At 61.7% G+C, this 114,549-nt stretch carries 83 protein-coding genes and 33 pseudogenes (1 of these 116 cut by a window edge); 56 read left to right on the forward strand and 60 right to left on the reverse strand.

Going from position 1 to position 114,549, the window contains the following annotated elements:
• Window positions 1–628 carry the 3' end of an alkaline phosphatase D family protein gene (locus ACOCMH_RS14805; protein ID WP_427309088.1) on the forward strand. 986 nt of this gene lie to the left of the window's left edge, so the window shows 628 of its 1,614 coding nt (coding positions 987–1,614); the start codon falls outside the window, past its left edge; the stop codon is at window positions 626–628.
• A gap of 293 nt (window positions 629–921) precedes the next feature.
• Here the strand turns inward: ACOCMH_RS14805 and ACOCMH_RS14810 are convergent, their stop codons facing one another.
• Window positions 922–1,917, reverse strand: coding sequence for a tripartite tricarboxylate transporter substrate-binding protein (locus ACOCMH_RS14810; protein ID WP_112777401.1), 996 nt, complete (start codon window positions 1,915–1,917; stop codon window positions 922–924).
• Window positions 1,918–2,176: 259 nt separating this feature from the next.
• On the opposite strand from ACOCMH_RS14810, the gene ACOCMH_RS14815 reads away from it, so the two are divergent.
• Window positions 2,177–3,466 carry an NAD(P)/FAD-dependent oxidoreductase gene (locus tag ACOCMH_RS14815; protein ID WP_427309090.1) on the forward strand — a complete coding sequence of 430 codons (1,290 nt, stop codon included), beginning with the start codon at window positions 2,177–2,179 and terminating at the stop codon, window positions 3,464–3,466.
• Here the strand turns inward: ACOCMH_RS14815 and ACOCMH_RS14820 are convergent.
• The 5 genes and pseudogenes from ACOCMH_RS14820 to ACOCMH_RS14840 all read right to left on the reverse strand — a co-directional run bounded on the left by ACOCMH_RS14820 (window position 3,463) and on the right by ACOCMH_RS14840 (window position 7,465).
• Window positions 3,463–4,374 (reverse strand): LysR substrate-binding domain-containing protein, encoded by a 912-nt coding sequence (locus ACOCMH_RS14820; protein ID WP_427309092.1) that lies wholly within the window; start codon window positions 4,372–4,374, stop codon window positions 3,463–3,465. The two genes, ACOCMH_RS14815 and ACOCMH_RS14820, sit on opposite strands and share 4 nt — an antisense overlap.
• Before the next feature lie 69 nt (window positions 4,375–4,443).
• Window positions 4,444–4,707: an H-NS histone family protein gene (locus ACOCMH_RS14825; protein WP_427309094.1), complete on the reverse strand. Its 264-nt coding sequence runs from the start codon at window positions 4,705–4,707 to the stop codon at window positions 4,444–4,446.
• A 190-nt stretch (window positions 4,708–4,897) separates the two neighbouring features.
• A pseudogene (locus ACOCMH_RS14830) lies at window positions 4,898–5,164 on the reverse strand (aminotransferase class I/II-fold pyridoxal phosphate-dependent enzyme); the annotation flags it as partial.
• Between the two features lie 46 nt (window positions 5,165–5,210).
• A complete protein-coding gene (locus ACOCMH_RS14835) occupies window positions 5,211–6,245 on the reverse strand; it encodes a GlxA family transcriptional regulator (RefSeq protein ID WP_211983509.1) in 1,035 nt (344 codons plus the stop codon).
• Window positions 6,246–6,784: 539 nt separating this feature from the next.
• A complete protein-coding gene (locus ACOCMH_RS14840; protein ID WP_211983510.1) occupies window positions 6,785–7,465 on the reverse strand; it encodes a M24 family metallopeptidase in 681 nt (226 codons plus the stop codon).
• Between the two features lie 279 nt (window positions 7,466–7,744).
• On the opposite strand from ACOCMH_RS14840, the gene ACOCMH_RS14845 reads away from it, so the two are divergent.
• The gene (locus ACOCMH_RS14845; RefSeq protein WP_211983511.1) at window positions 7,745–8,746 is read left to right on the forward strand and encodes a GlxA family transcriptional regulator; all 1,002 of its coding nucleotides are present in this window, start codon (window positions 7,745–7,747) and stop codon (window positions 8,744–8,746) included.
• A 144-nt stretch (window positions 8,747–8,890) separates the two neighbouring features.
• The gene (locus tag ACOCMH_RS14850; RefSeq protein ID WP_427309097.1) at window positions 8,891–9,865 is read left to right on the forward strand and encodes an MBL fold metallo-hydrolase; all 975 of its coding nucleotides are present in this window, start codon (window positions 8,891–8,893) and stop codon (window positions 9,863–9,865) included.
• Between the two features lie 117 nt (window positions 9,866–9,982).
• Here the strand turns inward: ACOCMH_RS14850 and ACOCMH_RS14855 are convergent, their stop codons facing one another.
• From ACOCMH_RS14855 to ACOCMH_RS14865, 3 genes are all read right to left on the reverse strand, one after another.
• On the reverse strand, window positions 9,983–10,252 hold the full coding sequence (locus ACOCMH_RS14855; protein ID WP_211983514.1) for an H-NS histone family protein: 270 nt from the start codon (window positions 10,250–10,252) through the stop codon (window positions 9,983–9,985).
• Window positions 10,253–10,436: 184 nt separating this feature from the next.
• Window positions 10,437–11,627 (reverse strand): H-NS family nucleoid-associated regulatory protein, encoded by a 1,191-nt coding sequence (locus ACOCMH_RS14860; RefSeq protein ID WP_427309099.1) that lies wholly within the window; start codon window positions 11,625–11,627, stop codon window positions 10,437–10,439.
• 94 nt (window positions 11,628–11,721) lie between these two features.
• Window positions 11,722–12,933 (reverse strand): DNA-binding protein, encoded by a 1,212-nt coding sequence (locus ACOCMH_RS14865; RefSeq protein WP_427309232.1) that lies wholly within the window; start codon window positions 12,931–12,933, stop codon window positions 11,722–11,724.
• A 141-nt stretch (window positions 12,934–13,074) separates the two neighbouring features.
• Between ACOCMH_RS14865 and ACOCMH_RS14870 the strand changes: the two genes are divergently transcribed.
• The 3 genes and pseudogenes from ACOCMH_RS14870 to ACOCMH_RS14880 form a co-directional block, all read left to right on the forward strand.
• Window positions 13,075–14,310, forward strand: coding sequence for a tyrosine-type recombinase/integrase (locus ACOCMH_RS14870; protein WP_427309101.1), 1,236 nt, complete (start codon window positions 13,075–13,077; stop codon window positions 14,308–14,310).
• A gap of 123 nt (window positions 14,311–14,433) precedes the next feature.
• Window positions 14,434–14,895, forward strand: a pseudogene (bluB, locus tag ACOCMH_RS14875) (5,6-dimethylbenzimidazole synthase); the annotation flags it as partial.
• Window positions 14,895–15,297: pseudogene (locus tag ACOCMH_RS14880) on the forward strand (IS6 family transposase); the annotation flags it as partial. The pseudogenes bluB and ACOCMH_RS14880, both read left to right, overlap by 1 nt.
• 240 nt (window positions 15,298–15,537) lie before the next feature.
• Here the strand turns inward: ACOCMH_RS14880 and ACOCMH_RS14885 are convergent.
• Window positions 15,538–17,550, reverse strand: coding sequence for a sigma-54-dependent Fis family transcriptional regulator (locus ACOCMH_RS14885; RefSeq protein WP_427309103.1), 2,013 nt, complete (start codon window positions 17,548–17,550; stop codon window positions 15,538–15,540).
• 284 nt (window positions 17,551–17,834) lie between these two features.
• Window positions 17,835–18,374, reverse strand: coding sequence for a lecithin retinol acyltransferase family protein (locus ACOCMH_RS14890; RefSeq protein ID WP_427309105.1), 540 nt, complete (start codon window positions 18,372–18,374; stop codon window positions 17,835–17,837).
• Window positions 18,375–18,827: 453 nt separating this feature from the next.
• Here ACOCMH_RS14890 and ACOCMH_RS14895 point away from each other — a divergent pair, with 453 nt between their 5' ends.
• The 4 genes from ACOCMH_RS14895 to ACOCMH_RS14910 all read left to right on the forward strand — a co-directional run bounded on the left by ACOCMH_RS14895 (window position 18,828) and on the right by ACOCMH_RS14910 (window position 24,235).
• Entirely contained in the window at window positions 18,828–20,972 is a 2,145-nt protein-coding gene (locus tag ACOCMH_RS14895) for a hydantoinase/oxoprolinase family protein (RefSeq protein WP_427309107.1), read from the forward strand.
• A gap of 10 nt (window positions 20,973–20,982) precedes the next feature.
• The gene (locus tag ACOCMH_RS14900; protein ID WP_427309109.1) at window positions 20,983–23,307 is read left to right on the forward strand and encodes a hydantoinase B/oxoprolinase family protein; all 2,325 of its coding nucleotides are present in this window, start codon (window positions 20,983–20,985) and stop codon (window positions 23,305–23,307) included.
• Between the two features lie 23 nt (window positions 23,308–23,330).
• The gene (locus tag ACOCMH_RS14905) at window positions 23,331–23,840 is read left to right on the forward strand and encodes an acetone carboxylase subunit gamma (protein WP_427309111.1); all 510 of its coding nucleotides are present in this window, start codon (window positions 23,331–23,333) and stop codon (window positions 23,838–23,840) included.
• A gap of 170 nt (window positions 23,841–24,010) precedes the next feature.
• Entirely contained in the window at window positions 24,011–24,235 is a 225-nt protein-coding gene (locus tag ACOCMH_RS14910; protein ID WP_427309243.1) for a hypothetical protein, read from the forward strand.
• Here ACOCMH_RS14910 and ACOCMH_RS14915 read toward each other — a convergent pair.
• A pseudogene (locus ACOCMH_RS14915) lies at window positions 24,225–25,623 on the reverse strand (ISKra4 family transposase); the annotation flags it as partial. The gene ACOCMH_RS14910 and the pseudogene ACOCMH_RS14915 sit on opposite strands and share 11 nt — an antisense overlap.
• Before the next feature lie 271 nt (window positions 25,624–25,894).
• Here ACOCMH_RS14915 and ACOCMH_RS14920 point away from each other — a divergent pair.
• Both ACOCMH_RS14920 and ACOCMH_RS14925 read left to right on the forward strand, forming a co-directional pair.
• Window positions 25,895–26,278: pseudogene (locus tag ACOCMH_RS14920) on the forward strand (ISL3 family transposase); the annotation flags it as partial.
• 473 nt (window positions 26,279–26,751) lie between these two features.
• A pseudogene (locus tag ACOCMH_RS14925) lies at window positions 26,752–27,082 on the forward strand (transposase); the annotation flags it as partial.
• Between the two features lie 496 nt (window positions 27,083–27,578).
• Here the strand turns inward: ACOCMH_RS14925 and ACOCMH_RS14930 are convergent.
• From ACOCMH_RS14930 to ACOCMH_RS14940, 3 genes are all read right to left on the reverse strand, one after another.
• A complete protein-coding gene (locus tag ACOCMH_RS14930; RefSeq protein WP_427309113.1) occupies window positions 27,579–28,238 on the reverse strand; it encodes a 3-oxoacid CoA-transferase subunit B in 660 nt (219 codons plus the stop codon).
• A gap of 23 nt (window positions 28,239–28,261) precedes the next feature.
• Window positions 28,262–28,909 (reverse strand): 3-oxoacid CoA-transferase subunit A, encoded by a 648-nt coding sequence (locus ACOCMH_RS14935; protein WP_427309115.1) that lies wholly within the window; start codon window positions 28,907–28,909, stop codon window positions 28,262–28,264.
• Between the two features lie 160 nt (window positions 28,910–29,069).
• Window positions 29,070–29,657 carry a hypothetical protein gene (locus ACOCMH_RS14940; protein WP_427309117.1) on the reverse strand — a complete coding sequence of 196 codons (588 nt, stop codon included), beginning with the start codon at window positions 29,655–29,657 and terminating at the stop codon, window positions 29,070–29,072.
• Between the two features lie 761 nt (window positions 29,658–30,418).
• Between ACOCMH_RS14940 and ACOCMH_RS14945 the strand changes: the two genes are divergently transcribed.
• From ACOCMH_RS14945 to ACOCMH_RS14955, 3 genes are all read left to right on the forward strand, one after another.
• Complete coding sequence (locus ACOCMH_RS14945) at window positions 30,419–30,688, forward strand: hypothetical protein (protein WP_427309234.1); 270 nt, start codon at window positions 30,419–30,421, stop codon at window positions 30,686–30,688.
• Window positions 30,689–30,823: 135 nt separating this feature from the next.
• On the forward strand, window positions 30,824–31,204 hold the full coding sequence (locus ACOCMH_RS14950; protein ID WP_427309119.1) for a hypothetical protein: 381 nt from the start codon (window positions 30,824–30,826) through the stop codon (window positions 31,202–31,204).
• A 9-nt stretch (window positions 31,205–31,213) separates the two neighbouring features.
• Window positions 31,214–31,444 (forward strand): YMGG-like glycine zipper-containing protein, encoded by a 231-nt coding sequence (locus tag ACOCMH_RS14955; RefSeq protein WP_427309121.1) that lies wholly within the window; start codon window positions 31,214–31,216, stop codon window positions 31,442–31,444.
• 691 nt (window positions 31,445–32,135) lie between these two features.
• On the opposite strand, the pseudogene ACOCMH_RS14960 reads toward ACOCMH_RS14955, so the two are convergent.
• Window positions 32,136–32,315, reverse strand: a pseudogene (locus ACOCMH_RS14960) (NYN domain-containing protein); the annotation flags it as partial.
• Window positions 32,316–32,577: 262 nt separating this feature from the next.
• Here ACOCMH_RS14960 and ACOCMH_RS14965 point away from each other — a divergent pair.
• The 3 genes and pseudogenes from ACOCMH_RS14965 to ACOCMH_RS14975 all read left to right on the forward strand — a co-directional run bounded on the left by ACOCMH_RS14965 (window position 32,578) and on the right by ACOCMH_RS14975 (window position 36,338).
• Entirely contained in the window at window positions 32,578–33,741 is a 1,164-nt protein-coding gene (locus ACOCMH_RS14965) for a porin (RefSeq protein WP_427309123.1), read from the forward strand.
• 344 nt (window positions 33,742–34,085) lie between these two features.
• A complete protein-coding gene (locus tag ACOCMH_RS14970; protein WP_427309125.1) occupies window positions 34,086–35,000 on the forward strand; it encodes a hypothetical protein in 915 nt (304 codons plus the stop codon).
• A gap of 398 nt (window positions 35,001–35,398) precedes the next feature.
• Window positions 35,399–36,338, forward strand: a pseudogene (locus tag ACOCMH_RS14975) (IS630 family transposase).
• A 117-nt stretch (window positions 36,339–36,455) separates the two neighbouring features.
• Here the strand turns inward: ACOCMH_RS14975 and ACOCMH_RS14980 are convergent.
• From ACOCMH_RS14980 to ACOCMH_RS15010, 7 genes and pseudogenes are all read right to left on the reverse strand, one after another.
• A complete protein-coding gene (locus ACOCMH_RS14980; RefSeq protein WP_427309126.1) occupies window positions 36,456–36,680 on the reverse strand; it encodes a hypothetical protein in 225 nt (74 codons plus the stop codon).
• Between the two features lie 215 nt (window positions 36,681–36,895).
• A pseudogene (locus tag ACOCMH_RS14985) lies at window positions 36,896–38,107 on the reverse strand (DUF3141 domain-containing protein); the annotation flags it as partial.
• Between the two features lie 875 nt (window positions 38,108–38,982).
• On the reverse strand, window positions 38,983–39,903 hold the full coding sequence (locus tag ACOCMH_RS14990) for an ATP-dependent Clp protease proteolytic subunit (protein WP_427309128.1): 921 nt from the start codon (window positions 39,901–39,903) through the stop codon (window positions 38,983–38,985).
• A 96-nt stretch (window positions 39,904–39,999) separates the two neighbouring features.
• Window positions 40,000–40,302, reverse strand: a complete 303-nt coding sequence (locus tag ACOCMH_RS14995) for a hypothetical protein (protein WP_427309130.1) — start codon at window positions 40,300–40,302, stop codon at window positions 40,000–40,002.
• Window positions 40,303–40,616: 314 nt separating this feature from the next.
• The gene (locus ACOCMH_RS15000) at window positions 40,617–41,534 is read right to left on the reverse strand and encodes a DUF2950 domain-containing protein (protein WP_427309132.1); all 918 of its coding nucleotides are present in this window, start codon (window positions 41,532–41,534) and stop codon (window positions 40,617–40,619) included.
• Window positions 41,535–41,550: 16 nt separating this feature from the next.
• A complete protein-coding gene (locus ACOCMH_RS15005) occupies window positions 41,551–42,897 on the reverse strand; it encodes a DUF3300 domain-containing protein (protein WP_427309134.1) in 1,347 nt (448 codons plus the stop codon).
• 1,047 nt (window positions 42,898–43,944) lie between these two features.
• Window positions 43,945–44,205: a hypothetical protein gene (locus ACOCMH_RS15010; protein WP_427309136.1), complete on the reverse strand. Its 261-nt coding sequence runs from the start codon at window positions 44,203–44,205 to the stop codon at window positions 43,945–43,947.
• A 312-nt stretch (window positions 44,206–44,517) separates the two neighbouring features.
• Here ACOCMH_RS15010 and ACOCMH_RS15015 point away from each other — a divergent pair.
• The 3 genes and pseudogenes from ACOCMH_RS15015 to ACOCMH_RS15025 all read left to right on the forward strand — a co-directional run.
• Window positions 44,518–44,795 (forward strand): annotated as a pseudogene (locus ACOCMH_RS15015) (pyridoxal-phosphate dependent enzyme); the annotation flags it as partial.
• A gap of 158 nt (window positions 44,796–44,953) precedes the next feature.
• Window positions 44,954–45,046: pseudogene (locus ACOCMH_RS15020) on the forward strand (hypothetical protein); the annotation flags it as partial.
• Window positions 45,047–45,206: 160 nt separating this feature from the next.
• Window positions 45,207–45,434: a hypothetical protein gene (locus ACOCMH_RS15025; protein ID WP_427309245.1), complete on the forward strand. Its 228-nt coding sequence runs from the start codon at window positions 45,207–45,209 to the stop codon at window positions 45,432–45,434.
• Window positions 45,435–45,643: 209 nt separating this feature from the next.
• Here the strand turns inward: ACOCMH_RS15025 and ACOCMH_RS15030 are convergent.
• Window positions 45,644–46,804: pseudogene (locus ACOCMH_RS15030) on the reverse strand (IS30 family transposase).
• 257 nt (window positions 46,805–47,061) lie between these two features.
• Between ACOCMH_RS15030 and ACOCMH_RS15035 the strand changes: the two are divergent.
• A pseudogene (locus tag ACOCMH_RS15035) lies at window positions 47,062–48,152 on the forward strand (BamA/TamA family outer membrane protein).
• 513 nt (window positions 48,153–48,665) lie between these two features.
• Here the strand turns inward: ACOCMH_RS15035 and ACOCMH_RS15040 are convergent.
• From ACOCMH_RS15040 to ACOCMH_RS15050, 3 genes are read right to left on the reverse strand one after another with little or no spacing between them, the layout of a single operon-like run.
• Window positions 48,666–49,514 carry an SDR family oxidoreductase gene (locus tag ACOCMH_RS15040; protein ID WP_427309138.1) on the reverse strand — a complete coding sequence of 283 codons (849 nt, stop codon included), beginning with the start codon at window positions 49,512–49,514 and terminating at the stop codon, window positions 48,666–48,668.
• 51 nt (window positions 49,515–49,565) lie between these two features.
• Window positions 49,566–50,327, reverse strand: a complete 762-nt coding sequence (locus ACOCMH_RS15045) for an SDR family NAD(P)-dependent oxidoreductase (protein ID WP_427309140.1) — start codon at window positions 50,325–50,327, stop codon at window positions 49,566–49,568.
• 55 nt (window positions 50,328–50,382) lie between these two features.
• Window positions 50,383–51,123, reverse strand: coding sequence for an SDR family oxidoreductase (locus ACOCMH_RS15050; protein ID WP_427309142.1), 741 nt, complete (start codon window positions 51,121–51,123; stop codon window positions 50,383–50,385).
• Window positions 51,124–51,373: 250 nt separating this feature from the next.
• Here ACOCMH_RS15050 and ACOCMH_RS15055 point away from each other — a divergent pair, with 250 nt between their 5' ends.
• Window positions 51,374–52,300 carry an AraC family transcriptional regulator gene (locus ACOCMH_RS15055; RefSeq protein ID WP_427309144.1) on the forward strand — a complete coding sequence of 309 codons (927 nt, stop codon included), beginning with the start codon at window positions 51,374–51,376 and terminating at the stop codon, window positions 52,298–52,300.
• An 8-nt stretch (window positions 52,301–52,308) separates the two neighbouring features.
• On the opposite strand, the gene ACOCMH_RS15060 is transcribed toward ACOCMH_RS15055, so the two are convergent.
• From ACOCMH_RS15060 to ACOCMH_RS15070, 3 genes are read right to left on the reverse strand one after another with little or no spacing between them, the layout of a single operon-like run.
• Window positions 52,309–53,235 (reverse strand): NADP-dependent oxidoreductase, encoded by a 927-nt coding sequence (locus ACOCMH_RS15060; protein WP_427309146.1) that lies wholly within the window; start codon window positions 53,233–53,235, stop codon window positions 52,309–52,311.
• Complete coding sequence (locus ACOCMH_RS15065) at window positions 53,235–53,663, reverse strand: nuclear transport factor 2 family protein (protein WP_427309148.1); 429 nt, start codon at window positions 53,661–53,663, stop codon at window positions 53,235–53,237. The genes ACOCMH_RS15060 and ACOCMH_RS15065 overlap by 1 nt, the downstream gene beginning before the upstream one ends.
• A 25-nt stretch (window positions 53,664–53,688) precedes the next feature.
• Complete coding sequence (locus tag ACOCMH_RS15070) at window positions 53,689–54,120, reverse strand: DoxX family protein (RefSeq protein ID WP_427309149.1); 432 nt, start codon at window positions 54,118–54,120, stop codon at window positions 53,689–53,691.
• A gap of 105 nt (window positions 54,121–54,225) precedes the next feature.
• Between ACOCMH_RS15070 and ACOCMH_RS15075 the strand changes: the two genes are divergently transcribed.
• Window positions 54,226–55,137 (forward strand): LysR family transcriptional regulator, encoded by a 912-nt coding sequence (locus ACOCMH_RS15075; protein ID WP_427309151.1) that lies wholly within the window; start codon window positions 54,226–54,228, stop codon window positions 55,135–55,137.
• Window positions 55,138–55,758: 621 nt separating this feature from the next.
• Here the strand turns inward: ACOCMH_RS15075 and ACOCMH_RS15080 are convergent.
• The 6 genes and pseudogenes from ACOCMH_RS15080 to ACOCMH_RS15105 form a co-directional block, all read right to left on the reverse strand.
• Window positions 55,759–56,022 (reverse strand): annotated as a pseudogene (locus ACOCMH_RS15080) (IS110 family transposase); the annotation flags it as partial.
• Between the two features lie 670 nt (window positions 56,023–56,692).
• Window positions 56,693–56,887: pseudogene (locus ACOCMH_RS15085) on the reverse strand (hypothetical protein); the annotation flags it as partial.
• Window positions 56,888–56,974: 87 nt separating this feature from the next.
• Complete coding sequence (gene fumC, locus ACOCMH_RS15090; protein ID WP_427309152.1) at window positions 56,975–58,375, reverse strand: class II fumarate hydratase; 1,401 nt, start codon at window positions 58,373–58,375, stop codon at window positions 56,975–56,977.
• 67 nt (window positions 58,376–58,442) lie between these two features.
• The gene (locus ACOCMH_RS15095; RefSeq protein WP_427309154.1) at window positions 58,443–59,687 is read right to left on the reverse strand and encodes a complex I 51 kDa subunit family protein; all 1,245 of its coding nucleotides are present in this window, start codon (window positions 59,685–59,687) and stop codon (window positions 58,443–58,445) included.
• A 20-nt stretch (window positions 59,688–59,707) separates the two neighbouring features.
• Complete coding sequence (locus ACOCMH_RS15100; protein ID WP_427309156.1) at window positions 59,708–61,357, reverse strand: FAD-binding protein; 1,650 nt, start codon at window positions 61,355–61,357, stop codon at window positions 59,708–59,710.
• Between the two features lie 14 nt (window positions 61,358–61,371).
• Window positions 61,372–62,010: a 2Fe-2S iron-sulfur cluster-binding protein gene (locus ACOCMH_RS15105; RefSeq protein ID WP_427309235.1), complete on the reverse strand. Its 639-nt coding sequence runs from the start codon at window positions 62,008–62,010 to the stop codon at window positions 61,372–61,374.
• Between the two features lie 111 nt (window positions 62,011–62,121).
• Between ACOCMH_RS15105 and ACOCMH_RS15110 the strand changes: the two genes are divergently transcribed.
• The 5 genes and pseudogenes from ACOCMH_RS15110 to ACOCMH_RS15130 all read left to right on the forward strand — a co-directional run bounded on the left by ACOCMH_RS15110 (window position 62,122) and on the right by ACOCMH_RS15130 (window position 67,673).
• Window positions 62,122–63,564, forward strand: coding sequence for an anion permease (locus ACOCMH_RS15110; protein ID WP_427309158.1), 1,443 nt, complete (start codon window positions 62,122–62,124; stop codon window positions 63,562–63,564).
• Between the two features lie 175 nt (window positions 63,565–63,739).
• Complete coding sequence (locus tag ACOCMH_RS15115; protein ID WP_427309160.1) at window positions 63,740–64,633, forward strand: DUF2950 domain-containing protein; 894 nt, start codon at window positions 63,740–63,742, stop codon at window positions 64,631–64,633.
• The gene (locus ACOCMH_RS15120; protein ID WP_427309161.1) at window positions 64,630–65,778 is read left to right on the forward strand and encodes a DUF3300 domain-containing protein; all 1,149 of its coding nucleotides are present in this window, start codon (window positions 64,630–64,632) and stop codon (window positions 65,776–65,778) included. Before ACOCMH_RS15115 ends, ACOCMH_RS15120 begins: the two co-directional genes overlap by 4 nt.
• A gap of 175 nt (window positions 65,779–65,953) precedes the next feature.
• A pseudogene (locus tag ACOCMH_RS15125) lies at window positions 65,954–66,208 on the forward strand (hypothetical protein); the annotation flags it as partial.
• Complete coding sequence (locus ACOCMH_RS15130; protein ID WP_427309163.1) at window positions 66,168–67,673, forward strand: DASS family sodium-coupled anion symporter; 1,506 nt, start codon at window positions 66,168–66,170, stop codon at window positions 67,671–67,673. The pseudogene ACOCMH_RS15125 and the gene ACOCMH_RS15130, both read left to right, overlap by 41 nt.
• A gap of 93 nt (window positions 67,674–67,766) precedes the next feature.
• Here ACOCMH_RS15130 and ACOCMH_RS15135 read toward each other — a convergent pair.
• Together ACOCMH_RS15135 and ACOCMH_RS15140 are read right to left on the reverse strand one after the other, a co-directional pair.
• Window positions 67,767–68,092, reverse strand: a pseudogene (locus tag ACOCMH_RS15135) (acetate/propionate family kinase); the annotation flags it as partial.
• 23 nt (window positions 68,093–68,115) lie between these two features.
• A pseudogene (locus ACOCMH_RS15140) lies at window positions 68,116–68,262 on the reverse strand (DUF2950 family protein); the annotation flags it as partial.
• Here ACOCMH_RS15140 and ACOCMH_RS15145 point away from each other — a divergent pair.
• Window positions 68,259–68,615: pseudogene (locus tag ACOCMH_RS15145) on the forward strand (SOS response-associated peptidase family protein); the annotation flags it as partial. The pseudogenes ACOCMH_RS15140 and ACOCMH_RS15145 sit on opposite strands and share 4 nt — an antisense overlap.
• Window positions 68,616–68,765: 150 nt before the next feature.
• On the opposite strand, the pseudogene ACOCMH_RS15150 reads toward ACOCMH_RS15145, so the two are convergent.
• Window positions 68,766–69,053 (reverse strand): annotated as a pseudogene (locus ACOCMH_RS15150) (DNA-binding protein); the annotation flags it as partial.
• A gap of 2 nt (window positions 69,054–69,055) precedes the next feature.
• On the opposite strand from ACOCMH_RS15150, the pseudogene ACOCMH_RS15155 reads away from it, so the two are divergent.
• Together ACOCMH_RS15155 and ACOCMH_RS15160 are read left to right on the forward strand one after the other, a co-directional pair.
• A pseudogene (locus ACOCMH_RS15155) lies at window positions 69,056–69,739 on the forward strand (tyrosine-type recombinase/integrase); the annotation flags it as partial.
• Between the two features lie 665 nt (window positions 69,740–70,404).
• Window positions 70,405–70,716, forward strand: a complete 312-nt coding sequence (locus tag ACOCMH_RS15160) for a hypothetical protein (RefSeq protein ID WP_427309164.1) — start codon at window positions 70,405–70,407, stop codon at window positions 70,714–70,716.
• A 437-nt stretch (window positions 70,717–71,153) separates the two neighbouring features.
• Here ACOCMH_RS15160 and ACOCMH_RS15165 read toward each other — a convergent pair whose 3' ends face one another.
• Entirely contained in the window at window positions 71,154–72,056 is a 903-nt protein-coding gene (locus ACOCMH_RS15165) for a LysR family transcriptional regulator (RefSeq protein ID WP_427309166.1), read from the reverse strand.
• Window positions 72,057–72,301: 245 nt separating this feature from the next.
• Here ACOCMH_RS15165 and ACOCMH_RS15170 point away from each other — a divergent pair, with 245 nt between their 5' ends.
• The 6 genes and pseudogenes from ACOCMH_RS15170 to ACOCMH_RS15195 form a co-directional block, all read left to right on the forward strand.
• The gene (locus tag ACOCMH_RS15170) at window positions 72,302–73,444 is read left to right on the forward strand and encodes an alpha-hydroxy acid oxidase (RefSeq protein ID WP_427309237.1); all 1,143 of its coding nucleotides are present in this window, start codon (window positions 72,302–72,304) and stop codon (window positions 73,442–73,444) included.
• 58 nt (window positions 73,445–73,502) lie between these two features.
• On the forward strand, window positions 73,503–74,180 hold the full coding sequence (locus ACOCMH_RS15175; protein ID WP_427309167.1) for an RraA family protein: 678 nt from the start codon (window positions 73,503–73,505) through the stop codon (window positions 74,178–74,180).
• A complete protein-coding gene (locus ACOCMH_RS15180; RefSeq protein WP_427309169.1) occupies window positions 74,177–75,235 on the forward strand; it encodes a hydroxyacid dehydrogenase in 1,059 nt (352 codons plus the stop codon). Before ACOCMH_RS15175 ends, ACOCMH_RS15180 begins: the two co-directional genes overlap by 4 nt.
• Window positions 75,236–75,302: 67 nt before the next feature.
• Entirely contained in the window at window positions 75,303–76,310 is a 1,008-nt protein-coding gene (locus tag ACOCMH_RS15185; protein WP_427309171.1) for a tripartite tricarboxylate transporter substrate binding protein, read from the forward strand.
• Window positions 76,295–77,197: a Bug family tripartite tricarboxylate transporter substrate binding protein gene (locus ACOCMH_RS15190; protein ID WP_427309173.1), complete on the forward strand. Its 903-nt coding sequence runs from the start codon at window positions 76,295–76,297 to the stop codon at window positions 77,195–77,197. Before ACOCMH_RS15185 ends, ACOCMH_RS15190 begins: the two co-directional genes overlap by 16 nt.
• A 221-nt stretch (window positions 77,198–77,418) precedes the next feature.
• Window positions 77,419–78,395: pseudogene (locus ACOCMH_RS15195) on the forward strand (ISL3 family transposase); the annotation flags it as partial.
• Here ACOCMH_RS15195 and ACOCMH_RS15200 read toward each other — a convergent pair.
• Window positions 78,349–78,915: a DUF1003 domain-containing protein gene (locus tag ACOCMH_RS15200; protein WP_427309175.1), complete on the reverse strand. Its 567-nt coding sequence runs from the start codon at window positions 78,913–78,915 to the stop codon at window positions 78,349–78,351. The pseudogene ACOCMH_RS15195 and the gene ACOCMH_RS15200 overlap by 47 nt on opposite strands.
• 304 nt (window positions 78,916–79,219) lie before the next feature.
• Here ACOCMH_RS15200 and ACOCMH_RS15205 point away from each other — a divergent pair.
• A pseudogene (locus ACOCMH_RS15205) lies at window positions 79,220–79,482 on the forward strand (ISKra4-like element ISBte2 family transposase); the annotation flags it as partial.
• Window positions 79,483–80,127: 645 nt separating this feature from the next.
• Window positions 80,128–80,430, forward strand: a complete 303-nt coding sequence (locus ACOCMH_RS15210; protein ID WP_427309177.1) for a hypothetical protein — start codon at window positions 80,128–80,130, stop codon at window positions 80,428–80,430.
• Window positions 80,431–80,462: 32 nt separating this feature from the next.
• Here ACOCMH_RS15210 and ACOCMH_RS15215 read toward each other — a convergent pair whose 3' ends face one another.
• The 4 genes from ACOCMH_RS15215 to ACOCMH_RS15230 form a co-directional block, all read right to left on the reverse strand.
• A complete protein-coding gene (locus ACOCMH_RS15215) occupies window positions 80,463–80,798 on the reverse strand; it encodes a helix-turn-helix domain-containing protein (protein ID WP_427309178.1) in 336 nt (111 codons plus the stop codon).
• Between the two features lie 246 nt (window positions 80,799–81,044).
• Window positions 81,045–81,596: a TniQ family protein gene (locus ACOCMH_RS15220; RefSeq protein ID WP_427309180.1), complete on the reverse strand. Its 552-nt coding sequence runs from the start codon at window positions 81,594–81,596 to the stop codon at window positions 81,045–81,047.
• Entirely contained in the window at window positions 81,556–82,422 is an 867-nt protein-coding gene (locus ACOCMH_RS15225; RefSeq protein ID WP_427309181.1) for a TniB family NTP-binding protein, read from the reverse strand. The genes ACOCMH_RS15220 and ACOCMH_RS15225 overlap by 41 nt, the downstream gene beginning before the upstream one ends.
• Window positions 82,423–82,429: 7 nt before the next feature.
• Complete coding sequence (locus ACOCMH_RS15230; protein ID WP_427309183.1) at window positions 82,430–83,635, reverse strand: Mu transposase C-terminal domain-containing protein; 1,206 nt, start codon at window positions 83,633–83,635, stop codon at window positions 82,430–82,432.
• 1,326 nt (window positions 83,636–84,961) lie between these two features.
• Between ACOCMH_RS15230 and fdnG the strand changes: the two are divergent.
• Window positions 84,962–88,041, forward strand: a pseudogene (fdnG, locus tag ACOCMH_RS15235) (formate dehydrogenase-N subunit alpha).
• A pseudogene (locus ACOCMH_RS15240) lies at window positions 88,038–88,415 on the forward strand (4Fe-4S dicluster domain-containing protein); the annotation flags it as partial. The pseudogenes fdnG and ACOCMH_RS15240, both read left to right, overlap by 4 nt.
• 64 nt (window positions 88,416–88,479) lie before the next feature.
• Here the strand turns inward: ACOCMH_RS15240 and ACOCMH_RS15245 are convergent.
• A pseudogene (locus tag ACOCMH_RS15245) lies at window positions 88,480–89,199 on the reverse strand (Bug family tripartite tricarboxylate transporter substrate binding protein); the annotation flags it as partial.
• Window positions 89,200–89,316: 117 nt separating this feature from the next.
• On the opposite strand from ACOCMH_RS15245, the gene ACOCMH_RS15250 reads away from it, so the two are divergent.
• Entirely contained in the window at window positions 89,317–90,234 is a 918-nt protein-coding gene (locus ACOCMH_RS15250) for a LysR substrate-binding domain-containing protein (RefSeq protein WP_427309185.1), read from the forward strand.
• Between the two features lie 117 nt (window positions 90,235–90,351).
• On the opposite strand, the gene ACOCMH_RS15255 is transcribed toward ACOCMH_RS15250, so the two are convergent.
• On the reverse strand, window positions 90,352–91,278 hold the full coding sequence (locus ACOCMH_RS15255; RefSeq protein WP_427309186.1) for a LysR substrate-binding domain-containing protein: 927 nt from the start codon (window positions 91,276–91,278) through the stop codon (window positions 90,352–90,354).
• A 99-nt stretch (window positions 91,279–91,377) separates the two neighbouring features.
• On the opposite strand from ACOCMH_RS15255, the gene ACOCMH_RS15260 reads away from it, so the two are divergent.
• Window positions 91,378–92,364 (forward strand): Bug family tripartite tricarboxylate transporter substrate binding protein, encoded by a 987-nt coding sequence (locus ACOCMH_RS15260; RefSeq protein ID WP_427309188.1) that lies wholly within the window; start codon window positions 91,378–91,380, stop codon window positions 92,362–92,364.
• 2 nt (window positions 92,365–92,366) lie between these two features.
• Window positions 92,367–93,557 (forward strand): M20 aminoacylase family protein, encoded by a 1,191-nt coding sequence (locus tag ACOCMH_RS15265; RefSeq protein ID WP_427309190.1) that lies wholly within the window; start codon window positions 92,367–92,369, stop codon window positions 93,555–93,557.
• Window positions 93,558–93,891: 334 nt separating this feature from the next.
• On the opposite strand, the gene ACOCMH_RS15270 is transcribed toward ACOCMH_RS15265, so the two are convergent.
• Window positions 93,892–94,806 (reverse strand): LysR family transcriptional regulator, encoded by a 915-nt coding sequence (locus ACOCMH_RS15270; protein WP_427309192.1) that lies wholly within the window; start codon window positions 94,804–94,806, stop codon window positions 93,892–93,894.
• A 163-nt stretch (window positions 94,807–94,969) separates the two neighbouring features.
• Here ACOCMH_RS15270 and ACOCMH_RS15275 point away from each other — a divergent pair, with 163 nt between their 5' ends.
• Both ACOCMH_RS15275 and ACOCMH_RS15280 read left to right on the forward strand, forming a co-directional pair.
• Complete coding sequence (locus ACOCMH_RS15275; protein ID WP_427309194.1) at window positions 94,970–96,052, forward strand: alkene reductase; 1,083 nt, start codon at window positions 94,970–94,972, stop codon at window positions 96,050–96,052.
• Between the two features lie 100 nt (window positions 96,053–96,152).
• A pseudogene (locus tag ACOCMH_RS15280) lies at window positions 96,153–96,359 on the forward strand (IS5/IS1182 family transposase); the annotation flags it as partial.
• Between the two features lie 139 nt (window positions 96,360–96,498).
• On the opposite strand, the gene ACOCMH_RS15285 reads toward ACOCMH_RS15280, so the two are convergent.
• Window positions 96,499–97,044 carry a hypothetical protein gene (locus ACOCMH_RS15285; RefSeq protein WP_427309247.1) on the reverse strand — a complete coding sequence of 182 codons (546 nt, stop codon included), beginning with the start codon at window positions 97,042–97,044 and terminating at the stop codon, window positions 96,499–96,501.
• Between the two features lie 772 nt (window positions 97,045–97,816).
• Here ACOCMH_RS15285 and dapA point away from each other — a divergent pair.
• Window positions 97,817–98,712: pseudogene (gene dapA / locus ACOCMH_RS15290) on the forward strand (4-hydroxy-tetrahydrodipicolinate synthase).
• 27 nt (window positions 98,713–98,739) lie between these two features.
• On the opposite strand, the gene ACOCMH_RS15295 reads toward dapA, so the two are convergent.
• The gene (locus tag ACOCMH_RS15295; RefSeq protein ID WP_427309196.1) at window positions 98,740–99,840 is read right to left on the reverse strand and encodes a CAP domain-containing protein; all 1,101 of its coding nucleotides are present in this window, start codon (window positions 99,838–99,840) and stop codon (window positions 98,740–98,742) included.
• 556 nt (window positions 99,841–100,396) lie between these two features.
• Window positions 100,397–100,567, reverse strand: coding sequence for a hypothetical protein (locus ACOCMH_RS15300; RefSeq protein WP_427309198.1), 171 nt, complete (start codon window positions 100,565–100,567; stop codon window positions 100,397–100,399).
• A 530-nt stretch (window positions 100,568–101,097) separates the two neighbouring features.
• Between ACOCMH_RS15300 and ACOCMH_RS15305 the strand changes: the two are divergent.
• The 4 genes and pseudogenes from ACOCMH_RS15305 to ACOCMH_RS15320 all read left to right on the forward strand — a co-directional run.
• A pseudogene (locus tag ACOCMH_RS15305) lies at window positions 101,098–101,259 on the forward strand (IS5-like element ISCARN85 family transposase); the annotation flags it as partial.
• A 15-nt stretch (window positions 101,260–101,274) separates the two neighbouring features.
• A pseudogene (locus tag ACOCMH_RS15310) lies at window positions 101,275–101,382 on the forward strand (IS6 family transposase); the annotation flags it as partial.
• 154 nt (window positions 101,383–101,536) lie between these two features.
• Window positions 101,537–101,773, forward strand: a complete 237-nt coding sequence (locus ACOCMH_RS15315; protein ID WP_427309200.1) for a hypothetical protein — start codon at window positions 101,537–101,539, stop codon at window positions 101,771–101,773.
• Between the two features lie 277 nt (window positions 101,774–102,050).
• Window positions 102,051–103,070, forward strand: a complete 1,020-nt coding sequence (locus tag ACOCMH_RS15320) for an IS30 family transposase (protein ID WP_427309201.1) — start codon at window positions 102,051–102,053, stop codon at window positions 103,068–103,070.
• A gap of 42 nt (window positions 103,071–103,112) precedes the next feature.
• Here the strand turns inward: ACOCMH_RS15320 and ACOCMH_RS15325 are convergent.
• Window positions 103,113–103,301 (reverse strand): annotated as a pseudogene (locus tag ACOCMH_RS15325) (IS6 family transposase); the annotation flags it as partial.
• A 199-nt stretch (window positions 103,302–103,500) separates the two neighbouring features.
• On the opposite strand from ACOCMH_RS15325, the gene ACOCMH_RS15330 reads away from it, so the two are divergent.
• Entirely contained in the window at window positions 103,501–103,737 is a 237-nt protein-coding gene (locus ACOCMH_RS15330; protein WP_427306055.1) for a hypothetical protein, read from the forward strand.
• A gap of 30 nt (window positions 103,738–103,767) precedes the next feature.
• Here the strand turns inward: ACOCMH_RS15330 and ACOCMH_RS15335 are convergent.
• Window positions 103,768–104,058: pseudogene (locus ACOCMH_RS15335) on the reverse strand (MgtC/SapB family protein); the annotation flags it as partial.
• A gap of 856 nt (window positions 104,059–104,914) precedes the next feature.
• On the opposite strand from ACOCMH_RS15335, the gene ACOCMH_RS15340 reads away from it, so the two are divergent.
• Window positions 104,915–105,637: a UPF0149 family protein gene (locus tag ACOCMH_RS15340; RefSeq protein ID WP_427306054.1), complete on the forward strand. Its 723-nt coding sequence runs from the start codon at window positions 104,915–104,917 to the stop codon at window positions 105,635–105,637.
• A 115-nt stretch (window positions 105,638–105,752) separates the two neighbouring features.
• Here ACOCMH_RS15340 and ACOCMH_RS15345 read toward each other — a convergent pair.
• Window positions 105,753–106,073 (reverse strand): annotated as a pseudogene (locus tag ACOCMH_RS15345) (DDE-type integrase/transposase/recombinase); the annotation flags it as partial.
• Window positions 106,074–106,139: 66 nt separating this feature from the next.
• Here ACOCMH_RS15345 and ACOCMH_RS15350 point away from each other — a divergent pair.
• Window positions 106,140–107,399 carry an IS256 family transposase gene (locus tag ACOCMH_RS15350; protein WP_427306053.1) on the forward strand — a complete coding sequence of 420 codons (1,260 nt, stop codon included), beginning with the start codon at window positions 106,140–106,142 and terminating at the stop codon, window positions 107,397–107,399.
• Window positions 107,400–107,480: 81 nt separating this feature from the next.
• On the opposite strand, the gene ACOCMH_RS15355 is transcribed toward ACOCMH_RS15350, so the two are convergent.
• The 6 genes from ACOCMH_RS15355 to ACOCMH_RS15380 all read right to left on the reverse strand — a co-directional run bounded on the left by ACOCMH_RS15355 (window position 107,481) and on the right by ACOCMH_RS15380 (window position 113,621).
• Window positions 107,481–107,753, reverse strand: coding sequence for a hypothetical protein (locus tag ACOCMH_RS15355; RefSeq protein ID WP_427306052.1), 273 nt, complete (start codon window positions 107,751–107,753; stop codon window positions 107,481–107,483).
• Between the two features lie 125 nt (window positions 107,754–107,878).
• Window positions 107,879–108,847 (reverse strand): Csu type fimbrial protein, encoded by a 969-nt coding sequence (locus ACOCMH_RS15360; protein ID WP_427306051.1) that lies wholly within the window; start codon window positions 108,845–108,847, stop codon window positions 107,879–107,881.
• Window positions 108,848–109,104: 257 nt separating this feature from the next.
• On the reverse strand, window positions 109,105–111,516 hold the full coding sequence (locus ACOCMH_RS15365) for a fimbria/pilus outer membrane usher protein (RefSeq protein WP_427306049.1): 2,412 nt from the start codon (window positions 111,514–111,516) through the stop codon (window positions 109,105–109,107).
• 61 nt (window positions 111,517–111,577) lie between these two features.
• Window positions 111,578–112,387 carry a fimbrial biogenesis chaperone gene (locus tag ACOCMH_RS15370; protein ID WP_427306047.1) on the reverse strand — a complete coding sequence of 270 codons (810 nt, stop codon included), beginning with the start codon at window positions 112,385–112,387 and terminating at the stop codon, window positions 111,578–111,580.
• Window positions 112,388–112,428: 41 nt separating this feature from the next.
• On the reverse strand, window positions 112,429–112,965 hold the full coding sequence (locus tag ACOCMH_RS15375) for a Csu type fimbrial protein (RefSeq protein WP_427306046.1): 537 nt from the start codon (window positions 112,963–112,965) through the stop codon (window positions 112,429–112,431).
• 95 nt (window positions 112,966–113,060) lie between these two features.
• The gene (locus ACOCMH_RS15380) at window positions 113,061–113,621 is read right to left on the reverse strand and encodes a Csu type fimbrial protein (RefSeq protein WP_427306045.1); all 561 of its coding nucleotides are present in this window, start codon (window positions 113,619–113,621) and stop codon (window positions 113,061–113,063) included.
• Window positions 113,622–114,549: the final 928 nt, after the last annotated feature.

Raw genomic sequence — 114,549 nt, forward strand, 5'->3', positions numbered from 1 at the left:
ATTACGCAAGGGCTCCGTGTCCCCAGGCGATTGCAGCGCGCTCGGCGACTCGCGCCGCACCATGCTGGGCAGCGCGCAGGAACAATGGCTGGCACAGGGACTGGTGCAAGACCAGCGCGACCAGACGCGCTGGAGCGCGATCGCGCAGCAGACCATCTTCTCGCGGCGCAACTACAAGGCGCCGCCGCAGGAAGCCTTCCACAGCGACACCTGGGACGGCTATCCGGCCGCGCGCCAGCGCCTGCTCGGCAGCATCGCGGCGGCGGCGCCGCGCAATACCGTGTTCATCGGCGGCGATATCCACCAGCACTACGCCTGCAATGTGCTGGCGGACTTCAGCGATCCGTCATCCCAAGTGATCGCCAGCGAGTTCTGCACCACCTCCATCGCCTCGGCCTCGGGCAGCAGCATGGAGAGCGCCGCAAAAATCATGGCCCACAATCCGCATATCGTGCATGCGCGGCCGGACCAGCGCGGCTACACCGTGGTCGAGTCCACGCCGGCACGATGGGCCGCCACGCTGCGCGCCGTGGAAGACGTCACGCGCGCGGACAGCGCGGTCGGCACGCAGGGGGCGTTTGTGGTGGAGGACCGGCGGCCCGGCGTGCAGCTTGTGTCAGCCAGCTAGCCTGACCGCGGATTGTGCTGCCACCAGCCCTGCGCGCCAATCGGGACTTGCGCCGCGGCCCCGGCAACCTTATGTATTGCTCCCGGCAAGTTCCCCTTCCGCGCCCTGCCCGCCTTCATCGATGCGGATGAAGAAAGTCATCAGGAAGGCGATCACCAGCAGCCCCGCCAGGAACAGTAGTCCAGTGGTCGGCTGGCGCTTCCGGGTCTTGATATAGCCGTTCGCATACGGCTGGTAGAGACTCTTCGGCTACGGCCTTGAGGGCACCGCTCGCCGTGTCGAGGTCCTGGCGCTTAATCGCCCTTGAAACCCACGGTCTGGACGATCGGAGTCCAAAATTCCACCAGCCGCTTCCTCAGCAGGGTAACTTCTTGCGGCGTCGAACCCGCGAGCGGCTCATACCCGATGTTCTGGATGCGACTTCGGACATCCGGCATGGCCAGCACCTTGCGCATTGCTGCGTTCCAGCGTGACACCTGCGCTGGCGGGGTGCCGGCTGGCGCGTAGAGCGCATAGCCCGAGCCAACCACCAACGAGGCGTAGCCCTGTTCACTGAAGGTGGGAACATCGGGAAGCTGGCTGCTTCGCTGTTTACCCGACACCGCCAGCACACGGACCTTGTTCGCCCGATGCTGTTCCACAAACACGCCGAGACCATCCACTGCCGAGCCGATCTGATTGCCGACCAGATTGGTCACCATCGCCGGGCCACCTTGGAACGGCACGATGGAAAAATCGCCTCCGGAACGCCTTGTGAACTCGAATGCAACAAAGTGCAGTGCAGAGCCGAGTCCGGACACGCCGACTGTCGCCACGTTGCGGTCGGCTTTTGCGGCCTTGACGTAGTCAGCCAGGGTTTTATACGGCGAGCTCGCGCTCACCGCCAGTCCATAGTTAAGGGCAGCCACCTCGGTAATGGGCGCGAAGTCCTTGTCGGGGTCATAACGAAGATTGCTGTAGACCAGGGGCGCAATCACCATCGTATCGTGTAACGTCATCAGCACCGTATTGCCGTCTTGCGGCGCCTGCTTCAAGACTTCCGCCGCCACGCGCGTGCTGGCACCGGGACGGTTCTCCACGATCACGGTCTGCTTAAGCTCGCCTCTAAGCTTTTCCACCAAGACGCGTGCCATGGCATCGGCGGCCCCACCGGCCGGGAACGGCACGATAAAGCGTGCCGGCGCTTCCGCATAGGCAGACTGCGTCACGCATAGGCCCACAGCCAGTCCCGCCGCTGCCAGACCGCGGATGATACGGCGCCGTCCAATTCGTTTTACTTTGCTCGACATGCTTGCTCTCCCCCATCGGTTTGTCTGGATGCTTTTGCGAGCTACTGGACCGAGGGGCATCTGCCCGCCACTCGCCGATCCAGGCCGCGTCAGCCAATCATCGGAGGTTATTGAGGGCCCTGTCGAATCACGATTGCAAATACGCTATCACGAATGCGAAATCGCCAGATTTCGCATTCGCCCGCAACATGGGTGCCAGAGTCGATGCATCGCCGATCCTGTGCGGGGCACGGCTGCCCAACCCTATTGGCACTCACGCATGCACTCAAATCCGCATCTTCCGGCATCCTCTGTGCCGTCCAATACCAGCGCTGGCCGGATCGTCGTCGTCGGCGCTGGCATCGTCGGTCTGTGTACCGCCTTGTGGCTGCAGCGCGCCGGAGGCAAAGTCACCATTTACGACACACTCGCCCCGGGAGGCGGTGCATCGTACGGCAATGCCGGGCTGATCAGCGTCGACAGCTGTGTCCCGATCGCGCTACCGGGAATGGCATGGCAATTGCCGCGCTGGCTGCTGGATCCCAGCGGGCCACTCGCCATTCATCCACCGCATCTGGTACGGGCCGCCCCATGGCTGCTTGCATGGTTGCGCGCCAGCAATCGCGGGCGCGTAATACAGGCTTCACGCGCTTTGGCTGCCCTGCACGCGCCAGCCTTGCAAGCCTATCGTGAACTCCTTGGCCCGGATGAATGCGACCAACTGATCAGGGCTGGCGGCCAGCTGCATCTGTGGTCAGCCAGCAACGGCCGGTCCCGGACCGACCGGTTCGTGGATGAACTGCGCCGGCAGCAGGGCGTGATGTACGAAAGCCTGAGCGCGGCACAGATTCGGACGATGATGCCGGGCCTGGCCGGCCACGTGCGCGGTGGCATACGCTTCCCCAGGCACGCACACACAGTGGACCCGCTGCGCCTGACTGGAGCACTGGCCGCCCGGTTCGAACGCGAAGGCGGCCGCATCCTGCAGCGGCGAATCCTGAAGCTGCAACCGGATGGCACTGGATTCCGGCTGTGGAGCAATCTTGGTGACGACCGCGCGGAGCGCGTAGTAGTGGCCGCCGGTGCATTCTCCGGCGAACTGTTGAGACCGCTCGGGATTCGACTACCTCTTGAGGCGGAACGCGGCTACCACGTGCAACTGCCCGATCCTGGGGTCACGGTGCCTTATCCCTTTATTTACAAGGATAAGGCCGTTGCTGTGACGCCAATGGACGGCGGCCTGCGATTCGCAGGCACCGTCGAGATCGCGGGCCTGCGGCATCCGCCCGACGAAAGACGGGCAGAAGCCATCCTCGCTACGGCTCGGAGCCTGTTTCCAGGCATTGCTACGAGCGGCGCCAGCACATGGTTCGGGCTTCGTCCCTCTACGCCAGACAGCGTGCCAATCATCGACGAAGCTCCTACTCATCCGGGACTTTATATTGCGAGTGGCCACGGCCACACAGGACTGACCGGAGCACCCATCACCGGCCGGCTGATCACGCATCTTATTACTGGCGGTCCCGCCCCAGTTGACCCGCTACCTTACCGGCTGGCGCGCTTTCGCTAGACATCTTGGCCGGCCATCTCTGCCATGATGTTGCGCGCTAGCGTGACCAGCGGGTCGGGGTCGAAATCTGCTGCCCTGGACTTTGGCCAGTAAGCCCGGTATGTCAGCCGGCGCGACCCCGCAAACCGCCTCACGCTCAGGCGAGCGGGGTCGAAGATTTGTGCCGGCAGGCAATCAAATAGCGTAAATCCAATACCCCCCGCCACCATCCCGCAAGCAGCGATCGCGGCCGGGCATTCTGCCACCGGAGCCGGCGTGGCGCCGCAGTCTTCAAACGAGGCTGCCACCAGTTCCTCGATACCCTCAATACTCGAAAGGGAAATCATCGGCTCGCCCAGCAATTGCGCTGGGGTAACCTCATCCTGTCGGGCGAGCGGGTGGTCGGGCGGCAGATAGCACAGCATCGGGAGCTCGGCAATCACCGCGCTCTCCACGCCAGGCACAGGCGGTACCTCAAGCGCGAAACCAATGTCAGCCTTTCTGGAGCTGATTAAGGCGGCAACATGGTGTGCGTCGCGGGAATGGACTGACAGAAATACATCCGCGAAGCGGTGCATATACCCTGCTGCCAGCCTCGGGAATACGGCAGCAGCAAAGGCAGGGGTACAGGCAACCGACAGGTGCCTGAGCTGATTGCGTTGAATACGTTCACAACAGGCGTTAATGGAATCCAGACCGATGAAGGAACGCTCGATCTCCTCGAACAGTCGATCTGCACTGGGGGTCGGTAACAGACGTCCGCCGCGCCTCTCAAATAGCGGGAAACCAAGGCGCTCTTCAGCATCACGCAGGATGTTGCTGATCGCCGGTTGCGTGAGATGCAGGCGCGTCGCTGCTCCCGTCACCGATCCGGTCAGAACGATAGCGTGGACTGTCTCAATGTGGCGAAATCCCAGTTTCCTTTTCATGGAAAGCCCATCGAAGAAAGGGAGGACATCCTGCCCTTAGACTTGTGGAACTGTACTGGATAACCGGGCCTACTCAAACCGGTACAACTCCACCGACTGCCCCGCATTGACCGCCCGCTTGAGCCACGACGGCATCTCGCCCTGCCCGTCCCAGGTCAGCCCTTCCGCGTTGCGGTAGCAGACCACCGGCGCCGGCGGTGCGGCCGGGGGCGGTGGGGGCGGCGGTGGCGCGAAGCACCCCGCCGCGTCGAGCTCTTCGAGGGTGAGCCCGTAGTCGTCCATCTGCGCCTGGATCCACCGGATCGCGTCCGCCCGCTTAGTTTTTGCTGTCATCGCTACCGTCACTGCTGTCGTTGCCTTCGTCCTGATTGTTAGGCAGCGCCGCCGCCCCCGGGTCGTTGCCCGGCTCTTCCCCTTGGGCTTCCTACGGGAGTGGCCGCCGAACTTCCGGCCTGCCTAGTTTGCTAGAAGTCAGAGTGGCGGCGGACCGGCCGCGTCCGCCAACCTGTCGTTCAGGACAAGCGAGCGCCGTACGCGTGAGCGGAAAGCCAGGGTCTTCCATCCAGGCTTGTCTGCCTTCCACGCGCAGGGCGCGAATCGCGAGATTGAGCGCGCCAGAGAAACCTGCCGTGACGAAGACCTGAGAGGGACTGCATCGAAGCCCGCGCGAGACGCCAAGATACGCCGCGATCTCCTGCCGCAAATCCGGTTCGCCGCGTGGATCGGGGTATCCGACAGGAGCCGCTGCCGCCCGGCGCGCCGCGCGTGCCTGAATGCGTGACCAGAGCTCCCTGGAGACCCATTCATCCAGGAATTGCGCTGCGGCCAATCTTGAGTCACGCGTTTGTGGTCGTCTCGTGAAGGCGATCATCGGAACGCACCTGGCGCTGACTGTGCGTCCGGGGCGCCGAAGATGGATCGAGAAAATGTGCCCGATAGTCTTGGGGTGAAATGCCCAGGCGCCGCCGAAATACCGAACGCATTCGGTGCGCGCTGCAAAAGCCGCACTGGTACGCGATGGTCTTGATGGGTTTCGATGATGTTTCGAGCAGGCCTCTCGCCGCATCTATCCGGACGGCCTCGACGAAATCCATGACGCTGACGTTGGACTCGCGCATGAAGGTTCGCGTGAAGTGGCGAACGCTCATTCTTACGACGTTCGCCAGAACGTTGAGTGACAGATCAGCGGTCAGATTGGCAAATACGTACTGCTGTACCTGCGATACCAATGAATTCGGCTCAGCCGAGATATTGAGGTATGAACTGAACTGGGACTGCCCCCCTGCGCGATGGGTAAAGAGCAACAACTGCTTGGCCACGTTGACGGCGACTTCCCGACCATGGTCTCGCGCAAGCAGATACAGGCTCATGTCAATGCCGGCGGTGACTCCGGCAGACGTAACCAGGTTACCGTCCTGGATGTATAGTCTGTCAGCACTTACCAAGGCGGACGGACACTCCCTTGCAAGACCGGCCGCGTCGTTCCAGTGAGTCGTGACATGCTTGCCATCGAGAACGCCAGCTCTGGCCAAAAGAAATGTGCCATTGCAGATGGTGCAAACGCATCCTGAATTTGCGAAGGCCGTCCGCAACCACGCATACAAGGACGGCGCAAAGCTCTGTTGAGGCAACGTAGGACCTCCTGCAATGAGCAACAGGTCGTACGCGCCACCCGAGTCCGAAAACAAGCGATTGGCATGGATTTCCAGGCCGTTCGAGCAACGTACGCGGCCGCTCTCTGTGCCCAGAATTTCAAAGCTGTACTGATCGTCTGGAGAAAGAAAGCGATTCGCTTCCGCAAAGACATCGAGCGGCCCGGAGACATCGAGCCCCTGAACCTCCGGGAATATCAATATGGCTGCGGTTTTCATGTACGGGCCTGCACTTCCGGTGATCTCCAACCACGGCAGCTACGAAACGGCACTGGCCGTTTTCCTGTCAGCCCCGGTCGGGTCGGCTTGCCCTGCAGGTCCGTCATACAGATCGGCAAATCTTCCACTCTTGCTTGCCTTCTCAAGCACGCATTCCGGAATCAGTGTGACAAGGAGGTACGTTGTGTACCCGCCGAAGAGCAGCGCCAGCAGAACATACGTCACGGAAAGTAGCGCGAACATGAATGGCCTCAGTCCAGAAACTTGAAGGGAAAGTCCGCTATGCGGTCCTTTGAGACGGCCAGCGACACGCTGATTGGCCCGTCGTCGTCCCTGCATGTACCTACGAGCCTTCACACCGCAGTTTAGGCGGTGTGGAACATGTCTCTCGTAGCAGACGGCGAACGAATCCAGCCAAAGTACGGTGGTTTCGGGTCGCGGTGGTCTGGCCGCTGTCCCGGAGGCGCACGGCACGGCACTTGTGATGGAGCCTTCCACCGCACTTCGCGTACGCGACTAGCCTCGGAGCGAGGTTATCGTTAGGCCGCTTCGTCCAGCAGCATGTCCTCGAAGAACGCGCCGAATCGCTTCCGTGGATCGCGTAGGTGAATCTCGAGAATCCAGCGCATTGCCGCCGGGCTGTCTTCGAAATCGGCTAGCGATCCGGTATAGATCGTGGCGTGAGGAAAGTCCGACACACGGTGACCCGGCAGATCGAAGTTGAGTTCCCAGCCCATCGATTTCGCCATACGGTCCGCTTCGGCGTACAGCGCCTGTCCGGTCAGACGATCGCGCTTCCAGACATTGCGCACCTCGTGGAACAGTACCTCTGCATCGCGTGCACAACGTTCGTACTCCGTATGCTGCCCGACCACAAAGGATGCCCCGCCGTCGCCTTCCCAGGCCTCCACGCGAGGGGCGATGTCGATGAAGAAGATGTCGTTCTCCTGCAGGATCACGCCGGGCTCCGACGCCAGCTTCATCGGTTTGATAGTGTTGCGGCCGAATCGGACACGCGTGGGATGCCAGCTGAGGACAAGGCCTGCGTCGAGCATAACGCGCTTGGCCATCTCAACGGCGTCCTCCTCGACCATGCCCGGTGTGACGCGTGCCGCGATCTCGGCGATTGCCTGGCGGGTCTTGCTGCGCGCCAGAAGCATGCCATCGACAGTAAAGGCCGGGCCGACGCGCTCGGCGAGGGATGCTGGAACTGCGCTCATTCAATGCTCTCCTGTGAGAAGGCCGAAACAGCTTCGGACCTCGAGCAGTGATTGTTCCCGCGTTCGCCATTCCAGGCAGCGCAGACAGACCGCTGGGGAGTGCCATTCTGCGTGCTTTTCGTGCCAGTCTCGCGTGGCTGCGATGTCAGCGGTGCTTCCGGGCCAAAAGGCGTTCAATTCGGGCTATGACAGAGGAGTTGCCATGGCTCGAACCGAGGCGTTCCGATATCGTTCTACATTCAACAATGTCCTCGTCCGCCGCCTTCCGCATCTGCGCCTGTGAGCCGAACTGTTGCCCTCCTCGTTTTCCCCGGCGTGCAGGCGCTGGACGTCGGCGGTCCGATGGATGTGTTTGCGGAGGCGAACCGCTTCGTGCCGGAGGACGCTCGCTACGAAATTGAAGTCATCGTCATAGGCGGTGATGGGTTGATCGCTTGCTCCAATGGATTGCTGCTCAAAGCGCATCGTGCGTATGGCGACGTCGATCCCGTGATCAGCAGTTACGACCTCGTCTTGACAGCCGGCGGCCCGGACTTGCCCAAGGTCATATGGAACTCCGGTGTCTATGACTGGTTGCGACGCATCTGCGCAGTATCGCGGCGTTACGGGTCCATCTGTAACGGCGCCTTCGCACTCGCGCGTGCAAGCCTGCTCGACGGGCGCACCGTCACCACGCACTGGAGCGATGCCGGGGAGCTTGCGAACCTATGCCCGAACGCACGCGTGGAGGCTGACCGGATCTTCGTACGTGACGGCAACCTTTATACGTCGGCAGGAGTGACGGCGGGCATTGACCTCTCGCTGTACCTGGTGGCGCAGGATCATGGCGACGATGTAGCACTCAACGTTGCCCGACGCCTCGTCGTGTTCAGGCAGCGCGCGGGTGGGCAATCGCAGTTCAGTCCCTACCTCACTCCCTGTGCGGAGCCGACTTCGCCGGTCGCGCTGGTGCAGGAATACGTGCTTGGGCACCTGTCGGAAGAGCTGAGCGTTCGCGTCCTCGCCGGCGTTGCGAGGATGAGCTTGCGCAACTTCGCGCGGGTCTTTGCGCGGGAATCCAGGATGACACCCGCCGCCTTCGTCGAAAGCGCTCGGGTCGATGCGGCGCGTGCCATGCTCGAGAAAGGCAATGCACCGCTCAAGCGCATCGCCTACGAATGCGGATTCAGCGATTCCCACAATATGCGGCAGATCTTCAAGCGGCGCCTTGGCGTGTCTCCTCAGCAGTATCGCGCCACCTTCTCTGCACCGGCAGCTGACCCGGTCTTCCCAACACGTTGACGCCAATGCTGAGGCTGGCACGAAGGCGTTGCAGTTTGGCCTGAATCGTCCCCCTGTCGCGACGCCGTCGCTCGCCCCCATTTGCCATACTTGTCCCAGATGCAGGCAATCCGGCTCGCGTCCCCGCATTAGACACACGACTTCATGTTAAAGCGACTTCTTCTATCTACTCTTATCGTGGCGAGCCCGCTGCTCCCGTCCGCGGCGATCGCTGGCAATCCTGCCAGTCTGTCCCCCGCCAGTCCCGAAGCCACACCAGACGATTACTTCCATACCGGTGCAGGGGCACGCTATCTGCGTCGCGCCGATGCCGATCTCGTTGTTCAACCCTTGCGCGGAAACATCACCGTGCTGATGGGATCCGGCGGTAATATCACAGTGCTGTCGGCCAAGGAAGGAATGTTCCTGGTTGACGCAGGTATCAGCAAATCGCAGGAGAAACTGCGGGCAGCGCTCATGAAGATTAGCCCGGCCCCGCCAAGGTTCGTCGTGAACACGCATTGGCACTGGGATCACACCGATGGCAATGCGTGGATGCACGCGGCGGGCGCCACCATCGTTGCGCAAGAGAATACCTTCAGGCATCTGACCGAAACCACACATGTGAACGCCTGGAACTGGACATTCGATCCGGTGCCCGAAGCGGCCCGCCCAACGCTGCTGGTCAAGGACGGGAAGACCTTCAACTTCGGGGGCACCCGAGTCGAAATCGAAAATTTCGGCCATGGCCATACCGATGGCGATCTATGGGTGTACTTCAAGGACGCAGACGTACTGGCGCTCGGCGACACCTTCTGGAACGGCTTCTATCCGTATATCGACAATGAGGACGGCGGCAGTATCGACGGCGCAATTAAATGGGCCAACAAGGCTGTCGCGCGTACCACCGCGAACACCATTGTCATTCCCGGCCACGGTGCGATCGGCACGCGCACGCAGTTGGTCGAGTTTCGAGACATGCTGGTCACGGTACGCAACAACGTGGCGGTCCTGAAAAAGCAAGGCAAGTCGCTCGACGAGGTCATCGCGGCCAGGCCGACGGCCGCGTTCGACGCGAAATGGGGAAATTTTGTGTTCAACGGCGACCAGTTCACAAAGATGGTCTATGCCGGCTTGTAGGTCTCCCTTTGTTTTTTCTGCAGTTTACTGGGGCGTGCCAAGATATGGGGAATCCGCTATCACAAGGGGCTACGGCCGCAGATCGATCCGCAGCCGATGCCGAGATAACCGACATCGCTATCCGACGCGGAAAAACTCAACGCTCTGCCCCGCATTGACCGCCCGCTTGAGCCACGACGGCATCTCGCCCTGCCCGTCCCAGGTCAGCCCCTCCGCGTTGCGGTAGCAGACCACCGGCGCCAGTGGTGCGGGCGGTGGAGGTGGCTCGGGTGGAGGCGGCGGCGCGAAGCACCCCGCCGCGTCGAGGTCTTCGAGGGTGAGCCCGTAGTCGTCCATCCGCGCGTGGATCCAGCGGATCGCGTCCGCCCGCTCAGTCTTTGCTGTCATCGCTGCCGTCACTGCCGTCACTGCTGTCGTTGCCTTCGTCCTGATTGCCAGGCAGCGCCGCCGCCCCCGGCTCGTTGCCCGGCTCTTCCCCTTGGACTTCCTACGCAGTGGCCGCCGAACTTCCGGCCTGCCGAGTTTCCTAGTCCGAAGGGGGGCGGACCGGCCGCGCCCGCCAACCTGTCGTTCAGGACAAGAGATCGATGAGGAAACGCTCGGGCTTCTTGCCAATCCACGCGGGAGCCCGACCGCGCCCCGACCAGGTCTGGCCCGTCTTGGGATTGCGGTATTTCGGGCGCGGCGCGGCCTTCGTCTTGGTCGGAACAGCGCGGGCAGCGGGCTCAACGCTGGGCTTGCCCGCAATGTCCTCAATGCTGAGGTCGTACTCCTGCATCCACTGCTGAATTTCCTCCACGACCTTTGGCACTTCCGTGGCTCGCAACTGCTCAAGTTGCGCATTGACAGATGCCAGTTGAGCGAGCAGTGAGGATTGGGACGGGCTTTGCGTTGCGGTAGGCGCTTTTTGCTCCTGTCGCGGCTTCCGGGGTTGCGTCTTCTGAGTCGGTGCTTCCGGGGCAGCCTCCACTCCAGGCAGTGTGATCTGCTTCGGCCCGCGCTTGCGGGTTGGGGTCTCTTGGGTCGTGACTTCCGGAGCGGCAACTTCCGCCAGGATTTTCGGCTTCCGACCGCGCTTCGGGGTCCGCCTCTCTTCCGGCGCAGCTTCCGGAGCGGCGGTTTCGGTGAGCGCTTTCAGCTTCCGACCGCGCTTCGGGGTCCGCGTCTCTTCCGGCGCTGCTTCCGGAGCGGCAGTTTCGGTGAGCGCTTTCGGCTTCCGACCGCGCTTCGGGGCCCGCGTCTCTTCCGGCGCAGCTTCCGGAGCTGGTGCGTAAAGCGGTGCGACCCGGGCGGCCGTTTCGGTCAGTTCGTCCTGGGCGGCAGCTTCCGTCGGTTCGTCCGTGGCCAGGACTTCAACCGGAGCTTCGGCCACGGCTTCAGTGGTCGCTTCCGAGGGCATGGCTTCAATAAGCGCTTCCGGCGCGTCAGATCCAGTCAACGTTTCCGAGGCGGCAGCTTCCATCGATGCTTCCGGTGCCACGTCTTCCGTTGAAGCGTCCGGGGCTGCGTAAGGCCGCCGGCGCCGATATGACACGGTCGCCGTCGGGCCGCTATCCCGGCTTGTCGACCAGAAGTCCAAGCGTTGGGCCTGAGTGTCAACGCTGCCACTACCGACGCCTGCACCACTGGCTTCACCACTGACGGGATCCGCGTCGCGCATCGCCTCAGCGATGGGAAGCTCCTTCTGACCAAGTCCGTCCGTCGCATTGCTCACGACAAGGGGTTCAACCACTTGCTCTGGGGCCAATTCGTTCTCCTTCATTGAAGTCACTGCACGTGCAGACGCTTCCTTATCCCATGGACGGTGAGACCTTGTCTCTTGCGTGTCGTTCGCTTCAGCGGATCGCGTCCCCCGCTCAGTCTTTGCTGTCATCGCTGCCGTCGTTGCCTTCGTCCTGATTGTTGGGTAGCGCCGCCCCCGGCTCGTCGCCCTGTTCTTCGCCCAGCTCATCCTGCGGAGCGCCCCCCTGACCGTCGCCCTGCTCTTCCGGCGCGGTCGCCGCCGAACTGCCGCCCTTGCGCCGCCTTCCACCAGCGCCACCGCCGTCGCGTTCGCGCGGCGCGACGCGCAGGGTGGCCAGCAGCTGACGCGCGAGCGCCGCTTCCGCTTCGCTGCGCTCGGCCCGGCGCTGCGCCACCGCGAGTTCCGCCTGCACGGTGTCCAGGTCGCCCGCCGCCTTGCGTTGCGCCTGCTCGGCCACTGCGAGCCGCTCGGCCAGCGCCACGGCCTGCGCTTCCAGCTTGGCACGGCCCTCCGCCTGCGCCACCGCGGCATCACGCGCCTCGCTGCGTGCCACCGCCAGTTCGGCGCGCAGGTCTTCGGCCGTGCGCTCGCTCTTCTGGCGCGCAGTGCGCTCCTGGTCCAGTTCGCGCAAGCTGCGACGCTCGCTGGCTTCGGCGCGTTCCTGCGCGAGCGTCACCGCCTCGCGCGCCCGCTCGAGCTCCGTCGAGAATTGGGTGCGCAAGGCGTCCAGCTGGCGCCGACCCGCCTCGAGTTCCGTCCGCCCCGCCTCGAGCCGGGCCTGCGTGGCGGCGTGCGCCAGCCGCTCGGTGGCCAGCTCCGCGTGCACGGTGTCGTGCGCCTGCCGGGCTTCCGCCAGTTGGGCGGCAATGGCCGCCGCGTCCTCGCGCGCGGCGGCCGTCTCCGCGCGCGCCGCATCGCGCTCGGCTTCCGCTTCGCTCGCGGCGTGCCGGGCCTCCGCGCGCAGCGTGGCGAGTTCCGCCGTCGCGGCCTCGTTGGCCGACTGCCAGATGGTCTGCACCGCCTCGGCGGCGATCTGCTTGAGGGGGTCCGGCAGGTCCGGATGGTCGATGGTCACGCGGGTGCGCCCGCGCAGTTCCTGCCAGAACCCCTGCAACACCTCGGCGGGCGTGCCCATGCTGCCCTTGCGCACCAGGCTGTAGAGCTTGTTGGCGGTGGGCGTGACGCCGTAGCGAAAGAACAGCAGGCCGCAGACCTCGCGATACAGCGCGCGGGTCTCGGGGAAACGGCCGCGCAGCTCGGCAATGTCGTCGGCCATGGCGGCCTGCAGCGCAGCGTCGGTCAACTCCAGGTCGGCGGTGGCCATCGGGGAAAAAAAGTGTCTTTTGATAGCCAAATATTACTACGTAATACGTTATATCTCAAACTATTCGCATGTAACTTTAGACATAAGTCCGCTTATGTCTATAATATTGGCTCGAACCCCGCTCCCCACGCTGACCCGACCTTGGAATCCCCCGCCCATCAGCCCTCCCCGCCTACGCCCGGCCTCGTCGCCGCATTGCCCACGCCGCTGGAGCAGCTGCGGCTGCCGCCGGCACTGTCCGGGCGCGACGGCAGCAACCGCGCACCGGCCACGGCCACCCGGATTGCCGCGACCGATGACCTCGCGGCCGTGACCGCCTGGCTCGCGCGCTACGTCGATAGCCCGGCGACAGTGACCGCCTATCGCCGCGAAGTCGAGCGGCTCCTCCTGTGGGCCGTGCTGCAGCTTGGCAAGCCGCTGTCTTCACTGACGCACGAAGACCTGCTCGTTTATGAACGCTTCCTGGCCGACCCGCAGCCGGCCGCGCGCTGGGTCCTGGCCGGCAGCAAGAAGCTCGGCCGCAACCACCCCGACTGGCGCCCGTTTGCCGGGCCGCTGTCGCCCGCCAGCGTGCGCCACGCCCTGGTCATCCTGAACGCCCTCTTTGCCTGGCTGACCGAGGCCGGCTACCTGGCCGGCAACCCGCTCGCGCTCGCCCGGCGTCGGCGCGCCCCAACGCAGCCGCGCATCACGCGTTACCTGAGCCACGAGCTGTGGGCGACCGTCAAGGAAACCGTCGAGGCGATGCCGGTAGGCACCGAGCGCGAGCGGCTGCATGCGGCGCGCTGCCGCTGGGTGCTGACGGCGCTCTACCTGGGCGGGTTGCGGGCCGCCGAGGTGACAGGCACCCACATGGGGGCGTTCTTCTGTCGGCGCGACGCCTCCGGCGTGGAGCGCTGGTGGCTGGAGGTCACCGGCAAGGGCAACAAGACCCGGCTGGTGCCGGCCTCCGACGAGCTGATCGCCGAACTGGCGCGCTACCGTCGCGCCATCGGACTTCCGCCCACGCCGCAACTCGACGAGACGCGTCCACTGGTGCTGCCGGTGATTGGAAGAGCGGTCAGCGAGAAACCGCTGTCACGCGGCGCGCTGCACCTGATCCTGAAAGAGGTGTTTGGCATGGCCGCGGCGCGCCTGCGCGCGCGCGGGCCGGAATGGGCGGCGCAGGCCGATGTCCTGGCGAGTGCCTCGGCGCACTGGCTGCGACACACCGCGGGCTCGCACATGACCGACCGGCAGGTTGACCTGCGCTTTGTGCGCGACAACTTTGGTCATGCCTCGATCGCCACCACGAGCGGCTACCTGCACAGCGAAGAGGATGCGCGGCATGAGGCCACCCAAGCGCGGCACCGCATCGGTTGGACCAGCAAGACCTAGGATGCGCCAGCATCGCCAAACCGCACAGGGCAAGGCCATCTATGGTCACGGCACCATCGTGGCAAGCTACCTGCATTGCGACTTTCCCTCCAGCCCCAGCGCCACCGCCAGACTATTCCAGCCATGAACCCATCTCGCTACAGCGACAGTGAAATCGCCGCCGTCTATCGCGTCATCCGGGAGCGTCGCGACATGCGCCACTTTCGGCCGGACCCACTCGATCCTGCATTGCTCGAACGCTTGTTGCACGCTGCGCATCTCGCCCCCAGCGTCGGCTTCATGCAACCCTGGCGCTTCCTCCGCCTCACTGACAGGAGCCTGAGAACGCAGCTCCACGCGCTGGTCGATGCCGAACGCCAGCGCACCGCGCTCGCCCTGGGCGAACGCCAGGACGAGTTCATGCGACTCAAGGTGGAGGGCATCCTGGACTGCGGGGAAGTCCTGGTGGCAACGCTGATGGATGGACGTGAGCGGCATATCTTCGGTCGGCGCACCATGCCGGACATGGACCTCGCTTCGGTGGCCTGCGCCATCCAGAACCTCTGGCTTGCTGCGCGCGCCGAAGGAATCGGCGTGGGCTGGGTCGGGGGCTGTCGCTGGCGCACACCACGATCATGCGCTGGGTCAAACGCTTCACGTCGGAGTTCGTGAAGCGCTGGGATCGATTTGCAAGACCGGCTGGGCGATCATGGCGTGTCGACGAGACCTACGTGAAGTTCCGCGGCAAGTGGGGCCTATCTCCACCGTGCCGTTGATCGAGCGGGGAAGACGGTCGACTTCCGGCTCAGCGCCAAGCGTGATGTCGCGGCAGCCAAGGCCTTCCTCGCGACGGCGATCAAGCATCATGAGCTCGCCACCAACACCATCACGCTGGATGGCTACGCGGCGTCTCATCGTCCGGTGTGCGAAATGAAGCCTGACCAATTGCTGCCCGGGGACACGACGTTGCGATCACCGAAATACCTGAACAACCTGATCGAGCAGGAGTGTTTTGGCCATGTGAATGGTCTTACACATGATGTACATCGCTCGCACGATCCTTGTTCCTCACCACCGGTGTTGAATATCGTTAGTCGTGCGACCACGATGGCGGGCCACACGTCGGGCCTTCGCGCGGCGGACGAGTCTGGATTTGCCGTAGCTTGTTGGCTGAAAGATCGGAAAGCGCTAGCGGACCTCATCTGCATGCGATGCAGTCGGTCCCGACGGTGCCACGGCGTAGGCCGATCAACCGCTACACTCCGGCGCTCGAATGCCGGGCTGAGCGCGAATCGAGGCCAGTTTCACGTACAGCGTACTACGAGAAATACCCAGTGTCCGCGCGGCCATGGATATGTTGCCGTGGGCATTCGCGATTGCGTCGAGTATCGCTTGCCTCTCCATTTCCTCAAGGCGACCGGATGAAGCAGGAATTGACGTCGAGGTGGATACGGAAAGAGAGTCCTTTGCCGCCAGGGTGATGCTCGGGGGGAGCAAAGACGTATCGATAATGTTGCCTTCGCTAAGCGCGAACATCACCTCGAAGACATTCTGCAGTTCGCGAATGTTACCCGGCCAGCGATGGCTCAGAAGCGCCTGGCGGACGGCCGGTTCAAGCTGCTTGGGCGCACAGCCATACTTGCGTGCGAGTTTGCTGTTGAGATGCGCAATGATTGCCTCGATGTCGCCAGGCCGATCACGCAGCGGCGGTAGTGGCAGGCTGACCACGCAGAGGCGGTGGTACAGGTCTTCGCGGAAGCGCCCGGCGGAGATTTCCTTCTGCATATCACGGTTCGTGGCTGCGACGACGCGCACCGAAACGCGCCGCTCGCGGGTATCGCCCAGGCGGACCACAATGCCATCCTGCAGCACGCGCAACAGGTGGGGCTGCATGTCAAGCGGCAGCTCGCCGACTTCGTCGAGGAAGAGCGTGCCACCGTCGGCTTGCTCAAACTTCCCCGGATGACCACCACGGCGAGCGCCCGTAAAGGCTCCATCGGAATAGCCAAAGAGTTCGCTGGCCAGAAGCTCACGGGTGAAAGCGCCGCAATTGACGGCAATGAACGGCCCCTCGGGGCGGTTGCCTGCCCGATGCAGGGCTCTGGCAAAGAGCTCCTTCCCTGCGCCAGTCTCGCCAAGGAGCAGCACCGGCAGATCGAGAGGGGCGATACGGCGCGCGCGCGCCTTGATCGCCTCCAGCACCGCGCTTCCCCCTATGATTTCACCGAACGCATCGCCTGCCGTTGTTGCCTTAGCCGTGGCAGTGGGCAGCAATACAGTGGTTCGATTCTGGCGCGTCCCGAGCGGGATCACCAGCACTGTACCGAGCATGCCGTCATGGTCCTTCACTGGGTGCAGCCATTCGGGACGCATCCATTCCGGGCGTTGGCAGGACCGATCAATTTCGGGCAATGCGAGATTGAGTCCTGGTACCTGGCTGCCAACTTCCGAGGGCAGCCGGACTTCATGGTTCTCCCGCGCCGCCTGCGCATTTCCGTTCGTACGAACAATGCGTCCGCGGCTGTCGACAAGCACGACGTAGTCGCTGGCGTAACGGATGAAATGATCAATGGCCCGGGTCAGCAGCCGCTCGTGCAAAGCAACGTCGCGGCGGGCCAGTTCGCCTTCGATCTGCCTGGCAGCAGCCACCACCAGACCCAAGGTGTGGCCATGGAAGGTTTCCTTGACGCCGGAGACATCCACGACCCCCAGCAGGGTGCGACTAAAGGGGTCAAGAATGGGAGCGGCGGCGCAGGTCCAGCGCTTGACGTCCAGGCAGAAATGCTCGTCGGCATGGATCTGAACGGGAGCAGCGGTGGCGATCGCGGTACCGATGGCATTGGTGCCGATGACATCCTCATTCCAGCAGCCACCGGTGGCCAGGTTGATCCCCTCGCCAATGCTGCGGGCCCTGGTCTCGCCATTGAGGTGGAGAACGGTTCCGCCCGGGTCGCAGAGCATGATGAGCGTGCCGCATTCCCGCAGGATGTCGCGCAGGCTCTCGAGTGCCGGACGCGCGGCTTCGCAGAGCTCCCGGTTCTGCCGCTGCAACTGGCGGACACGTTCGGCTGCAGCCGCCGGTGCGGCATGCCTGGCAGGGTCAACGGCCTCGGAACGACACCGCTGCCACGACGCCAGGACGACGCTGCGCACACCTGCCACTTCCAGGGGCTGGTCCTGCACAAAATGCTCCCACGCGGAAGCCACGACGGGCTCGTCGCCGATGCGGGGGATCAGGGTGCCGCAACGAGAAAACGGCATAGGAGGGTCGCTCTCAATTGACTGAAGTAACCGTATCCGCGTGCCTCCACCAAGTCAATAAATCTCTTTTCAAATCAATAATTTGTGCTTTGCAGCAAGCCACCGGAAGGTGTCCGGTTTACGGTCATCCCGGCTTCAGGTGTCCGGAAACCGGACAGCCTCAACCAGCGCCAGCGCGACATGCGCGCTAGCGCCACCACGAACGGCTGAGCACCGTGGCCGAGGTTGAGAGGCCATCCATGCTGACTGGCGATTGGTCTTGCCCGATGCGCGAGCGCGCGGGTTCAGGAAATGGATTGCGTTGAGTTTGCGAATGTCTGGCCCTCGAATCCGAATAGGGAAACTGCTCGCAGCGCGGACACACTTAGCGAGGTTGCGAGCGTGAACAGCCTGACAACCCTGAGCCCGGCAGCAACCACATCGCTTGCACGGAACCTCCATACATCGATCTGCTCGCTGCGGCTCTCGCCATATAGGCACCACGTACAGAAGTGCTCACAGTTATTGGAAATCAGGCGATAGCGATCCTCGCCGATGCGGGAGTAGGCGCGTTGGACGGCTTCCGCACCAGCAAACCTGGCGCCGAGGCTTTGCCGGACCCAGACCGGATGCCCATGCGCGAATTCCGCGAGCGTGACCTCGTGCACCGGCCCGCGACGCAGTGACCGCGACAGACCTGCGTAGTGCACGACCTTGTCGGCCCCTGCATAGACGCCATGATGCGTGTACCAAAGTCGATTGGTGACGAGATGGGTTCCGATCGCCAAGTCCATGTCGGCAACCGCTTCGACATTCAGTCGCCTTGACCTCATTGAATTCTTCATGGGCTTCACCCTATTTCGCTGCCATTCGCGTGAAGCCAGTGCATGGCGCGTGCCAGCCACAAGCAATCTGCGTGGCGGCGCCCAGGAACGTCGAGGTTCCTGTCCGTGACGGCAGCGACCGGCAGACCTTCATGCCGCCACGCCTGGCGCAATCCGCGCCGACCTGCCATCAGCGCTCCACTGCCAAATGCCGCGGGAGCTTGCCTGAGGCCAATCGCATCGGTCGGGTCAGAAAGCGTCGGATTCCCGGACACCGCTGCGCAGGGCGTCGTGAATCCGGACACTGACGACAGGCCTGCTGCCGCCAGCGGGGTGGCCAGGCAATGCCGGCAACTCGTTGACTTCAATCGCCTTGCGGGGCTGCTCCCTGCTGCCGGCCAGGCCTGGCACAAGCATTGCCATGAATGAGTCGTGGGAGATCCCACCATGACTACATCAATGACAGGAGGCAGTATGCAATCGCAGTCCACCGTACAGGTGATGGGCATCGATGCTGGTGGCACGATGACCGACACATTCTTTGTGCGCTCCGATGGCCGCTTCGTGGTCGGCAAGGCGCAGAGCAATCCCGGCGACGAATCGCTTGCCATCTTCAATTCTTCCGAAGACGCCCTTGCCCACTGGAACCGGACCGTGGACGATGTCTATCCGGAGCTGGTGACTTGCGTCTACTCCGGTACGGCCATGCTCAACCGCATCCTCATGCGCAAGGGCCTCGCAGTCGGCCTCATCTGCAACCGCGGTTTCGAGCAGATTCATTCGATGGGCCGCGCCCTGCAGAGCTACCTGGGCTATGCCCTGGAGGACCGCATTCACCTGAACACTCACCGCTACGATGAACCTCTGGTGCCCGTTTCGCGTACGCGCGGTGTCACCGAACGTACCGACGTGCAGGGGAAGGTGGTCATCTCTCTGCGTGAAGACGAGGTCCGCCAGGCTACCCGGGAACTGGTGGAGGCCGGCTCGCAAGCCATCGTCATTTGCCTGCTGCAATCCCACAAGAACGAATCCAGCGAGCAACGCGCCCGTGACATCGTGCGCGAGGAGCTGAAAAGGCTGAAAACGGATATCCCGGTCTTCGCCTCGGTGGACTACTACCCATCGCGCAAAGAGAGCCACAGGATGAATACCACTATCCTCGAGGCTTACGGCGCAGAGCCTTCGCGCCAGACCTTGCAGAAGGTGAGCGACCGGTTCAAGAAGCACGGCGCCAAGTTCGACCTGCGAGTGATGGCCACGCACGGCGGCACCATCAGCTGGAAGGCAAAGGAACTCGCTCGCACCATCGTCTCCGGCCCCATCGGCGGCGTCATCGGCTCCAAGCTGCTGGGCGAGTATCTGGGCGACGAGAATATCGCCTGTTCCGATATCGGCGGCACCAGCTTCGACGTGGCCCTGATCACCAAGGGCAATTTCGCCATCAAGTCCGACCCCGACATGGCCCGCCTGGTCCTCTCGCTGCCCCTGGTGGCGATGGACTCGGTCGGCGCCGGCGCCGGCAGCTTCGTGCGCCTCGATCCCTACAGCAAGTCGATCAAGCTTGGCCCCGACAGCGCCGGCTACCGCGTCGGCACCTGCTGGCCGGAAAGCGGCCTCGACACGGTGTCCGTCTCCGACTGCCACGTCGTGCTCGGCTACCTGAACCCGGAGAACTTCCTGGGCGGTGCCATCAAGCTCGACGTGCAGCGCGCGCGCGACCATATCAAGGCGCAGATCGCCGACCCGCTCGGCCTGTCGGTCGAGGATGCTGCCGCCGGCGTCATCGAGCTGCTCGATCTCACCCTCTCCGAGTACCTGCGCGCCAACATCAGTGCCAAGGGCTACAACCCGGCGGAATTCACCTGCTTCTCCTACGGCGGCGCCGGCCCTGTACACACCTACGGCTACACCGGGGGCGTCGGCTTCAAGGACGTCGTCGTGCCGGCCTGGGCCGCCGGCTTCTCGGCCTTCGGCTGCGCCTGCGCCGACTTCGAGTACCGCTACGACAAGTCGGTGGACCTTGGTGTCGCCCAGCACGCCCCCGACACCGACAAGGAAGCCGCCTGCAAGAGCCTGCAGGAAGCCTGGTCTGAGCTGGCGGTCAAGGTCATCGAAGAGTTCGTCCTCAACGGCTACAAGCCCGAGGATGTGCTGCTGATCCCCGGCTACAAGATGCAGTACATGGGCCAGTTGAATGACCTCGAAATCGTCTCGCCGGTGACCAGCGCCGCTACCTCGGCCGACTGGGACCAGATCGTCGAGGCCTTCGAGAACACCTACGGCCGCGTCTACGCCAGCTCTGCGCGTTCGCCGGAACTGGGCTTCTCGATCACCGGCGCCATCCTGCGCGGCACCGTCGTGACCCAGAAGCCGGTGCTGCCGGAAGACCCGGATGCCGGACCGACGCCGCCCAAGGACGCCTATCTTGGCACCCGTCCCTTCTATCGCCACAAGAAGTGGGTGGATGCCGCGCTCTGGAAGATGGAAGCCGTCAAGGCCGGCAACCACATCGTGGGTCCCGCCATCATCGAATCCGACGCCACGACCTTCGTCGTGCCCGACGGCTTCGAAACCACGATCGACAAGCACCGCCTGTTCCATCTCAAGGAAGTGAAGTAAGGAGACCGCCATGAACATGATGAGCAATAAAGAAATCGGCTTCGCCGACCTGCTGCAGAACGGCCAGACCCTCAAGCAGCACCGCGACGGCATCATCGAGCGCACTAAGGCCACCGGTCACTACAACGGTCTCAAGAAGCTGGAATTCCGGGACAGCGACCCAATCGGTTACGAGAAACTGTTCTCCAAGCTGCGGGGCGGCCTGGTGCATGCCCGCGAGACTGCCAAGAAAATCGCCGCCAGCCCGATCGTCGAGCAGGAAGGCGAACTCTGCTTCACCCTTTACAACGCCGCCGGCGACTGCGTCCTGACCTCGACCGGGATCATCATCCACGTCGGCACCATGGGCGCGGCGATCAAGTACATGATCGAGAACAACTGGGAAGCCAACCCCGGCATCAGCCCCGGCGACATGTTCACGACCAATGACTGCGCGATCGGCAACGTCCACCCGTGCGACATCGCCACCATCGTCCCGATCTTCTGGGAAGGCCGGCTGATAGGCTGGGTCGGCGGCGTCACCCACGTCATCGACACCGGCTCGGTGACGCCGGGCTCAATGTCCACCGGCCAGACCCAGCGCTTCGGCGACGGCTACATGATCACCTGCCGCAAGACGGGGGTGAACGACGAGCCGCTGCGCGACTGGCTGCACGAGTCCCAGCGCTCGGTGCGCACGCCGAAGTACTGGATTCTCGACGAAAAGACCCGTATCGCCGGCTGCCACATGATCCGCGACCTGGTCGAGGAAGTGATCCGCGCCGACGGCATCGAAGCCTATGAGAAGTTTGCCTTCGAGGTCATCGAAGAAGGCCGCCGCGGACTGCAAAGCCGTATCAAGGCCATGACCCTGCCGGGCAAATACCGCAAGGTTTCCTTTGTCGACGTGCCTTACAAGCACGACGACGTGCAGGTCTCCAACGCCTTCGCCAAGCTCGACTCCATCATGCACTCGCCGGTGGAGATGACCATCAGGCCGGACGGCAAGTGGCGCCTCGACTTCGAGGGCGCGAGCCGCTGGGGCTGGCACACCTTCAACGCCCATCAGGTGGCATTCACTTCCGGAATCTGGGTGATGATGTGCCAGACCCTGGTGCCCACGCAGCGCATCAACGACGGGGCCTACTTCGCCACCGAGTTCCGCCTGCCAAAGGGTACCTGGTGCAATCCAGATGACCGCCGCACCGGCCATGCCTATGCCTGGCACTTCCTAGTCTCCGGCTGGGCCGCCCTGTGGCGCGGTCTTTCCCAGTCTTATTTCAGCCGCGGCTATCTGGAAGAGGTGAACGCCGGTAACGCCAACACCTCCAACTGGCTGCAAGGCGGCGGCATCAACCAGGATGGCGAGATCCACGCGGTCAACAGCTTCGAGGCCAGTTCCTGCGGCACGGGCGCCTGCGCCGTCAAGGATGGTCTCAACCATGCCGCCGCCATCTGGAACCCGGAAGGCGACATGGGCGACATCGAGATCTGGGAGATGGCCGAGCCGCTGCTCTACCTTGGCCGGAACGTCAAGACCAACTCCGGCGGGTATGGCAAGTACCGTGGCGGTTGCGGCTTCGAAACGCTGCGCATGGTCTGGAACGCCCAGGACTGGACCATGTTCTTCATGGGCAACGGGTTCATGAACAGCGACTGGGGCATGATGGGCGGCTATCCCTCAGCCACTGGCTACCGCTTCGAGGCGCACAAGACAGGGCTGGACAAGCGCATCGCCATCGGCGATTCCTTGCCGCTGGGCGGCGACATCGATCCGGGCAACCCGGACTACGAGCGCCACATCGATGCCACTGCCGTGGTCAAGCGTGACAAGCAGTGCATCACTACCGAGGACTGCTACGCCAACCACGACCTGTACCTGAACTACCTGCGCGGGGGCCCGGGCTTTGGTGACCCGATCGACCGCGATCCGACGGCCGTCGAGGCTGACCTCAATCAGAAATTCTTGCTGCCGGAATATGCGCGGAAAGTCTATGGCGCGGTCTTCACGGAGGACACCAAGGGCGTGTTTACGGTAGATGCAGGAAAAACCCAGGCCCGCCGTGCCGAGATCCGCAAGGAACGCCTGGCCCGGTCCCTGCCCACCCGCGAATGGATGAAGAAAGAGCGCGAACGCATCCTCAACAAGCACGCGTCCGTCCAGGTGCAGCACATGTTTGCCACCAGCTTCGCCCTGTCGGAGAAGTTCACGCGGGAGTTCAAGGCATTCTGGAACCTCCCCGCGGACTGGCAACTGCTGGAGGAAGAATTGGGCGTGCCGTCCTACGGCGCCAAGCACCGTATGGACCTCTCCCTGCTGCCCGACGTCACCACCGTCGTCCAGGTCGAAGAGTAATCACCGAATCAAGGAGCTGAACAATGTCTGCCTACACCAATGAACAGGTTGCCCACCTTGTCGAAGGGTCCCTGGACTGGGAAACCACCTTCCGCATGCTCTCGATGCCCAAGGATGACAGCCGGTTCGAGCAGTACCTGGCTGCCCTGCAGGCCAAGGTGAGCTTTCCAGACCGTATCGTGCTTCCACTCGGCCCGCACATGCATATTGTGCAATCGGCCAGCACCAGAAAGTGGGTGGTCAAGTGCGATTGCGGTCACGAGTTCTGCGACTACCGCGACAACTGGAAACTGCATGCATCGATCTACGTGCGCGACACCGAGGAGGCGATGACGGAGGTCTATCCAAAGCTGATGGCCCCCGACACCCAGTGGCAGGTGTACCGCGAGTACTACTGCCCGGCATGCGGCACCATGCACGATGTCGAGGCGCCCACCCCGTGGTATCCGGTGATCCACGATTTCGAGCCAGACATCGAGGCCTTCTACAAGGAATGGATGCAGCTACCGGTCCCGGAGCGCGCCCCGGACTGATCGTCGCGTGAAGAGCGGGGCAGGCACTGCCTGTTCCTCGCAAGGAAATAACAGCAAGAATCAGGCAAGCGCCACACCAGCGCTTGCCTGGGCAGGAGCGACGATGACTTACGTCCAGCCTGACTCGCTGCGCGAGAGGAGTGCCGCGGGTGCCTGAAACGGGAGAATGCATGAACTACAACCTTGCTCAAATGCTCATCCGCACGGCCCGCGCCCATCCTCATCAGGCAGCACTATTTCTCGGCACCGAGAGGCTATGTAACTTCGAGCAGCTTGCCGACCGTGCCACGCGCTGCGCCGGTGGCTTGCGGGGCTGGCTCGGACTACATGCCGGTGACCGGCAAGAGTGCCACCCGTTCGCAAGCAAAAGTGCCACCTCTGCCCGGGAGCCTTAAAAACCTTGTGGTTCGAACTCCGAGAGCCCGAGTTGCTCCAAGAAGTCAACTACTTCCCTTGACCTGGGTTCCGTTGGTGGCTCATACCTAGCGAGTCTCTCGTCGAGGTCACCGTTGATCACGGCACAACGGACTTGGGCAAGCAGATGGACACCGTTCGGCGACCAGCGCATTTGTTGACGCTTGCACATGCGTTGGTTCAGCACCTGGTTGACCGCAGATTCGGCCGGCGCGGTGGAGATGGGCTTGTTTTGACGATGTCGTGCTCCGTAATTGATCGTCGCCCCACCATTCGCGTCGACATAGGCAACAAGCTCTCGGGCTCGGTAGTCAAGTTGTGAGAGGCTGTCGGCAACGCCCGGCGTTTCAGGCACGATCACCCGACAGAGCGTCAGGATGCCCTGCATCCGATTTTTGGCTTTCTCGAGCTGGGCATGCCAGAAGCACCAGCGAAGTCTGTCAATGCGGGAAATCAACACACGCCGAGCCGCTTTTTCCGTCTCCGTGCTAGCACGCATATCCTTAACGATCTGCTCAAGATATCGCACGCGCATTGAAATATGGAACCAGTCGAGCACAGGCGTGCACGAAAACGGCAGTCGGCCGGCGATGGACTGAAGTCCATTGGCGCCATCGGTGATGACAGACAGCCGCGGACGATCGGTTCCTGATGCCGCTCGCACAAAGGCAGTAAGACGCTCAGCGGTATCCGGCAACTTGTTTCTCACAAACGCGAATACGTGGGAAGCCTGGTCTTTGCCGTCAGTCGCCCCGTGAGAACTTCAAAGCTCGAACATTCTGATTTGCGGCGGCCTCGAACGAAGCCTCCATCTATCGTCAGAGTCCACTCGGTATCCTTGCTCGAAGTTTGGCGCCTCCGAGGCTGAACAGCCTCGACGCGAGCACCCGCCCGTAGCGCCCTATTCCGGACAGTCACATGGTTCAGCGTCTCTCGTACGGGCAGGAACTCGCGCATCATTGAGACAACCTGCCGGTAAGGCATCTGCGCCGACAGCTTGGCTTCAAGGGAGAGCAACTCGCTGGTCGCCCGCTCCGGGACGTACTCCGTCATCGGGCTATACGGGAACTCCATTGGGAGGGGTGTCCCGCATGGACAGCAAATAATCCGAGCACTGCGAAACGGCACGGTACCAAAAACTGTGTCGACCTTGCGGATCAGTGCAAACCCGTCGCAGCATGCAGACTTCTTCAGCCTGCATTGCCACCACTATCCTTTGCAGCTCGTGCAGTACGTCTTTCCCTTCAGCCAGGGACAGGCCGACCTTCGCCGGTTCAAGTTCGCGATAAGGACGGTCAATATCGCAGATTACGAATGTGTCGTTTTCGCCATAATCCGTGGTGACCTCAACGCGAATGCTGATTTTCATCGTGGTCTCCCGCGGATGTGATTTGACGGAATCCTATGTGCCCTGCCCTTCGAACCCCAAGGTTTTTAACGCTCCCCCGCAATTGCCTATTGGCCGCAGTTATCGATGGCGAGCCGGTGGCACAATTGCTTCGTTCTACGACGAACGCTTCCTCGCCGATCCGCAACCGGCCGCGCGCTAGGTGCTCGCCGGCAGCAAGAAGCTCGCGCGCAATCATCCGGACTGGCGACCGTTTGCGGGGCCGCTGTCGCCGGCGAGCGTGCGCCATGGGAATCGGGAGAACTTGAGCGCCCCCCAGGCGGTTCATCTGGATGAGGTCCTGGAGGCGAACCGGCCATTGCTGACAGTCTATCTGTTGCGCGACGAGCTAAAGCGGCTATGGTTCTACCGCCGCCCGGCGTGGGCGCAAAAGGCTTGGGAGCAATGGTGCGAGCAGGCTCGGCAGAGCCGAATACCTGCCCTGGAGTTGTTTGCGAAGCGCCTGCAAGGCTACTGGCATGGCACCTTGGCCCGCTGCCGCCACCCGTTGAACACCAGCGTGGTCGAAGGCATTAACAACACCATCAAGGTCATCAAGCGCCGCGCGTACGGCTATCGCGACGAGGAATACTTCTTCCTCAAAATCCGCGCAGCCTTCCCCGGAGTTCCTCGATGAACCAAAAAAAACCATCGCCTTGCCGCTTAGTCAGCCTCCGGTTTGGCGCGGTCTCCGTTTGGAGCGGCGCCTGTGATGTCGGGGCGTGAAGGCTGTTGGATGTTCCAGGCCGACAGCAGTCCGTCGAATGAGATTTCGGGCTCTGTCAGGCTGGCCTTGGCATGTGCCGCGACGTTGCGGGCCGCAAACTCCCGCCCAGTCAATGCGTAACAAGCCGATTGGCGGTCCGGAGCCTTGTTCCGAATGACTTCGGCGTCTTGCAGACATCGCAAGCCGCGATGCATTTCGTTAGATGTGAGCCCCGGTGTGCTCGTACAGTCGTTGGCGGTCCGATGGCCCGAGCTTCTGCAAGGCATTCAGCAGCAGTTCGGCACATTCCCCCCTCGGGCGTCTTGGGGTCACGGTCAACCTCTTGTTCGTATCGCTTCGAACGAAGCATAGCGCCCTACGCTGCCTTTGGCGCGGCGATGTAAGAGCAGGTGGTCAAGTTTCTCAAGGCGCTCAAAGCGCATCTCAAGTAGCCGTTGCTGATCATTTGGGATGGTGCCAGGCCCATCGCGCCGCGATGGTCCGCGAGTATCTGGATTCCCTCGAGGGACATATTCACATGACCTTCCTGCCGCCGTACTGTCCCGAGCTCAACCCCGTTGAGTACCTGTGGGCGTGTTTCAAGCGTCATCCAATTGCGAACTTCTGCCCGGACAACCTCATGAATTGCAAACGACCGCTCGCAACAAACTCAAGAGCGCCCAGCACCGGCCTTCGATCATCGCCGCGTGCAAGATCAATAAGCAGAGCCTCTAGCCACCCAGAAAGAACTGGTTACGGGGATCAAGGATGCGTCCACTGGTGTCGAATTGAGGTTCACGGCTCATGCCTTCTGAATACGGATCAAACTTTCTCACGCCTTGCGACGGATCAGAAGGCGGACTAACAGTCGCTGATCTACTTGAAGGATTCAAATTGCTCGCGGAGGAATCTTTCCTGCCCTCGGTGTACGGATCGAATTTTCCGGACTGCGAACCAGAATACGCAGGGCTTGATCCTGCTGTACTGGGACTTTGCGGGGATTGTGCTTGCGCACTGATAAGCACAAAGAAGAGCGCGCTTCCCGCTAACGCTAGCAATCGATCTTGACGCATAATGTTGCTCCTTCTGCATTAGCGCAGTCCATTTAGATTACTCGATCATCCAGAGAAATCACGTCCTTCTGCGTCCGCAGCAAGATGGCGCAGATCGTGATGCTGAGGCGGCTGGACCAGGAAAGTACGGTTGGGAGCACCAAGTGCGAGTGTAGAGTCTAGCTCCCCACAAGGTTCATCTCCGGCACGCGCTCCGGCACCACCAGCGTAGCCTCAGTCGCTGCCAGCACCGCATCTACCGAGACGCCCGGCGCAGTCTCCATTAACGTTGCGGTGCCGGTCCGAAATGCAATGACCGCCAGTTCCGTGACCACGAGATCGACCGGCCGCAGTGCCGTCAGCGGCAGACTGCAACGCCGCACCAGCTTGGATTTGCCCCGGGCGCTGTGTTGCATGGCCACGACCACGCGTCGGGCACCGGCCACCAGGTCCATGGCCCCACCCATTCCCGGCACAAGCTTGCCCGGGATCGTCCAATTGGCAAGGTGCCCGGCCTCGTCCACCTCCAGCGCGCCGAGCACGGTCATGTCGAGATGATGGCCGCGGATCAGCCCGAAGGACATCGCGCTATCAAAGGTGCACGCTCCCGGCAGCGCACTGACTGGCTTGCCGGCGGCGTCGGTCAGGTGGGGTTCGATCATGCCCTCCTCGGGGATGGGGCCAGTGCCGATCAATCCGTTTTCGGATTGAAAGAAAATCTGCATATCCTGCGGCACGTAGTTGGCAACCAGGGTCGGAATGCCGACGCCCAGGTTGACCAGCATGCCGGCCTTAAGTTCTTGCGCTACGCGCCTCGCGATGATGGTTTGTGCGTCCATGTCTGAGTTATCTCCGGTTGCCATCAAACATGAGCGATCACGTAGTCCACCAGCACGGACGGTGTGATCACGTGGTCCGGCGCGATCATGCCGACGGGCACGATGTGCGCCGCATCGACGATCACAGTATCCGCAGCCATGGCAATGACAGGGTTGAAGTTGCGTGCCGTCAGGGCATACACGAGATTGCCCTGATAGTCGGACAGAAAGGCCTCCACCAGCGCAAAGTCGGCGCGCAAAGGCGTCTCCAGCAGATATTCGACACCGTCCACTTCCAGCTTGCGCTTGCCCTCTTCGACCAGCGTACCGACCCCGGTTGGCGTGAGAATGCCGCCGAGGCCGCATCCGGCGGCACGAATGCGCTCGATCAGTGTCCCTTGGGGAACCAGATCGACTTCGATCTCTCCCGCGATCATCTTGCGCTGGGTTTCGGGGTTGAGGCCGATGTGGCTGACGATTGCCTTGCGCAGGACGCCTGCGGCAACCAACTTGCCAATTCCCCGGCCCGGTATTGCCGTGTCGTTGGCGATCACCGTCAGATCCCGCCTGCCCTGCCGCACCAGCTCGTCCATCAGCCGCTCCGGTGTACCGACGCCCATGAAGCCACCCACCATCACCGTGGCGCCATCGGGAATCAACCCAACCGCGTGCTCGCTCGAGACGGTCTTCATCTTGCCTCCTTGCCGATGATGGCCCGTGTATGGTTGGCGATCATCAGTTCATGTCGCCGGCGCTCATGCCGAGTTCGCTGATCAGGTACAGGATCACGCCCGGATCGTGACCGCCGCAGTGCGCGCCCATCGGCAAGCTATCCACTTCCCTCTCCTCCAGCTATTTGGCGGATGCCGGCTGCACGGACACCGCGAGGGCCTCGGTATAGACCGCTTCGACCCGGTCGCCCTTCTTGATGCCCTTGAGACGTTCCGGGTTCTCTACCAGGAGATTCACGGTACGTCCCTTCGGGCCCTTCAGGGTCACCGTTCTGGCGCTGGTGTCGACCGAAACGACGTCGGCGGTGACGGTAACCTCCCGGCCGACCGTGCCGCCCGGCTTTGCACCCGGCGCGGCGCGGTCTGATATCTCGCGCTCGTGCATCGCCAGCGGCCCGCTGCCCTTCTTGAGGCTCATGGTCAGGGCCTCCTTGTACTCGATCGTGACGGTGTCGCCGACCTTGAGCTGATCGAAGTTCCGCGCCTCCGGGCCTACCACGAGGTCAGTGACCTTGCCGTCGGCAGCCTTGAGGGAAACCGTGCGCGTCGGCGCGTCGATCTTGACGATCTTGGCGGTGAGCTTCGCTGTCCCGGTAGCGGTCGCCTGTTCCGCTGACTGAGTGACGTCCACACGGGTTTCGGGTTGTGCCCACGCAGCGCCGGTCGCCACCAGGATTGTCGCGGTGGCCAGTAGTGTCTTGGCTTTCATATGCCTCTCCCTCAATCTGATTTGCGGCGTGCTCCGTGCCGTGCACAAACTCTAGTCGCATCTGCCGTGCCGCCAGACTTGAAATCTTTCCCACAGAGACTTTAGAAAAACTTCCACCGTCGATGCGTGCACTTATACACATGAGTCAAACAAAAAGCGGCAATTGCGGGCCACTCACATCGCGGCAATGACCGTGGTGGCGCACTATGCGCATTGCGTGAATTCTCAATGCGACATCCCGTTGGTTCAGCCTTTTGTGCGTCACTGCTTTACCGGCTGCGAACTAGCACTGCTCCAGACGCCGCAATAGTCTGTGTGGCGCTGTCCTGCCTGCGATGGAAGTGATGCCAACGTAGCCCCGGCTCCCCTTGGCAGTGAGCCGGATCTACCCCGGCGGTGGGTAAACTACGCCAGCGCCACTCGGTGACCTGCGGTAGGCAGGGGATCCGCTTGCTGAAAAAGGAAGAAGAGAATATGGACGTCTCCTACGGCCGTCGGCTACCGATTGCTATGTGGCTAACCCGTAGGCCGTCCCAACCGGTTCTGCCGATGGATCCGCCGACTGAGGCGGTAGCTCTGACGAATGATGTCCGTACGCGAAATCGCCCTTGTGGCCAGCCATTTCTGCCATGATGGAATTTGGGTGATGGTTGCCCGCTTTATCGCAGGGGTTGCTCGGGTCTGCCACTATACGCGCATGCGAAGGCTGCCTGGCGCGAGACCTGGGCGCCGCCCTCAACCACGTAAGGAGACGCGTGAAAATGGTCGAATCGAGAAACGGACGTGGGAGCCAAACCGGCAGAGTGCTAGCGGTAATCGGGCTCGTGGCGCTATCGGGCGCTGCCCCCGCGACCGAGCAGTCGCAACAGCGCCAGCAAGGTAGAAACATAAACCAGGCGGCCAAACAGGAGGCCCGCTCCGGCAAGGTTGACTGCCGGGCCGAAAACCAGAAGAGCAACGCCGAGTGCCGGCAGGACAAGCGCAACACGAAGCAGGAGGGCCGCCAGGAAAAACGGGACACCAAGTACTGATGGAGCGCCGCTCCCGCCAGCAGCGGAGCTCGCATTGGGGAATCGGTTCATACACAGTGGCCCTGCAGACACCGGAATAGAAACTAATATGAAGAAACGCACACGCCCGGTCACGGCAACCCTGAGGAGACCGCAATGGCGAGAAGACTGAGCAGGCTCGCAGTAACGGCCGCGGCACTAATGACGTTGACATTGGCGACTGGCGTCCGCGCCGATGAAGTCCCGCTGATCACCGGCAAGCAATGGACAGATTCCTCCGAACAGACAAAAAAGGCCTATCTCGTAGGCATTGCCAACCTGGTCCAGGTTGATATCGCCTATCACGAGGGCAAGCCGCCGCCTGACTCGCAAAGCATCGTTCCGCGCTTTGCAAGGGGGCTCACGGGCCATTCGCTCGACTCAGTGCGCCAGGGCTTGGATCGCTGGTACGCGACACATCCTGACCAGTTGCAGCGGCCAGTCATTGAAACAATCTGGTTCGAAATGGTTGTTCCCGGTCTGCAGACCAAGAAGTAAGTTGACGCCATGAAACGACTCCAACTGATTGGTGCAGCGCTGGTCGTCGCCGGCGCTGCCGGATGCACGAATATGACACCGCAGCAGCAAGGCACCGTGTCCGGTGCTGGCATCGGTGCCGCAGCGGGTGCGGGCATCGCAGCCATCGCAGGTGGTAGCGGCTGGACTGGCGCGGCGATCGGCGCCGTGGCTGGCGGCGTAGCGGGCAACATCAAGGGCAGCAAGCAGCAGCAGCGGTAAGCCGCCCTCGCGCCCTTGCCGGCGCCTATGGCGTTCAAGCCCGATCCGTTATTCTGGATTGTTGTAATCCCTTAGATTATTGGATCACCCCGATCCCAGTGCTCAGAGGATTTCTTGGATTCCTTGCACCGTCAACGGACAGATTGAGCTCAACGGTGATCGAATCGATTTCTCTCTAAACGTACACAGATGGTCGGCCACTTGCTGCCAGTGCTGTGGGAATGTCGACCGGCTTGCCGGGCGGAATCGGCGGGTGTTGCATCCGACCACCAGCTATGATGCAAATAGCAAGGACGAGGTCAAACGCATCACATTTTCTCCCCGCGCTGGATGTACGTCCAATAATTTGTACCGATGTTGCGCTTCGATCTGTGTGGCATCTAATGGACGTAGACGAGCCTAACCCGGCCGAAGGGCTCCCCAGGTGTCGAGGAGCTTATGCAGTCCGCATCATCTCTGCGGACCCGAGACGCTCTGTTGGTCAAAGGGGCGCCTCGAAAAACTTCTGTCCGATTTCAAACCGGCAGCGTCGATTCCCGGCAACGATGCAACGCCGGAGGGCTGACGTCAGCAGCCACGGGGAAGAGTTGCCTCAGGATCCCCAAGCCGATGTAGTTCCCCGTCGAAAACGCTGAACCGGTCGGAGAAGACGTCCGGCCGGCACCGAAATCAAAGCTTACCCTCTGGGTACGGACTCCGAAGCAGGCCGCAGCAACTCCGTGAGCACGATCTTGTTGCACGCATTCCGGGACGCACCGGTCGTGTTCTGTTCCCCAAAGCCAAGCACGGCCAGCCCCTCTTCCCGGATTCGGTCCTCCAACCCGGTGAAGTCGCTGTCGCTTGTCACCAGACAGAAGCGATCGAAGCACCGAGCTGTCCGAACTGATCGCCGCGCTCGAAGTTGTTCAGGCGCATAGGGAAAGTTTGAAGGCAGTGGCAGCCGGTTCTTGGCGGCGACTGTCTTAATTAGCCGACACTACTGCGTGTTTCACGCGATTTCCGGTCATCGGTTGCTGGCAGGAAACGGGCTTCGCTCCTAAGCTCGAACAGGCTGCCCGGCAGCATGCTGCAAGGTCAAGTACGCAAAGAATGAAGTTGTGGCTGGCACCTAAGAAAAAAGAGAGGAGAAGAGCATGCCACTAAAAAGGATGGCCCTGGCGACTCTGCTGGGATGGCCGATGGCAACCCTTGCGCAGTCAAGCGTCACGCTGTACGGCGTGATCGACGCCAACGTGGAATACGTCAACCACGCGGGCGTCGTGCCGACGGCCGCCAACGGATTCAACCCGGGACCGGGCAACGATGCCTACCGACTGACTTCCGGAGGACTTTCCGGCTCGCGCTGGGGCCTGCGCGGCAACGAGGACCTGGGCAGCGGCATCAAGGGTATCTTCGTGCTGGAAAGCGGCTTCGGCCTCGATACCGGCCTGTCGCAGCAAAGCGGCCGCCTGTTCGGCCGCCAGGCTTTCGTGGGCGTCCAGAGCGACCGCTTCGGGCAGGTCAGCCTCGGTCGGCAGTACACCTCGATGTTCGAGGCCCTGGCCAACTTCTCTCCAACCGCCTATGCCACGCAGTATGAGCCGGTCGTCATGCAGTCCGGCCCCAACTACCGCGAGGACAACACCATCAAGTACACCGGGAAGTTCGGGGGGCTGACGGCCCTCGCGCACTGGTCCTTCGGCGCCGGGGTGGCCCTGCCCGCCTCGGTAGGGTTCCCCATCCCGATCGGCGGCAATGGCGAAGTCCCGGGGCAGTTCCGACGCGACACCGCCTATGGCGGGGCACTGGCTTACACGTTCGGCCCGTTCGCCGCGACGGCCGGCTATGACCAGTGGAATCCCACCATCGGCACCGGCACCGGCACCATCAAGAAGGCCGTGGTAGGCGCCAGCTATGCGTTCGGCCCCGCCAAGATCATGGGAGGCTACCGCTGGGGCCAGAACAAGAACGCGGCCGATGTCCTGATCCAGCGCGATGACTTCTACTGGATCGGGGCCAACTACCAGGTCACGCCGGCGCTCGCGCTCACGCTCGAGTACAACTACGACGACCTCAAGAACCTTTACGGCAACACGAGTGTGGCCAACCCGTGGCAGATCTCCTTCGTGGCCGACTACTCACTGTCCAAACGCACCGATATCTACCTGACCACGGCCTATGCCAAGAACGCCGGGTTGATGCTCGAGTCGCTGGCGACCTTCTTTGCCAACAGCCTGTCGCTAGGTAACAGCTATGTCCTCGGCAACGGGCAGAGCAACATGTTCGGCGTCGCCTTAGGTGTCCGGCACAGGTTCTGAATGCGCGGGGAGACCGGCAAGGCGTCATCGAATGGAGGGGACTTCACCGTCCCGAGGTCGCGGCGCAAGCCGCCAGCTGGTTCGGAAGTGCCATGATGGCGTGTCGAAGCCGCATCACAACCGACGAAGGGGAATCCCCTTCCATCCGACTAGCACAAAGCCTTGATACTTTCAACTCCGATCTTTCGTTGCACAGATCAAGGCCGTCAGCGACCAAAAACGGGCAGCACTGGGAGCCGGCAAGCCCCAAAACTAGCGCACGAAAAGGTTATCGTCGCAACTCTGCGTTGTCATTCTCTCGCCGGCACATGCATTGCGCAATGGATGATTGGGGGAACATAGCCATGGAAACAGCTCAAGCCGCAGGTCGGCTCAGCGCAGGCGAAGGCAGGTGTCAACGCTTTACGACCGGCGCGGCCGGGTATCTAATCGCCGTTTTCCTCGCGGCGGCGGCTGGATCGGCGCAGGCTGCACCACCCGATCTGCCTGGTCCGACCGATAGCGATAGCTGGCAATTTGCCATTGCGCCATACCTTTGGCTGCCCAACGTCAGTGGAGACTTTCGCTTTTCCGGATCGTCATCGACCGGCGGCGGCAATCTCGACATCGGCACGGGGCCGGACAGCTATCTCCAAAACCTACAGTTCCTGTTGATGCTGCAGGCTGAGGCCAGAAAGGGCAACTGGTCGATCTTCGGGGATGCGATCTACCTCGACTTTAATCGCCAGGACACCACGCTCAAATCGGTGACGGCGGGCAATGGCGCCCGCATCATCGTGCCCCGCGACGTCGCGACCGATGTGGGCAGCAGCATGACCGGGGGGATGCTCCAGCTTGCCGCAGGCTACAGGGCGTTACGCGCGCCATGGGGCAATATTGAGCCGTTCGGAGGCCTGCGCTATCTGAACCTGAGTGCGAGCGCGCATTGGACGCTATCCGCAACGTTCACGCAGCAAGGCGCGACGCTGGCGCAGCAAGGCAGTGTCTCGCAAACGGAAAACCTCGTGGACGCGATCTTCGGTGTGCGCGGTCGCTTCAACCTGAGCGGCAATGGCAAGTGGTATGTGCCGTATTACGTCGACGTCGGTATCGGGTCCTCCAGCTACACGTTACAAGCGTCCGCCGGGGCGGCGTATGCGGCAAAGTGGGGCGATATCCAGTTATCCTACCGCTACCTGACCTACGAAGTGAAGGGAGGCGAGCTAATACAACGGCTCACCTTTAAGGGTCCCATGCTCGGAGTGGTGTTTCGGTTTTGATCCGTTCATCGTCACGCCCAGGCTGCGAATGACATAGGCCGCCCGCTTCGCCTCGGCGACATCGGCGACATCGACATCCTGATCAAAAATGCCGGGGTAACCGGCAACCGGACCCTGCGCAAGATGGACAAAGCCGCACGTTCCTTATCAGGCTGATCGCCTCAGCTTGTTCAGCGTAGCCTTAGAATCGCATCGCCACCAACATGCCGTAGAACAGCACAGCCAGGAACAGCGTCTCCAGCACCATCAGCGCCATCATTTTTCCCATGCACCTAATCTAACCACGAAAGGGGTGCTTAATGACGCGTTGGACTAGTGGCGATCAACAGCACCGGCTGGAATCTGACTGAGCTCCGAGCGTGAGCAATTGCTGTCGGCGACTCGCAGCTCGAACCTTCATGCCGATCCCCACCATGGCCATGACCATTCGGGCAGCCGACGCGCGCCGGGCCAAGCTGATCCTGATGCTGGAAGACGGCGAATCGCGCGACGCGATCATTGAGCGGCTGGGGTGCGATTCGCGTTTCATCTCGCGTTGGTCGAGCCGGTTTCTGGCCGAGCGGCTGCCGGGCTTGTACGCGCGCCACCCTGGACGAGCACCCGTGCAGCCGCCTGAGAAACTCGAGGCTCGGGTTCTGAACTGCACGCTCAAGCGCAAGCCCTCGGACGGGTCGACGCATTGGAGCAGCTACAAGCTTGCTGCAGAACTTGGGAACGTGTCCGTCTCGACCATGCAGCGCATCTGGCGCAAACATGGCGTGCGCCCCCCACAGGTTGGAGCGGCACATGATCTCCAACGATCCCAACTTCGAAACCAAGGCCGCAGACGTGATCGGGCTGTATCTGAACCCGCCCGCGCATGCGGCAGTATTCTGCGTGGACGAGAAGACGGCGACCCAGGCTTTGGATCGCAAGGACCGGATGTTTCCGCACTCAACACGGCCACTGGCGAGGTGATCGGCAAGACTGCGCCACGCCATACCAGCGAGCAGTTCGTGGCCTTCCTCACCGATGTTGTCGCCAGTCAGCGGCCAGAGCAAGAAATCCACGTCATCTGCGACAACGTGAGCAGTCACAAGACAGAGCGCGTGCGCGACTTCCTCAGCGAACATCCCAACGTCCAAATGCACCACACGCCGACTTACACGTCCTGGCTAAATCAGGTCGAGAACTGGTTTGCGCGCATTCAGCGCGATGGGACCACACGAGGCGTCTTCACCTCGGTGAAGCCTGGATCGCAAGCTGATGCGCTATATCCGTCAACACAACAAGAACCCCAAGCCAATCAAGTGGAAGTACGATGATCCATCGCGGCGAATTCGCCCGGTGCCAATTTAATGACGCAGTGGACTAGCACCGCAAACGCCACGGCAAACCACGGCAGCAGCGGCGGGCGCTGACCCTTTCCGGCTTCCCCTTGTGCCCGCTCATGTCGCTGCACTGTCGCGTGGCTCGTCACAAGCAGTCGAGCGCATCCTTGTCGAGCGCCAGCAGCTTCACTGTCGTGGCGGACTGTCGCATCTCCACATGCGCACCTGTGAATGTGTCGGTAACCTCCACGAGGTCTCCATTCGGACTTCTGACAATCAAGCCATTCGCGCGAGGAAAGCGCTGCACGGGATCATTCGGCGACAGGATGTCCGACCAACGATCGATCACGCAGGTGCCGTAGCTCTGCACAGTCTTGTGCGTGTCGGCAATGAAGGTGGGCGGGCGTACCTGCACCTCTGCAATCGTTGCGCAGCATCGAGTTGCTGCCACCAGGGCTGTATTCCTGCGTGGCGGTCTGGATCTCGGGCGCGGTAGCGGCTGTCGTCAGCTGCACTACGACGCCCGTGCAAGCGGCACTGCCGTACGGCGTGGGCGATCGGCCTTGGCCGACAGCACTGCCTGGGCATCATGCCCACAATCACCTGTCCGCGTGACTTGATCTCCTCGGTGCTGGCGTAGAGATCCGCCACCCAGTTGAAGGCCTGCTGGGGCGGGGTGATGTTGTCGCCCATTGAGGCGAACAACAAGATGCGCGCGTTGATCTCGCGCAGGTCAAAGGCCTTGCCGCCCGCGCTCTTGACTTCACCGCTCCACAGCTTGTTGCCCACAAAGAGGTTGCGCGTGATCCATTCGATCTCTTCGCGGTTCATCAGATAGTAGCCGCCCCACCAATGCTCGAACTCAAGGAAGCGCGGCGGCTCGGTATCGGCTTTCCGGTACAGGTTGTAGTACTTGTCCCACAGGCTGTTGGCGGGGTGTAGGTTCAGCCAGGCCCCGTCGAACTTCCCGTTGCCCAGGTCCGCGGTCAGCGAGGCCAGCCACGTGCCCCCCAGCAGGCCGCCGGAGTAGCGCATCGGATTGTCGCCCTCACCTTCGCTCCAGGCGCCGCTCCAGTACGACATCGGCGCGCCATTGATGACGATCGGCCCCGTGTCGTCGGGGTCGGACGCGGCCAGCATCATGGCCGCCCAGCCGCCCTGGCAGTTGCCGATGATGGCAGGCTTGGGGCTGTCCGGATGCAGTGCCCGAACCTTCTTCACGAACCGCTGCTCAGCCTCGCACACGTCGAGCAAGGTCTGCCCCGGTTCCGGATCTCGGTAGATGATGACGAAATAGACCGGATGGCCACCCCGCAAGGCGACCCCAACCTGCGAGTCGTCCTTGAAGCCGCCGATGCCAGGGCCGTGGCCCGCGCGGGGGTCGATGATGACGTACTGGCGGCGGCTGTCGTCGATCTCCACCCCAGCGGGCGGGCTGATCTTCAGCAGCGCGTAGTTCACCGGACGCTCGAACTGGCGGCCGTCGAGCACGGTCTCGTACTCGAAGTGCAGCACGGGCTTGAGCCCGTCACCCGCTTGCTGGACAAAGTTGTTGCCGCGCTGGCGCAGCGTATCCCAGAACAGGATGGCACGCTGCATCGTGTCTACCGCATAGGCATAGCCACTGGCTGGATCGACCCCGCCCAGCCAGCGGTCCGGCGAAGTCGCGTCTTCGCCGATGGCATCGCTCATCCGACCACGGAAGGCTTCCTGCGCGTGTTCGGTGCGCTTCTGCAGCACAAGGCCGGTCTTGAGGCCAGTTTCACGTGCACGTACCCATGGCGTCCCAGCATCCAGGCCAACCTCCGCGAAGAATTCATCAGACCGTGGGCCACGAACCCTCGCGAGGTTGTGAAACTGCAGTAAGAACGTCCCTGCCTCAGAAACGGGTCAGCTGCCCTACCCATACCAGCGATTAGTTGGAGAGTGGCCATTCAGGCGCTTGGGTGCGTTCCAACCAATTGGCTCAGCCATCGAACCTCGATGCCACTACTAGCGGAACTGGACCGTGAGCCAGATATGAAATCTTTCCAAACACACAGTAAGAAAAATCTTTCTAGCTGAGCGCCACGGGCAGATCTCTTTGGTCGCTAGTTACATGTCCCTGTTCGCAGCGATGGCAAACTTCGTACCGCCTGTCTACGGATGCGGCATGGGCGTCGGCAGTCCTGCTGAGTCTAAGCCTCCGCGAAGGCAATATCGCCCAGTACAATGCGCGTTCGGTCCGTTGAATGCCTCGGCACACTGATCATTCGGTACCGGCCTGCTTTGCCGTAGCTCCATATGAGGCGCACGCTCGCATACAACTACGCCAAAGGAGAAAACCTGTTCGACAGTACCTCCATTGCAATCGATTGCCTTGTGAGCACATCTTTTCCGTGCGAGAGAGAGAAAACCAGCCCCGCCGCCCCAGCGACAAACAGTGTGTCCAGGCCTAGTCTCGCGCCAGCAGCGCAGACGCTCAGGGACAGCACTGCTCCGAGAGCGAAGCCATCGTGTTCAGGCATTGCCTGGCGTAGGCGGCAGACCAGCACTCCCAGCAAGAATTCGGGAACCAACCGGGCAACGCCGCTGCTGAACGAAAGATGATCAGGCGAAGTTGCCCGGCTTTGCTGCGGCGCCGGGTGACGCTCACGCTCTGGCGGTTGAGCATGGCGTCAATCAACGCGTCATTACGACCGCATCCGCTTTAGTTCCTCGATGCGTAGATGATAGCTTCGTTGTAGACAAGCTTTATCGCCACACACGTTGCGAGAATTGCGAAGCCATGCTCGTTGATCCGCTCGTAACCGCGCCTTGTTAGCCGACGTTTTTATCTTTTGATCATAGATTTCTGCCAATGTTTGATCGACCCGGGTAAGTTCTGCATCCCCGCAAATAATCTGCGCTTGAACAGATATGAGCTTGCTGCAATCAAAACTATGCATCAACGCATCCTTCGTCTCATATTGAGTTTCCAGTAGTCCTGGCTTACATAGCCCTTGCAGCAACTTACAAGCGACGTCGCGCCCTACCCATGCCATGTCTTTCGCACCATATTGCTTAACAAAACGATTGATGCCTGCGTGGCTGACCCCCCTTTGCATTGCATTTGCCGCGATTATTTCGTTACAAAGCGAGTCCCTGGCGTAGATTTGCCCATCGCGCCGGTAGCAACTGTGAAAACCGAGCAACCCGGTACCCACAACACTTCGGCGTTCCCCTGAAGCGAACAGGATTGAAGCGCAAGCGGACGCGCACCTGGCATTATTTGTGACTATTGTGTAGACGCGTACCTTATCCATTGCATCGACAACTCGGAAAGCGGCCTCAACATTTCCTCCTGGGCTATTTAAAACAAGGGAAACGAGTCCTTCGTCATCACGGTCAGCGATCTTGGCGAAATTCAGAAACTTCTTGGCATCACCTTCCTGAATCCTCCCCTCCCCGACAACCATTTTCAACCTAAGTTGTGGTTGGTAGTAGATCTTGAAGTCCATCCCTGGCGCCACACCGGGAAACATAAGCACAGTGAAACAAAGCCAGGAAAGCAACCGTTGGATCAAGCTTTGCGCCGCCGCGTGCTGTGCTGTTGGATGCTCAGTGCTGCGCATACACTTCTCCTATGAAAAGCAGGCTTGGCTGAATGGTGAGGGGGCCAGCGTGCGCCATATTCAGGTCGGTGACTCCGGGTTGACTAGCCGTCAGAATCAATGCCGCGATCTTGACTGGCGCACGAACGTGGGCACCCGCATGCAGGCGCGAAAGCCCATGCATTGACTAAGGAGACAAAGCCGGCATTGGTCATCACGTTGATGCCACCGCGCCATAGGAAATGCGGCCGGAGTGATATGCTCATAGCCAAACCTGCCGCCCACCTCCACCGTGGTGTCAATCTCATGGATCTGGGCCACCACCGGGTCTTCCGCGCCGATGTCGCCCAAGGCGTAGCGAACCGGCAACGCCATACTCCAGCCGGTCAGACCGCCGATATTGAACTGCGCACTGCGCATAAGGACCATACCATTCGAGTTGTCTGTCGTATACGCAGGCCCGGTACCACGCCGGGCAGCCGCTCTTTGGCGCCGGCATACTCGGTGGTGGAGCCGATGTCCAGGCCGACCATGTTCGGGATCGTCCCTCGCAGGTCGACGGGGGACGCCATGACCTCGCCGGCCGCTGCCGCCACCATCGTGCCAGCCAGAAGAGATGTGAGGCGAGGGGGATCGACTGGTCCGAGATTGTCAGTAGATGTTATTTGCCCGCGGCCGGCTGTACGGACACCGCGACAGCTTCCGTACAGCCGGCCTCGCCCCGTTCTCCCCCGTCACGGTGTCACCTCTGTCCAGCCGGGGCCCGGGTCAAAGGACCGTATCGCCAACGCCTTGCCTTGGCCGTTTGGACCAAGGTCACTTTGGAAGACTCGCCCATCGTGGCTGACCATGAAACTCTTGATTCCTGTGTCGCCGTAGCGAACCGGCCACGCGATCACCGCAAATCCGCCGAAGAGCTTGCCATTCACGAGATAGTCATACTTGCCACCCGGAGCATGGCTTCCCTGCGAGGTAAGCAGCTTGTAGCGATAACCGTAGTAGCCTCCCTGGCCCCTGCTACGCATGCCGGCCTCAAGGAACGCTGGTCCCAGCGGGCTTTGCGCCTCGCCGGGCTTGGTTGGCCAGTACAGGCCGTCGTGCTTGCCGGGCGAGCTGACGAGCTTCGCCGCGTACACCGACATACCCTGCGTCTTCTGGGCCATCTGCGCGTACTCATTCTGCGCATCGCCAACGGCCAGCAAGGTCTGCATCACCGCCAGTTCGTTGCTGCCGATGCGGCGCAAACGCATTTCCTCAACGCCGGCGCGGGTATCGAAATGCCATCCCTTGGCCGTCTTCACTAGTGGAATTGGCAAGGTCCAGCCGTCGTTGCCTGCCGCTATCCGGGCGCGGTTGCCCCCTTCGGGGCGAATCGCATGCGATTGGCTCCAGGCCTCAAGGAAGCGGTAGCGAATCTCTGCGCCGACCGGTGGGATCAGGTCGTGATAGTTGGCACCAAGCAGTGACTTCATCGCATCGTCGTCGCTGGTGGCAACCGCTTCGCCAAACGCGTTCATCGCAGCCTCGGGCGAGCTGAAATTTTTCTGCGCATGAGCTGGGGCGATCCCCAAGGTCAATAGCGCCAGCACCATGGCGATGGCACTGCCCCAGGCGCAAAACCGGGACCGAGGCAGTCGTTGTGTCGAGTCCATGATCGCGTTCCCCAGATTAGCGTCTACCGCCGCCACGGCCACCACCACCGCCTCCGAAGCCGCCGCCGCCACGACCACCGCCTCCGCCTGCGAATCCGCCGCCGCCGTGACCACCGCCGCCACCTCTGGCCGCACCGCCTTGGCGGTATCCGGAAGACTGCGTACTGGAGCGGCCCCGGTCAAAGTCACGCTGGGCCGTGCCCCCACTGCCCCCTACGCCCTGGAACGCGTTATCCCGACCGCCGCCCGCGCCGCCTCCGCGTCCGCCCCCAGCACGATCCGACACGCCGCCGCGGTCTCTGGCACCACTGCGGTCGTCGCGCCCTCCGCGATCGGCTGCAGACGCCCGGTCCGACGCGCCGCGCCCTCCGCGATCGGCCGCCGACGCCCGGTCCGACCCGCCGCGACCGCCATCTCGACCACGGTAATCGTTGCGCCTGTCGGCACCAGCCGAACTCCTGCCACCGAACTTCTCACGCGAAGCGTTATCGCGGTATGCCACGCCTTTGCGATGCGAGGCGTCGTGCTGCCATCGTCCACCGCCCTGCACCTTGGTGCGGTCAAAGTTCCGGTCGATATTGGCAGCCTTGTTGACGTTGATGTTCACGTCGCCGCCACCCCAGTTGCAGTTGCCGAAGATGGCCCCGGCGGCGGCCAGGCCGACGCCCCATGCAAAGCCGGTGGCCAGCGCTGCGCCCGGATAGTAGGCAGGATATGGTGGCCAGTAGTAAGGCGGATATGCGGGGGAGCTCCAGGCGCCGTAGACAACGGTCGGATTGTAGGCCGGCACGTAAATGACCTCCGGGTTCGCAGGCTCAATCCGCACAACAGTCTGGCTGGGCTGTCCCTGGACCGGAGCCGGAGGCGACTCCACGATTACGTTCTGTTGCTCGTTTGACTTCAGGTTCCCCGATTGTTGCGCTCGCGACCGCAGCCGCTGCACCGCCGCCAGCACATCCTTCTCCTGGGCGAGGAAGGCGTCGCCCAGTTTTTGTGTCCAGTCGAGCTTGTCGTTCATCGGTTCAAGCGCCTGGGGAAACGCCACCAGGGACTTCACGCTGACGTCCCAGGGCTGGCTCTCGACCGCCTTCAGGGCGGCATCGCCTTTCACTTTCGGATTGGCCTTGACCCAGCGGGCTGCCTGCACGATCTCGAGCGGATACGTGGAGGCCATCAGGACCTGGGACAGCACCGAATCCGGGTAGAGCGCTATGGGCGCGACCAGTGCCTCGAGTTCTTCAGGCTTGAAGGGAGCCGGCTGGTCCGACGCAGCTTGCGCATACGCGTTAAAGGCGATCAGCGTCAGACTGGCGAACAGCCCTGCCCCGATATGACGGAACAAATGCATCAGCCAACGGTTCATCCCCAATCCTCCCAGCGTCCGTTTGCCAGTCACCCCTCGAACTGCGGGCCCAATGATCGCTCAAGAACACGGCAATCTCCGGCTAACGTACTGGTGAACGCTGGCGCCTGGATGAGGTAAGCCTTATAGGTTGGTGGCTAATATTGCTAAGGCGGATCCCGTTCCAGAGGGAAGTCGGCCGCAAACGTTGTGTTCCGTACGCGTCTTGTACCCAATCTAGCCGCAACCGTTACGCAAACTGACATGAAATTTTTAGGAAGGGGAAATAAGAAAAATCTGCGTGATCCACTGTCGACAATTTATCGTTATGCCGCCCCTCAGAAAAGTCAGTGAGGTGTCTCGGGTCTTCACGGGCACTCACGGCCGGCAAGTCCCGAGAGCATCCGAGCACCTGCCAGAAAAGCGAACCGGGCATAGGCAACCTCATGCAGGCGTGTAGGTTGACGCCATAGGATCCCACGAACTCTAAAAGCAAATCCTGCGCGAAAGGCAAGGCAAAGCAAAGCAAGGCGGCACCGATCGGCGCCTGACGCGCCGAGCCGCCTCCGGCCCGGGGGCGGCAAGCGGGTACCCGTTTATGTGTACACAGATCCTAATGTGTACACTTGGCCCTGAACGTATCGATCAGGTCGTCGCGCGCGCGGTCTCGTTCCAGGCCAGGCATGACCCGCCCCTGGCTCGTTGTAATGGGTCGTCCAGACGAAGGCTGGTACTCGCGATTGGATGTCGCGGTGAATCGCTCCAGCAACTCCTGGCACTCCGCCGAATTGATATTGCCGGAGGCCGCCTGCACTCGTGACGGGCGATATGGGCTATGCCCTTCCTGCACCGCGTCGCTGATAGCATCGGCAGCGGTAGCCGCACCATCCTGCCGCTGTGCGTGTGCAATGCAATTCGCCCCAAGCGTAGCGCATACAATCACTGCCGATACGATCGTCCGGATGTTGGGCATGCTGAACCCGGAGTATGGGCTTCAATATTGATGTCTCGCACTCAGCGAATGCTCGTCACACGCTGAACGCAGGACCAAATAGCGCACGCAGCCATTCATTTCTGCCCCGCGGTGGCGCGCGCCGCCGCGATGGCCGCGTCACGCTCTTTAGCCGCGCCCGCCTTCTGCTGATCGAAGACGTTCTGCGCCTCAGCGACCTTGCGTTTGTACTCCTTCCTGGCGGCGAGGATGTCCTGCCGCATCTGCACGAGATGATCATCATGAGCTTTCGCCGGAGCCCCGGTTGCCGTCTGCGCCCAAACCGGTGAAGTGATGATTGCCGTCGCAAAAAAGACGGCCGCTGTGAGTCTTCCCATATTCTTCTCCTTTGTCGACTGACGGCAGCATGGTCTAGGCACTTACGCCCGTCTCGTCACATAATTCATGCGTACCAGAAGCTAGTATGGTGGCTGCCCTGCAGAAGTCCAAGGCAAATCAGATCGAGGCAATCGGCAGGGTCGCGCCGCGATTCGCTGCGGAATGCCTAGAGCACCATGACAAGCCGTGCGGCGATCGGGATCAGGCGATATAGCACGAGTCGCGAGAATTTCGTCAACTTGACGATGCCGTCGATGAAGTTCATGCACCGTCTGCACCACGCCAAATCAGGACGGCCGCCCCAGCCAATGTTGGTCCGCGACATTACCGTGACCTGCGCCACCGACGGCAACCACGGCCGCTCGGTCGCCTGGGGCGCGCAGCGCTTCGGTTGCCAGTGCGTGATCTATATCCACGCCACCGTCAGCGAAGACCGCCAGGCGGCCGACGCGCGCGGCTGGGCCGATTCGTTGTGTCCGACACTTCCTACGAAGGCTATATGGAGGTGCCGAAGGACGTGATACAAGGCTATGCGGTGATGGCCGACGAGGCGCTGCATCAGTTGCCGGACGGCCAGCTTCCGACCCACACCGGCCAGTGGCGCTTCGAGCCGTTGGGCGGCACGATCCATGACGGTCGGTTGCACGGACGCGCCAGCACCGACATGAAGGGCGGCATCGCCGGCTGGAGGAAGTCATCGAAGGACACGCGCTGGCGTCGGTGCTAGGCCGGTGCGATCCCGAGGCGGTGGTCATCTGCGAACCGTCGAAACTGCAGGTCAAGACGGAACAAAAGGGCCGGCTCGAGATCCGGCTGACCTTCCACGGCAAACCGGCGCATGCGGCGACGCCCCACCTTGGTGTCAATCCGCTGAACGCCGCCGCGCGCGCTAACCGCGCTGGAAGGACTGTAGCTGCCGACCGACCCGGTGCTTGGCGGCGAATCGGCGCGACCGACCCGCTGGCTACCGGCATGGCAGCAGCCGGACCGCGCCCCGCTCGTGCAAGCCGCCGTGCGTGCGATCGCGCAGGCCGGTCGCTCACCACAGGTCGGGAGCTGGGCGTTCTGCACGAACGGCTCCGAATCCGCCGGACGCCGCCGTATTCCGACCATCGGCTTGGGGCCGGGGTGCGAGGAGGATGCGCACACCATCGATGCATCGATCGCGCTGGAACAACTAGAGGGGGCGCGAGCGATCTATCGCAACCTCGAGTTTGAAATGGCCTGACGGGACTACACCGGCCAGGTACATCGACTGGCCGGTCAGTCTCATTGCTTAGTGGTCGCGGAAGTATTCAAAGCTTGATCGACCTCTGCGCACCTTTTCCCGGGCCCGGAAAAGTCGGTATCTACACGCACGTCCTGGACCAGCACGGCATCGTTTACCACCAGCAGATCGTCCTCAACGAACGCAAGGCCGGCGTTGCAAATGCGGATTCAACCGGTCAACGCAACGGATTGATGGAATCGTTCTGCCGGCGTATCGAAACCTAGTGTCTTTCGAGGGCGTTCATTGAGTTGCCGCGCTACGGCATTGAGCTTGGCTTGCGAGTAGACAGAGAGATCGATACCTTTGGGGAAGTACTGTCTCAGAAGGCCGTTGGTGTTCTCGTTCGAGCCGCGTTGCCACGGATGCTGAGGATCGCAGAAGTACACCTTGATGTCCGTGGCCACTGTGAAACGCTTGTGTTCCGCCATCTCGGATCCCCTATCCCAGGTCAGCGATTTGTAGAGTTCCTGCGGCAATTTGCACGCATGCTTGATGAGCGCATTGACAACTGTCTCACTGTCTTTGCTGGCAATCTTCACCAGCATAAGGTAGCGCGTCTGGCGCTCGACAAGCGTCACGATCTGGCTGCCCTCGCTACCACACAGCAGGTCACCTTCCCAATGACCCGGTATTGCACGGTCCTCGGCTGTGGCAGGTCGTTCACTGATCGACACCGTGTCACAAATCCTGCCGTGGTCGTCCGTCTTTTGTGTGTGATGGCGCGAACGACGCATGGCTCGTGAGCGCCGAAGGTGCTCCAGCAACTCCTTTTTGAGCGCGCCGCGGGCCTGTATGTAAAGGCTACGCTAGATCGTCTCGTGTGACACCTTGTAGTCCTTGTTGACCGCGTACGCATGCTTGAGCCACCCGGCAATCTGCTCGGGAGACCACAGCATCTGCAGCTTGTCCGACACAACGCGTGCCAGCGCGCGGTTCCTGACGAGCTTACATACTTTTGGCCGACGGGCCCGCTCCCAGGCAAGCTGGTCGGCCTGGCTCGCCCGATAGCCCTGACCGCCACCATTGCGCGTGAGCTCCCGACTAATGGTAGAGGGCGCGCGTCCGAGGCGGGTTGCTATGGAACGGATTGAAAGGCCAGCAACGATTGAGCGAGATATCTCCTCGCGCTCAGACAGCGTCAACGCCAGCCTGGAACGATGTCGTTGTGCGGGCTGGATACCGCCGGTTTCCGCCAGAATCCGTTGTACGGATGAGTGGTTACGATCGAAAAGTTGCGCAATATGCTGAAGCGATTCGCCCTTCCTCCAACGCTCCCACATCAGCGCCTTCTGGATTTCCGTGTAGTAGATACGCCGCCTTTGCTTCATTTGCAACACCTCCACTGCTCACGCAGTCTCCAGTGTGTTGCATCGACCGGTTGAATCCGCAAATTGAAGCGGCCGTTCGGCACAGCGGCATGCGAGACCGCGGCGTGGGCCGCCCGCACCGACGTCGTCAACGAGATCGAACGCCTCTAAAATCACCAGCGCAGGCACGATTTCGCACTGATCGTACGAACACCCGCCATGGAGGTTCCCCGATGCGTCGGCCGCTTCTGCGTCGCGTGATATTCAGCCTGGCGCTGATGACGTCCATCAGCGCCGTGGCCGACGATCGCCCTCTCAGCCTTGTCGACCCGGAAGACGGGCAGTTTGATCTCAGCAGCTACCTCCTCGAGCACAAGGGAGCGTTGCCCGTTCCGTTTGTCATCACCGAGCCAGCAGTTGGCTATGGCCTGGGCTTTGGTCTCCTTTTCTTCTCGGAATCCATTGCCGAAACTGAGGCGCGAGCCAAGTCGCTCGGCCAGGAGCGCATGCCACCCAATATCACCTTCGTCGATGGCGCTTACACGGAGAACGGCACGTGGGCCGGGGCGCTCGGTCAACTTCCATACCTGGGGCGGCGACCGGTACCGCTACCTTGGCGGCGTCGCAAAGGTCGATGCGAACCTGGATTTTTTCGGCATTGCGAACCAGGCCAGGGCGTACTCGCTGCAGGGCGCAGGCCTATTCCAACAGCTCCTGGTCCGGATCGGAAATACCCACTGGTTTGCCGGCCCCCGTTATATCTACTTCGATTCGAACGCCGTTTTCAAATTCGGCCAGACGCCCGGGGACCTGGTGGGACAAGGCCGAAACCAGCGCATCAGCGCCGCCAGCCTTGTCGCCGACTACGATTCGCGCGACAACATTTTCTACACCAGCCGCGGGATCTATGCGGAACTCGAGGCCCAGCTCGCACGGGAAGCGATCGGCAGCACCCAGAACTACGAGATTCACGCGGCGCGCGGGTACACCTGGCTGCCGATCGCCGAGACACTGATCCTCGGCCTCAGGGCTGACGCGCGCTTTTCCAGTGGCGATGTGCTGTTTTATATCCAGCCATACGTCGACCCGCGTGGGGTCAAGAAGGCCCGTTACCAAGCCCGCAATGCGATCTCGACGGAGGTGGAATTGCGCTGGGGACTTCCGGCCCCGCTGGTCCTTGCTTGGTTTTATCGGCGTCGGCAAGGCCTATGGATGGCAAAGCTTCGACGAAGCCTCGAACATTGCCAGCGTTGGCCTGGGCTTTCGCTACTTAATCGCGAGAAAGCTGGGGCTCGCCATTGGGCTGGACTTTGCCCACAGCAAGGACCAAAACGCCGTCTATGTGCAGGTGGGGTGCGCGGTGCGCTAGATGCCGGGCAAAATTGCCGCAGCGACGAAAAACTGCCACTAGACCTGGAAAGCAATGATTCTCATGCACTCGCTCTGCTGGCCTGTCAGTCTGATGCGGTATTGCTAGGCCCGATTCGGGCGCTAGCAGCAGTGGAGGCCGGGGCGCTCGTGCAGTTGGATGCAGCAGGCAATGCGGAGCTAACCACGGAATTCGATGTCGTCTACCTGGCGCACCGAACGTTGTCTCCGGCTGCTCAGCGAGCTATCGCCGCAATCGAGGCGCTCGCTTGATTTTGCGAGCCAGCGGCGAGGTTTCCTGGCGAAAACCGCATGCGCGCCATTCTCACGGCCGGCCTTGCTTCGCTCGCGGATGTCGCATGCCGGCCAGTTTGAGACGTAGCGGCCCTTCGTTCGTATGGCCCATCTCGGTGATAGCGGACAAAAGTAAGGCCAGTGTGACGGACCCATGCGCCTCGCATCCTTGGACCCAGGGAGAATGTCCCGGCCAAGCCGGGACATGCATGGCCTTCGATCAGTCCACGAAATCGATGGCTTCGGACGCGCCCCGCCAGGCGTCGAGATTCTTTGCGACAGCGCTTGCCTTCGCGGCCGCGAGTTCATTGGCGATCTTGCCTGCAAACAGATGCAGCGGGGCCGATTCAACAGTCGCGGCCTGGATGATCAGCAGTGCGAGCTTGTCCGGGTCCCCAGCCTGGTGGCCATGCAGGGTGTCGAGATGCAGGTCCAGCGAAGCCTTTGCCTCGGAATAGTCGTCGATCTGCCGTCTGGCCACCGCCAGTGCACCATTCGACAGGAAATCGGTCCGCACCGGTCCGGGATAGACCACTGTCGCGCGAATGCCCAGTTCGGCGACTTCTGCCGCTAGGGATTCCGTCAGGCCAGACAGCGCGAACTTGCTCGCCACATAGCTGCCCCATCCCGGATAGCCCCCCTGGTAGCCGACGATGGACGAGATATTGAAGACGTGGCCGCTGCGCTGGCGGCGAAGCTGCGGCAGCGCATGACGCAGGACAGCCATCGGCGCAAAGAAGTTGACCTCGAAATTCCGACGAAGCTCGTCGTCCGACAATGCCTCGACGGTCCCTTGCTGGGCGTAGCCGGCGTTGTTCACGACCACGTCGAGAACGCCGAACCATTGCACGGTCTTCTCGATGGCCTCGTGGACGCTGCGGTCACTGGTCAGGTCGACCCCGAGCGGTAGAAATCGCTCGGAGGCCGCACCGAATTCCTCCGTTAACGAGGCGGCTGTGCGGGAGGTGGCCGCCACCCGGTGGCCTTGCTCCAGCAGGTGTGTCACGAGTTTTTGGCCGACGCCCTTCGATGCGCCGGTGATGAACCAGGTACGGGATGCTTGCTTCACGGTAAGAACTCCTTGAGTGATGAAACGTTTGGCTGCGGACAGGATGTTTCTTCAGGGCAAGGCGACGCTCATGCCCCCGTCGGCCATGACCACGGCTCCGACGATGAAGCTGGCCTTCTCCGATGCGAGGAAGGCGATCACCTCGGCAATTTCCTTCGGCTGGGCTGCGCGGCGAATGGGTGCCTTCTTGCCATGCTCGGCAAGAAATGCCTGGCCATCGGCATGGATGTGATTGGTGATGTTGGTAATGACATCGCCAGAGCCCACCGCATTGACGCGAATGCCATGTTCGATGGCTTCCAGCGACAGCGCGCGAGTCAACTGTGCAAGCGCACCCTTCGACGCCGCATAGGCCGCGATGAGCGGAAATGCCTGATAGCAGGCGTAGGAACCCACGTTGACGATGGCGCCGGTCTTTGCCGGCACCATCGCGCGCATAGCTTCCCGGGAAAACAGGAACGCGCCCGTGGCATTGACGGCCTGGATGCCGTTCCAGTCATCGAGCGACATGTCCACCAGGGGCTTGTTGATGATGATCGCTGCGTTGTTGACCAGGATGTCGAGCTTGCCGAACCGGTCGATCGCGGTGGCCACCGCCTGCGCCGCGCTTTCCTCGCGCGCCACATCGGCGACGATGGGAACGATGCCGGGACGCGCAAGGGCTTCCACGTTGCTGCTGCGCCCGACGGCAATGACGCTCGCGCCTTGAGCATGGAGCAGTTCCGTCGTGGCCAGGCCGATGCCACTGGCTGCACCGGTAACGATGGCGACCTTGCCTGCAAAGGCGCCGCCCGCTGTGTGAGTGGATGTCATGGTGTTCTCCTTGATTCGCTTGGGTAATGCGTCGTGCGTAGTGCGTACCGGTTCGTCAGAACGGGCTGGCGGTGGGGCGCACGACGATCTCGCTCACGTCGACGTCGGCAGGCTGCTCCACTGCGTAGGCAATGGCACGCGCGATGGCGTCGGGCGTGATGGCGATGCGGCGGAATTCCTTCATGGCCGTCCGCGCGGTGTCGTCAGAGATCGAGTCGGCGAGCTCGGATTCCACGACGCCGGGGCAGATCACCGTCACGCGGACGTTGTCGGTTTCCTGGCGCAGTCCGTCCGAAATCGCGCGCACGGCGAACTTGGTGGCGCAGTAGACGGCGGCAGTCGGCGACACGGATAGTCCGCCGATCGAGGAAATATTGATGACCTGACCGTGTCCCTGCGCTTCCATCGTTGGCAACACCGCGGCAATGCCGTGCAGTACGCCACGGATATTCACGTCGATCATCCGGTTCCACTCGCCTACCTTCAGGGCATTGAGCGGCGAAAGCGGCATCACGCCTGCGTTGTTGATCAGCACGTCGATGCGGCCGAAGGCGTCGAGCGCGAAGCGGGCAAATGCCGCCACGTCGTCGGCGGAGGTCACGTCGAGTTCGCGATAACGAACGATGCCGCCGGACGCTTCGATCGATTGCGTCAGTTCCGCGAGCCGGTCGGTACGGCGCGCGCCAATCACAAGGCGGTGGCCTTGCGCGGCGAGCAAACGGGCCGCACCCGCGCCGATGCCGCTGCTGGCGCCGGTGATCAGAATGACTTTCGACTGTTCGGTTGTGTTTGCCATATTGCATACTCCTATCGTTGGTTCGGGTCTGGCCGGTAAACTCCGCGCTTGACGTGGTACGTTTTCGGCAGGTTGTCTGCCATCAATGAAGCGATATGGTTCGTCAGCCGGTGAGTGAATGTTAGGGATGGCCGGCCTTCCGGCGAATACACGGACCGATGCCGTCATTGCCTATTCCTATCAAGTACGCTAGAGCCGGGCGCGAGGGGAGACTAGAATGGCGCCTATAGCGAACACACAGGAGAACGTGATGTCGAAGGTCCGCTCCCCCGCTTCCCTCAAGATGGTCAGCCTTATCGAGAAACTGGCGCCTAACGAGGGCTACACGCAGTCGACGCTCGATAGCGTTCGGCTGATGCGTTCAGATCGGCCCCTTGGGCGCACGCCAGTGCTGTACGAGCCGAGCATCGTGATCGTCTGCCAGGGCTGCAAGCTGGGCTTTCTGGGTAATGAGGTCTATGTCTACGACGCGCAGCACTATCTCGTGCTGTCTGTGCCGCTGCCGTTTTCGACGGAAACCCAGGCGTCGCCGGAGGAGCCGATGCTTGCGGTCTCCATCCGCCTGGACCTCCTCGAACTCAGCGACCTGATCACGCAGATCGCTGCGGCGGGAGATCTTTCCGACGAGCCGCCGAATGGCATGGTGTCTACACGGCTTGACGAGACTCTGGCCGGCGCAACAGTCCGGCTGCTGGAGGCATTGACGGTGCCAATGGATGCGCAAATCCTGGGACCGAGCCTTGTGCGGGAGATCTGCTATCGGGTACTGACGGGCGCGCAGGGCGGCGCGATGCGTGCCGCACTTGTCCACCACGGTCGGTTTGGCCGCGTCGCGAAAGCGCTGAAGCGCATCCACGCCGACTATGCTGCGCCGCTCAATGTGACACGTCTTGCCGAGGAAGCAGGCATGAGCGTGCCGGCATTTCACGCGAACTTCCGCATGGTGACGCAGACTTCGCCAATCCAGTACATCAAATCGACCCGTCTCCACCAGGCGCGCCTGATGATGATCCGCGACGGCGTCACTGCCGCGGCGGCAGCAGGACGCGTCGGCTACGAAAGCCCCTCACAGTTCAGCCGGGAGTTCAAGCGCCTTTTTGGAAGAACGCCGGTTGAGGAGGCACGCGACATGCGCGAGTCTTTCACCCTTTCGCCGGCGGTCCGCTTTGGTGCCTAGGGCAAGGTCTACTTGATCACGTCTAGAACAACCTTGCCTCTCACGTGGCCGCTCATGCTGTGGCCAAGGGCATGGCCCGCGTCTGACAGAGGAAAGACCGAATCGATGTGGGTGCGCAGGTCGCCCGCTGCATGGAGCGCAGCCAATTTCTCAAGCAGCGGGCCATCGCTACGGGTCGCAAAATGTCTGCCGTTGGCCTGCGCGCCTTGGGCGCGTGCGGAATCAGGTCTGGCAACGGTCGAGACCAGCGTGCCACCGGATTTGAGCACAGACCATGACCGGTCCTGGGTTTCTCCGCCGATCAGGTCCAAAACCAGGTCGACACGTGAAACACGCTTGGAGAAATCCTCGGCACGGTAGTCAATGAAGGCGTCGGCGCCAAGGCTCTGGACATAGTCCCGATTTCTCGCCGAGCCGGTGCCGATCACGCGCGCACCGGCCAGCTTGGCGAGCTGCACGGCCGCACTGCCTACACCGCCTGCCGCACCGTGAATCAGGACGGCTTGGCCGGCTCGCAATGCCCCATGTTCCTGTAACGCCTGCCACGCCGTCAGCGACGCCGCGGGAATCGCGGCGGCCTCGGCAAAACTCACGGACTCTGGCTTGCGTGCCAGACGGGACGCTTCCACCACAGCGCGGGTGGCAAAGGCCCCGACGATGCCAATGAAGCCCATCACATTGTCTCCCGGCTTAAGCGTAGTGACATGGCGTCCTACGGCGATGACGGTGCCAGCAGCATCCACGCCCGGCGTAAATGGCAGCGGCAGTGGAATGAACGCCTGCATGGCGCCACTGACAATTTTCCAGTCGATGGGATTCACTGACGCCGCGGCAACATCGATCAGTACTTCGTTGTCGCCAGGCACGGGGTCGTCCACCTCGGCGACAGTCAGACCGTCAGGGCTGCCATAGGCAGCGACTCGGATCGCTTTCATTAGATGCTCCTGGAAGAGACGCCCACCACGGGGGCATCGAGGGCGAGGGCGGCCTGGACCGGATCAAAATACTCCCGCAGATGCACGATGCGGTCGTCATGGGCGGTCAGGAACACGACGTACTCCTGGCGATAGATGCGGCCGGTCGCAGCAATGAGGCCCTCGGCGTGTACCCGTGCGATCGCATACCGGGGGTCATCCGTCGCTGTCACGACGGCATCGAAAAAGCGGAAGTTCTTCACGGCTGCCGCGAACCAGCTCGCGTGCCGCAGCACGGATTCGCGACCTTCGAGTTTCAGCGGATGGCCCAGACTGGGGGCGTAGGGCAAATCCCAAACGATGTTCTCGGCAATCAGTCCCTGCCATTGCTGTGGCTCGTCCACCAGCCATTGGAGGTGTTGCTGCATGAGCGTTGTTGCGATGGTCATGATGTGGTCTCCAGTCATCCAATCATCAGGCGACGACGCGGGCGGCTGCTGCGCGACGGTTGTCAATGCTGAAGGCGCCCGGTCCAAAAGCCACTACCTGCAAGAGGCCACCAGCCATTGCCAGGTTCTTAAGGAAATGGAACATCTGGTTCTGGTCAGCGAGTGCGTGATGGAAGATCAGTGCGGTCACGACAGCGTAGGCAGCAAGCAGTAGCGCTGCCAGACGCGTCTTGTAGCCAACGGCCAGGAGCGTGGCGCCCGCCAGTTCCAGCACCAATGCGCCAGTCAGTCCGAGCGCAGGCGCCGGTAGACCGAGCGATGCGATATAGGACATCGTTGCGCCGGGAGCCAGAAGTTTGCCAATGCCGCTGATGAAGAAGATGGCTGCAATGAGCGTGCGGCCAGCGGCCGGAACTACCGGGTTTGCGGCGAGCGAGACATTGAGGTTCGAGTTCATGGTGATCATCCTTTCAAGTGAGAGTGGGTAGACCGAAGAGTAGAGACTTGACACGTATCCAGGAAGCCTATATTTCTAGATGTAATCCATCTAAACCATAGATACATGCTCGACGCCGTCTCGCTGGACCAGCTTCGCACCTTCATCGCCGCTGCCGACGAGGGCAGTTTCTCCGCAGCAGGCCGTAAGCTGCGCCGCGCGCAGTCCGTGATCAGCCATACGCTGGCCAATCTGGAGGGCCAGATTGGCGTACAGCTCTTTGATCGCGTGGGACGTTATCCGCGGCTGACGGATGAAGGGACGGCCTTGCTTGCGCAGGCGCGCCTCGTGGTAAGCGGCATGGACGGCTTCAAGGCAAAGGCCCGCGCCATATCCGACGGACTTGAGCCCGAGCTGTCCGTCGTGGTGGACGTGATGTATCCGATGGCGTCATTGACTGACGCCGTGGGCGCGTTCCGGGAAGCGTTTCCGCACACACCATTGAGGCTTTACGTCGAGGCGCTTGGCGCCGTCATGCAGCCTGTACTCGCGCAGGCATGCCGGATCGGCATCAGCGGCTCAATGCCATCGGTCCCGGAGCTTCTCGATGCCGAGAAGCTGCTGGATGTTTCCATGATCACGGTCACCGCGCCGTCACACCCGCTAGCATCAAAGAAGGGGGTCATCCGGCCGGCCGAGCTCAAGGCGCATGTGCAATTGGTGCTGACCGACCGTACAACCCTCACGGAGGGCAAGACTTTCGGCGTCTTCTCCCCACAGATATGGCGGCTTGCCGATCTTGGCGCCAAACATGCATTCCTACGCGCCGGATCCGGATGGGGCCATATGCCGGTAGCGATGGTGCAGGATGACCTGGATGCCGGGAAGCTGGTGCCCTTGCGGCTTGAAGCCTTCCAGCCGTACACGCCTCCAATCGCCATGTTCGCAGTTTATCGAAAGGACACGCCGCCGGGACCCGCCCGTCGCTGGTTTCTCAAACGGCTTAAGGGCGCCCGTGATATCGAATCGGTGGGGTAACGGAGGCAAGCGTCTCAATATCATCCATGTTCGGTCAGAGACAATAGCGAGGCGATAGACCGATATGGGGTCGCAAAGAGGCAGTGAGCGACCGGTGCGCGGCAGTCCAACGAATTCGCGCTTCAATTCAGCTCAGTCTCGCTATTTCCGGTTCTCATCCGAACGAACGCGGACCGAATTAGACGCTAAGTCGTTGATTTTTCGGAGAACGCAGTCTCGAGAATTCCGATTCCTCACAGCGTCGCAGGAAACCGGAATTAGCCGAACTACGCGCGCTTTCGCTGGACTAGATATCCGGAATTAGCTGGACTGCCGTGCAGCTGATGTGGGCGCGGCTGCTTCAGGGTGACGGACATAGTCGTTCGTAAGCAGTCTTCTAACGACGCAGCCCGAGCTGGCCCGCTTCACGCGCTTCGCTCTTGGCGCCGAACAGCTCGCGCCGATATGCTGAAGCAGGAGACGCATAGCAAAAGGCGCGTTCGGCGCAGTCCAGCTAATTCGTGCTTCTCGTCAGAGCAGTCCAGCAAATTCCGGTTTTAAGAAGGCCGAGCGGCGACGGAATCAGCTGTTAAGTCATTGATTTTTCGAAAAACGCAGTCTGACGAATTCCGGTTCCTCACAGGCGTCGTTGCGGTCATTTTTCTTGGTCTTGACGAAGAGCGACACATACTGTGGGCTCAGCCGAACCTCAATGCCGAGCGACTGGAAGCGCCGTGCCCAGTGGTGCGCTGTACTGCAGGCTTCCATAACAACCATCGCTGGCTTCAGTGTACGCACCGCCTCCAGGAGCGAGCCACGCGAGACCTTTGCTCGATGCACAGGCCGTCCGCGGCGGTCGGCGCCATGGAGCTGGAACACATGTTTGGCGAGATCGATGCCGACGATTCCATGATGAACTTCCACGTGTCAGGGTGAGGCCGATAGTGTCCCCCGAAGGGAGGCGTCGGGTCCATCTCAGTAAATTCTTAGCCCGGTGTCACTTGCGCTTACACAAGTCAGCTGTAATCAGGGGTTTCGCCCGCGCGCGAATCGCCCATACTGTGAGTGGGCCGCCGACTCTCGGCGGCCGCGTGCGCAGCCAGGCCATGACCCCGGCGACGCGAAGGAGCACAGATGGGCATGCCTACCTATGAAGAAGGACGCCTGGCCGCCATCGCGGTGAGGCTGGCGCTTTCCTCGGTGCTTCCCCCTGCGAACGCGAAAGCCGCATTGGATCTGGCAAGCAGGATGATCGGCGACCAGTTAACAGCGGCGCCTGTTCAGAACAAGGAGCCTTGTGTATCGTCCGTGGCTCTGGGCCCTCTCGGCGGCGCCCGGAATCGGGAAGTATCCGGACCAAACCGGTTGTAGCGTCGAACCGGTCGGCAGCCTTGTAGAATCAGGTCCGCCCAGCCCCCTGTACCCCGCCTGCGCGTCGAGAAGCTGACATCATAGTCCTTGCCGCCGCGCATCTCGCGTACACGTTACATTACAAGGTCGACCTGATGCGCCTGCAGCCATTCTTCAAAAAGCCCCAGGAAGTTCGGCCAGCATTTCGAGCACCAGGTCAAGCTTATTCCTGCATGGCGGCGCGCACCGTTTCGTAAAGGTCACGTTGTGCGCCTTCGAGCTCGACCGTGCGCACAATCATCGTCTTCGGGGGCAGCTCGGTGGCCACCTCATCCTTGCGCCGTCGCAGGGCATCGCCGCCTTTTTCGATGGGTGTACGCCAGCGTCGGGTGAAGTCCCCACCGAGGAACCCTGGCATCAGACGCGATCGCTAGTCAGGTCAGTAAGCAACGAGCATTTTTTTCGTTGCGTAATCCGCCCGCGGCTTTTATCAATTTGCACTCGCCTCTCAACATTTCAGGTTGCCGACCATGTCCGCCGGACGCACCCATTCCTCGAACTGTTGTTCGGTCACATAGCCAAGAGCGAGCGCTGCGGCTTTCAGCGTCGTGCCTTCCTTGTGCGCTTTCTTGGCGATCTGCGCCGCCTTGTCGTAGCCGATATGCGGGTTGAGTGCCGTCACCAGCATCAACGACTCGTTGAGCAGCAATTCGATGCGCGCGCGGTTCGGCTCAATACCGGCCGCACAATGATCGTTGAAACTCTGCGCGCCATCCGTGAGCAAACGGACTGATTGCAGCACATTGTGCGCGATCATCGGCCGGAATACGTTCAGTTCGAAGTTGCCGCTGGCGCCGCCGAAGTTCACCGCAACGTCGTTGCCGAATACCTGGCAGCACAGCATCGTCAATGCTTCCGACTGAGTCGGGTTCACCTTGCCGGGCATGATCGAGCTGCCTGGCTCGTTCTCCGGAATCGACAGTTCCCCCAGCCCGCAGCGCGGCCCGCTTGCGAGCCAGCGGATATCGTTCGCTATCTTCATCAGGCTCGCGGCGACGGTCTTGAGCGCGCCGTGTGCAAACACGAGCGCGTCGGCGGCCGCCATCACCTCGAACTTGTTGGGCGCCGACACGAATGGCAAGCCGGTCAGCCTGCCCATCGCCGCGGCGAACTTGTCCGCGAACTGTGGATGCGCGTTCAGCCCGGTGCCGACCGCGGTGCCGCCCTGGGCGAGTTGATAGAGGTGCGGCAACACCGATTCGAGGTGCACGATCCCCTGGTCGAGCTGCGCGACATAGCCGGAGAACTCCTGGCCAAGCGTCAGCGGGGTGGCGTCCTGCAGGTGCGTGCGGCCGATCTTCACGATGTCGGCGAACGCCTTCGACTTGCCGTCCAGCGTTGCGCGCAGCGTCGTCAGCGCGGGCAACAGGTGCCGGACAATCCCGTGCGCCGCGGCGACGTGCATCGCGGTCGGAAACACGTCGTTGGATGACTGGCCGCGATTGACGTCGTCGTTAGGATGAATTTTGCGCGCCTCGCCGCGCTCGCCGCCGATCAGTTCGCTTGCCCGGTTCGCGATCACCTCGTTAAGATTCATGTTTGTCTGCGTGCCGGAACCGGTCTGCCAGACCGCGAGCGGAAACTCATCCGGATGTTGTCCGGCGACGATTTCGTCTGCGGCAGCCACGATGGCCCGCGCCTTCTGCTCGTCGAGCACGCCGAGTTCGAGGTTGACCTCGGCCGCCGCGCGCTTGATCCATGCAAGCGCCTTGATCAGCTCGGGCGCCTGCTTTTCTGTAGAGATGCGGAAATTCTGGAGCGAGCGCTGCGTCTGCGCGCCCCACAGCTGGCTGGCCGGCACGGCGATCTCGCCGAATGTGTCGCGCTCCATTCTCACGTGTTCGGTCATCGCTCACCCCTTTAGATTGAACATTGATGGCTCGGCCCCCTCGCAAACCGGACATTCGATGGTGGACCTATGCCATCAGGAGCGCCTCGTATTCTTCCCGGAACTGGTTGAGGGAACTGTCTACCACCGTCACGGCGCCGTCGATCAGGCCGCAGCGCCCGCTGCCGGGAAGGATGCGGCACAGGTTTTCCAACGATTCCAGGTCCGCGCGCACGCCGCGGCCCGTATCGATCCGGTTCAGCAGGCGCATCAGCTGGAAGGTCCCCCCCTTGCACGGCGGGCACTGGCCGCACGAGCCCTGGGCGAAGAAGCTGACGTACTCTGCCACCTTGCGGACGATGCTGGTCCCTTCCGACACCACGATCATCGCACCGGTTCCCAGCCGCGAACGCCGCTGCCGCACGGAGTCGAAGTCCAGCGCCACATCGAGATCGCGCTTGGTCAGCAGCGTATTGGAGGGCCCGCCCGTGAAAACCGCCTTGAACTCCTTGCCCTGGAGCATGCCGCCGCCATGCCGGAACACCAGCGTCTCAAGGCTTGTGCCCATCGGCAACTCATACAGCCCCGGCCGCAAGACATCGCCCGAGAGCGAGTACAACTTGGTTCCGGCGGCATGACCGATGCCGAGGCCGCGATACCACTGGGCACCGTTGCGCAAGATGCCTGGTACGTGGGCCAGCGTCTCGGTATTGTTGACGACGGTCGGTGCGCCATGCACGCCGTGCTGGGCGGGAAAAGGCGGCTTGCGGCGCGGAAACGGGAACCCGCCCTCGACGCTCGCAATGACCGCGGTTTCCTCGCCGCCGATATACAAGCCTGAGCTGGGTAGGACGCGAAGCGATACCGGACCGCCGACCAGCCCGGCCAGCTCGGCGAATTGCGGGTGTGCCTGCCATTGCTGCACCGCCTCGCGCGTCCGCGCCAGCGCCAGCGGCTGATGGGGATTGACGTACAGCACCACATGGTTGGCGCGGGTGGCAGCCGCGGCGATCAGCGCGCCCTCGATCACCTGGTGCGGCGTGTGCTCAAGCAGGAAGCGGTCCTTGAACGTCCCCGGCTCGTCTTCGTTGCCATTACAGATGATGTACTTGTCGCCAGCCGCCGCGGCAGCCACCGGTGCCCATTTGCGATGCGTCGCGAAGCCGGCGCCACCCATCCCGCGCAGGTCGGCCTGCTCGATCTCGGCAATGACCGCGTCCGGCTCGCGCAGCGCCCGGGCCAGCCCCTCTCCGCCGCCGCGTGCCAGCCAGGCATCCAGGTCGGCGCCGACCTGGATGTCCTCGTTGAGCAGAACCTGATTGAGCTGTTCCATCGCGCGCTCCGTGCCCCGCACTACCGGGTGCCGCCGACCGCCCGGCCCCACGCGCCGGTGCGCAACCCTGCGTCGACGCGCAGATCGAAATTCGCGTAGCCAGGGAACAGCTGCGGTGCCTTGACATGCAGGGGCAGCCCGGCCAGCGTCAATTCCCGCTGCCAGGCGTGCACGTGGCCGATGCCGGCGCGCGCGGCCATGGCGCTGCGCCCGGCTTGCGCCGCGCTGGCACCGGCGCGCCGGCCCATGCTCAGGATATCGAGCAGCGCGTTGCCCATCAACCGGTTGCGCCCATGAATGCCGCCCGTGACCTCGCCAACGCAATAGAGCCCTGGTACGCTGGTCGCGCCCTCCTTGTCGATGGCAACGCCGCCGTTCTGGTAGTGCAGGGTCGGGTAGACAAGGAACGGCTCCTGGGACGCATCCTGCCCGCACTTGTGGGCGAGATGGCGCAGCGTCACGAGCCGCTTTTCCAGGATGCCGGGGTTCTCCATTTCCAGCGTCGGCGTGTCGAGGAAGACACCGACCTGGCCACCCCGCTCGATGCCGCGCCCCTGCGCGCATTCGCGCAGGATTGCCGAGGCCACGATGTCCCGCGGCTTGAGTTCGTCGACGAAACGCTCGCCCTCGCCGTTGATCAGTTTGGCGCCGGCCGAGCGGGCGGCTTCCGAGATCAGGCCGCCCGCCAGGTGCGGCGGGTAGGCGATGCCGGTGGGATGGTACTGGAACGAATCCAGCTCGCGCAGGCGCGCCCCGATCCGATAGGCCAGCACCAGGCCGTCTGCCGTAGCCCCGTAGTGGTTGGACGTCGGGAAGGCATTCAGGTGCAGGCGCCCCGCCCCACCGGTGGCGATAATCACGGCGCGCGCTCGCACCAGCATGAAGGTGCGCCATTCGAGGTTGTAGATCACCGCCCCGGCGCAGCGCCCCCGCTCGTCGGACAGCAGCTCGACCGCGGGGCAGCGGTTCCACACCGCGATGCCGGGCTCGAGGTCCACCGCCTCGCGCAGCACGCGCATCATTTCCAGGCCGGTATAGTCCCGGTAGGAGAGAATCCGCGCGGCCGATGCTCCCCCTGGCTTCTTGCGCAGAAGGTTGCCGCCTAGTGGCCGGTCCTCCTCCTGGTCGAACATCATGCCCAGCCGGATCAGCCAGCGGATCACGTCGGGTCCGTCCATCACCATCTGCGCGACCAGCTCGGGCTCGCCGCAGAAGTGCCCGGCGCGCAAAGTGTCCTCGAAGTGCAACTGGGGACTGTCGTCCTCGCCGATGGCCGCCTGGATCCCGCCTTCGGCCATCACGGTGTTGCTGTCACCGAGGCGCAGCTTGGTGGCGAGAATCACCTGCGCGCCTTGCCTGGCCGCGGTCAGTGCCGCCGCGCAGCCACCTCCGCCCCCGCCGATGATCAGCACATCGGTGGACACGAGTTGCGCCCCGGCAATGTCGACGTCGTCGATCAGTGCATTGGCTTGCAGATAGCGGGCGAGATCCGGCTGACAAGGCTCGCCGCGGTTGACGCCCACGGTCAGCGCCACGCGCGCATTGGGCCCGTGGTCGGGGTGATAGGCCTTTAGCAGTGCTTCGACGGAGATGTCATCGTCGCGCACCGCCGGCGCCACGCCTGGACGGTAGCGCTTGCGCGCCTCTTCGTAGGGGATGCCAGCTGGCATGATGGTTCGTCCCGTCAGTGAGGCGGCTGCGCGCCGGGTGCGTCAAAGTCGATCGTCATCGCGCCGCTCTCGATCTGCTGCAGGCGCAGCATGAGATTGGCCGGCCGCAGCGTCTGCGCCGCAATCATCCGCCGCACCAACAGGCCGAGATGGTTGGGCCGGATATGCTCGGGGCAGGCCAGCGTGCAGAGGTTGCACATGACGCATTCGTCGAACACCTGGCCCGAGGCGGTCAGCTTGCCCTCCACCGCGAACCTCACGCCCTCCTGAACATCGAGTCCCTTTGGACAGGCCCGGTCGCATCCGCTGCAGTGACGGCAATGGGCGGCCTCCGGGAATACTTCAGAGATTGTTTGCAAGGCGTCCCAGCTGTCGCCGATCTCCTCGATACGATAGACGTGCCGCTCCGACGCCGTGAAGTAATCCAGGAACGCGACCTGCATGCCATCTTCGACCAGCGTTTCGCAGGCGAGCGCGGTCTTGACATCCTGCTCGCCGTTGCGCCGCACCATGACGCGGCATGAGCCGCAGACCCCCTGGCCCATGCAGCCGACGCCTTCGACAAGCGTTTCCCCCGCGTGCAGGAAGGCCTGCAGGATGGAGCAGTTTGCCGGCGCTTCGACCGAGCGTCCTTCGATGCTCAAGCGTACCAGTCCCATCGCGTCGCCTCTATTGTCCGGCGTCGTCAGCGCCACACTGGCATTTCCACAGAAAAGGTCATATAAACCATAGCACAACTGAGGTTATTGCAAAGGGGGCGTCGCATGCAGGCCTGGTGGAAACCTCTCGCGCCGCTGCTTGCGGTGATCGCGATCGCCCTTATTCCCGCCCCCGAGGGCTTGGCACAGCACACTTGGTATTACTTCGCGATCTTTGTCGGCGTGATTGTCGGGCTCATGCTTGAGCCCATTCCGGGCGCGGCGATCGGCCTGATCGCCGTGACGCTGGTGACCGTGTTCTGCGAATGGGTGTTCTACAGCCCCGAGCAGCTCGCGAAACCGGGCTTCAACCCGGCGAACGCTGCCCTCGCCTGGGCGCTTTCCGGGTTCGCCAACAGCACGGTGTGGCTGATTTTCGGCGCCTTCATGTTCGCCCTCGGATACGAGAAAACGGGCCTGGGCAGGCGCATCGCACTGTTGCTCGTCCGTGCGATGGGCCGCAGGACGCTCACGCTGGGCTATGCGGTGATGATGGCCGATGCATTGCTGGCGCCGTTCACCCCCTCCAATACGGCGCGCAGCGGCGGCACGATCTTTCCCGTCATCCGCAATCTGCCGCCGCTCTATGACTCGAAGCCGAATGATCCGTCGGCGCGGCGGATCGGCTCGTACATCATGTGGACCGCGATCGCCAGCACCTGCGTGACGAGTTCGATGTTCCTGACCGCACTGGCACCCAATCTCCTCGCCGCCGAGATCATCAGGAAGACCGTCCAGGTCGACTTGAGCTGGATGCAGTGGTTCATGGCCTTCGCGCCGGTAGGGATTCTGCTGTTGCTGGCCGTACCGCTCCTCGCTTACTTGCTGTATCCCCCTGAAGTGAAGCAAGGCAGCGAGGTGCCGGCCTGGGCGGCGCAGGAGCTCCAGAAGATGGGCCCGCCAAGCCGGCGCGAACTGCTGCTCGCGCTGCTGGTGCTGATCGCCCTCGCGCTGTGGATATTCGGGGACAAGCACGTCAATGCGACCACCGCGGCTTTGATGGTGATTGCCCTCATGCTGGTGACCGGTGTCGTGACCTGGGACGACATGCTCGCCAACAAGCAGGCTTGGAACACGCTAGCGTGGTTTGCGACGCTGATCGCACTGGCGGACGGCCTGAGCCGGACCAGCTTCGTCAAGTGGTTCGCCGACACCATGGCAAGCCACATGAGCGGCTTTCCGCCACTGACAGCGGCAGTGATCCTGGTGCTGGTCTTCTACTTCACGCATTACATGTTCGCCAGCGTCACCGCCCATACGACGGCGATGCTTCCGGTCATGCTCAGCGTAGGCTCCACCATTCCCGGCATGCCGATGGAATCGTTTGCGCTGATGCTGGCCCTCACGCTGGGGCTGATGGGCATCCTCACACCCTACGGTACCGGGCCAAGCCCGGTCTATTTCGGCAGCGGCTATCTGCCTGCCGGTGACTACTGGCGGCTTGGCGCAATCTTTGGTGTCATCTACATCGCCGTATTCCTGTTGATCGGCGTGCCGCTCTTGCTTTGAAACGGAGCCCCGACCCATGCTGCGCCACACTTTTCACCGCCATGATCAGCCCGCAAGCGTCGATCCGCCTGCGTGCCCGAACGCGACCCGAAGCCCGGGGCTAACCCTTGATGCCAGATGGCACCTTCCCATGCGACCAGCGCGCTGGCAAATCATGACGCTCAGGGACTGGGCCATGACAAGACTGCCTAGATTTTCTTGCGGGCTCCTCGCCGCGCTAAGCTGCATCTGCCTGTTTGGTGCGACGCATGCCTTCGCGCGCCAGGTTTTAGACTCGCCAGAGGCAGCCATGGCGGCCTTTGGCCAAGCGGTCCTCAATGACGACGAGACGGCCATGCGAGCCATGCTGGGCGCCAACTTCCGCGACATCATCCCCCCGGTAGGCGCCGAAGTGCGGAACAGGTTCAACACGGCCTGGGCACAATCGCATCGCGTGCAACAAAGGGGCAAGCAGGCGTCCATCGTCACGGGCGACGACGGATGGACCCTGCCGGTGCCGCTGGTCAAGTCAGCCAAGGGCTGGCAGTTCGACACGCTGGCAGGCACCCGGGAAATGCGCCTACGCCGCATCGGGCGGAACGAACTCGCGGTGATCCAGACCATGCAGGCCATCTGCGATGCGCAGACCGAATACGCCCAGACGACCCACGATAGCGAGAATCGGCTCGTCTACGCCGGCAGGCTGTCCAGTTCACCGGGCAAGCACGACGGGCTCTACTGGCCGAGCGGACCGAATGAGCCACCGAGCCCGCTCGGGCCGGCGTTCCGTGACGCCGGTACGCGCAATGCAAGCAAGGAGGGCTACCACGGCTACCATTACAAGCTCCTCACCGCGCAAGGGTCGCACGGCGATGGCGGCACCTTGAACTATGTCGTCGACGGCGAGCTGTTCGGCGGCTTCGCGGTCATGGCCTGGCCCGTGCGCTACGGTGACACCGGCGTGATGAGCTTCATCGTCAGCCACAAGGGCCTGGTCTATGAGCGCGACCTCGGGACCAACAGTGCCGCCAAGGCAGCGGCAACGACATCCTTTGATCCGGCTCCCGGCTGGCGGAAGGTGTCGCCATGAACCCGCGCGCCCTGACCACCGCTTGCTGTGTCCTGCTTGTGCTGGGCGGGTGCGAAAGCGCCGGTCCGCCCGCAGCCGGTCCAGCCACGCCGGCGACGTCCCGCGAGGGCACGGTGCAGGCCCAGAAGGAACCCGCGCCGTACAAGGCGGAAGAAATCGAGGCGCTGGTCGCGCCGATCGCGCTTTATCCCGATCCGCTGCTGTCACAGGTCTTGATGGCTTCCACCTACCCGCTGGAAGTCGCCCTCGCCGCGCGCTGGAGCAAGGTCCATCCGAACCTCAAGGGTGACGACGCAGTCAAGGCGGTGCAGAACGAATCCTGGGACGTCAGCGTGAAATCGCTGGTGGCGTTTCCGCAGATCCTTGCGCCAATGGGCGACAAGCTAGATTGGACCCAGAAGCTGGGGGATGCATTCCTGGCCCAGCAGAAGGAGGTGTTCAATGCCGTGCAGCGCCTACGTGTGCGCGCCCAACAAACCGGCCACCTCCAGTCGGGGCCGCAGCAGACCGTGACCGTGGAAAACGCAACCTCCGGCGAAGCCACGCAGCAGACCATCGTGCGCATCGAGCCGGCGGATCCCCAGGTGATCTATGTGCCGGTGTACGACCCGGCGATCGTCTACGGCGGCTGGGGCTACGCGGGGTACCCCTACTACTACTGGCCGCCCTACGGACCCTACTACCCCGGCGATGCCTTCCTGGGCGGCATCGCATGGGGCATCGGCCTGGCCGGGGCCATCGCCATCTTCGGCAATTGCGATTGGAACAATGGCGGGGTACATGTGGAACACCACAAGGCCCGGAACATCGACCGCAACTTCGACGCCAGCAAGTTCGAGGGAGGCCGCTGGCAGCACGACGCCGGGCACCGCCAGGGTGTTGCCTATCGCGACAATGCCACGCGGGAGAGATATGGCAGGAGCATGGCCGATGCGGCGGGCCGCAACAACTTTCGCGGGCGCGATGCTACGGGGGGCCGGGACAATGGCTTCCAGGGCGTGGGCAGTGGCGGCAGCGCCGTGCAGCGTGACGTCAATCGCGGAAGCGCGAGCCTGCATTCAGGCTCCGGCCGCGCCGGCGGTTTCGGTGGTGGCGCGCGCGGCGGTGGCTTTGGCGGCGGACGAGGTGGCGGTGGACGACGTTAGGGAACCAATGCCCGTTTGGAGTGGTGTAGGTCGCGTTCCTCTGGTCCGCGGGTGGGCGGCCCTGTTTGCATTCTGGGGACACGCTTCTATGCCGGTGATTACGAGAACGCGCAGGACGCGGACATCATCGTGATCACCGCCGGCGTCGGTGTGAAGCCGGGGCAGGCTCTGCAATGGTGCCATCCACTGCGGGATCGCCAGTGTAATCGCGCGAATTTGCCAGGCCATCGTTCACAACACCGACCTCATTCTCACAGTCGGCATCGTGCATGCCGAAGTCGAAGGGGTGGCAGAGATATGTTTGTCGCTGCCGATGGTGGTCAATGGCGGCGGAGCGCAGCTACTGGCTTATCCAGAACTCCACCAACTCTTCTGGGAAGGATCGCAAGATGCTCACAAGACTGAAAGCGGCGTTCCGCTACTTCAATAGCGTGGTCCCGTTCCGACTGGGCCCCGCCCTGATCACGACGGTCGTGCTGATCACCCTGCTGCTGCTGCCTGTGCCAGAGGGTCTCACGCCCAAGGCTTGGGGCTTGGTTGCCATCTTTCTGACAACAATCGTTGCGATCATTCTGAAGGTCATGCCGATCGGGGTTATGGCGATGATGGCCATCGTGGTCCTCTCGCTGTCGCAGGTGACCTCGACCTCGTCCAAGGGGGCGATCGCCGATGCGCTGACCGCCTTCGACAGTCCTCTAATCTGGTTGATCGTGGTGGCCATCCTGATCTCCCGCGGCGTGAAGAAGACCGGCTTGGGCACCCGTATCGGCCTGCTGTTCATCTCCCTGATGGGGAAACGAACGATAGGCATCGGCTATGGTCTGGCCGCCTGTGAACTGGTGCTGGCGCCCTTCACACCGAGCAATACCGCGCGCGGTGGCGGCATCGTGCATCCGATCATGAAGTCGATCGCCAACGCATTCGACTCGGATCCGGCAAAGCGCACTGAGGGCAAGGTCGGCACCTACCTGGCGTTGGTCAACTATCACGCCAATCCGATCACCTCGGCGATGTTCGTGACCGCCACCGCCCCGAACCCACTGGTGGTGGACTACATCGCCAAGGCGACCAATCAGAATCTGCATCTGAGCTGGACGAGTTGGGCGCTGTGCATGTTGCTGCCCGGCCTGCTATGCATGCTGGTGATGCCGCTGGTGATCTATGTGTTGTCGCCGCCGCAGCTCAAGGCCACACCCAATGCGGTGGAGTATGCGCACGCTGAAATGGCGAAGATGGGTCCAGTGTCGCCGAAGGAAATGGTCATGATATGGACCTTCGCCCTGCTGCTGGTGCTGTGGGCCAACGTTCCGGCGATGATGTTCGGTCCGTTGCTCACGCTGGACCCGACGGTGGTTGCCTTCGTCGGCCTGTTCGTGCTGATCATCACCGGCACCATCGACTGGGACGACGTGCTGTCTGAGAAGAGCGCCTGGGACACGTTGATATGGTTTGGTGCGCTTATCATGCTGGCCGAGCAACTGAACAAGCAAGGCGTGATCACGTGGTTCTCGAAGGGCATGAGCGAAGCGATTGCGGCCAGCGGCATCGGCTGGGCCAGCACGGCCGCGATCCTGGTGGCGGTCTTCGTTTTCTCGCACTACCTGTTCGCCAGCACGACGGCGCACATCAGTGCGATGATGCTCGCCTTCCTGACGGTGGGAGTCCATCTGATACCCCCAGCGTATGTGGTGCCGTTCATGCTGCTTATGGCGGCCGGCTCGGCGATCATGATGACGCTGACCCACTATGCGACGGGCACCTCGCCGATCATCTTCGGCAGTGGCTTTGTCACGATGGGAACCTGGTGGCGCGTCGGTTTTGTGATGTGCGTGGTGAACCTGCTGATCTTCGCCGTGGTCGGGAGTGTCTGGTGGAAGGTACTTGGCTTCTGGTGAACATGCAGCCGAACGTCATGTCCTCTCTCCCGGATTCATTATTGTCAGTTAGCCGTCGCATGCCGCTGCCTTGATCGGCTATGACGGCGGTCATCATGTGGGCATTGCGAGGGCGTCCCTGATCTGTCTGGCAATCATCAGTTCCTCGTTGGTTGGATGACCCAAATAGGGATATGGTCCGAGGCCAAGCTGATGCGCGGTCCATGGCTGGCATTCGTCGCGGGATCGATGCTCACGCCGAGCCATGCCGGGAGTCGGCATACGCGCTCTCGGATAGGCGCGGCATGCTCGCCAATGCCAGCGGAATCACCAGCGCACCCAGGCCCTGGCGCGGCGGCGGCCAGCGAGCCAAGCTCCCGGGCGATGCCGTACGTGTACAACTCGACGGCAAAGCGAGCCTGCGCATCATCACTGGCGATGGCAGGCAAGCAAGCAAGCATGGTCACGGCGTCACTTCGGTCCAGCGCGGCCCCGGGTCGAATGACCGGATCGCCACGGCCTTGGCTGCGCTATCCGGTCCAAGATCGCGCTCAAAGACTCGCCCGTCGTGGCTGACCATGAAGCTCTTGATGCCAGTGTCGCCGCATCGCGGGGCTCTGGCGTGACTGGCCGGATGGAACGCATTCGTTCACCATGCTGACTGTGAACGCGGAGCACCATTCTCTGATGAACCGCATGCACAAGCCAGGCAGCGAGAAACGCGGAGTCGTGATGCTTCCGTCTGAAGAATGGGACGATTGGCTGACGTGTCGAGATCCTGAGAAGGCCCGGACATTCCTCGGCTCCTGTGCCACCCCGAAAGGAAAGAGACGGTTCGTCAAAACAGGGTCTGGGGTAACTCGCCCCACGCGGCAAATGGGAGAAGAAATCAACGTGGTATGCCAAGGAGGGGGCTTCAACATGCGAGATCGCGGGCGCGGTTGCCGCTGCCGCAATTCATGACCTCACGGTCAACAGTTTCACGTTCGGCTCGTTTCCCCAGATTCTAGTTGTGGAGCCCGCTGAACAGGCGTTCACAATCCAGCTGAGCCTACAGACGACGGATCGTCAGGCGATGGCGAGTTTGAGCTGACTAGGCAAGAGGCGTTCACAGCTGGCCAGCAGCTGACGCGCGAGGGCCGCTTCCGCTTCGCTGCGCTCGGCCCGGCGCTGCGCCGCCGCGAGTTCCGCCTGCACGGTGTCCAGGTCGCCCGCCGCCTTGCGTTGCGCCTGCTCGGCCACTGCGAGCCGCTCGGCCAGCGCCACGGCCTGCGCTTCCAGCTTGGCACGGCCCTCCGCCTGCGCCACCGCGGCATCACGCGCCTCGCTGCGTGCCACCGCCAGTTCGGCGCGCAGGTCTTCGGCCGTGCGCTCGCTCTTCTGGCGCGCGGTGCGCTCCTGGTAGTCACGAGCTGTGGGATACCGTCAAGGACACGATCGAGGCGATGCCGGGGACGACCGACACCGCCACCGAGCGCGAGCGCCTGCATGCGGCGCCGCCGCTGGCTCTTGACCGTGCTCTATCTGGGGGGCTTACGCGCGGCCGAAGTCACCGGCACAGCGATGGCGGCGTTCTTCTGCCGGCGCGATGCGCACGGCGTCGAGCGCTGGTGGGTGGAGGTCACCGGCAAGGGCAACAAGACCCGGCTGGTGCCTCCACCGACGAACTTATCGCCGAACTCGCGCGCTACCCGCCGCGCCCATGGGCTGGCACCGACCCCCCAGCCTGGGGAGACACGCCCCTTGCTGCTGCCGGTCATTGGCCGGGAGAACCGAGAAAAGGGTCTGTCACTGGGGCGTTGCACCTGATCCTGAAGGAAGTGTTCGACATGGCGGCCGCGCGCCTGCGTGCGCGCGGGCCCGAATGGGAAGCCCAGGCCGCGGTGCTGGCCAGTGCCTCGGCCCACTGGCTGCGCCATACCGCTGGTTCGCACATGACCGACCAGCAGGTGGACCTGCGTTACGTGCGGGACAACTTTGGGCATTCGTCGATCTCGACGACTAGCGGCTACCTGCATAGCGAAGAGGATGCGCGGCACGAGGTCACGCAGGCGCGGCATCGCATCAACTGGACCAGTCAGACGTAAGGCGCGACCCTCGCGCCAGGTAGGGCCCGTTGCGTCGATCCTGCAAGGCAATTGAGATTGACACCCGACCCGATCGCGGCGCGCCCTTTTCACCTCCGCGCAAGCTTGCCCGCATACGTTGCTGCTTGCTCAACCCAAGGCGCACATTTTCGTCCAGCATGCGCTCCCAAAAGCAGTCAACAACAAAGTGTCGTTTAAACGATAATTAAGAAATAGCGGGATTTTTAAACGCCGGCAATCCGAATTAAACGAACGGAGTCCAGGTTGAACACAGAATGGATGGGTATAAGTGCTCGCAGAGCACTACAAGGTTACCCCGGTACAGGAATTCCACATTAGCAGCGCGATCGGCGCCACTCGGCGTTCCGTGGTCACCGAGGGTAAGAGGCTGGAGACCTACCCGGCCGGTTCTCGCCAGGAGCCAACGCTGCAGGCTCACCTGACTTATGCGCTTCGACAGGAAGGTGTCCATCTCGAGTTCCTGGCCCGACTCTTTGATGTACTTCCCCAGGCAGAGCTGACTGCTTTGGACGGTTGACGAGAATGGCAACGATAAGCCAAAGTCGGAAAACGAATGTCGAGACGTACCTCTGCGCGAACGGCTAGCTCATCAGAACGTTGAAGCATCGAAGGAGGCGCAAGCTGCCGGAAAGCGACGTGCTGACATGCAGGGCGTGCTCTTCGCCAAGAGTTCGCGCATCATGGTTCCTGTCGAAATCAAAAAAGAAAATCATGAGACGGTCTGGACAGCGTGGAGAGAGCAGTTGGAACGCTACTACTCGGTCCATCCGGATGCAGGCGGAATGGGCATCTTCATCGTCTTATGGTTTGGACACTCCCCTAGAGCGACGCCTGAGCGCGTGAAGCCTCGTGATGCCCGACATTTTGCGACGTTGATGAGCGACCGGATACCGTTAGAGGAGTGGCCACATATCCATGGCATCGTCATCGATTTGTCGCGAGGCCAACGCTCGTAGATTTCTGTCCTAATATGGCGGGCAATCGTTGTAGCAGCGCCAAATTCGGTCTCGGCAGAACTCTCACCCGCAGTCGTGGTTGCAATGTAGGCTCCAACCATGAGCGGACCGCTGGGCTTGGTGAGAGCTTGTGTAATCCATGGCGAGTTCCCCGGCGCAGTGGTCGAATGGCGCATCTTGGAGATGCCAATGGACCAAACCCGAATCGTTGTTTGCACCTGCGGACCGACAGTCAGGATTCGCAAACTTCGCTTTGACTTAGAGGACACCCAAGCCCGGGACTTGGCGCCCTGCCCATGGTGCTACCGGCAGGTGTACGAGATGGGCGTCAAAGGCGTCGTGGTCTCGAGGCGGTCACGGAAGCCGATAGAGACTAAGCTGGGACGGCTCTCTCTGCGGAATGCGTCATGGTCCCATCGCATCGCCGTTACCTGGGCCTACACGAAGCAGCGCGGCGCCTGGAAGTCGATGACGCCGCGGATAATCTCTCGCATCGCCAGAATCAGCGGCCGCGTGTCGTCGCGGCGCCATTGCACGGCGTAGTGGAGCGGCTCCAACGCGTCGCTATCCGGCAGGATGCGCAGTGCACCGCGTTCGACGAGTGCATCAGCCCATAGCCTGGGCACAAAGCCGAAACCGAGCCCTTCAACAACCATGCCGACAACCGCTCCCCAGCTGTTGCACATCAGACGCCGGCCGACCATCAGCCCACGGAGCGCCAGCCATTGGTCAAGCACCCGCGTTCCGCCCGCACCGACCGGCAGCGTCAGCAACGTCTGTTCGCTCATGAGGACCTGTGGGTTGTCGGTGCCGGCCAACTCGAGGAAAGACTGGCTGGCGACCCACGCAAAATCCACTTGACCTATCCGCTCAGCCGCCAAGCTGCTGCGGGTAGAGGGTCCGGCCAAAACCCCGATGTCCAGTTCTCCATCATGCAGGCGCTGCTCCAGTACCTGGCCGATATTGACATGAGGCTCCAGCAGCAGGCCAGGATGGCGTGACGACACTTCGCGCACCAGCTTCGGCAGCCAGGTCAGCCCGCTCAGTTCTCCCAGCCCGATACGGCATCGTCCAATCAGACCATGACGTTGCCCCGCCGATTGCTGCAGTTCCGCAGCGGCATGCAGCATCGCGTGAATCTGGGGCAACATCTGCTCGCCCTGAGCCGTCAGCTCGGCGCTCCTCCCACTGCGGTCAAACAACGCAACGCCCAGCGATGCTTCCAGTTCGGCAATCCGTTTGGACAGCGACGACACGGACAGGTGGACGCGCTCCGCCGCCACGGTGAAGTTGACGCAGGTTGCGGCCCAATAGAAAGCCTCGAGTTGCTTGAGAGTCATGTCACCCCAGACGGTCAATGACCGACGTTTTCCAATAAGCGAAATTATATCTTCGTTATTTTTCGCTTTTGCCAATGCGTGCGGGTTGCTAGATTGGCTTCACCCCTCTGGCCATTACTCCTATGTCTGCCGCTTCTTTCGACGACACCGCCCAGACCGCCGCACTTCAATCCGGTGACAGGAAGACGGCGAAAGCGCCCGTTACGGCACCAAGCGAAAGACAGGCGACTTGGCTAAAACAGCGAGTGCTGTCGCTGAAGGACTTCGAGCCGCTGGCGCGCAAACGGCTGCCAAAGTCGCTCTATGCCTACGTGAGCGGTGCAGTGGAGGACAACATCACCCTGGCGCAGAACCGACAGTCGTTTGAAGACTTGGCACTGCGACCCCGGGTGCTGGTTGGCGTCTCGTCGCGCGACCTGAGCTTCAGCCTGTTCGGCCGCCAGTACGCTGCGCCATTTGGCCTGGCACCGATGGGCATTTCCGCCCTGTTCGCATACCGCGGAGATGTCGTGATGGCACAGGCAGCCAGCCAGGCGTCCGTACCGGCCATCATGAGCGGCTCGTCACTTATTCGCCTTGAAGAAGTCATGGAAGCGGCCCCTGGCACCTGGTTCCAGGCCTACCTTCCGGGAAACATGAGCCAAATCGAAGCGCTGCTGGCGCGCGTCGAAGCGGCCAAGGTCGAGACGCTCGTCATCACCGTGGACACGCCCGTCGCTGGCAATCGCGAGAACAACATCCGCGCCGGGTTTTCCACGCCGCTGCGCCCGAGCGCCGCCCTTGCCTGGCAAGGCATCACGCATCCCCGCTGGCTGCTTGGCACCTTTGCTCGCACCCTGGTACGCCACGGTGTACCGCACTTCGAGAACGCCTACGCTCACCGCGGCACCCCCATCGTCTCGCGAGATTTGGAGCGCGATTTCTCTGACCGTGCTCATTTCACTTGGGACCACCTGGCCAACATTCGTCGCCGCTGGAAGGGGCAGCTCGTGGTCAAGGGCATCCTGACGGCGGAAGACGCTCGTCTCGCGCATCAGCATGGCGTAAACGGCATCGTCGTCTCGAACCACGGCGGCCGTCAGTTGGACGGCGTCATTGCCGCCATGCGTGCCCTCCCCGAGGTCGTTGAGGCGGTTCCGCAGTTGCCCGTGATGCTCGACAGCGGCGTACGCCGAGGCACGGACGTTATCAAGGCGCTTGCCCTGGGTGCCCGCTGTGTCTTCATCGGACGACCGTTCGCCTACGCGGCTGCAGTCGGCTCCCGCCAGGGGGTCGCACACGGCATCAACCTGATGCAAGCCGAAATTTCTCGAGACCTGGCCATGCTGGGCATCACCCGCACGCAAGATGTGAATGCGCAGTGTATTTACCACCCACCGCCGCATTGAGTTCTAACCTTCACCGCATCCCACCAGAAACCTCACGGTCGATACAGGAGACAAAACAATGACCTCGCCGCACGGCTTTCGCATTCATCCGCGTCCCGCGCACCTCGTCAGCACGTCGCTGATGGAGCGGTATCGCAGGTTCCCGGTCGCCAATGTCAGCGATGCCATGAGCCGCACGACGGGAACCAGTCAGCTGCGGGCATTCCACCGTCGCGAGGGCAACCTGGTCGGACGGGCACTGACTGTACGCACGCGTCCCGGTGACAATCTCATGGTTCACAAGGCCATCGACCTCTCGGGGCCCGGTGATGTCATCGTGGTCGACGCCGGCGGCATTGGACCCAATGCCATCATCGGAGAAATCATGCTGGCACTCGCCATTGCGCGGGGCGCCGCCGGCTTCGTCATCGACGGCCTGATTCGCGACAGCGACACGATTGGCAAGGAGCCCCTGCCTGTCTACGCCCGGGGTGTTTCGCACCGTGGCCCGTACAAGGATGGCCCGGGAGAACTGCACGTGCCGGTCTCCATCGACGGCATGGTGGTTCGGCCCGGCGACCTGATTATTGGCGATGGTGATGGCCTGCTGGTCGTTCCCGCCGAGGAAGCCGAAGCGATTGCGGTCCGCGTGGAAGACGTGCAGCGCATGGAAGCCGGCGTTCTGGAATCGATTGCACAAGGTCGTGCGGACCGTACCTGGGTGGACCGCTCGCTGACCGACAAGGGGATACTGTGAGCCCGGCCCTTCCCGCGAAGCGCCAGGTCGTCCGATTCGACTACTGGCTGGACCCCGCTTTCAACCGCATTGTGGGCGAAGCATCGGATGTCGCCTTGCACACATGCCAGCGCGAAGGTGCAGACGAGGAAGCATGGGCACGCCTCTCCGAAGCCCACGTGTATCAGATTACGGCCGCCAAGGACGAACTGCCCCGACGCTGGTTCGTGACGGCAGAGTTGCTCGCGCGTTGCCCGAATCTTCTGGCCGTATCATCGAGCGGCTCCGGTTGCGACACGATTGATATCGATGCCTGCACGGCCGCGAGCGTGGCCGTGATGAACCAGGCCGGCGGGAACGCCGATTCCGTGGCGGAAATGGCGGTCGGACTGATGCTCTCTGTGATGCGACGCATTCCTGAGTCAGACCGCCGCATGAAGACATATACCACCGGGAGCCGCGAAGACCTGATGGGCCACGAACTTCGCGGACGCACTCTGGGCGTGGTAGGCGTCGGGCATGCCGGGGGCCGAACTGCGGCGCTGGGGTGCGCCTTCGGTATGCGCGTGATTGGCTATGACCCGTATCTCGATAGCGCAGAGATGGCAAAGCGCGGCGCCGAACACGTCTCGTTCGACGAATTGCTGCGCACGTCCGATATCGTATCGATGCACTGCCCGCGCGATGCCAGCACGCTTGGGATGATGAACGCTGCGGCCTTCTCGGCCATGCGTCCTGGCAGCATCTTCGTCAGCACTGCACGAGGCGGTATCCACGATGAGGCAGCCCTGTACGAGGCGTTGACGAGCGGACACCTTGCTGGGGCCGGCCTGGACGTCTGGGACCAGGAGCCGCCGCCGCCAGGCCATCCGCTTCTGACGCTCGACAACGTCGTCGCGACGTTCCATACAGCTGGCGTGACACATGACGCCCGTCGCAGGAACGCAACGCTCGCCGCAACACAAATCCTGGAATTGCTCTCTACGGGAGAGAAGCCCGAACGCCTGGTGAACCCCGACGTCTGGCCCAGGATGCGCCAACGGATGGAGGCAGCCTTGCGCGTAGCCGCGCGTTGAACACGCACGCACGTAGTCATCACAACAATACGCCGGCCACATAAGGGGTCGGTGAGGAGACAAAACCATGCACAGCAATCCCGACTTCCGTCGTCGGCGTCTATCCCTTTGCCTTGCCGCGTGTTCGCTCGTCGGTATGGTTGGCGCTCTGGCACCAGCCTCAGCCCAGGCGCAAGCCGCAGCTTGGCCGAATCGACCCATCGAGATGATTGTGGCGTACGCACCGGGTGGCGGCACCGACCTGGTTGCCCGGCTGCTCGCACGCCATCTGGAAAAGGAACTGGGCACCACCATCGTCGTGCAGAACAAGCCCGGTGCCGGGGGCGCCATTGGTTTCGCCGAGCTGGCACGCGCCACGCCGGACGGCTACACCATCGGCTTCATCAACACACCGAACCTGCTGACGATTCCGGTTGAACGCAAGACGACGTTCACCTGGAGGAGCTACGACCTCATCGGCAACCTGGTGGACGACCCGGGTGCATTCACCGTCAACCAATCCAGCAGCATCGATTCCCTGGCTACGCTCGTGAAGTACGCCAAGGCAAACCCGGGCGCCGTCACCGTCGGTACCACGGGTGTTGGCTCGGACGACCACCTTGCGATGCTGCTGTTCGAGAAGGCAGCGGGCGTAAAGATGACCCACGTGGGCTACAAGGGCGCGGGCGAAGTCCGTGGCGCGCTGGCTGGTCAGCAGATTACGATTGGCGCCATCAACGTCGGCGAAGCCCTGGCCTACCAGAAGGGCGGCACGCCGCTTAAGTTCCTGGGACAGATGGGCCTGTCGCGCGCAGTACTAGCGCCCAACGTCTCGACGTTCCGCGAGCAGGGCTACAACATCGAGCTCGCATCCTTGCGGGGCCTGGCCGCGCCCAAGGGCCTTCCGGAGCCAGTCAAGAAGAAGCTAGTCGATGCAATGGCCAAGGTGGCCGCGGACCCGCAGTTCAAGCAGCAAGCTGACGCCATGTTTGCGCCGCTGCGCTACCTGGCCCCACCCGCCTACGCCGCCGAACTCGAACGCGCCGAAGCAGGCTTCCGCCAACTGTGGAAGGAGATGCCATGGCAAGAAAAGTGAGCCGGCTTCTCCGTATTGCGATCGGCACCGCAGCGCTGGTATGCTCGACGCTGCTGTCGGCGCAGACGGCGTTGCCACCGGGTGCAATCACCATGGTTGTCGGCTGGCCTGCTGGAGGCCCTTCCGACTCCGTTGCGCGTCTGCTATCTGCGCAGATGTCCAAGACGCTGGGCCAGCCCATCGTCATCGACAACCGTGCAGGGGCAGGCGGCAATATCGGCTCGGGCATCGCCGCCCGCGCCAAGCCCGACGGCAGCACCATCATGCTGGCCACCGCGACGTCCCACGGGCTGAACTCTGCTCTTTACAGCAGGCTCAATTACGACCCGATAAAGGACTTTGCGCCAATTGGCCTGATTACCACCTCGCCAGGCGTGATGCTCATCCCCAAGGACTCGCCCTATCGTTCGGTAGCCGAGCTGGTTGCCAAGGCACGTGCTCAGCCTGGTCAGCTGAACTACGCTTCCGGAGGCGTCGGTTCGAGCCAGCATCTCGCAGGCGCAGTATTCAGGAAGCTCGCCAACGTGGATGTGGCGCACATTCCGTTCAAAGGCACCGCCCCTGCCATGACCGACCTAATGGCTGGTCGCGTCGACTTCGTCATTCCGACGGGTGCTCTACCCTTTATCCGCTCCGGCAAGGTTCGTCCACTTGCCGTCGCCTCACATCAACGCCTGCCAGCGCTGCCAGACGTACCGACGTTCGAGGAAGCCGGCGTGAAAGGGGTCTATACCGATTCCTGGTATGGGCTCGTAGCGCGCGAACACGCCGGGACCGGCGCTCGAGAAGTTGAACGCTGCGCTGAACCAGGCCTTGCGAGACCCCGAGTTGCAAAAGCAATTCTCGGAGCAAGGTTCACTGCTGGTCAAGCCGATGGGGGTGGATGAGTACTGGACGTTCGTGAAGAAGCAGATGCCCACCGCGGCAGAGCAAGTACGCATCTCAGGGGCGAAAGCGGACTAGGGACACGGCAAGCTTCGCCGGCGCCCTTTGGCTAGAGAGCTACACTCGACGAAGGCATATACGAAGGCATATAGTTGAATTCCGGGGGCTGAATTGCCACATTCCGTATCCTAATGGGTCGTTAAGACGGCCGTTGAGGAACGGGATGCTGGATCGGAAGACGCTGCAGGCCTTGGGCTGCTGGGACGGCTACAAGCTGGATCGGGTGGTATGGCCTGAAGGGGAGAGCCGTACGCTGGCGCTTTACCTTAAGCCGGTGAGCAAGGTCATGTACTGCGAGGAATGCGGATCGAAGTGCCGGCAGGTCCATGAGACGGTGGTGCGGCGCGTGCGCGATCTTCCGCTGTTCGAGTACCGGGTGGTGCTACATGTCCCCCGCAGGCGCGTATGGTGCGATCAATGTGGCGGCCCGCGGCTTGAGCGGCTCGAATGGCTGGGACGCTACCAGCGTGTCACAGCCAGGCTGGCGCAGGCCTGTGGGCAGTTGCTGCGTCACTGCACGGTTCAGGCCGTAGCGGCTTTCTATGATCTGGGCTGGCATACCGTTAAAACGATCGACAAGGCTCGACTGCGCGAGGCAGTCGTCGAGCCGGACTGGTCCAGCATCCGCTATCTGGCCATGGAAGAATTCGCGCTGCACAAGGGCCATCGCTATGCCACAGTGGTAGTCGATCCGTTGGGCGGCAAGTGCTCTGGATTGGTCAGGGCCGCTCGCGCGAGACGGCACGCGCCTTCTTTGAACAGCTCCCACCAGGCGCGGCCGAGCGCATCGAGGCGGTTGCCATCGACATGACGACCGCCTATGAACTGGAGATTCGGGAGCATTGCCCGCAGGCTGAGGTGGTCTACCTCTTCCGCGTCGTGGCCAAGTACGGGCGCGAAGTCATTGACCGGGTCCGCGTGGACAAAGCCAACCACCTGCGGGACGACCGTCCGGCCAGGCGGGTGCTCAAGTCCACGCGCTGGCTGCTACTACGCAACAAGGAAAACCTGAGCGAGTCTCAGGCCGTGCATCTGAACGACGTGCTGCAGGCCAATCAGCCGTTGCTGACGGTCTACATCCTGAGAGATGAGCTCAAGCGGCTGTGGTTCTATCGCCGCCCGAGTCTTTTTGCAAGAGCTTCTCGTGCAACTCGACGGTCAGCGTTTCGACACGCTCAGTTAATTTCTGGGTAAGTTCGGTCAGTTCCGTATTCCGCTGCAGCAACTCCAGTAGTTGTGCCGCGTTTCGCGCGGCAATTATCTGCCGCTGCTCGTTAGCGATGGCAAGGGCCTCCCTGTGTTGCGCGTCAGCCTCGGCGTGTGCGTTGTCTCGCGCTGCCTGTCGCGTCTGAGCAAGCAAAATGAGCGGCGCGGCGTAGGCTGCTTGGAGACTGAATGCCAGATTAAGGAGAATGAATGGGTAAACATCAAACCCGGTGAAACCGAGGGCGTTCACCCCAATCCAGATGGCGACGATTACCGTCTGTGCCCCTAAAAAAACGGGCGTCCCAAAGAAACGCGCAAACGCTTCGGCCCTGAGCGCGAACCTGTCGTTGCCGAACGCCGGGGCAAGATGTGCATGAGGCCGATGGAAGCGAAAGTGATCAACGCTCGGAACGTCGCACGGAGCGGCATGGGAGCCGGAATTCGATGTTTTCATACATTCCCCAAGTAAGTAATCGTTCGAGACAAGTCCGCAGCGACGTCTGCGGCACTATGCCGAGGAAGACACTCAATGAACCACGGAACTTAACGTCAGACTCACCGCAGCCAACGCCGGCGTGGGAACGTCAGAGTGTAGTACGAAACACCCGCAGAACGATTTCACCCAACCCGTTGCATCCACCGGTCGAGGTAATAAACATCGCCGCATTGAAGTACGCAAGAGAGTAGCTCTGGCGGCGGGCCCGGCAGGCGCGCGTTGCAGGACGCCCCTTATAGTGGTTGCGCCCATCAGGGCCAGAGGGTCACGAATCGAGACCGTTCAGCCTCTGATGCGCCAAACCTCGAGCGAGGATACCGTGTGGACTCTCACTATAGATGGAGGCTCCGTTCGAGGCCGGCGCAAATCAGAATGTTCAAGCTTTGAAGTTCTCCGGGCCGACTGACGGCTAAAGACCAGGCCTACCACGTAGTCGCGTTTGTGAGAAAGAAGTTGCCGGATATTGCAGAGCGTCTTACCGCGTTTGTACGAGCGGCATCGGGAACCGATCGTCCGCGCACGTCAGGTTAGGAGACCAGAGTGAATGCACCTCAGGTCGGAGGGCACGGCAACCTGACGTTTCCAGCCTAGCGCCGTTCCAGCACAACGTGGTGGGCGAAAGTACTCGAATGGCGCCATTGCAAGGCTAGACGCCATCGCAATTGGCAGCTCAGCATCACAATTCCAAAACTCGCTGTCAGCTAATGTCAATAGCGCTGCCTTTTGGTCCACTTCCACTGTCCAAAAGTCTCGAGCTCCCGAAACGAGCGAGCTGCGACAGTTCATTATGCAAGCCTATGCAGACAGCATAAACCTCGTGCCTGCGAGTGGCGCAGCACAGCGCGTACAGAGAAAGGAAGATCGGAACACTTTGAGGTCGTTGATGTTACCTAACGTCGCCCCAAAACACGAGCATTGAGCACCTAGTTCCGTTCCGTGAATAGACAAATAACGACGCGGCCACAGGAAATCGGAAGCCGCACTATCGGGGGCTGTGCTCTCCGTCTGTCGGCCTACTAGATTGCGCAGACACCATCTTCGAGCGTTCCTCGCCCGCTTAAGCCGATGCGCTTCATTGGGTGGTTCCAGCACCCCAGAGATGTGGGCCGGGATGGCCCACATACGAGTTTCAGTATAAAATTGTCATATTGCTTTTTTATACTGAAACTCATGGACCCGTGGATCGAGTTGGATGAGGATGCGCTGCGCCAGTATATCGACGCCAAGACGGTGTTCGAAGCGTGGGAATCCGCGCGTGCCAAGGCCGCAGAGGTTCGCGGCGGCATGCTCTGGCGAACCACGAAGGGCCGCGAGTACCTGATTCGGACTGGCGTGGACAACAAACAAAAGAGCCTCGATTTCAAGCGCTGGATGGCATCGACCGCAGAGCGCGATCCGCTCAAGGTATCTCGCGACAGGCTGCAGGCATCGATCGTGGAAGAGCTCGCCAACCGATTCCGGCTGGGTGTTTAGCAAGCCGGGCGTTGCCTGCCGCATGCTGTTGTCTACTCTTCAACCCGGGCTTTCCACTCCCTGGCCGCATTTTTGTCCATCTTGGTCGCATGAGCCGCTGCCTGTTCGAGCAACGCCGCATGCGCCCTCGGCACGACGAGCATCGTCAAACCCAGTCCGTCCATCACGCGCAGCGCGTGCTCCAGATTGACGCCCTTGCCGTTCTCCAGCTTGGACAGCATGCCGACGGACACCCCGCAATGATTAGCAGCTTGGTCAATGGGCATGCCTTCCCCTGCCCGCGTTGCGCGAATCCGATCGCCAAGCTGGTCAATGCTGCGGATTGTCGCGCGTGATGGTGGAGTCGGATTAGGGAGTGGTCTCGGCATCGACGTAGAATAACTTTCACGAAAGTGAAATTATAACGACAACGTCCAAGCACAAGCATGGCCGCCCCACTTTTGGTGTTGCCCTCCTCTAGAAGCTGGCAGTGCTGTTGTGGGCAGTAGCCTGGCGATTAATTGCATTTTTCGATGCCGAAGGCGACTGAGCACGACCAGCTTTCTGTTGAAGAACGAGGTTCGTGCGACCCAGGCTCAACATTCGTGCGACCGTTGCATTTTTTCGCTCGGCATTCATACGCCTGTATCGTTCCCATGCGAAGCAAGATCCCGGTGGGGCGTTGCGTGCGCTCTTCGAAGCAGCTGATTAAAATTACCAAGGTAATAGAGATTCCAGTACCAGGTCGTTTCAAGCTTGCCCGGATGTTGCTCGCACATTGAAAAGGCCGGATCCAGCCACTCCAGCTTCCAGAATGGCGAACTGACATCGGCAGGGTTCAGGATCAAACACGGATAGCAATACCGTAAGCGACGTCTTTCGTAGATCCAACCGATTGGGGTCTGCATGGCTCTCAGGCGATCCACGCTTACGCGGGTTAGCTTTGAGAGACGTTCCAAGGTCTCGATCGGCACTGGCGGAAACAGCAGCCATTTCCTTTGCGTCAGGGTTGGCATCGGACCGAGATCTGCGTGCGTCCAAAGCTGTTCTACCGTCATGGCGTACTTTCCAGCGAGTCGTCCAAGCCAGCCTCCAAATGCCTCCCCATCAAAGGGCCGCGGTGCAATGGGCCACGGCCTTGGCTGGTTAGAGCATGCAACTCCGGGCGTGTTCAATGTGTGAGACATCAATCATTTCCCTTCCATCGCGGATCGCAAGCTCAGTGGCAGAATTCAAAAGCCGCGAGACCTCACCGGTCAATCCTCCGCTCGTCTCCAGAACCGCCGAGACAACCTCTCTTCTCGACAGATTTGACGGCCGCCGCAAAGGAAGAATGCGCTCGAATGCCGCCAGGAGACCTCGGAAGGCTTCCGACTCCTGCCATCGAGGCATCTCGAAGCGCGCAAAGCGACTGCTCATTTGCGCATCGGTTTGCAGTGCAAACTCAGCATCCTGCGTTCCCACAAGGACAATCGTCATCTGGAGATCGTTGGCGAGAAATTTGAGCAGGTTCAGTGAGGCGCGCTGCTCGCGATAACTTCCCGCCAAGAGGTGATGCACTTCGTCGACAACCAGCATGCGCGGTGAAACTTCCCGTAGCACCTCGCGACTCAGATTCTCGAGCACATTGAGCCTTGCTGCCGCGTTGAACGGCGCTCCCAGCTCAAACAGGAGCGATGTATAGAAGCGGCTCTGGTCGGGCGCCGGTGGCATCTGCATAGACACAACCTTCCGGTGCTCCACGCCTGCTATTTCGTCGTATTCCGGAGGATGGCGCCGTGCGAATTTCGCGATGATCTGGGTCTTCCCGATGTTCGAGTCGCCATACAGCAGCACACAGGGCATACGCTGCCGTGGAGGAGTCTTCACCAACCAGTCCAAGACCTTGAACGCCTGTGTTGCGCGGGGATAGTCGATCCATCGATCGCGGGCCAAGGCAAGGATGCGAACATTGTCGTCGCTCTTTGCTAAAGGGCGGACATCCGGCAGAAGGTGGGTCAAGGAAGCACCCATGGCCAGTTCACAGTTGCTCGACGTGATAAATTGGAGCCGGCTTGCTGTAGTCCACATCCGGCGTGGGCGATGACGCACCGGGGGATTTCGTCTGTTGACTGGACCGCCACCTCGCCGGGAAAGGTGGAGTCTCCCCTGCTCTTCCCCGTCTGTCTGCAGATCGCCGCTTATGTGCGGCCCCCTCTATGAGGCTCCGTTGCGCGGCGATCGCATTGAATATCGCAGACTCCGTGACGTGGGATTTTCCCTGCGACCGGAGATGCTTCAGTGCCGCCTTTTGCTCCCACAGGGAGATTCGGTCACGCCGCAAGTCGGCAAAGATTGCCTCAACGTATTCCTTGCCATCGGCACTGACGAAGACTTTCGATAAGTCCTCCGGATGGTATCGCACCACGACGCGACGGTTAGCCGCCCGCCAGGCTGCAAAGACCGGATGCCAATAATGCAGATAGAACAGCATCAAGCCGTCAGCCTGGATGGTGCGACGGGCTATTGGCAGGAACTGAATAAGGAAGCGAAGTTCTTCGGCGGCGGAGTCGGGAAGAAGCCGCAGCTTCGATGCTTCAGACAACGTCGACCACGCTGAGTATGGTGTTGCGCCGCTTAACCCTCGATGGGCACTGTGATGGTAGGTCTGTCCGATTTCATACATCAACCATTGCTCGAACTCTCGGAGTGTCAATGCGGCCTCCGCTTCCGGCTTGCGAGCCTTTCGTCCTTTCGTCGAGGACCCGGTCGAGCCCGGCAGACTGTGTACTTTCTCCATTATGGTCCGGTTCAGTCTTTCTATATGGCCCCCGAAGTACGGTCGTCCAGGCGGGCGATACATCAGCTCGATTCCGTACTGATTGCAGCCCACTTGCAGTGCCTTACTCTTGAACTCGGCAGCGTTGTCGAGATGCAATACCTTCGGCACACCATGCATTGGCCAGTCTACGGCGACCTCCCGGCTCGCCAACCAGGGCGCTTTCGGCAGGACCATCCGCGTCAGAAGCAGAGCGACCGTCGCCGCATTAGGGTGGTCGAAGCCGACATACAAGGCCACGACTGCTCGTGTGGCGACGTCGATCGCCAAAGTTAGCCACGGTCTACCAATCGTGTGGCGAAACACCTCATCGACCAGCATGATGTCGGCAAGGGTGTGATCAATCTGCACAATATCCAATGGATACCGTGCAGCGAAGTGGCCCGGTGCTGCACCGGAAAGCTTCATGCCTTCTTTGTCCCGGTGGTCGGCCCACCGGCGGGATATCGTTGGCCGTGAAGGTGGTATGGCACCTGCAGCGGTGCACCGCATGTGAACCTCTCTGCAAATCGCAAGAAGGGGATGCGCGAGATGCTTCTTCCGCGGAAGCCAATCGGATAGGACATCCTGAATGATTGCCTCCACTTGATCCGACAGCATGTATTGCCCTCGCCGTGGTCCTGACGGAGACGGGAGCAATGACGCTGTCACCGGGTCTTCCAGAAAGCGTCGGCGCAGCCGGTACACTGAAGAACGGTGCAAACCTAATAGCTGTCCTGCAAGAGTTGCCTGCTTGCGGGTGAGTGGCGCTTGGCCAAGGGGGCGAAAGATTTTCGCCGCCGCCAGCTCGCGCTCGTCGGGCTCCTCTTTCATCGGACGCCCCCAGTGGTTTTTCCTCGTCTTACATTAGGCGATTTTGGTCAGTCCGGCGTAGTCTTACGAATGCTGAACATTCATGGCTTTGGCGTTGCCTTTCAGCAACGGCCGAAAAGTGTACTTGCGGAACGAATTCGCTTAGAAATCAAGGTGTTTTGGCAATGTGAATGGTCTTACACATGTTGTACATCGCTCGCACGATCCTTGTTCCTCAACACCGTCCTCGGCAGCATAGGCGCTTCTTGGGCGCCAGCGTTCCAAGCTACTGGCTCCTTGACGCCCGCATAGACCTCGTCTGCATGTACAAGCAGATGGTTCAGCGTCCCAAGTGCACTATTGAATTGGCACGCCCGTTGTTCTCAGCGTATGTAGCCAACGAAGGCCTCCATCTGGCCGTCTAGAATCCCATTCAACTGGAGCCGTGACCGCTGACGTCCGGGCTGCAACATTTCCCTCTACCTCAACAAGTTTGGTTTCAACGAGCTGTCGCGGTACTCGGGGAAAGGCAACGTTGCCGTGGACCCACTCCTCCAAGCGCCGGCGCTGCTCTGGAGGGTTCAGCAAGCGCGCACAAAGCAGGGCAATCTTCTGGCTCCTCCAATACGTCGCTTAAGGGATCCCTTATAGGCCGGCAAAGAATCGCTGAATTGTCCTTCAGTTGGCACGCGGATATCTTTGCGCAACAGGCACGAGTCTTGCCAGCGACGCTACCGGTTGCGGCACGCTGATCCACGCCAGGAGACGACCAGGCACGCTGCCCAACGCAGCAATTCCCATCAAGGATGGCTCTCAATGCCCCTGCGCAAGCCCCACGCAGCGGCTCCTGTGCGCGCGTTCAATCCTTGTCGGACATAAGAATGGCGGAGACCCCCGGCCCCTTCATCCGCGGCTGGTGGAAACAATGACGATGAGACTACGATGACTACACCCACCAGCATTGGACGCCGGCGGTTCCTAAGGATCCTTGGCGCCGGCCCCGTGGCCGCCTCGGCCGCGGCCCTGGGCATGGCGCCAGCCTGGGCGCAGGCCCCGGCTGGCGTGCGGCCTTACAAGCTGCTGCGTGCGAAAGAGACGCGCAACAACTGCACCTATTGCTCGGTCGGGTGCGGACTTCTGATGTATTCGCTGGGGGATGGGGCCAGGAACGCAAAACCCCGCATCTTCCACATCGAAGGAGATCCCGATCATCCTGTCAGCCGTGGTTCACTGTGTCCCAAGGGGGCGGGGTTGCTGGACATCGTCCATTCGAAAAACCGGCTGCTGTACCCGGAATACCGCGCGCCGGGGTCGAAGGAATGGATTCGCATCAGCTGGGACGACGCCACCCGGCGCGTCGCGCGATTGCTCAAGGACGATCGCGACAAGCATTTCATCGCGCGCAACGAGCAAGGCCAGTTGGTGAATCGCTGGCTGAGTTCAGGCATGCTCGCCTCGTCGGCGGCCTCCAACGAAACCAGGGTGCTCGACTTCAAGTTTGCCCGTTCGCTGGGCATGCTTGCCCTGGACTGCCAGGCGCGGCTGTGCCACGGGCCTACAGTATCGGCACTGGGCCCATCGTTCGGGCGCGGCGCGATGACCAACCACTGGGTGGACATCAAGAACGCCAATGTCGTCATGGTCATGGGCGGCAACCCTGCCGAGGCGCACCCTGTCGGCTTCAAGTGGGTGATCGAGGCAAAGATCAAGAACAAGGCCAAGGTCATCGTCATCGATCCGCGCTTCAACCGCACCGCCGCGGTGGCCGACATCTTCTCGCCGATCCGTGCCGGATCGGACACGGCCTTCCTGATGGGCCTGGTCAACTGGCTGCTGCAACACGACAAGATCCAGCGCGACTACGTGCGCGCGTACACCAACGCATCGCTGATCGTGCGGGAGGATTTCGGCTTCGACGAGGGGTTGTTCTCAGGCTTCGACGCCGAAAAGAAGCGGTACGACAAGTCCTCCTGGACCTATGAACTCGACGGCGCAGGAAACGCCCGGCGCGATCCGTCGATGCGCCACCCCCGTTGCGTGCTGAACCTGCTGAAGCAGCACGTGTCGCGCTACACGGCGCAGAAGGTCGAGGAAATCACCGGCGTGAAGCAGGCGGACTTCCTGCGGATCGCCAAGATCGTCGGTGCCTGCTCGGCGAAGGACAAGACCCTGACGTGGCTGTACGCGCTGGGCTGGACGCACCACACCGGCGGCGCCCAGATCATCCGCGGCGCGGCCATGATCCAGCTGCTGCTGGGCAATGTCGGCATGGCCGGCGGCGGCGTGAATGCGCTGCGCGGGCACTCCAACATCCAGGGCTATACCGACCTGGGACTGCTGTCGGTACGGCTGCCGGGCTATATGGACCTGCCCACGGACCGGCAGCAGACACTCAGGCAATACCTGGCCGAGGCCACGCCCAAGGCGCTGCTGCCCGACCAGGTGAACTACTGGAAGAACCTGCCCAAGTTCTTCGTCTCATTGCAGAAGAACCTGTTCGGCCAACATGCCACGGCGGAGAACGACTGGGCCTACGACCTGCTGCCGAAATGGGACCGCAGCTACGACATGCTGGCGTACTTCGACATGATGTACGAAGGCAAGGTCAACGGCTATATCGTCCAGGGCTTCAATCCGCTGGCGGCGATGCCCGACAAGAACAAGTCCTCCGCCGCCCTGTCGAAACTGAAGTTCCTGGTGGTGATCGACCCGCTGGTGACAGAGACCTCGAACTTCTGGCGCAACGAGGGCAAGTTCAACGACGTCAACACCGAAGAGATCATGACCGAGGTGTTCCGGCTGCCGTCGAGCTGCTTTGCCGAGGAAGACGGCACCGTGGTGAACTCCGGCCGCTGGCTGCAATGGCACTACGCGGGTCAGCAGCCGCCAGGCGAAGCGCGGCATGACCCGGCCATCCTCGGCGGCATCATGATGGAGCTGCGCCGGTTGTACGAAACGGAAGGCGGCGCCTGTCCCGAGCAGGTGCTGCACATGACCTGGGATGCCGAAACCTATCATGATCCGTACAACCCGCATCCCGAGGAAATGGCCAAGGAGGCCAACGGCTATGCGCTGGCGGATGTCTTCGACCCGAGCGGAAAGCAGGTTCTGCGCAAGGGCCAGTTGCTGGATTCGTTCGCGCAGCTGCGTGACGACGGCACGACCTCGAGCTACTGCTGGATCTTCGCCGGTTCCTGGACCGAGGCCGGCAACCAGATGGCCCGGCGCGACAACACCGACACCGGGCTCGGCAATACCCCCGGCTGGGCCTGGTCCTGGCCTGCCAACCGCCGCATCCTGTACAACCGCGCCTCGATGGACGAGATGGGGAACCCGTGGGACCCCAAACGCCGGATCCTGCATTGGAATGGCCGGCAATGGGCGGGCGCGGACGTGCCCGATTTTCCGCTCACCGCGTCGCCCGGCACGCCGGTCGGGCCTTTCATCATGCTGCCCGAAGGTGTTGGCCGCCTGTTCTCCGCCGGCGGCATGATCGACGGTCCCTTTCCCGAGCACTACGAGCCGGTGGAAAGCCCGATCGCGAGCATGCCAGGGTCACCCACAACCCGACCGCGCGCATCTTCCAGAACGATGCGCAGCGGCTGGGCAACCGCACCGAGTTCCCCTATGTCGCCACGACCTATTCGGTGACCGAGCTGTTCCGCCACTGGACCAAGCACTCGCACCTGAACGCCATGCTGCAGCCCGAGCAATTCGTCGAGATCGGCGAGAAGCTGGCCGCGGACAAGGGCATCGGCCACGGCGACACGGTGCGGATCACCACCCGGCGCGGCTATATCACGGCCAAGGCCGTGGTGACCAAGCGCATGCGCACGCTGCAGGTAGCAGGACAGACCGTCGAGCAGGTCGGCATCCCTTGCCACTGGGGCTTCGAGGGCGCGACGCGCAAGGGCTATCTGGCCAACACGCTGGCGCCGGGCGTTGGCGACGCCAATTCGCAAACCCCGGAATTCAAGGCATTTCTCGTCAACATTGAAAAGATGGCCGGAGCCCAGGCATGAACTCGCAGAACATCATCCGCCGCTCGGCCTCGTCCGACCTGACGCCGGCGCCCCGCATCCGCGACCACCAGATGGAAGTGGCCAAGCTGATCGACATCTCGATCTGCATCGGCTGCAAGGCGTGCCAGGTCGCCTGCAACGAATGGAACGACCTGCGCGGCGACGTGCAGGAGAACGTCGGCATCTACGACAATCCGCGCGACCTGTCGCCCAACACCTGGACCCTGATGCGCTTCACCGAGCATGAGGACCAGGCCGGCAAGCTAGAATGGCTGATCCGCAAGGACGGCTGCATGCACTGCGAGGATCCCGGCTGCCTGAAGGCCTGTCCCGCGCCCGGCGCCATCGTGCAGTATGCGAACGGCATCGTCGACTGCTGCACGCCGACGATGTTGTCAGCATCACATCGACTTGGCCATTGACCATGTCGCTTAGCACCTGCGCGCCGCTCTTGTAGGGCACGTACAGCATCTTGATTCCGGTGCTAACCTGGATCAGCTCACTGGCCAGATGGCCACCCGAGCCCAATGCCAGCGAGCCCATCACCACCTTGCCGGGGCGCTGGCGCGCGTACGCGATGAGATCAACAAAGCTGTTGACTGGCAGGTCCTTACGCGCCGCCAGCACATAGGCGTTGCCCAGCGCCATTCCAATGGGTTCCAGGTCCCTTTCCGGGTCGTAAGGCAGCTTGGTGTAGAAAGACCGGTTGATGGCCAGCGTGACAATATTGCCATATCCGATGGTGTAGCCGTCCGGCGCCGAGGTGGCCACCATCTGCGTGCCGACGATGCCGCCCGCACTGGGCCGGTTGTCAATCACCACGGGCTTGCCCAGTTCGCGGCCCATCGCATCGGCAATCGGGCGCACCGCAACGTCGACACCGGCCCCTGCCGCATACGGCACTACCAACTTGATCGGCCGCTCCGGCCACTCGGCGTGCGCCAGCAGTGGTGCAGCGCATATCGCCGCAGCTGCCAGCGCGCCCATCACCCGTACGGCCAAGCGGCCGCTGACCGATCCTTCCAGTTCCACCGATTCGTTGGATCTGTTTGTCGGGGCATGTCTGTTCTTCATAGGTCTCCTAACACTGTCCATTCTGCGTTGGCATGGGATTTCCAAGAAGCCTACGCAGTTAGAATGAATGTTGAAAGACGCCATTTTCTTGAGGAAGACAACCCATGGTTGTCAGTCGACTTCTAGCCAAATGTGTTTAATACGCCATGCGACATCTCGAATAGCAAGCAGCATTAACAAAAGTGAGCAGGGAGACGAGACGTGAAGGACCATCACCTGAAGGCCTGGCTGAGCCTGGTCGAGACCGGCAGCATCCGCGGCGCGGCGCGCAGCCTGCATCTCAGCCAGGCCGCCATCACCAAGGCAATCCGCGAACTGGAGCAGGACCTCGACGCGCCGTTGATCGTGCGCAGCTCGCGCGGCGTGACACTGACCGAGTGTGGCCATCAGCTGACGATGCGCGTACGGCTGGCGCAGGCACAGTTCGAGCTGGCGCGGCAGGACATTCGCCAGTTACAGGGCGGCAAGGAGGCTCACGTGTCGGTGGCGGTCACGCCAACGATCTATGTCAGTCTGCTGCCCGACGTAATCGATGCATTCCGCAAGCGCATGCCGCTGGCCGAACTCAATCTGGAAGAGGGCATGATGCCGCTGGTACTGCCCGCGCTGCGCGACGGTTCTATTGACTTTGCCGTTGCCGCCCCGGCGCACCAAGCCCTCGCCCCTGAGTTCAGCTTTGAGCCGCTGCAGACGCTGGAAATGATTGTCGGCTGCCGCCCCGGCCATCCGCTGGCGAAAGCCACAGAATGGGAGCAGCTTCTCGACTGCGAATGGCTGATGCACCTGGCGCCCGGCAGCCACCACACCGATATGGTCGGCCAGTTGCAGCGCGCCGGAATTCCGGTGCCCCAGCGCATCATTACGACAAACAGCTTCGGCGTGACCTGGAACCTGATGACGCGCAGCGATGCGCTGCTCTCCTGCCCCGCCGCCTGGCTCAGCGTGCAACCCTACGCCCAGCAGGTTACCCGCGTGCCGCTGCGCATGCCCCTGCCGTCGATCACGCTAGGCATACTGAGCCTGCGTGATACGCCGCTGTCGCTGGCGGCGGAGACCATGGCGGAACTCTTCCGTAGAGAGATTGCGGCGCATGGGAAGAAGCTGGCAACGGGCGGGTAGGGGTGGCACCTTCGGCGGCAGGCCGGAAGGCCGTTGCGCCAAGGAAGGTCGCCTTTGGTGTGGCCAGACTGGCTCCCTTCGCCAGTTACACCTTGCACGTGGGTGCCATCTTCTCTGTCAGCGCCGTTGACCCGGTACGACAGCATCAGTCGGCTCGATTCTATGAGCTTCGGCGAGAAGCCAGTCCAGAAATGCGTTCTGCGCAGCGCTGCGCGGCCGCTGCGCGTCCACACAGGTGAAATAGCCGCGCTCGGTGTCTACTGGCAAATCAAAAGGCTTCACCAGTTCACCGGCTTCCAGTTCACGCTCAATTAGACAGGGTTGCGTTAGCGCGATACCCAATCCGGCCTTGGCCGCAAAGATCAAGTTGATGCTCAGGTCGTAGCCAGGGCCCAGCTTGGGGGCGGCCCTGAGTCCGGCTGCTTTGGCCCAGAGCGCCCAGTTCTCCGGGAAGTTCGTATGATGCAGCAACGTCTCTTTAAGCAAGTCGCTGGGACGCTTCAAGCGCGGCAATAACGATGGTGCGCAGACGGGAACGATCTCGCGGCCGAGAAGGTATTTCACTTGCATCCTGGCCGGCCAACGTCGCTTAGGTCGCCTCACCTCAATCCAGATGTCTACGTCGTCGCGGCTAAAGTCCTCATCATGACGAAACTGCCGCATCTCGACATCCACTTCCGGATGCGCTGTCCTGAAGCGCGCGAGGCGTGGAAGAAGCCATTGGGTACCGAGCGTAGGAATCACACTCAGCCGTAGTTTCCCGTCAGCGCGTGGACCCTGCAGCCGCGCCGCGGCAGCCTCCAGCGCCAGCACATGGCGCTCCGTTAACTTGCGCAACTGGCGGCCCTGTTCGGTCAGCGCCACGCCCTGCGACGACCGTTCAAACAACAGGCAATCGCCCAGGTGCTGCTCCAGGCGTTGCACAGCCCGGCTGACAGCAGCCTGGGTGACGCAAAGCTCCTCGGCCGCCAGGCGGAAGCTGCGCAGGCGACAAACCGCCAGAAAGGCGTGCAGTTCCACCAGTGAAGGAGAGCGAATCTTCATGCTCAATTACATTTTGTTATCGTGGTCAATGGTTTTGTCGTTTGCCTGCGGGCCTGCGTCTGCTTAATCTTGGGACATACTCTAACTTGCACGCCGGCAATGACCATCAATCGTCGCACCTTTCTCAAAGCAGCCGCCCTCAGCAGCCTGGGCGGCCTGGAGCTGCCCGCCTTCGCCGCTGAAAAATATCCTGCCCGTCCAATTTCCCTGGTGGTCCCGTTTCCCCCGGGCGGCTCGGTTGACGTGTCCGGTCGCCTGATCGCCGAGAGGCTGGGCAAGGCGCTTGGCCAGCCTGTGGTGGTCGACAACCGGCCGGGCGCCGGAGGCGCTATCGGTTCGACTTACGTATCGAAAGCACAGCCTGACGGCTACACCCTCATTGTCACCTCACAGAGCACGCATGTCGTGAATCCCGCGATGAACCCCAAGCTGCCCTATGACGCGGTGAAGGGATTCTCGAATATCACGCTCATTAGCCGGCTGTCAAACGTGCTGCTGTGCAATGCATCGCTGCCGATTCGCAACTTCGCCGAGCTGGTCAAGTACGCGCGCGCCCATCCGACCGCACTGAATTATGCAAGTGCCGGAACGGGTTCGGTGTCACACGTCAGCATGGAACTTCTCAAGAACCAGGCGGGTATCCCGATGACGCATGTTCCCTATCGCGGCGCCGGGGCGGCACTGACGGACCTGCTGGGCGGACAGGTGCACTTGACCTGGAATAATCTGTCCTCCAACCTGGACCACATCTTACAGGGCAAGTTGCGAGCGTTGGCCGTGGCCGCACCCGCGCGCGTGCCGCAACTGCCGGATGTGCCGACCTTTGCCGAACTCAAGCTGCCTGACCTGAATGAGACTTCATGGAACGGCCTTGCCGCCCCGGCCGGGACACCCCATGCAATCGTGCAACAACTCTACCTGGCGGTACGCAAGATTCTCGCGGAACCTTCGACCCGCTCGACCTGGGTCGCAAAGGGCATGATCGTGCCGGAAGACATTACGCCGGAGGCCTATACCAGGGAAACGGAGCAGCGAATCAGGTTCTACCAGCGCATCGCCAAAGACAACCGTATTACCCTGGACTGACGATGACCATCCATTCCAAGACCGGTACAGCGCTTCCCGACCTGCTCCCGCTGCACGACGAACTTGCTGCCCTGCGGCAGCACATCCACCGGCACCCGGAACTGGCTTTCGAGGAGCACGACACCGCGGACCTGGTTGCCGGCAAGTTGCAGGAATGGGGCTACCAGGTGACCCGTGGCATCGGACAGACGGGGCTGGTCGGCCAGTTGCGGGTGGGCAATGGTGCCAGGCGTCTTGGCCTGCGTGCCGACATGGATGCCCTGCCTATCCAGGAAGAGACAGGGCTTCCTTACGCCAGCAGCCGGCCCGGCCTCATGCATGCATGTGGGCACGACGGCCACACTACCATGCTCCTTGGCGCGGCAAAGCACCTCGCGGCCACGCGAAACTTCTCCGGCACGCTGAACCTGATTTTTCAGCCAGCGGAGGAGCGCGGGTTCGACAGCGGCGCCAAATCCATGGTGGCGGACGGCTTGTTCGAGCGCTTTCCTTGCGACATGGTGTTTGCCATGCACAACCATCCCGGCGTACCCCTGGGCCGGTTCCTGATGCGTCCGGGACCGTTTCTCGCCGCGGGCGACCGGGTGTTTATCAAGGTAGTAGGCCTGGGCGGTCACGCCGCGCGCCCTCATCTGGCCGTTGACCCGCTTGTGGCAGCGGCTGCAATCGTGATGGCGCTGCAGACCGTAGTCTCACGCAACGTCCCTCCCGACGAGCCGGCAGTGCTCACTGTTGGCCGGCTACGGTCTGGGGACGCACTGAACGTCATTCCGGCCGATGCCGAAATCGGCATCAGTGTGCGCTCGTTCAGTCCGCAGGTGCGCGCACTACTGAAGGACCGCATCACCACGCTGGTACACATGACCGCCGAATCGTATGGCGCGAAGGCGGAAATACGCTATGTGGAGGGCTACCCGGTCGTCGACAACGCCGCCGACGCGGTTGCCCTGGCGGCCGAAGTTGCCACGGAGCTTGTTGGCCAGGAGGGCGTAGACCGCGACTATCCCAGGATGATGGGTAGCGAAGACTTTGCCTATATGCTGCAGGAATGCCCGGGCGCGCTCGTGCGTATCGGCAACGGCCCATCGGACGGTGGGCGCGGCTTGCACAACCCGCGCTACGACTTCGATGACCGGAACCTGGCGTTGGGCGCAGCGTTTTGGTGCCGACTGACAGAGACATTCCTAGTCTGAATCCAGCCTAGGAGGCGATCGCGTTGTTGCGCTGAGCGCCGAGTAACGCGCAAAACGCGCTATTCCCTACAAGCTCTGCGAGAACGGGCAGGTTGAGCCGTGGGACTTCCGACTCGGGATGACCGAGCTGGCCGATGGCTTGCGCCATGCCTTTCGAAGGCGAAGGTCCCTTGTTTGAGCGGAGCCGCCGCTGCGATGGCTAGGTGACGGCTATGGCGAACGACGGCTCCTGGCCGATCACGGCCCTTCAGGTCAGGAGGGAGCAGCGCAATAGGAACAGTGCCCATCCCGACGTCCACGAGTACCAAATCGATGCAACGACCTGCATTGCGCCTCACTTCGTCTTGCGAGGCGCGGTTTCGCGAGCGACTTCGATGACCAGTTCACGCAACCACTGGTGCGCAGCATCATGGCGGTAGCGAACATGCCAGGCCATATCCACCGGGAATGTCCCAAGGTCCACTGGCGCGGCCAGTACCTTCAGCCGCACATCGCTCGCAAGGTGGCGACAGATCAGGGCAGGTAGAGTCGCGCAATAGTCCGTCGCGGCAACAAGTTCTGGAATGGCCATGAAGTGCGTGACCGATATCGCTACCTCGCGGCGAAGGCCATGGCGCTGAAGTGTCTGGAACAGGCCTGCGCGCAGGCGGCCGGGTGGCAACACGTTGACGTGCTTGAGCTGCTCGTACTGTTGCTTGGACATTCGCTTGTGTACATGCGGATGGTCAGCCCGCACCACGCACGCAAGGCCGTCTTCCATCAGGGGCTGCACCACAAGGTTGTCGGGCGGGTCGACAATGCGGCCCAGCACCAAGGCCGTAGCGCCGGAGCCTACACCGGTCTCGGCCAAGTCCGTGCCGAACGGCACCAGCCGCAGCCGAATGCCCGGTGCGCGCTCACTCAATCGCGTGACAATTCCAGGCAACAGCACGAACTCGACGTAGCTGCTCGGCGCCAGTATGAACAGACGTTCCGCCTTGGTCGGGTCGAAGCCCTGCTGACCCAGTACCAGCTCATCCAGTTGGCCGACCGCGGCGGCGATGCCAGGCGCCAGCGATTCGGCCTTCTCCGTCGGCTGCATGCCGTACCGCTCGCGAATGAATAGGGGGTCCTGCAGCAAGTCCCGCAGTCTCGCCAGGGCATTGGATAGCGCCGGTTGCGTCATCCCTAGTCTCTCGGCTGAACGCGTGACGTTTCGCTCTTCCATGAGCGTCAGGAATACGGGTAAGAGGTTCAGGTCGTAGCGCATCCAGATATATTGGCATGGATATAACTACAATCCAATAAATAAATTGGATGAATGAAACGGCGGCGCACATACTGCATTGCACCGAGAGGTTGCTCTCCTGTCTGGCAGACGGGGTTGCAGCACTTCTTCGATACCGCATTCGCACATAGCCACTGGAGCCGCCATGTTTTCCGAACCCCTTTTCTCCGCCTCCCACCTGGGCGCTATCGATGTCCGCAACCGCATTGCCATGGCGCCGCTTACACGGTCGCGCGCGGGCATGGACGGTGTCCAGACGCCGCTGGCCGTCGACTACTACGCACAGAGGGCGTCGGCGGGCTTGATCATCACCGAGGCAACCAACATCTCTCGCCAGGGCCGTGGCTACGCTTACACGCCCGGCATCTACACCGATGCGCACGTGGACGCCTGGGCCCCCGTGACAGACGCCGTCCATGCCGCGGGTGGCCGCATCGTGATGCAGTTGTGGCATGTGGGGCGCATGTCACATGTGAGCTTGCAGGAAGGCGGCGCTGCGCCCGTGGCGCCCTCCGCCATCCAGGCCGGCGGCAACGTCTTTACGGAAGCCGGACACCTGCCGCCGTCGATGCCGCGTGCGCTCGCCACCGAGGAGATTGCCGGCATTGTAGAAGACTACCGAAAGGCCGCGCTTCGCGCGAAGGATGCCGGGTTCGATGGCGTGGAAGTGCACGCAGCCAACGGCTACCTCCTGGAGCAATTCCTGCGCGACAGCACGAACCACCGCGAAGACCGCTATGGCGGCTCCATCGAGAACCGCGCACGCTTGTCGTTGGAAGTGGTGGAAGCTGTCGCCCAGGTTTGGGGAGCCGATCGTGTTGGGCTTCGCCTTTCCCCCCTTTCGACCGCGGTCGGGGACACGCCGCTGGACAGCACGCCGGTGGAAACGCACGGCTACTTGGTTCGCCGGCTCGGCGAGATGGGACTGGCCTACCTGCATGTCGTCGAGGGACAGCTACACGGCGGCAACGGCGCCGCGACGTTCGACGTGCAAGGCCTTCGCGCGGCCTTCGGCGGCGCCTACATCGCCAACAACGGATACGACCGACAGCGCGCTCTAAACGCCACCGCTTCCGGTCACGCAGACATGATCGCCTTTGGCAAGCCCTTCATTGGGAATCCCGACCTTGTCGAGCGATTGCAATTGGACGTGCCTCTGTATGAGGCCCCAGCGGCTACCTTCTTTGGGGGCGGTGCCGAAGGTTACACCAAGCTGGAACGGGCCTAAGCGGGGCCAGCATGCGGCTGGCCGACTCCTTGCGACCGAGGCTGTGTGAAAACGTCTGGATCACCTAGACTGAATCAACGCATTCAGATTGGGGGACCGGATGAAGCGATTCATAGAGGGAGAAGACCGCAAGCAAGCTACGCTGCTTCCAGAAGGCCTCGATGATTTCATCGCCGAGGATAACCCCGCCAGGATCATCGACGCGTTTGTTGAAGAGTTGGATCTCGAGACGCTCGGGTTCGAAGGTGCCAATCCTTCGACTACAGGTCGCCCCTCATATCATCCTGCCGTCCTGTTGAAGATATACTGGGACGACTGCACGGCCATCAGGGAGGTCGTGCAAGCCCCCTCCCAGTACTTGCCCCAGTTCGCCGACGTCCCGATCCGCCGGTTTGGCGAGGAGTGGATGATTTGTGGCGGGGCGGGCGCTGCGCCCGTCCCTTCGGTCATTGCCCTGCCCCAAGCTTTCCCTCTACGGCCTCAAGGACCGCGTCCTCAACGCCGCCCTTTACGTCCTCGGTCTGATAAGCGGTCAGCTCGCCTGACTCGGCCAGTGCTGTCAGTGTCGAGAAGGCGGTGTATTCGGTCGCCATTCGGTTGCCTGCGAAGCGCGTCCGGCCTTCCCACCGCACATCCCCCATCCGATTGACGACAAGGCGATCTGATTCGATCCGGAATTCCGAGCGCGGATCGTGCCATTCGACAGCCAGGCTTGGATACAGAATCGAAACCGCATAGAGGCCGTTGTCGGCACAGGCACGCCTCAGGCGTTCGACCTCGCGGCGCAGTCCCAGATGTCGCCTCGAAATGTCGCGTACCGGGGTCGGTCGAGGTCGTCGTTGTCCGACGAAACGGACATGTGGTAGCTGACCACCATTGCTTGTTCCGGGGTTTGCGTTTGCATCGTTCGCCTCTGACTCCATTGGATAAAGCCAGACTACGAATTTGTTATGGAACCAAGCAAACCCGGTAGCGCTTTGCGAGGGAAGCACGGCCCGCGCGAGGGGGGGCAAGGAGGTCAGGCGACTTGACGAAGGTGAAGGTACGCCCGTTGGGTGAGTGGGCCTGTCCACAGGTCGCCCCGGCATGGGACTGCGGCAGGCAGGTTATCGGCTCGCTTCTGCCCCGAGCACGATAGAACCTCGGCCGGACCTGCCGCCGTATTCACTTCGGAATTGTTGGGGGTGCTCCGCCCGGTCGCTCGCCGGCGTTTCGCGAGAAAGCACGAGGGTGGCCAGGGCGCCGGCCCTCTCGTCGCGTTCTGCGCCTCCACCTAGACGCTTAGCGACGTCCGCGAGGGCCGGCCCGGTCCAGCCATTGAGCAAGCCGGTCACTGGCCGGCGGCACAAGCCTTGGGTCGACGAATGACTGCGCGGGTTTGCCATTTCGCGGTAAGGAGTCTTTGAACGGCACCCTTCCGATGGGCTTCGCATTGTGCCAAGCTGGTAGGTCGCCCCCTTGGGAAGGGAGTCCTTCCAAGCCAGGCTTGACGAGATTGCGGAGAAGCGGATAGATTGACGCAATTATGACCCGCCGTCCTGCCTCCCTCTCTCTTGATCTCACTGCGAACCAACCGCAGTCGGGCGCGCGCGCCAAATCCAAAAAACAGTCGCTCATCTGACCGGAGCGTGCTGTTCCGTCAGTTGAGCGACGGAACAGCATCAGTGTAGAAGACGGTCTGCCAATCCCCCTTACTGTCTTGAGCGCATCTTGCTTTGTCGCTTGACCTGTGCGGTTTCCGAATCGGTCGATCCGGAGCATGCAATGCAAGAAGTGAAGTATCTCTATCGTGGTATCTGGCTACCCCTGGTCACCCCTTTTCGCAACAATGAGGTTGATCACGTCGCGCTGCGGCGGCTAGTGGCCCATTACCGCTGTAGCGGCTTGGCGGGGTTGGTGGTGTGCGGCAGCACCGGCGAAGCCGCCGCGCTCGATGAGGCGGAACAGTTGGCCGTTCTGACACCGTACTGGCCGAGGCCGGGGAGTTGCCAGTCATGATGGGCTTGGCTGGCAACAATCTCCTGCAGGTACTGAGCCGTCTGGACAGGATTGGCGAACGTCCGCTGGCGGGGGTCTTAGCGCCTGCACCGTACTACATAAGACCGTCGCAGGAAGGATTGAAGGAATACTTTCGCGAGCTGGCCGATAGATCTCGGGCACCACTGGTGCTATATGACATCCCCTACCGAACCGGTGTGACGCTGAGCGCCGAAACGCTGCTCTCGTTTGCGAACCACGGCAATGTTCGAGGTATCAAGGACTGCGGCGGTAACGCTGATACCACACAGGCGTTAATCGCAGATGGCCGCCTAGCTGTCCTCGCGGGAGAGGACCACCAACTGCTTTCCACGCTGTGCATGGGCGGCCGGGGCGCAATCCTTGCGTCAGCGCACATTCGGCCTGATCTCTTCTCGGCGTTGTGGCGCGCAGTGGCTGACCAGCGCTTGAGCGTCGCCCGCCACCTTTTCCATGTCCTAATGCCACTGATTCGGCTCATGTTTGCAGAACCTAACCCAGGTCCGGTCAAGACATTACTGGCCAGGCATGGCTGGCTGTCTGATGAACTGCGTTTGCCAATGACGTCGGCCTCAACCGCGCTCGCCGAGCAATTGGCAATGACGTGTGAAGCCTTGGACTCGGTACACGCGAATGGGTTGTAATTGCGCAGGCTAGAGGTAGGCGTACGGTCACTGCCGTATGCCTACCATATTCCAAGGCAGCAGCTCGGCATAAGTGAACGACCAGGAGAAGCTCACCGGTTTTCCGGCCCGCGTCCCCGAGAAGGTGGCGGTATAGGTCTCCCGGTTGGCCAGGGGCGAGATCGGCAGCAGGAAGACCGCGTTGTTGCGAATGTATTCGTCGGCGATACCGTCAGACCCGCCGGCCTTCGCGGCCTGGGAGACAAGAACCCGCGCCGGCACCTCCGCTCCGTTGCTTCTTACAACCTTGAATGTGGTCACGGACAGAACCTCAGCGAGCGCGCCATTGGCATAGACCATCAACGGTCGACCAGGTGTCGGCAGGTCAGGGGCGGGATTGGGTGACTCGCCTGCGAAATTGAATCCCGCCTGTACATCCCTCTCGCCATTTCCGGGCACCGTAACGAAGGTTCCGGCGTCGAAGTGCTGACCGCCTCCATAGGGCACGCCGTTGGGCATGGGATGGCCTTGCGCGGCCGCCTGCGTTCCAAAGTCCAAGACGCACAGATTCAACCCCAACGCCCCCGTGGCGCTGAACCCGACGCCAACCGACTCCTGGTTCGTCACGAGCGTCTGTAGATGGTAGACGGTGTGATACCACTGGTTGAAGCACCCGAGGCCGATCTCGCTGTCGTTCGGCCCCCGTGCCGCTCCGACGACTTCGCCCACCCATTGGGAGGCAGCGGCGCCGGCCTTGCGTGCCCGCAGCAGCGGTGTGGCCTCATAGAAGTCCTGGTCGCCAGGCGTTTGGTTGTGCTGCGCCACACTATGCGTATTCAGATAGACCGCGTGCGCCTGGGCCGCGGCGTCGAGCGCCATATCCTGCGCAAGCAGCCCTACGCCAAGCTTCTGGCGCAATGCGTTGACTGCCCTGAACAACGCGAGGTGGCCCGATCCTAGCGCATAGGTCGGCTCCGACGCGCTCGCCTGCGGAGCGCGGAAAGCAAAGGCTTCAGGGGTTTGAGGCGATGGCAGCGGAACGTCGGCGGCCGCACCTGCGGCGACCCCCGACCAAAAGACGGTTGTGGCGAGCACCGCCGAGCAAATCGTGTTCTTGTTCATCTTCTTCTTCTTGTTGTTGTTGACCAAATTGGTCGCCGCCCCTGACGTAACGGCTATTCGGGCTGCCGACTTAATACAGTTCAAACTACCAATCTGCCGTGGAACCCCGCAAACCCAACGGACTTCCCGCCTCTGGGTTTGCGGCTCCCTTTGCCGCCCTGGCCATGCCGCTGGCCGACACGGCCATCCGCCGGCCTGGGCGATGAGGTGTTAACCTTGAAAAGCCTCCCGCTTTGCCTAGCAGCATGTGCGCTGCCTGGAATTCGGCTCTGGTAGTTGGTGCCGCTCCTCCAACATCCAATCCGTGTTGGGATGGGCGCCGACGTCGTCCGCGCGGCTGTACGGCGCCTGCGGGGATTCCAGTTGCGCTCTCAACAGCAGCAATATGCGATCACTGTCTTGCAGCCTCGGCAGATCTGCCCCGTTGCACGCGGCTCCACCACAAGTGCGGCATCGCAGGCTGGACACCGCTGAGGGATAAAGAAGCCGCGTAGCTCGCCGGGATGGACTTCCTCGCCGAACTGCTGGATCTCGCTAACGCACCGCGGCGTGGCGCATCGAATTGAGGAGGTCTCGCTCACGATCAACCTCCCGTGCAGGTTTGAGGATCCACGGCCGCCGGCTTTGCCAGCAGCGCGTCGATGCCGGCAACCGCCGCCATGTACTCGCAGTCCGGGCCGGGCATGATCCCTTCCCGCTCGTTGTAGACGTGATCCCACATCGTCCTCTCGACGAGGTCACGCAGCTTGCGCAAGCATCTGCTTGAAGTGGCTACCGAGGTATGCCGCAAATGGCGCAACCACGGTCGAAGCGATCAGGAGGAAGCTGACAAGGGCGAAGGTCTGGGTTTGGTACGTAGGTTGCATGGGGACTCCCCGGTGGTTTAATCGACAAACCCAGCCTACCCATCGCGCCGGAAACCCTGCAATTTTCGTTGCAACCCGCCTTTGCGAAACATGCTCGCTTCGCGCCAGGTCTCGACGCGGTCACTACGTGGCGGCAGCGCGTGTAGCGCTTCCAAGAGCGCGGCCCCCGTTGCGCTCACCCTTTGCTGCAACAGGTCCCGCCAACCGGCCTCACCGGGATCGACGCTGTCCGCTAAACCTGACTCCTTCGACTTCGCCTTCTGAGGAGCCCCCTGCATCCCTCAGACCGTAGTACCCGAAGCACTGCGCATGAGGGCGCGCTGCTTCGGCATCGGTACGATCGCGGCGCAGCTACTCACATCGGGATCAGGTTCCCACCATCAGGTGCGTCGGATACGTGCGGGGTTTGCGCGGGTAACCATGGGAATATGATCGCGAGATGTACAAGCGCAGAAACGAAGTGGAGCGCCTGTTCCGCCGCCTCAAAGGCTTTCGTCGCATCTTTTCCCGATTCGACAAACTGGATGTAATGTTCATCGCCTTCATCAATTTTGCACTCATCGTCGACGGGCTCAGATAGTGTGAACACGCCCTAGGTATCTCGGTTGACCATTCGACCGTGCACTGATGGGCGCTCAAGTTGCTGCCGGCGCTAAACACCATCTTTCGCCGCGTCAAGCGCCCGGTGGGGAGAAGCCGGCGGACACGCCCGGACTCGGGCGGAGCCATAGCTTCATTCTTACAGCTGGATTGATAATCTTTTGAGTGATGAGCGCTTTTTACTCCGAGTATCGAAGCCTAGATTAGCAACCGGTGCGGAACACCGCGCCGTCTGGCAAGTAACTAGGAGCACTATCATGAGAACCGCCGTACTCCCCATTCTCTTCGCTATCGGTTTGGTCATCGGTACCACCGATGCCCAAGCTTCGCAATCGGTGTCGGACCAAGCACGATTCGATGGCAATATCGACCGTGTCGCTTCTGTGGACCCATACACCGACGGCGCCCGTGGCGTGGCCGATCCGCGCGACCCGTACACCGACGGCGCCCGCAGCGTGACCGAGCCGCGCGATCCATACACTGACGGCGTCTAATATGCCTGGAAGCCCACACTTTGGTAGGCAGCGTCCCGACACCCATCTGACAATTGTGAGGGGACGCATGAACTAGACCATGTTATGCACTTTTGGTTACGGGCTAATGTCATTGTGAGATGACGAAACGCGGGCCGTAGCCGACGGACGTGCCCGCCGCGGAATGGAGCTTTGTTGCAATTGTATTTGCTTGTTCATGCAGTTCCGTTCCCGCTCTGCAAGGTGGGCGGTCTCAAATCTGAAGCGCAACACCTTGCCATCCGGTAAGGTGCAGTGAATGACAAGAACGAAGTACCAACAACTACAACCTGAAGAGCGCATGCGCATCGAGATTTGGAAGGCCGAGAACGTCAGCCTGCGGGCCATGGCCCGCAGGCTAGGCCGCGCGCCTTCGACCTTGATGCGTGAGCTTCGCCGTAACGCCGCCGCGCATGGCAGCTATGGCGCGATGGCCGCGCAAGCCTGCCGTGCGCAACGCCGCCAAGCCAGTCGGCCAGCCCCCAAGCTTGCACCCGACAGTGTGCTGTGGGGCGTGGTGCGCCACTTCCTCGATCAGAAGTGGTCACCCGAGGAAATCTCCGCTACGCTCAAACGCGCCTTCCCTGACGACCGCGACCGCCACGTGTCCCACGAGACCATCTACAACGCCATTTACGCCTATCCGCGAGGTGAACTGCGCCGGCAGCTTATCGCCTGCCTGCGCCAGGGCCGCGCCAAGCGCTTGCCGCGCTCACCTGGCACTGACTGGCGCGGCCAGATTCCCGACATGGTCAGCATCCATGTGCGCCCGCCCGAGGTCAACGACCGGCTCATGCCCGGGCACTGGGAGGGCGACCTCATCAAGGGCGCGGGCAACCAATCGTCCGTGGGCGTGCTGGTCGAACGCATGAGCCGCGCCGTACTGCTGGTCAAGATGCCCGACGCTACTGCTGCTTCGGCCTTGGCGGGCTTCACCGCCAAGCTGCAATCCCTGGTCGCGCCGCTGCGCCAGACGCTGACCTACGACCAGGGCCGTGAGATGGCTCGGCACGCCGAACTCAGCGCTGCCACCGGCGTGCGCGTGTACTTCTGCGACCCGCACAGCCCCTGGCATCGCGGCTCCTGCGAGAACACCAATGGTCTGCTGCGCCAGTACTTACCCAAGGGCACCGACCTATCCGTCCACTCTCAGGAGGACCTTGATGCCATCGCCGACAGTCTCAACACCCGGCCTCGCAAAACCCTTAACTGGCACAACCCATTGCAAGTCCTCGCTCAGGTCCTGGCTAATCCCTCGGACCGGCTTCCTGTTCAATAACCTGCGGGGTGTTGCACTTCGCACTTGAAACCGCCTGGTGTTTAGCGCCGGCAGCAACTTGAGCGCCCATCGGTGCACGGTCGAATGGTCAACCGAGATGCCTCGTTCGGCCATCATCTGCTCGAGATGACGCGGGCTCGGCGGATAGGCGACATACCAGCGCACGCAGGTCAGCATCACCTCCAGCGGATAGTGCAAGCGCTTCAATACCTTCGCAATCTCCGAGTTCATCACCACCACTCACATTGCCTGAATTCGATACCGGCTCATTCTACCGGAGGCTTATTGCGACAAAGCCCTCTATCGCTTCCTCTGCCCCTCGTAAATCGCCTCAATCTACCCACAGACTCCCCCGACGAGCCATCTTATTCAAGGAATCCCATTATGCCGTTTATCGTTGCCGCGCTCGCGCTGGTTGGCCTGCTCATTTATGGCGCGATCCGATGCGGAACAGAAGCGCGGGTCTGTGCGCCTGCATGACCAAGACGCACGCTTCATCTTTGCCGACATTGCAGGCGCTGATGCAATCGAACGTGAGGGTGCGTGGTCGCTGGCGTTGCGCCTGAACCATCAGACGCCGGCGGAATGGCCAATCCCGATGCGGAATCGCCAAGAGGCCAAGCGCTGGGCGAAGATCTTCGCGCTGGCTGTCACGCAGGAGCTTTGAACGCGGGCAGGGCGATCACGCGACCCGTTGTTACTCCGTCGTGCTCGGGTTCCAGTACACCTGGGCAATGTGCGGCTGCGATTGCAGCGCGCTAACGATGCGATCCAACTCGCTTGCGTTCACCGCAGTCGACATCAGCATGGCTTCAATCTCCACGTGGTCTTCACCAAACGGTTCGACCGACAAATCGCTGACCGGATAGCTGGCCTCTTCCAGCAGGCGCTCCAGATCGGCCAGTGCCTCTTTCTGGCGCTCGCTGGTAGAAATGATGCACATCGTGTACGTGACTTCGCTGGCCTGATTGTCTACCGGAGGCTTATTGCGACAAAGCCACCCGTGGTGAACCGCATCAACCGCACGCCGCTGGACATTGCCTGAATTCGATACCGGCTCATTCTACCGGAGGCTTATTGCGACAAAACCCGCTAACGCAACCCTGTCTGGTTGAACGTGAACTCGAAGTCGGTGAACTGTGGGCGGCGATGCGCGGCCGCTGTGCGTCCACACAAATGAAATAGACGCGCTCGGCGTCTACAGAAAAATCAAAAGGCTTCACCGAAGACGGCATCACATCACGATCGAAGCCACGCCGCGCACTTGTGGCTAATCCTGACGGACTCGAAGCGGTCAAAGACACAAGCGTGGGGCCGCATATCGGCTCACCTTGCGCGTAATCTACAACGGGGATTTCAGCTAGAACTTTTTCCCCCACTGGACGGTTACTAGCGAACAGACTTGAGCCTCGCGGCGCGGGCGGATGAAATGGCGCACGGTGTTCAGAATTCTTGAGAATTCGTCCGTGGCAAATCGGTTAGATTATTGGGGAGCGTCATAGGCTCATTAGGTACGTGCAATTCGTACGACTATCCCTTTGCAGCCAGACGCTCCCTCACGTCTGGCTGTTTTTTTCATGGTATTGAAGTTTGCAGCGAAGTGCCTGACATTGGGGCATACACAATCAGATGAGGCGCACCTCGAAGAGCCGAGCGTGCGACTGCCAGAGCTCTGTGTTGCAACCGGGATTTGAAAGTCGACCGTGGTCTGTCCGCGCCTACGGCTTCAATCGTCTTGAAGATTCCGTCTATGAGTCCTTCGGCGTCACGCTGACATCGTTGGTCTGGTATACCAACACCTTCGGCCCGAGGCATATCCAATCCATTCGCAATCGCATTCAGTGATGGCACGCAAGCAAGAGCCTGTTTTGATGCACTCGATATCCAGCCAACCACTCGTCTTTGACGAGCTCGCTCATCTTGCCGCTGCTCTCGACACCATCGGATCGATGAATATCGAAATGCTCGATGGCTACTTTACAGCATTGATTTGCGGGCCCGACATAGTGCTGCCGAGCGAGTATATGCTTGAGGTATTCGGCGCGGAAACTTCCCTCCACGTGGATGACCAGTTCTCAGACATCCCTAGCCTTTTGAGGCGTCACTGGAATGCGATCGCAGCGGAACTGCACTGTACTCTGACGGAGCAGAACGCATATATGCCGATCTTGATCGAGCGAGATGATGGTGTCGCGCCCGGCAACGACTGGGCACACGGGTTCGTGCGTGGCGTTCAAATGCGCCCAGGAAGCTGGGATCACCTTATCCATGATGAGGATCACTGTGGCTCGATGATGCCGATCATGATCCTGCATTACGAAAACGATTTCGATCCGCAGCTGCGACCACCACCTATCCCCTCCGAAAAACGCGATGCGTTGTTGGAAGTGATGATTTCTGGAATAGCAAATATCTATCATTTCTTCGAGCCGTACCGACAGTACGAATGCAAGCCGGCCGGAGCACATTTTCCGCAGAAAGCGCTAGCACCGAACATTGCCCATGGCCTCACCCATTGTTTCGAGGACTACTCTCTATTCTTTAACGTAGTACGAAGCCTACATTAGATTCAGAGCGACTTTCAGTCGCGCGAATGGATATTGCATGAGGCAAACTATGGCATAACGGGCTCTGTCGCGGTTAGGGAGCGAGGACGAGAAGAGGCCCGAGGGCAGCACTGATTTATGCTGCCAGTGAATAGAATTGCTCTGAGGACGGATTGCTCCCTTCGTGACACTGCATCTGGCCCTTGGCAATCATGTGCATGATCTCGATACCGCCCAACAGGATGCGCGCGCAGCGAAAGTTCTTGAATCCAAGCATCGGTCGGGTCAGGCGTTGATGGCTCGATGGGTCCTGCTCGACAATGTTGTTCAGGTACTTGACCTGCCGGATGGTGATGGGAGTTTCTCGTTGGGCGTTTACGTCGTGCAGGGCCGCCAGGCTGGATGGGCTGCCGTCGATGGTCACCGTGTCAGGCTGGCCGTGCTGCGCGATGGCCTTTGGCCAGCTTGCGGGCCTGTCAGAATTTTTGTGTTTAGGGCATAACATGTCGCCAAGGAGCATGTCATGCCACGTACAAACAAGACGAGCCAGGCCGCCGATCGTGAGCTGCCAACCATTCCCGAGGATCTGATCGCCCATTTCGTAAAGGGCCCAATGACTGCCGAGGCCGTTCAGGATGCCTCAATGGCGTTCAAGAAGGCCCTCATCGAGCGGGCCTTGGGCGCCGAGCTCGGCCATCATCTGGGCTACCCGGCTGGCGCTGAACGCCCAGCCGGCACGGCCAATCAACGCAATGGCAAGAGCGCTAAGACGGTCTTGACAGAGGATGGTCCGTTGCGAGTGGACATCCCGCGCGACCGCGACGGCAGCTTCGATCCGATTCTGATTCCCAAGCACGAGCGGCGCTTTACCGGGTTCGACGACAAGATCATCGCCATGTACGCCCGCGGCATGACTGTGCGCGAGATCCAGGCGTTTCTGGCCGAACAGTACGGCACCGAGGTCTCGCCCGAGTTCATCAGTTCGGTCACCGATGCGGTCATGGACGAGGTCACCACCTGGCAAGCCCGCCCGCTGGAGGCGATGTACCCGGTGGTCTTCTTCGACGCGCTGCGGGTCAAGATGCACGAGGACGGCGTGGTGCGCAACAAGGCCGTCTATCTGGCCTTGGGTGTGCTGCCCGACGGCACGCGCGACATCCTGGGCCTGTGGATCGAGAGCACCGAAGGCGCCAAGTTCTGGATGAAGGTGTTCAACGACCTGAAGACCCGTGGCACGCAGGACATCCTGATCGCGGTCACGGATGGCCTCAAGGGCATGGAACAGGCTTTGAACGCGGTGTTCCCGGACACGACGCTGCAGACTTGCATCGTGCACCTGATCCGAAACAGCGTGAACTACGCCGGTTGGAAAGAGAGCCGCACCGTCGCGGCAGCGCTCAAGCCCGTGTACACCGCGCCCACTGTTGAGTCGGCGCTGGCCGAACTGGCGGTCTTCGAGCAGAGCGAATGGGCTCAGAAGTACCCGCCGATCGCCGCGGCCTGGCGTCGCGCCTGGGACCAGGTGATCCCGTTCTTTACGTTCCCACCGGCAATCCGCAAGATCATCTACACGACCAACGCCATTGAGAGCATCAATGCGCAACTGCGCAAGATCATCAAGACGCGCGGGCACTTCCCTAGCGACGAGGCTGCAACCAAACTGCTATGGCTGGCCCTGCGCAACATCACCTGCAAGTGGGGCAGTTCAACGCATGACTGGAAGGCTGCCATGAACCAGTTTGCGATTCTCTATGAGGAACGCTTCACCCACCCGCATCGCTGAGATAATGCTGGCTCACCGGCTAAGTTGACGGTGAGCCTTCAACTGCTCTGAACACAAAAACGCTGACAGGCCCCAGCTTGCTCAACGGTGGCTGCTCCAGGGCTCGTACCAAAAGTAAAGGCGGCGGCTCTGGTTTTTGGTATAGATGTCGGCTGGTGCCGTACGGCGGATCTGCGCTACCGTGAACGCCAGCCGCGCCACCATCACGTTCGAGTAGCGATCTCGCACCGGGATGCCCTTTATGGCATGCAGTATCTCTGCCGGGATTCCCGTCGCGCTGTGAGTGCCAAGTACGCAATATCCCCATCCCTCCGATTTACAATGCCAAAGTCGTCGGATCGCCGAACCGGCCATTCGCCGTCTCCTCCGCGCAGTCGAATCGCGCTGCTCTGTTGATCAAGTCATCCGCTCGAAGCGACGGGCGAACGCCTGGCAACCGCCAACATCTCACATCGTCATCTGGACGACCACTCGCATCGTCAATATCGGATATCGATGATGACGCTATCGGTATAAGCGCCGACGGGCGGCGTCGCCTGGTCCGCGTAGATCTTCGCGGTATAGGGAAGCGACTGAGCCGTCAGCCCATCGGACAGCCCCGAGCTGGCGACACGATTCGCCGTAGCATCCCAGGCAGCCGGGTTGCCAGAATTGAACAGGTCATACTGCAGCCGGTAGCTACCGCTGGCCATTTGCCGTCGCCCGTCCGATGCCACGTTCATCCCTGGGCCTATGCCGACCGTGTAGCTCATGCCTTTGGTACAAACCAGCGAAATGTTACTGTTGATTGCCTGGAATGCGCCAACCAACGGCGCCGATCCAAAATCGATATTCGGCGCTGTCACGACACAATCGTTGGTAACCGTCAGCGTCAATGTCACAGTTGATGTGCCCGAGCCCACGTCACGTCCGAGACATAGACCGAGAAGACCAATCCCGCTGCAATAGTTCCACTGCCAGTTGATGGTCAGGGTGTCTGTATAAACGCCGGCAGCCACATTGCTCCCGGTAATGGTCCGGAAATACAACGGCAGGTATCCCCCAGGCCCGCCCAGCAGCCCGAGAATGTTCAGGCCTTGCCCGCTCGCGAAATCGTACTGTTGTCCCGCATTCAGCCGTACCGTATATCCGCTATCGGCAAATATTGCATACGGTATGGTGTCGCCATTGGAAGCGACAAGCTTTGTGGCGTTAGCCGATTGGATCGTGGCATACACGTGGTCGCCGCTGCCGAGCACGGAAAGCAACGCCCCCCCACAGCTCAGCCCCGCGTTGGTCGTTGATGTACTTTGCGAAGCGTTGCGCACCACGAAAGACGTTACCGAGCCGAATGTGGCCGGCACCGCCCCCGTCACTGAACAGGCGGCATGACCAGCTTCCGTCAGCAATACCAACAGTACCAGCACAAAGCCGGCAGCTCTGGCAGCCCTCTCGAATATGTTTCTCATGCTCTCCTCGCCTGCTGGTGATAAGGCGCCGGCCTTATACCCGGCGTCGGTAACGATGCGGTCCGGAATGGCTCCGCTTGGAGCGCCGGTCCGCTTTCTCATAACTCACCGCCTCGCACGACGGCACTTACGCCACTCAACCCGTCGTGCGCGCACGGTTAATCCGCGCCCCTTCGGCGCGCCGGTCCGTTCGCGCCACAACATGGGAGCAAGGTCGCAGCAGCGACGTTGGACCGGTATCAAACCTGCAGCGCAAATCACGCCGAGGGCGATTCACACACCAACGGGCCGATTTTCCGTATCGCCTTATCTCCGCTCACCTCCATGGTGAATTCCGCACTGCATTTCGCACCATCCGGCGTCACGACGTTCAGATGATTGCGGCGCACAAGATTCTCGAAATACGTTGCGCCATCGACACCGATCAAGCCCCGCCGGCCGGACTCGACATGCTCGACCTGCGCTCCCATCGGTAGTGGCCTTGCCTGTTGATCGACGAGCGCAATATCGGCCGCGATCACCTCCTTGACGGGAAAGGAAATCAGTGCCCCGCTCCTGGCGCGGACTGCCACAGTCCTTTCCACTTCATGTGTGATGACATTGGCGGGCAGATTCAGCGGGTCGATCTCGTACTTGCCGGCGTAGTACGAGGGTGCCCACGGCACCAGCAGCCGACCGCCGCCATTGGTCTTGCCAATCAGCTGGTTCTCGTACCGAACTGGGACGTCCGCATAACCTTGCGTGTCCACGACGGCAAACGCATCGTCGATCCGGTTCGCGGCCATGATGCCTCCGCCCATTGCCACGAGCGAACCCTGTACGTCCAGCGAGCGCGTGTACGGCTGGGCCGCGTTGCCCTGTCCATAGACGCCCGCTTGGACCTGCATCACAGGGGTTCTCCACGTCGCACTCGCCTGCTGATAGTTGGGGGCCCCGGCAGAATAGCCGAGGTCGACCCCGACTCCACCATCGCTCGGAACGGCGCGGCTGTACTGCAGGCGTTGGGAGAACTCTCCGTTATCGTCCCTGGAAAGCCCGGCACTAATCGTGCCGACCTTGCCCTCTAGCGGCACGATCAGTTGTAGCTGCGCCATCAGTCCCTTTTGACCGATGACTTTATTCAACGATGCGTAAAGGTTCGCCGAGCCGAATACCCCCCGCATGTACGAAAAATTGGCCACCCGTGTGCGAGTACCATCGGCTCCGCGCACGTCGAAGAAGCCGGTGCCCAGAGTCCCCCCGCCTGGGCCCAGATTGACGGCCGCAGTAGCCTGGTTAACTACCCGGGACGAGCGAACCTGCTTCGGCATGTCGTAATCGGCCAGATCCCGAAAACCTTCGCTGCGTTGCTGGTGGCGCAAGGCTACGCTGAAATACCTCGATGTATAGCTGTAGCCGGCCGCATACTGCTGCCCCGCCAGCCCCTCAAGGTAGCTCTTGGAGGCCGCGAGACTCACGATTCCAAGATTTCCGATCTGCGTACTGATACCTGCACCCCCGACCCCAAAACGCTGGCCACCCTGCACTTGCCCCTCAAGCGTCACCCTATCGTTCAGACCGTAACGACCGGTCGCCGAGACCCCAAATTTCCCATATGAGAAAGAGCTCAGCCCATACGCGCGGCGTAGTGCGCCCGCCGATACCGAATAGGTGAACAGGCCCCTTTTTAGCAACGATGTGGCTACGTAGAACGGCACCGATACCGAAACCTGCCGCCCCAAGGCGTCAGTGGTGACAACGGTAGCCTCGCCGGCGCCGTTAATGGACGGCACATTGTTCAGCGTAAAGGGGCCAGGATTCGCCTGCTCCGTTCCGGCCTTGCTGCCGTTGATGAACAGGTCCACCGCCGTGGGCACCGCGGCCTGCCCACTGAACTGCGGCAAGGGATAGGTGACGATATCCGGGCGCGCCTTGAAGCCCCGCTCGATCGACAGACCGCCCATGCGCACGGCGCTGGTCCAAGGTAGGGCTCCGGTAATGAGGTCGCCCGCCGTATAGGTCAACAGTCGATCGTGCTCGGAGTACACCCACGAGGTGTCGTACCGGACGTAGCGGTTTGCACCCGGTGCATTGTCGGCCCCGTAGCTGCGCCGGTATATCCCCGAGTTCGAGATACTGCCCCACGTGTCAAAGATGCGCTGCTCTGTCCAGGCTGAGGTGTAGGTTCGCCCTCCCACTGGTGAACTGGTATAGATGTCATAGTTGAACAACATCCCCAGGCTCACCGCCGCCGGCATCCTGCTGACGGGACGCCCCGTGCCAAGGACCTGGTCTGGGAGCCAATCGGGGGGCAACCGGATATGCAGTCGCTGGACAGCGCTTTCGTACTGGACCATGACGCCGTCGATGGCATCGAGCGCGACGTATTCGTCATCGCGGGCATTGGTGGCGATCGAAACAGCCCGCGCATCCCGTGCCTGGACCATGTAATGCCCGTCGATGAAGCGAACCGGAACCACTTTTCCCGTCGGAAGGCCGTTGACTACCAGTTCCAGATAGAGCCGCTGCCCGGGCGCCTCCGCTCCGCCGAACGGATAAGCGTCACGATCAGGCTTGGTGCCTTGTTCTGCGTAGCTGATGCGCACGGCCGTCGACAGGATCAGCGCCACTGCCCAGACAATTGGCCGGACTGGCGGCAAACAGGTAGAGTTGCTTACGGATTTTCCCATTCTGTTATTTCTCACCGCATGCGATGCATGCCGCTCTCGAGACACCCGTTAACAAGCCCGCCTACTCCGACGCAATGCTGACGCTTTCCTTCCCGTTTACGCTTGCCACAATCTGCCTGACCCCTTGCAGCGACACCGACTTCGGAACCTCCCAACGCATGATCGACCCCGGCAACACATAGCCAAACAGTCCTTCGGGCAACGCCGTCTTGCGTTCCCCCGTCACGACTGCCATCTGTGTCAGCTTTGCGTGTACGGCGCCGCTATTGCGGATGAAGATCCAGCGCTTTCCCCCTTCCTCCTGGATACGCCAATGCAGCACCGGTAGCGCCGCGCTTTGCGCATTCCGCCGCTTCTCAGCGTCCACCTTGGTCCAAATGTCGGTGCCCGATACGAACAGTGGGATGGAATAGTGCATCTGGAACTTGATCCCCAGCGACGGGCCAAGTCCATCCTTCTGGCTGGACTCCGTGTCGGTATCGGGCCGGGGAATCTCGTCGACGAAGACACGATAGGCATTCTCCTTGCCGGGCCCGACGGCGACCTGCTTGATCAGTCTTATCAGTTGCCGCTTGCCAGGCGCAACCGTCGCCATTGGTGGGCTTCCGGCAATGTCGTTCTGAGCGGCGTCGTAAACGTCCTGCCCGTCACGCTGCGTCCAGCCAACGACGCGGACCTGCAAAGTGAGGGGGGTCTTGTCGCGGTTCTCCACCCAAAGCGCCACAGCCGGTTGATCGTGCTCGATCACAGGATCAATTGGCCAGATCATGAGGGCCGACGCGGCACTTGCCTGGCCCGCAAGAGCCATCGGCGCCACTGCAATCGCGGCACGGTGGACCCTGAACGCCAGCACCCGAAGAGCGGTTGCCATCGAAGAATTTCTCATTACATTTCTCTCTCTACCGGTCTGCATCAGTAGCTCAATGTCACTTGCACAGTGTCCGTATAGGTCCCGGAGGGTGCGGTGCCCGCGCCCGGCAACGTGAGCGCCCCGTACACCGGCAAGCTAACGGTCCCCGATACTGTCTGATAAACCGTCTGCCCGACTGGAATGGGCTGCGCATGGGCAGCATCCGAGTAGAGCTGGTACGGAATGAGAGCACTGCCGGACATGACCTGCAGGTTGCGTTGCCCCCCTGCACCGGGATGCAACCCGCCATCCACGGTCACCCCAAGCGACGTTCCCGGCGAGCACTGGATCTGTACAACTGAGCCGTTGGATTGCGCCGTTGCATTGACGGGTCCAGTGGCAGTCGCAGGATGCACCCCGAAGTCCAGCGTTCCGAAATGGACGCCGGATGTCTGATTGGAGCCCACAACGCCGCAGCCAGCCACGATCCGCGCGGTGACGGTAAACTGCTTTTGGGTTGGCAACTGCGTCTCCGCCCTGCCAGCAGATGTCAGCACGGCAATGGCAAAAGCGACTACCGTTACGATACGACTGAACATGATCGGTCGCCTCACGGCACCTGGCAGAGTGACCGCCGGTGCCGCTTCCCCCTCGATGGATACGATGCGGCCCAACCGCGCTGCTCATTTGACGTTCACCAAGCAACCGTAACAGCCAGCGTGTCGGTGTAAGTTCCCGCGGTCAATGCGGCCGGAGACGTCTTGTTGATCCGGCCATAGATCGGCAGCGGCGTGGCCGTGCCTTGATTCACGGCCACCGTCACGGGTGTGCCCGCGGTATAGACGTTGGTGCGCGCCGAATCTGAAAAGACCTCATATGGCACGAAGACGTTGTTGCCGTTGGTCAACGCACGCGAGCCGACACCGACGGTAGCCCCCTGGCCTGCATGCTGACCGCCATCGACCGTCACGTTGACCGAGGACACACCTGTGTCGCAGGTGATCGTCGAGTTCTGCGCGGGGCTACCACCGCCGGCCTGTGCCGTCAGCACACCGGTGAAAGTAGCGGGTTGAGTGCCAAAATCCAGCCTACCGAAGTTTCCCGACGTGACCGGGCCACTACCGTTATTGACGACGCAGCTCGACGTCAGAACGAGCTGAGCATCGACGGTGCCTGAGATCTGGCCGGCCGCGTGTGCGCCAACACTGGCGGACACGATTGCCATCGCTGCGGCGAGCTTGAATGACGCTTTCATGACTTCTCCTATCGATGTAGGGCTGCTCAGATATCTATCGCCAGCTTGGCGTAGTGAGCCATCAGCCCAATGTGACTCATAAAGTCCCTTATTGGCCGGAAGATGATCCTGAGTCTGAAGCCGCTATCCGGCTATCCGGAGCGGTTTCAAGTCAGGCGCTTGGCGCGGCCCTAACGCGGGCAGGCGACAAGCTGCCGGCGCAGTTCATCCTCGCGGATAGGCGTGAATGGCTCTGTCGCGGTAAGGGAGCGAGGACGAGAAGACGCCCGATGGCACCACTGACTTATGCTGCCAGTGAATGGAATTGCTCTGCAGCGGACGGATTGGGACGATGCGAGTTCGTCAGCTGGCTTTTCAAGTTGATGAGTCCTTTGTATACGCACTTCTCGCGTCTGAGCAACTAGCCTGTACCCGGACGAAATCCGTTGCAGCTGTATATCCTGCCTTTCCAGTTTTTTAGAAGCTCCGATACAGTCCAAGACTGCCATCCCATCTATTCGGCCAGGATGGAGTTACCAATTCAGGTTCTAGCAGACAACGACCTCGCGGTCTCGTCGGGTATTGCGCAGGAATTCAAGTATGTTGACGTGGCTTGTATGCAATTTATCAAATTAAAAAAACCTAATTCTGAGCAATTCTGACTTCCCCCCCAGATTGGCAAGAACCAGCAAACTAAGTTGTACAATGCAGTGGGGGGAATGTGTCGCACGTAAGGTTTTAGAGCAGTACGGAGACCATCCGCGTCTGGGCAGCGATCAGGTCCATCGCATCGATAGTCGGTTTTGCGAGTACAGATCAGTTAGGGGCTGAGTCAAATAGGAGTTGTCAAGCGTTGCGGCCCGATGGTGTAGCCGCATCGGTGCATGGAACAGAAGCTGACGTAAAGGGCTTCGCCGGACCTATCCGGAATTTTGTGTACGAGGCATAT

The sequence above is a fragment of the Cupriavidus sp. H39 genome (assembly GCF_050271075.1).
GTDB classification, from domain to species: Bacteria; Pseudomonadota; Gammaproteobacteria; order Burkholderiales; family Burkholderiaceae; genus Cupriavidus; species Cupriavidus necator_B.

Excerpts from the sequence above, each read along its gene's own strand:
- ACOCMH_RS14810 (WP_112777401.1), bottom strand. The coding sequence starts at position 1,917 with ATGTCGAGCAAAGTAAAACGAATTGGACGGCGCCGTATCATCCGCGGT.
- ACOCMH_RS14815 (WP_427309090.1), top strand. The coding sequence starts at position 2,177 with ATGCACTCAAATCCGCATCTTCCGGCATCCTCTGTGCCGTCCAATACC.
- ACOCMH_RS14820 (WP_427309092.1), bottom strand. The coding sequence starts at position 4,374 with ATGAAAAGGAAACTGGGATTTCGCCACATTGAGACAGTCCACGCTATC.
- ACOCMH_RS14825 (WP_427309094.1), bottom strand. The coding sequence starts at position 4,707 with ATGACAGCAAAAACTAAGCGGGCGGACGCGATCCGGTGGATCCAGGCG.
- ACOCMH_RS14835 (WP_211983509.1), bottom strand. The coding sequence starts at position 6,245 with ATGAAAACCGCAGCCATATTGATATTCCCGGAGGTTCAGGGGCTCGAT.
- ACOCMH_RS14840 (WP_211983510.1), bottom strand. The coding sequence starts at position 7,465 with ATGAGCGCAGTTCCAGCATCCCTCGCCGAGCGCGTCGGCCCGGCCTTT.
- ACOCMH_RS14850 (WP_427309097.1), top strand. The coding sequence starts at position 8,891 with ATGTTAAAGCGACTTCTTCTATCTACTCTTATCGTGGCGAGCCCGCTG.
- ACOCMH_RS14855 (WP_211983514.1), bottom strand. The coding sequence starts at position 10,252 with ATGACAGCAAAGACTGAGCGGGCGGACGCGATCCGCTGGATCCACGCG.
- ACOCMH_RS14860 (WP_427309099.1), bottom strand. The coding sequence starts at position 11,627 with ATGAAGGAGAACGAATTGGCCCCAGAGCAAGTGGTTGAACCCCTTGTC.
- ACOCMH_RS14865 (WP_427309232.1), bottom strand. The coding sequence starts at position 12,933 with ATGGCCACCGCCGACCTGGAGTTGACCGACGCTGCGCTGCAGGCCGCC.
- ACOCMH_RS14885 (WP_427309103.1), bottom strand. The coding sequence starts at position 17,550 with ATGCCGTTTTCTCGTTGCGGCACCCTGATCCCCCGCATCGGCGACGAG.
- ACOCMH_RS14890 (WP_427309105.1), bottom strand. The coding sequence starts at position 18,374 with ATGAAGAATTCAATGAGGTCAAGGCGACTGAATGTCGAAGCGGTTGCC.
- ACOCMH_RS14895 (WP_427309107.1), top strand. The coding sequence starts at position 18,828 with ATGCAATCGCAGTCCACCGTACAGGTGATGGGCATCGATGCTGGTGGC.
- ACOCMH_RS14900 (WP_427309109.1), top strand. The coding sequence starts at position 20,983 with ATGAACATGATGAGCAATAAAGAAATCGGCTTCGCCGACCTGCTGCAG.
- ACOCMH_RS14905 (WP_427309111.1), top strand. The coding sequence starts at position 23,331 with ATGTCTGCCTACACCAATGAACAGGTTGCCCACCTTGTCGAAGGGTCC.
- ACOCMH_RS14910 (WP_427309243.1), top strand. The coding sequence starts at position 24,011 with ATGAACTACAACCTTGCTCAAATGCTCATCCGCACGGCCCGCGCCCAT.
- ACOCMH_RS14930 (WP_427309113.1), bottom strand. The coding sequence starts at position 28,238 with ATGGACGCACAAACCATCATCGCGAGGCGCGTAGCGCAAGAACTTAAG.
- ACOCMH_RS14935 (WP_427309115.1), bottom strand. The coding sequence starts at position 28,909 with ATGAAGACCGTCTCGAGCGAGCACGCGGTTGGGTTGATTCCCGATGGC.
- ACOCMH_RS14940 (WP_427309117.1), bottom strand. The coding sequence starts at position 29,657 with ATGAAAGCCAAGACACTACTGGCCACCGCGACAATCCTGGTGGCGACC.
- ACOCMH_RS14945 (WP_427309234.1), top strand. The coding sequence starts at position 30,419 with ATGGTCGAATCGAGAAACGGACGTGGGAGCCAAACCGGCAGAGTGCTA.
- ACOCMH_RS14950 (WP_427309119.1), top strand. The coding sequence starts at position 30,824 with ATGGCGAGAAGACTGAGCAGGCTCGCAGTAACGGCCGCGGCACTAATG.
- ACOCMH_RS14955 (WP_427309121.1), top strand. The coding sequence starts at position 31,214 with ATGAAACGACTCCAACTGATTGGTGCAGCGCTGGTCGTCGCCGGCGCT.
- ACOCMH_RS14965 (WP_427309123.1), top strand. The coding sequence starts at position 32,578 with ATGCCACTAAAAAGGATGGCCCTGGCGACTCTGCTGGGATGGCCGATG.
- ACOCMH_RS14970 (WP_427309125.1), top strand. The coding sequence starts at position 34,086 with ATGGAAACAGCTCAAGCCGCAGGTCGGCTCAGCGCAGGCGAAGGCAGG.
- ACOCMH_RS14990 (WP_427309128.1), bottom strand. The coding sequence starts at position 39,903 with ATGCGCAGCACTGAGCATCCAACAGCACAGCACGCGGCGGCGCAAAGC.
- ACOCMH_RS14995 (WP_427309130.1), bottom strand. The coding sequence starts at position 40,302 with ATGCGCAGTGCGCAGTTCAATATCGGCGGTCTGACCGGCTGGAGTATG.
- ACOCMH_RS15000 (WP_427309132.1), bottom strand. The coding sequence starts at position 41,534 with ATGGACTCGACACAACGACTGCCTCGGTCCCGGTTTTGCGCCTGGGGC.
- ACOCMH_RS15005 (WP_427309134.1), bottom strand. The coding sequence starts at position 42,897 with ATGAACCGTTGGCTGATGCATTTGTTCCGTCATATCGGGGCAGGGCTG.
- ACOCMH_RS15010 (WP_427309136.1), bottom strand. The coding sequence starts at position 44,205 with ATGGGAAGACTCACAGCGGCCGTCTTTTTTGCGACGGCAATCATCACT.
- ACOCMH_RS15045 (WP_427309140.1), bottom strand. The coding sequence starts at position 50,327 with ATGACATCCACTCACACAGCGGGCGGCGCCTTTGCAGGCAAGGTCGCC.
- ACOCMH_RS15050 (WP_427309142.1), bottom strand. The coding sequence starts at position 51,123 with ATGGCAAACACAACCGAACAGTCGAAAGTCATTCTGATCACCGGCGCC.
- ACOCMH_RS15055 (WP_427309144.1), top strand. The coding sequence starts at position 51,374 with ATGTCGAAGGTCCGCTCCCCCGCTTCCCTCAAGATGGTCAGCCTTATC.
- ACOCMH_RS15060 (WP_427309146.1), bottom strand. The coding sequence starts at position 53,235 with ATGAAAGCGATCCGAGTCGCTGCCTATGGCAGCCCTGACGGTCTGACT.
- ACOCMH_RS15065 (WP_427309148.1), bottom strand. The coding sequence starts at position 53,663 with ATGACCATCGCAACAACGCTCATGCAGCAACACCTCCAATGGCTGGTG.
- ACOCMH_RS15070 (WP_427309149.1), bottom strand. The coding sequence starts at position 54,120 with ATGAACTCGAACCTCAATGTCTCGCTCGCCGCAAACCCGGTAGTTCCG.
- ACOCMH_RS15075 (WP_427309151.1), top strand. The coding sequence starts at position 54,226 with ATGCTCGACGCCGTCTCGCTGGACCAGCTTCGCACCTTCATCGCCGCT.
- fumC (WP_427309152.1), bottom strand. The coding sequence starts at position 58,375 with ATGACCGAACACGTGAGAATGGAGCGCGACACATTCGGCGAGATCGCC.
- ACOCMH_RS15095 (WP_427309154.1), bottom strand. The coding sequence starts at position 59,687 with ATGGAACAGCTCAATCAGGTTCTGCTCAACGAGGACATCCAGGTCGGC.
- ACOCMH_RS15100 (WP_427309156.1), bottom strand. The coding sequence starts at position 61,357 with ATGCCAGCTGGCATCCCCTACGAAGAGGCGCGCAAGCGCTACCGTCCA.
- ACOCMH_RS15110 (WP_427309158.1), top strand. The coding sequence starts at position 62,122 with ATGCAGGCCTGGTGGAAACCTCTCGCGCCGCTGCTTGCGGTGATCGCG.
- ACOCMH_RS15115 (WP_427309160.1), top strand. The coding sequence starts at position 63,740 with ATGACAAGACTGCCTAGATTTTCTTGCGGGCTCCTCGCCGCGCTAAGC.
- ACOCMH_RS15120 (WP_427309161.1), top strand. The coding sequence starts at position 64,630 with ATGAACCCGCGCGCCCTGACCACCGCTTGCTGTGTCCTGCTTGTGCTG.
- ACOCMH_RS15130 (WP_427309163.1), top strand. The coding sequence starts at position 66,168 with ATGCTCACAAGACTGAAAGCGGCGTTCCGCTACTTCAATAGCGTGGTC.
- ACOCMH_RS15160 (WP_427309164.1), top strand. The coding sequence starts at position 70,405 with ATGCAGGGCGTGCTCTTCGCCAAGAGTTCGCGCATCATGGTTCCTGTC.
- ACOCMH_RS15165 (WP_427309166.1), bottom strand. The coding sequence starts at position 72,056 with ATGACTCTCAAGCAACTCGAGGCTTTCTATTGGGCCGCAACCTGCGTC.
- ACOCMH_RS15175 (WP_427309167.1), top strand. The coding sequence starts at position 73,503 with ATGACCTCGCCGCACGGCTTTCGCATTCATCCGCGTCCCGCGCACCTC.
- ACOCMH_RS15185 (WP_427309171.1), top strand. The coding sequence starts at position 75,303 with ATGCACAGCAATCCCGACTTCCGTCGTCGGCGTCTATCCCTTTGCCTT.
- ACOCMH_RS15190 (WP_427309173.1), top strand. The coding sequence starts at position 76,295 with ATGGCAAGAAAAGTGAGCCGGCTTCTCCGTATTGCGATCGGCACCGCA.
- ACOCMH_RS15200 (WP_427309175.1), bottom strand. The coding sequence starts at position 78,915 with ATGAAAACATCGAATTCCGGCTCCCATGCCGCTCCGTGCGACGTTCCG.
- ACOCMH_RS15210 (WP_427309177.1), top strand. The coding sequence starts at position 80,128 with ATGGACCCGTGGATCGAGTTGGATGAGGATGCGCTGCGCCAGTATATC.
- ACOCMH_RS15215 (WP_427309178.1), bottom strand. The coding sequence starts at position 80,798 with ATGCCGAGACCACTCCCTAATCCGACTCCACCATCACGCGCGACAATC.
- ACOCMH_RS15220 (WP_427309180.1), bottom strand. The coding sequence starts at position 81,596 with ATGTCTCACACATTGAACACGCCCGGAGTTGCATGCTCTAACCAGCCA.
- ACOCMH_RS15225 (WP_427309181.1), bottom strand. The coding sequence starts at position 82,422 with ATGGGTGCTTCCTTGACCCACCTTCTGCCGGATGTCCGCCCTTTAGCA.
- ACOCMH_RS15230 (WP_427309183.1), bottom strand. The coding sequence starts at position 83,635 with ATGAAGCTTTCCGGTGCAGCACCGGGCCACTTCGCTGCACGGTATCCA.
- ACOCMH_RS15255 (WP_427309186.1), bottom strand. The coding sequence starts at position 91,278 with ATGAAGATTCGCTCTCCTTCACTGGTGGAACTGCACGCCTTTCTGGCG.
- ACOCMH_RS15260 (WP_427309188.1), top strand. The coding sequence starts at position 91,378 with ATGACCATCAATCGTCGCACCTTTCTCAAAGCAGCCGCCCTCAGCAGC.
- ACOCMH_RS15265 (WP_427309190.1), top strand. The coding sequence starts at position 92,367 with ATGACCATCCATTCCAAGACCGGTACAGCGCTTCCCGACCTGCTCCCG.
- ACOCMH_RS15270 (WP_427309192.1), bottom strand. The coding sequence starts at position 94,806 with ATGCGCTACGACCTGAACCTCTTACCCGTATTCCTGACGCTCATGGAA.
- ACOCMH_RS15275 (WP_427309194.1), top strand. The coding sequence starts at position 94,970 with ATGTTTTCCGAACCCCTTTTCTCCGCCTCCCACCTGGGCGCTATCGAT.
- ACOCMH_RS15315 (WP_427309200.1), top strand. The coding sequence starts at position 101,537 with ATGAGAACCGCCGTACTCCCCATTCTCTTCGCTATCGGTTTGGTCATC.
- ACOCMH_RS15320 (WP_427309201.1), top strand. The coding sequence starts at position 102,051 with ATGACAAGAACGAAGTACCAACAACTACAACCTGAAGAGCGCATGCGC.
- ACOCMH_RS15330 (WP_427306055.1), top strand. The coding sequence starts at position 103,501 with ATGGCGCGATCCGATGCGGAACAGAAGCGCGGGTCTGTGCGCCTGCAT.
- ACOCMH_RS15340 (WP_427306054.1), top strand. The coding sequence starts at position 104,915 with ATGGCACGCAAGCAAGAGCCTGTTTTGATGCACTCGATATCCAGCCAA.
- ACOCMH_RS15350 (WP_427306053.1), top strand. The coding sequence starts at position 106,140 with ATGCCACGTACAAACAAGACGAGCCAGGCCGCCGATCGTGAGCTGCCA.
- ACOCMH_RS15355 (WP_427306052.1), bottom strand. The coding sequence starts at position 107,753 with ATGGCCGGTTCGGCGATCCGACGACTTTGGCATTGTAAATCGGAGGGA.
- ACOCMH_RS15360 (WP_427306051.1), bottom strand. The coding sequence starts at position 108,847 with ATGAGAAACATATTCGAGAGGGCTGCCAGAGCTGCCGGCTTTGTGCTG.
- ACOCMH_RS15365 (WP_427306049.1), bottom strand. The coding sequence starts at position 111,516 with ATGGGAAAATCCGTAAGCAACTCTACCTGTTTGCCGCCAGTCCGGCCA.
- ACOCMH_RS15370 (WP_427306047.1), bottom strand. The coding sequence starts at position 112,387 with ATGGCAACCGCTCTTCGGGTGCTGGCGTTCAGGGTCCACCGTGCCGCG.
- ACOCMH_RS15375 (WP_427306046.1), bottom strand. The coding sequence starts at position 112,965 with ATGTTCAGTCGTATCGTAACGGTAGTCGCTTTTGCCATTGCCGTGCTG.
- ACOCMH_RS15380 (WP_427306045.1), bottom strand. The coding sequence starts at position 113,621 with ATGAAAGCGTCATTCAAGCTCGCCGCAGCGATGGCAATCGTGTCCGCC.